The organism is Streptomyces canus (assembly GCF_030816965.1).
Classification (GTDB): Bacteria; Actinomycetota; Actinomycetes; order Streptomycetales; family Streptomycetaceae; genus Streptomyces; species Streptomyces canus_E.
In genome coordinates this window covers 7,820,496-7,935,838 of the sequence record NZ_JAUSYQ010000002.1, presented here as the reverse complement: position 1 = coordinate 7,935,838, position 115,343 = coordinate 7,820,496, and the positions used below count along the sequence as shown (strand labels likewise).

Below are 115,343 nucleotides of genomic sequence, written 5' to 3'. Positions count from 1 at the left end.
GTGACGCCGAGCACGAGGCCGGTGAGAGAGAGTACGGTGAGCGCGCCTGCTCGGGTGCGCTTGGGCATGGGTGTCCCCCGTGAGATACGTGCATGAGTGTGGGATGCCACGACGACGGCGGATGGTCGGTCCGGCCCGGTCGGTGCGACACCAAGAGCATCAGCGGTCACACGGGGCGGATGCAACACGGGACACGGGATCCGTCTGCATGGAACCATCCCAGGCCGTCTGACGTGCAGGTATAGGGAGTGCCTGGGATACGGGATCAGGGGGGAATCGTTGTCGGCACCGGAACCACAGGACGATGTCCAGGAGTTCGCGGCCCTGCTGCGGCGCCTGAAGGAGCGCACGGACCGCAGCTACGGTTCGCTGGCCCGGCGGCTGAACATGAACACCTCGACCCTGCACCGGTATTGCGCGGGCGACGCGGTACCGGTCGACTTCGCACCCGTCGAGCGGTTCGCGGCGCTGTGCGGGGCATCGGCCGAGGAGCGGATGGATCTGCACCGGCTGTGGCTCTCGGCGGTGGCGGCGCGACAGCGGCCACGGGCCGGGGAGGCGGCGGAGGCCGCGCGTCCGCCGGCGGACGCGGCAGCGGGGACGGTCGGCGCTACGGCAACGGAAGCAGCAGTCGGCGAGGGAAGCGGGGCAGGGGCAACTGACCACGCGACGGCGGCGGCTGATCGGGCACCCGCGGCAGATGGCGGTACGTCAGCGACAGCCGACGGCGTGACCGCGGCGGCTGGCACCGCGGTGGTCGGCGGCGCGGTGAGCGGCGGTGCGGTGAGCGGCGGTGCGGTCGGCGAAATGGGCGCGGCGACAGACAGCCGCGCGGCGAGCGGCGGTGCGGTCGACGAGCTGAGCGCAGCGACAGACAGCGGCGCGGTGGGCGACAGCGTGCCGAGCCTCGGCGCGGTCGGCGAAATGGGCGCGGCGACAGACAGCCGCGCGGCGAGCGGCGGTGCGGTCGACGAGCTGAGCGCAGCGACAGACAGCTGCGCGGTGGGCGACAGCGTGCCGAGCCTCGGCGCGGTCGGCGAAATGGGCGCGGCGACAGACAGCCACGCGGTGGCCGTCGGTGCGGTGAGCGGCGAGGTGGGCGCGAGTTCCGAGGGTGAGGGGGGCGCCTTGATCGCGGGGCGCGGTGCCCCGCCCCGCCCCTGGTACCGCCGTCGGCGCGTCGCCATGGCCGCGGCCGCCGCGGTGGCGCTTCTCGCGACGCTGGGCAGTCTGTCGGCGCTGCCCTCGGGGCGTTCCGCGTCGGACGAGGTCGCTCAGGCCCCGGACCCGTCGTCCTCTACGACTACGACGGCGTCGGGCTCGCCCCGCCACTCCCCGTCCAAGTCGCCGAGCGCCTCCGCCACCTCCGGCTCCCCGTCGCCCAAGGGCACCCGGAACAGCCCCTCCGCGTCGGCGACGGGCGGCGGCGCCGCCACGAAGGGCACAGGCAAGTCCGGACAGCAGGGAGCCGCCACCGGTACCCCGCTCACCTGGACCGTCAACTCCCACGTCTGGAACGCGGGCTGCGGCCACGACTACGTCATCGACAAGCCGCCCGCCCAGGTCCCGCCGCCCCCGACGGCCCAGGACGCCGCGAACTGGGCAGGCACGCTGGGCGCGATCCACGGCCGGCAGACCATGGTGCAGATCTCGGTGCAGGGCCGGAACTCGACGGCCGTCGTCCTGGAGGACCTCCGGGTCCGGGTCGTCTCACGCGAGACCCCGGCCAAGGGCAACGCGTACGCCATGGACCAGGGTTGCGGAGGCGCTCTCACCCCGCGCTACTTCTCCGTCGACCTGGACAAGGACCGGCCGATCGCCCACTCGCAGTCCGGCAACGACGGCGAGAACGTCATCCCGGCCGTCAGGATGCCCTACCGCGTCTCCTCCGAGGACCCGGAGGTGCTGCTGGTCACGGCGGAGACCGAGGGCTGCGACTGCAATTGGTACCTGGAACTGGACTGGTCCTCCCAGGGCCGCACCGGTACGGCCCGCGTCGACGACAACGGCCGCCCGTTCCGCACGACCGCCATCAAGGGCCTGCCCCGTTACTGGTACGGCACGAACACCGCAGGTGAGCGGGCCTGGGTGGACTACGACAGCTAGGAGACGGACGCGGACCCCACACGGTGAGCCGTGCCGTCGGGGTCCACGTAGGCGAACTCCCGTAGCCCGTAAGGCGTGTCGGCCGGCTCGACGAAGCGGCCCTCGACGCCGGAGGCCGCCCACTCGGCATGGACGGCGTCGGCGTCGCTCACGTACAGGTAGACGACGGCTCCGGTGCGCAGAGGGTCGTGCTCGGACCACTCGCTGAGGTGCATCGAGACCGCACCCCGTTCGACGAAGCCGTACCGCTGCGGACCGTCGTAGGCACGCGCGGCGAAGCCCAGCCGACGGTATCGCTCCAGGGCCGCGGCAAGGTTCCGGACAGGGACGACGGGCGCGACTTCGGTGAAGGCGATTTCTGGCATGCGGCCAGTCTTGCAGCTATGGGGCTCCTCAGGGCCGGGGCACGTTCCGGAGGTTGGAGCGGGCCAGCTGGAGCATGCGGCCGACTCCTCCGTCGAGGACGATCTTCGAGGCGGACAGGGCGAAGCCGGTGACCATCTCGGTGCTGATCTTCGGCGGGATGGAAAGGGCGTTGGGGTCGGTGACGATGTCGACGAGGGCGGGACCCTTGTGCTTGAACGCCGACTTCAGGGCCCCGGCGAGGTCCTTGGGCTTCTCCACGCGCACGCCATGGGCACCGCAGGCACGGGCCACGGCCGCGAAGTCGGGGTTCTTGTTGGTGGTGCCGTAGGACGGGAGCCCGGCGACCAGCATCTCCAACTCGACCATGCCCAGCGAGGAGTTGTTGAAGAGGACGACCTTCACGGGGAGGTCGTACTGGACCAGGGTCAGGAAGTCGCCCATCAGCATGGAGAATCCGCCGTCGCCGGACATCGACACGACCTGTCGCCCGAGGTCGGTGAACTGCGCCCCGATCGCCATCGGCAGGGCATTGGCCATCGAGCCGTGCGAGAAGGAACCGATCACGCGGCGGCGGCCGTTGGGCGAGATGTAACGGGCGGCCCACACATTGCACATGCCGGTGTCGACGGTGAACACGGCGTCGTCGTCGGCGAGTTCGTCGAGTACGGAGGCCCCCTGTCTGCCTTGTCGATCATCTCGACGAGCTTGTCGATCTCGGCGTCACCGGGGCGGACGCTGGGCCGGGAGGTGACGAGGGCGGTCTCGGCGGCCTTGTCGGGGGCGGGCTGGTCGGCGATGTCGCCGGGGAGGGTGACGACGCTGACGCCGGAGCGGCCGACGGCGTTCTGGATGGCGGTCTGGAGCAGCCTGGGCATCTGCTTGGGATCCACGAACTGTTCGGCGACGTTCTGCTTGGCCATGGATCCATGCACCGTTCCTGTGGACTGAGCGGAGTGAGTCCGTTCAGCCGCGCGCCCCGAACGGTCTTGGGCGAGCTGGTCCCCGGCGTACTCGACCCCGGGGCGGCGACACGCATCCTGTGCGTGGTCCGGGCCCGGGAGGCCAGTTCCCTCCGCGACCTGGCCACATAGATACGGCCAGAGGCGGCGGGGAGGCCCTGGACCATCCTCTGGTGGAGCGGGGGCCCCGCACGCTGGCGCCGTACTGGCGTCCCAGATCGCACGATCACGTTAGCCCGATCGGCCCAGGACGCCGCAAGTCCGCCAGCAGGCGATCACCCGATCGAGCTAACTCGACCTCGTACGTACTCCCTGGCGAGCAGTTATCAACCCCTTCGGTCTCCTTGGGTCCATCCATCCACAATGGCCGCGATCACGCCTCCCAAACAGCGGCGGCTGTACGGTCGTCCGCGTATCCCTTGACCCGGACTTGGGAGTCGGCGAGGAACGCGGCGAGGCCGGGCGGGGATCCTGACCACCTTTCCGTGAGGTACTCGCACAGTTCCGGCTCGCCGCGCAGAGGGTCGGCGAGGCCTCCGGTGCACATCAGGAGGGTGTCACCCGGGCGGGCGACGGAGGCGCGGAAGCGGAAGGGTTCGCGGGGCGGCTCCGGGGCGGGTTCGTAGGGGCTCGGGGGTGTGGGGATGCCGAGGTCCATGGTGAGGCGGTCGCCCTCGGGGGTCTCGGTCGGCAGTGAGCCGAAGCCGACGACCGGTTCGCCGGTGGCGTCGGTGATGCGGGGTTCGATGTCGTGCCACTCGCCGTCGCGGAGGCGGAAGAGGCCGCCCGCGCCGACGCCGAAGAAGACGCGGATCCGGCAGTCGGGGTCGGCGGGCAGGAGCAGACAGCGCAAGGTGGCGGCGTATTCCTCCGGGTCGGTGCCCTGCTCGACGGCGCTGGCGCGCAGCTTGCCGAGGCTGCGGTCGGTGAGCCGGTGCAGCCCGGACTTGAGGTCGCCGCGGCGGGCGGCGCTGATGTCCTGCGCGAGCCGGGCGTGACTGCGCCCCACGGCCCGCCCGATCCAGTGACAGGCCTCGGCGGCGGCGCGGTGGGCACCGGGGGTGGCGCGGGCGCCGGTGGCCATGGCGACGAGGATCAGCGCCTGCTCGCCGGTGCCGAAACGGGCGGTGAGCAGGGAGTCCCTTCGGGGCTCGCCGCGGAACCTGGCCGAGTCCCCTCGCACGGACACCGCCCGCAGCGTGCACGCCCCGTACCTGGCCCCGTCCAGCACGGTGTCCGCCACCAGGTCGTCGAGTTCGTCGGGGTCGGCGGGTGGGAGGGCGGTGGGTTCGGCGTCGTAGGTGGGAGGGCCGGAGCCGACGAATCCGACGGGGGCGGGCGGGAGGGTGGGGATGTCCACGCGGGTGGCGGTGCGGGGTGCCTGTGGCGCGGGGGCCGGGTCCGGGTCGGCACCTTCGCGGTCCTGGGTGGGGCCGTCCTGGTCGTGGTCGGCGGTCCGGCCACGACCGGGTGGTTCGGGGGGCTCAGGGGTCGGGTCGGGCTGAGTGGATCCCGGGCCGGCTGCCGGGGATTCCTGGGCGAGGTCGGCTTCGACGCCGGGTGCGACGGCCCACCAGTCGCCTTCGACGCGGCGCGTGCCGGCTCCGCCTCGGTCCGAGGGCTCTGGAGGGTTCTCAGGGCCGCCAGACGTGGGCACGTCCTCGACGCCGCCCACGGGGGCCGGCCTGCCGTAGGCGGGGTCGCCCCTGCGCGAGCCGACCCCGTCCGTGGCGCCGCCACGCGGGTCGACTCCGCCGACGCCCCACCCTCCGGAATCACCACGGTCTGCCGAAACGGCCCGGTCGGCGTCCTGCGGCACGTCATCGGCGACACCACTGCGCGAGGCCGCTCCGCCGGAGCCACCCCTGCCCGAGCCGCCACCGTCAGGCCAAAGGGCCTGGTCACCGTCGTGTGGCGCATCATCAGCGAGGCCACCCCGCGAAACCGCTCCACCGACACCCCGCCCCCCGGAATCGTCGCGGCCGGAGGAAACGACCCGGTCAGCGTCCTGCGGCGATCCGTCAGCGGCACCGCCCCGCGAAACCGCTCCGCCGGAGCCACCCCTGCTCGAGCCGCCGCCGTCAGGCGAAACGGCCCGGTCGGCGTCCTGCGGCGCATCAGCGACCCCACCGGGCGAGACCGCCCCGCCGACGCCACCTCTACCCAAGCCGCCGCCGTCAGGCGAAACGGCCCGGTCGGCGTCCTGCGGTGGCGGGGGTGGAGCCGCGGGGCGAGGCGGGGCTGAGGGGTGTGGGGGCGCCGCGGTCGGCGGCCTCGGGGGCTCGGTCGGCATGCGCGAGGGCGGAACGGTCGTGGCCGGAGGCGTCTCGCTGGACGTACGGCCACCGGGTGGCGGGGGCGGGCGGTCCTCGGCGGGCCGCTCGACGAAGCCGGGCGGCTTGGGGCCGGGCGGGAAGGACGCGGGGCCGTCGGATGCGTCGGGTGGCGCCTGCCAGGGAACGCGGTGCGGGCCGGGTGGGGGAGGCGTCGCCCGGGAGAAACCTGTCCGCGGCCCGGGGACCCCGGTACCGGGCCGACGGCTCTGCTCGTCCACAGCACCCGGCTCGGAACCGGGCTGTCCTTCACCGAAGCCTGCCTCCGAGCCGGGCCGTCCACCACCGGTCCTTGCCTCCGAACCCGGCCATCCACCACCGGACCCTGCCTCCGAACCCGGCTGACCCCCACCGGACCCCGCCCCCGACCCGGACCCTCGACCACCGAGGCCTGCCTCCGAACCCGGCCATCCACCACCGGTCCTTGCCTCCGAGCCCGGCCGTCCACCACCGGACCCTGCCTCCGAACCCGGCTGACCCCCACCGGGCTCTGCCTCCGACCCAGACCATCCACCACCAAGCCCCGCCGGCGAACCCGGCTGACCCCCACCGGGCTCTGCCCCCGACCCAGACCATCCACCACCAAGCCCCGCCGGCGAACCCGGCTGACCGCCACCGAGCCCTCCCCCCGAGCCCGGCTGACCCTCACCGGACCCTGCCTCCAAGCCGGGCCGTCCCTCACCAAGCCCCGCCTCGAAGCTCAGCCGCCCGCCCCCCGACCCGTCCCGCACCGTCCCCGCCGCTGAGGCGAAGCGGTCGTCCAGGGTGTCCGGGGCCGGTGTGGGGCCCGTGTCGTCGGTGGAGTCGTACAGCTGCCCCCACCAGTCGTCCTCGTGACCGCGACCGGTGGGCGTTCCCCCCTGCTGGCTCATGCCCCCAATTGTCCACCGCACCGGCCGTATGAAAACGGGGCATCCCGAAAATCAAGCCCCGCCACGCGCGTCGAACTGTGTTGCGAAGGGTCGCCGGACGGTTCCACCCCCCACGGGAGAACCGCCCGGCGACGCCGAGTGACCCGGACTCCGACCCCTACGGTGGACGCACGTCGTGGGTATCGGTCGGGTCGGCCCTGAGTGTGACCCGCTTCCCTGTCGCAGCGCTGTGACGGACGACGGTCCGAGTGCCCGCTGCCATGAGGCCGATGCGCAGCTCTTCCTCAACGGGCCGGGAACGGGCCGAGGTGATATCGCTGACCTGCGCTTTCTGCCTACCTCCGGCACCCTGGACTCATGGGAGCGTGGGACCTCCTGCTGGTCGGCCTGGTCATGCTGTTCGGCCTGGTCGGGGTTCTGTTGCCCGTGGTGCCTGGGTCGTGGCTCGTGTGGGCCGCGGTCCTGTGGTGGGCGCTGAAGGATCCGCAACCGCTCGCGTGGAGTGTGCTCGTGGGGGCCACGGTCGCCCTGTTCCTCTCCCAGGTCGTGCGCTGGGCGCTGCCGCCACGCCGGCTGCGAGAGAGCGGGGCCACCCCGCGCATGGCGGTCTACGCCGGAGCGGGCGCGTTCCTCGGCTTCTTCCTGATCCCCGTGCTCGGCGCGATCCCCGGGTTCATGGGCGGCATCTACCTCTCGGAACGCCTCCGCCTCGGCCGCCACGGGGCGGCGAAGGCCGCCCTGCGCACGGCGATGCACTCGGGCGGCTCCAGCGTGCTGGCGGAGCTGTTCACATGTCTGCTGATCATGGGCGCGTGGCTGGGGACGGTGCTGTGGGGCAGCTGACCCGGGACGACCTAGGACCGCAGCCCCGGACAGGCCTAGGACGAGATTCCGATGCGCGGGCGGCACGGGGCGTGTTTGGGTGGCTGCCATGACCGCATTCAGCGAGGCCGAGCGCGCGTACCTGAAGTCCCAGCGGCTGGGACGACTCGCCACCGTCGACCCGCAGGGACAGCCGCAGGCGAACCCGGTCGGCTTCTTCCCCCAGGACGACGGCACCATCCTGATCGGTGGCTACGCGATGGGCCGCACGAAGAAATGGCGCAATCTCCAGAAGAACCCGAAGGTCGCGCTGGTCGTCGATGACATCGCGAGTCTGAAGCCGTGGACGGTGCGTGGCATCGACATCCGTGGAGAGGCGGAACTCCTCACGGGCCCACACGAGTTGGGCCCGCACTTCAGCGAGGAACTGATCCGCATCCATCCACGACGGATCCACAGCTGGGGGCTCGAGGAGTCCTAGAGGGCCCCTTCGAGGGTGAGCAGGGCCGTCTTGCGCTCCAGGCCGCCCGCGTACCCGGTGAGCAGGCCGTTCGCGCCGATGACCCGGTGGCACGGGCGGAGGATCAGCAGGGGGTTCGCGCCGATCGCGCCCCCTACGGCACGGACGGCGACGCGGGAGGCACCGACGCGGGCGGCGATCTCGCCGTACGTCGTGGTCGCCCCGTACGGAACGTCGTCGAGGGCGTCCCAGACTCGGGTCCGGAACTCGGTGCCTTCAGGACGCAACTCGAGCTGAAACTCCTTGAGTTCACCGGCGAAGTAGGCGGCGAGCTGCTCCTCCGCATCCCGGAAGGGGGTGGGGTCGTGGATCCAACCCTCCTGGACGGTACGGCCCTTCTTCTGCTCCGGAACGGACAGCGAGGTCAGCGCGCCGGTCTCGTCGGCGGTGAGGAGCAGGGTGCCGACGGGGCTGTCGAGACGGTTCCAGCGGATGGCCATGATTACTCCAACTCTCCTGCTGTGCGCAGGTGTTGCCAGGCGTAGGAGCGCCAGGGGCGCCAGGTGTCGGGGGTGTCGAGGCCCGGTGGGGCGACATCGGGGTCACCGAGGGCGCGGGTGCGGATGACGGCGACCGTACGGGCGTCCAGGCCGGGCAGGGCGAGGAGTGCGTGCTGCGCCTCGTCGCGGTCGGCGCCCGGATCGAGTCGTACGGCCCCGTCGGCCAGGGCGGTGGCCAGCGTGCCCAGAGGGCCGGCCGCCTCCGAAAGGGCCGCGGGCTCGGGGAAGAGGTGGGCGAGGCTGCCGCAGGGTGCGTCCAGGGTCTTGCCGTATCGCCGGACGAGCCGCTCGGATGCGCTACGGCCCACCAGTGCCCGTACGGCGAACTCCTCGGGGTCGGCGGCGCCGGGCGACCGGAGTCCTGGGCGGGCGGCGACCAGGGGAGCGAGCCGGGTGTCCTCGCCGAGCCGCTCGTCGACGGCGTAGGGATCGGCGTCGAGGTCGAAGAGCCGCCGCAGCCGTCCGACGGCGGTGGTCAGGTCACGGGGGTCGGTGAGGTGCAGGTGGGCGTCGAGCCAGCCGCCGGGGTTGGCGCCGGAGGTGGTTCCGGTCGTACCGGTGCGTTCGTGGACGGCGACGATGCCGGTGCCGTGCGGGAGGCGGAGGGTACGGCGGTAGGTGCGCCGCCCTGATGCCCCGCTCACTTCCTCGACGCCGGGTACGGCCTCGCTCTCCAGCAGGTCGAAGACGGCGCCGGACCGGTAGGGGCCGCGGTGGGCCAGTCGTAGCGGAATGCCCGCCGTGGGGGTGGCCGCGCGGCGTGCGGTCCGGGCGGCGGCCCGCAGGTCGCTGGGGGTGGAGGCGTAGATCTCCCGGACCGTGTCGTTGAACTGCCGCACGCTGGCGAAGCCCGAGGCGAACGCGATCTCCGTGACCGGCAGGCCGGTGGTCTGGAGCAGGACACGCGCGGTGTGGGCCCGCTGGGCGCGGGCCAGGGCGACGGGGCCGGCGCCGAGCTCGGCAGTGAGCTGGCGCTGGACCTGGCGGGCGCTGTAGCCGAGGCGGCCGGCGAGCCCGGCGACGCCCTCCCGGTCGACGACACCGTCGCCGATCAGGCGCATCGCCCGGCCCACCACGTCCGCCCGTACGTTCCAGTCCGCGGAACCGGGGACCGCGTCCGGGCGGCACCGCCGGCAGGCCCGGAACCCGGAGCCCTGCGCGGCGGCGGCCGTCGCGTAGAAGCGGACGTTGCGACGCTTCGGGGTCACCGCGGGACAGCTGGGCCGACAGTAGATCCCGGTCGTCTCGACAGCGAAGAAGAACTCCCCGTCGAACCGGGCGTCCCGGCTGCGGACGGCTTCGTACCTGGTGTCTTCGTCCATCACGTGTTCCAGTTTCCGCCGTGGGCGACGATGCCGCTGGCGGAAATCGGACACGGTGATGGAGGGAAGTCGCGTGGGTGCAGCCAGGCAGACGCGACTGCACCCACTCAGGGACGCGGGGAACCGCGCGACCAGCCCCCGTCCGGCCGCGGCCGGACGGCCCTTACGCCCAGCGCCCCCGCTTCGCCTCCATCGCCGCCTTCCCCTCCGCTCCCCTCTTCTTCCAGTCCTTGCGGATCTCGGCACGCAGCCGCGCGTCCGTCTTCGCCACGATCCGCTGGTTCTCCCGGATCAGCTTCCGGTAGCTCTCCAGCCGCCGCTCGGGCAGCTCACCGGAGTCGATCGCGGCCAGCACCGCGCACCCCGGCTCGCTCTCGTGCGCGCAGTCGTGGAAGCGGCACTGTTCGGCCAGTGCCTCGATCTCGGAGAAGACCTGTCCGACACCGGTCTCGGCGTCCCACAGCCCCACGCCCCTGAGGCCGGGCGTGTCGATCAGTACGCCCCCGCCCGGCAGGGCGAGGAGGTTGCGGGTCGTGGTGGTGTGGCGTCCCTTCCCGTCCGCGTCCCGTGCGGCCTGCACAGCCATCACGTCCTCGCCGATGAGTACGTTCGCCAGTGTGGACTTCCCCGCGCCGGACTGCCCGAGCAGCACGGTCGTACCGCCGGAGACGACCGCGACGAGTACGTCGAGTCCCTCCCCGTCCAGCGCGCTGACGGTCAGCACCGGGACGCCCGGCGCCGTCGTCTCCACGTCCTGCACGAGATGCGAGAGCGTCACCGCGTCCGGCACGAGGTCGGCCTTGGTGAGCACGACCACCGGCTGTGCGCCGGACTCCCAGGCCAGGGCCAGGAACCGTTCGATGCGGCCGAGGTCGAGTTCGACGGCCAGCGACACGGCGACGATCGCGTGGTCGACGTTGGCCGCGAGGATCTGCCCCTCGGACCGCTTGGAGGAGGTGGAGCGCACGAAAGCGGTACGGCGTGGCAGATACGTCCGTACATAGCGAGGGTTGCCCGCGGGCTCGACGACGGCCCAGTCACCGGTGCACAGGACCCGCATCGGATCGGGCGGGGTGACGAAGGCCGTGTCGGCCCGCATCATCCCTTCGGCGGTGACGAGGTCGCACTGCCCGCGGTCGACCCGGACCACACGTCCGGGCAGGAGACCCTCGGGCTCGTAGGGGGCGAACTCCTCCGCCCACGCCTCGTCCCAGCCGTAGGGAGCGAGAGCGGAGAAAACACGAGAAGTGGAGCTGGAAGTCAAGGGAGACCCTTCACAAGGGTGGCCCCGGCACCAGGAGTTGGTGTCAGCCGACGGCCACGGAGGTGGACTTGATGATCTGGATGCGAGCAGCGCTCATCGCAAAGACAGCCATCGGTCGACACCTCCCTCATTCCTCGCTCACGGGGCACGGCAGCCATGAGCCGCCGTGCGAAGCGCTCTCACCTTAGAGGCGCCGGCGTCGGGGGCGCCACCGGTTTTCCGGACCCCGGGTGGCCTCGCCCCCCTCACTCGAACAGCCCGGTGCGCTGGTCGTACGGGAGGAGCGGTTGTGGCATGGAAGCCACCCTCATCTCCAGGAGATCTCGTGATGACCCACCGTCCGTCCCGCCCCTTCCGCGTCCTCGCCTCGGCTCTGGCGGCCGGAGCCCTGTTGACGACCGCCGCGTGTTCGGACGGTGACGACAGCGGTCCGGACCGCGCGAACCCCACGGAGATCACCACGGAGATCTCCTCCTCGCCGCTCGCACAGCAGTCCCCGGCCGCGCTCACCCCGGCCGGGGCGCGTGCCGCGCTGGTGACGGAGGCGGATCTGGAGGACGACTGGACGCAGGTCAAGAACGCGGCCACCTGGCGCGACAGCCTGCTGGTCGGCCAGGTGGACGTCGCCGACTTCCTCACCGCCAAGGCCGACGCGGCCGACTGCCAGAAGCTGCTCGACCGGCTCTACGACGACGAGCTCCTGGGCAAGCCGTCCGGGGCGTCCGCGCTCACCGGCTTCAAGGAGGGCGATTCCCGGCTGCTGTACCAGGTGGCCGCCTATGACAAGGCCGGGCTGGACACGTCCTTCGCCTGGTTGAAGAGCCTGCCGGTCAAGTGCGACCAGTTCACGGCGAAGGACAGCTCGGGCGGGCAGCGCACGGTCCAGGTGGTCGCGACCTCCCTTCCCAAGGAGGGCGATGCCCGGCAGGGGCTGCAGGTCACGGTCCAGGGCACCTCGGGCGGGGCGCCCACCACCCTCACCCTCGACGTCGCGGCCCTGCGGTTCGGCAGGGACGCGATCACCTTCACCAACGGCGGCCTCGACGGAGCCGACGACGACACCACCGAGCAGGCGGCGAAGCTGGGCGCGGCACGTCTCGAGGACGTCCAGGCGGGCCGGACCCCGTCCGCCGACCCGAGTGAGATCGACTGACGGCCGGTGAGTCCCGTCCGTCCTCCAGCCCCGGCGGTCCGATGTCGGGGTGTTCCCCGGCACAGCGGCATGTGACATAGTACTGATGTGAGCAAGCGACTGACCTGCGATGTCGTGGTCGTCGGAGCCGGGATGGTGGGCGCGTCCTGTGCCCTGTACGCCGCCCGGGCGGGCCTCGACGTGATCGTCGTCGACCGCGGTCCGGTGGCCGGCGGTACGACCGGCGCCGGTGAGGGCAATCTCCTGGTCTCCGACAAGGAGCCGGGACCCGAGCTCGAACTCGCCCTGCTGTCCGGCCGGTTGTGGACCGAGTTGGCGGAGGAGGTCGGCGACGCCATCGAGTACGAACTCAAGGGCGGCGTGGTCGTGGCCTCCACGCCCGACGGCCTCGAAGCACTGGAGAAGTTCGCGACCGGGCAACGGGCCGCAGGCGTCGAGGCGGTGCGGGTGGACGCAGGCCGGCTCCGGGAGCTGGAGCCCCGGTTGGCGCCCGGACTCACGGGCGGTGTGCTGTATCCCCAGGACGCCCAGGTCATGCCGACGCTGGCCGCCGCTCATCTCGTACGGGCCTCGGGTGCCCGGCTGTTCACCGGCGCGGCGGTGACCGAGGTGCTGCGCGGCGCCGACGGTGCCGTACGCGGGGTGCGGACCGGCCGGGGCGAGATCCATGCCCCGCATGTCGTCAACGCCGCCGGGACCTGGGGCGGTGAGCTGGCCGCGCTGGCGGGAGTGAGCCTGCCCGTGCTCCCCCGGCGCGGCTTCGTCCTGGTCACCGAGCCGCTCCCCCGCCTGGTCCACCACAAGGTGTACGCCGCCGACTACGTGGCCGACGTGGCCAGCGACTCGGCGGCCCTGCAGACCTCACCGGTCGTCGAGGGAACGGCGGCCGGACCCGTCCTGATCGGCGCGACCCGTGAACGGGTGGGCTTCGACCGGTCGTTGTCGCTGCCCGCGTTGCGCGCGCTGGCGGCGGGCGCGACCCGGCTGTTCCCGTTCCTGGAGCGGGTGCGCGCGATGCGGACGTACCTCGGCTTCCGGCCGTACATGCCCGATCACCTGCCCGCGATCGGCCCCGATCCGCGGGTGCCGGGGCTGTTCCACGCCTGCGGGCACGAGGGCGCGGGCATCGGACTGTCCACCGGGACAGGGCAGTTGATCGCCCAGGTACTGACCGGGCACGCTCCCGAGCTCGATCTCGCACCCTTCCGTCCCGACCGTTTCCCCGCTTCCGACTCCGAGGAGGCCTCATGAACCCGCTGGAACTGGTGCGCGCCGAGCCCGGTCCCGCCTTCACCGTCACTCTCGACGGGCGGGAGATCGAAGCCCTGCCCGGCCAGACCGTCGCCGCCGCCCTGTGGACGGCGGGCGTCACCTCCTGGCGCACCACCCGCGGCGAGGGACGCCCGCGCGGGATCTTCTGCGGCATCGGCGTCTGCTTCGACTGCCTGGTGACCGTCAACGACCGCCCGAACCAACGGGCTTGTCTGATGCCCTTGCAGCCGGGCGACGCGATCCGCACGCAGGAGGGAACGGGCCACGATGACTGAGCCGGGCCTGGCGGTGATCGGCGCGGGTCCGGCCGGACTCGCGGCCACCCTCGCGGCGGCCGCCCGGGGCATCCGGGTCACCCTGATCGACTCGGCCACGGAGGCGGGCGGACAGTTCTACCGGCAGCCCGCACCAGGGCTCGGGGCCCGCCGACCGCAGGCACTGCATCACCAGTGGAGGGCCTGGGAGCGACTGCGGGACGGCTTGCGCGCCCACGTACAGGCGGGCACCGTAAGGCAGGTGACGGATCATCATGTCTGGTTCGTCGAGCGCCGGGACACCGTCGGGTTCGCCGTGCACGCCCTCACCGGCCCCGAGCAGGAGCAGCCGGCCGAGATACGCGCGACGGCGGTCCTCCTCGCCACCGGCGGCTACGAGAAGGTGCTGCCCTTCCCCGGCTGGACCCTGCCCGGTGTCGTCACGGCGGGCGGGGCGCAGGCCATGCTCAAGGGCGGGCTCGTGCTGCCCGGCCGTACCGCCGTCGTCGCCGGGACCGGGCCGCTGCTGCTGCCCGTCGCCACCGGCCTCGCAGCGGCGGGCGCGACGGTCGCCGCGCTGGTGGACTCGGCCGACCCGAAGTCGTTCGTACGACGGTCCCGGGCGCTGGCGGGCCGACCGGTCAAGGTGGCCGAAGGGGCCCAGTACGCGGGGCAGTTGCTCCGGCACCGGGTACGCACTCTCCTCCATCACACCGTCGTGGCGGCGCACGGCGCCGAGCGGCTGGAGGCGGTGACGATCGCGGCCCTCGACCGGGACGGGCGGCTGCGCCAGGACACCCGCCGACGCCTCGTCTGCGACACCCTGGCCGTGAGTCACGGCATGCTGCCGCACACCGACCTCGCCGACGCGCTGGGCTGCCGGGTCGACGGGACGGACGTGTACGTCGACGACGAGCAGCGCACCGACGTGCCGGGTGTGTGGGCGGCGGGCGAGACCACCGGCATCGGCGGCGCCGCCCTCTCACTCACCGAGGGACACATCGCCGGGCGGTCGATCGCGGCGCGGCTGGCCGGGCGGGCGCCGGATCCCGGTGAGTGGGCGGCCGCCGCGCGCACCCGGGCCGGGCTGCGGGCCTTCTTCACCGCCGTCGACTCCGTCTACGTGCCGCCCGCGCACTGGGCCGAGCAGGTCACCGACGGGACGGTGGTGTGCCGCTGCGAGGAGGTGTCGGCCGGTGCGGTGCGGGAGGCGGTGCGCGAGCTGGGGGCCGGTGACCTGAGGACCGTGAAGCTGCTGACGCGGGCCGGGATGGGCTGGTGCCAGGGCCGGGTGTGCGGGCCCGGCGTGGCCGGTGTCGCCGGGTGCGCGGAGTCGGCGGGCCGCAGGCCGTTCGCCCGGCCGGTGCCGCTGGGCGTACTGGCCCGGGCCGGAGAGACAGAGGACCAGTGATATGTCACACCTTGTTGAGAGGGGATCCACATGACCACCACCCTTCGTCCGTGGCGCGGAGTTCTCGTCGCCACCGCCCTCCCGTTGAACGACGACCTGTCGGTGAACTACGACAAGTACGCCGAACACTGCGCCTGGCTGGTCGAGAACGGCTGCGACGGCGTCGTACCGAACGGCTCGCTCGGCGAGTACCAGGTGCTGACCCCCGAGGAGCGGGCCAAGGTCGTCGAGACGGCCGTGGCCGCCATCGGCGGTGAGCGGGTGATGCCGGGCGTCGCCGCGTACGGCTCGGCGGAGTCCCGGCGATGGGCCGAGCAGGCACGTGACGCGGGCTGTGCGTCCGTGATGCTGCTGCCGCCCAACGCCTACCGCGCCGACGAGCGGTCGGTCCTCGCGCACTACGCCGAGGTCGCGAAGGCGGGTGTGCCGATCGTGGCGTACAACAACCCCATCGACACCAAGGTCGACCTGGTGCCGGAGCTGCTGGCCACCCTGCACGCCGAGGGGTGCATCCACGCGGTCAAGGAGTTCTCCGGTGATGTCCGCCGCGCCTACCGGCTGGCCGAACTCGCCCCGGAACTGGACCTGTTGATCGGCGCGGACGACGTCCTGCTGGAGCTCGCGATCGCGGGGGCCAAGGGCTGGGTGGCCGGCTACCCGAACGCGCTGCCCAGGGCCTCCGTCGAGCTGTACCGGGCGGCCGTGGCCGGCGACCTCGCCACCGCGAAGAAGCTGTACGAACAGTTGCATCCGCTGCTGCGCTGGGACTCCAAGGTCGAGTTCGTGCAGGCCATCAAGACGTCGATGGACATCGTCGGCCGGCACGGCGGGCCCGTGCGTCCGCCGCGCGTCCCCCTGCTGCCCGAGCAGGAGGCCGTCGTGCGGGCCGCCACGGAGAAGGCCGTCGCCGCGGGACTCGCGTAACTCGTCAAGGAGAGCGGACCATGCGCAGCAAACTCGTCCTGCACGCCGTCGACTCGCACACCGAGGGCATGCCCACCCGCGTGATCACCGGCGGCATCGGCACGATCCCGGGCGCGACCATGAACGAGCGGCGGCTGTACTTCCGTGAGCACCGTGACGACATCAAGCAGCTCCTGATGAACGAGCCGCGCGGGCACTCGGCGATGAGCGGCGCGATCCTCCAGCCGCCGACCCGCCCGGACTGCGACTGGGGTGTCGTGTACATCGAGGTCTCGGGCTATCTGCCGATGTGCGGACACGGCACGATCGGCGTGGCGACCGTGCTGGTGGAGACCGGGATGGTCGAGGTCGTCGAGCCGGTCACCACGATCCGGCTCGACACCCCGGCGGGCCTGGTCGTCGCCGAGGTCGCGGTGGAGGACGGCAGGGCGAAGCACGTCACGCTGCAGAACGTGCCGTCCTTCGCCGTCGCCCTCGACCGCAGGACCGCACTGGCCGACGGGCGGACGGTGACATACGACCTGGCGTACGGCGGCAACTTCTACGCCATTCTGCCGCTGGACCAGTTCGGGCTGCCCTTCGACCGGGCCCGCAAGGACGACATCCTGAAGGCGGGGCTGTCGCTCATGGAGGCGATCAACGCCGAGGAGGAGCCCGTCCACCCCGAGGATCCGTCCATCCGCGGCTGTCACCACGTCCACCTGATCGCGCCCGGCGCGACCGCCCGCCACTCCCGGCACGCGATGGCCATCCACCCCGGCTGGTTCGACCGCTCCCCCTGCGGCACCGGCACCAGCGCGCGCATGGCCCAGCTGCACGCGCGCGGCGAACTCCCGCTGCACACCGAGTTCGTGAACGAGTCCTTCATCGGTACGCGGTTCACGGGCCGGCTCCTCGGCACCACCGAGGTGGCGGGCCGCCCCGCCGTCCTGCCCAGTTTCACCGGGCGCGCGTGGATCACCGGCACGGCCCAGTACCTGCTCGACCCGACCGATCCGTTCCCGGCGGGATTCGTCCTCTGAGCGCTGAGCGCGTCGAGGATAATGCCGGGTGTCGCGTGACATTGCACCACTAGGAGATGCCCCTCATGGCCGACCGGCGACCCAGCGCCCCCGCCGCCGCTGCCCCCGCCCTGCCCGTCCTCGGCGGCAAGAAGAGCAGCTACCGGGAGCGGGTCGCCGACGCCCTGCGGGCCGCACTGATCGCGGGCGAACTGCTCCCGGGCCAGGTGTACTCGGCACCCGCGCTCGCCGCCCGCTTCGGTGTATCGGCCACGCCGGTGCGCGAGGCCATGCTCGACCTCGCCAAGGAGGGCCTGGTCGACACCGTCCCCAACAAGGGTTTCCGGGTCACCGCGGTCTCCGAGAAACAGCTCGACGAGTACACCCACATCCGCTCGCTCATCGAGGTCCCGACCATCGTGGAGCTGGCCTCGACCGCCGACCCGGTCTCCCTGGAGGCGCTGCGTCCCGCCGCCCGGGAGATCGTCCAGGCAGCGGTGTCCGGTGACCTCATCGCGTACGTCGAGGCCGACACCCGCTTCCACCTCGGCCTGCTCGCCCTCGCGGGCAACGCCCACCTGGTCGAGGTGGTCGGCGACCTCCGCAAGCGGTCACGGCTCTACGGCCTCACTCCGCTGGTGAAGTCCGGTCGCCTGCTGGCCTCTGCCGAGGAGCACCTCGAACTCCTCGACGCGCTGATCGCCCGCGACGAGAGGGCGGTCCACGCGGTGATGACCCGGCACATCGGACACGTCCGGGGGCTGTGGGCGGCGAGGTGACGGACCGCCGCCGAGAACTCGACCGAGGGTGTCAGGACTTCGCGCACTTCCGCCCGTTGAGGGAGAAGTCGTACGCCGGGGCGTTCTTGCCCTGCCAGGAGGCGAGGAAGCCGAGGGAGAGCGAGCCGTCCGCGGGGACCGACTTGTTGTAGTCGGCGGCGCTCGCGGTGACCTTCGCGCCGCTCTGGGTGAAGCTCCCGTCCCACATCTGTGTCACCTTCTGGCCGTCCTTGAAGTACCAGGTGACCCGCCAGTCGCTGAGCGCCTCGGTGGTCGTGACGGTGACGGCGCCCTGGAAGCCGTCGGGCCACTGGTTGACGAGGGTGTACTCGACCTGGCAGGACGGCGTGACGCTGTCGCCGGGCTCCGGTTCCTCGGCACCGGCGGAGGAGGTCCCCTGGGGTTCCGGGTCGGAGTTCTTCGCACCCGTGGACTCGGACGGGTTCCCGCCGGGCGTCTGCGACGGGTCCGCCGAGCCGGGCGCCCGGGACGTGGCGGCGGGGACGGACGAGGTGGGGTTGGCCACCGGTTGGCTGTCGGCGGAGGTATCGGTGCCGGGCTTGGCGGCGCCGTTCTCCATGTCGTCGCCCGGCATCATCGAGACCGCGAGGGCGAGCAGGGAGACGAGGACGGCCGCGACGAGCAGTCCGTTGCGCACGACCTTCGCCTTGTGCGCGCCGGGGTTCGGGGGCCCGCTCTCCAGTGCCTCCGGGCGCCCCGCGCCAAGGCGGACCTCCGCGGCCCGGCGGCGGCGCTCCAGATAGGCGAGCCCGCCCCAGCCGATCACCCCGCCCGCGAGGGCCGCGGGCAGCCCGCCGCCGTGCAGTCGAAGACAGGCGGCGGCCTCCGCGCACTGCCGGCACGTCGCGAGGTGCCGGGAGAGGTCGTCCGGGGTCTCGCCGGAGGTGGATCGGGTGACCGCGTCCAGCAGCCGGGCGTAGCTGCGGCACTGCGTGTCCATCGGCATGTCGAGATGGTTGCGGTGGCTGCGGTCCCGGAACAGGCCGCGCACCTGAGCGAGTTCGTCGCCCACGGTGGCCGGGTCGAGGCCGAGCCGGCGGGCCACCGCGGACAGCGGCAGCGCCTCCACCTCGGCCAGCCACAGCAGTTCGGCGTCCGCCGCCTGCAGATCGCGCAGTCCGCGCAGCGCGATCGGCCGCTGGAGCGGCGGACCGGTGTAGCGGGCGGCCTTGTCGGAGTTGAGCCACAGCCGCAGATCGGGGTCGAGCCGGTGGCCCAGACCGCGTGTCTCCCAGTCCGCCGCCGTCGTGCGAACGGCGGTCAGCAGCAGGGGTATTCGGGGCAGCCGGGCCGGACGGCGGCCGGCGCCGCGGGTGGCGGCCTCCGCCTCACGGGCCTCGCGTGTGCCGAGGGAGAACGCCTCCGTGGCCAGTTCGGTGGCGGCGGTGGAGCCGGCCGTGCACAGATCGGCGTACGACAGCACGGCATCCCAGCACTCGGAGAACAGCGCGGCCTCGGCGGCGTCCTGGGGGGTCGGCAGGTCGGGCATGGGTCTCCTGCATCCAAAGCGAGGTCAACTCGCCATACTGGCAAAGGAGTTGGGGGGAACCTCGCGGCAGGACAGGAGCCTTTCACGCCTCCCACACAACTGACAAGCAGGCTATTCAAATCAGTTACCGAGGGTTCGCGCCAGTGGTCGGAGCGCATGACCGGGAGCGCTGTTACGAGAGTTATACGGAAAGAACGCCGGGAAATCTCGACACCGGGTGCATCTCATCGCGAAATGTGCGGAGCAGCGGCCACTCCGGTCACCTTGTCGATAAATTCTTCGACACATCAGAGCGGGCCGCGGACCCCAAAGGTCTCCGCGGCCCGCGCCCCGTCCGTTTCGGGAGTGAGGAGTTACACCTCGACGGGCTCCTGCGCCGGAAGGCTGTCCATGAAGGAACTCACGGAGAAGACGGCACGGCCGGGTCCGGGCGGGCCGTAGCCGGGAGGCGAGGACAGTCCGAAGTCGTCCATCGTCCGGCGATAGGCCTGGAGCAGCCGGATGTGGTACTCCAGCGGCGCGCCCTGCGGGTTGGCCTTGCCGAGCGGCGTCGTGGGCTCCGGGCACCATGTGGTGAAGCGGGGCGTGATGCCGTGCGACATGAAGAAGCGCAGGCCCTCCGTCGTGGACGCGATCGCCTCGTCGACCGTCTTGAAGCCGAACGGCTCGGCCATCTCCACGCCCGCCACGAAATTGGGGATCACATTGCGCGCGCCGAAGACCTCCGCCGAGTCAAGGATCCGCTTGTGCCACTCGTCCCGGCCGACGTACCGCTCCTTGCCCGGGCAGTACATCTTGAAGAGATACTCGTCCCACACCTCGTAGTTGGGGTGGTAGATCTGCACGCCGTGGTCCTTGAAGCGCTGCACGTCGTCCTTCGGCAGCGCCTGGGCGACGACCTTGCCGATCCAGCGGCCCGGGAAGTGCTCCTCGATGGCCTTCGCGTACATGCCGTAGAAGTCGGCCTCGTCCCGGCCCTGGAGCTTCGAGGTGATCGCGCCGCCGGTGAGCGTGTAGGCGGTGGAGACCTTGGCGGTGTCGTACCGGTTGATGATCTCGAGCGCCTCCAGGACTTCGTCCACGTCCTTGACGCCCGTGTACGGCCGCCCCGCGGCCTTGTGCTGGCGCCAGTTGTGGTTGATGTCGCAGTACTGGCACTCCTCCTTGGCGCCGAAGTACTGGCACACCCGGAAGACCGTCAGATAGATCAGGTAGCCCCACTGGATGGTCGGGGCGACCTCCATCACGGACTTCCCGTTGGAGAGCTTGTGCCGGTAGTACTCCGGCATCGGCGGCACACCCACGTCGGCGATCCGCTTGCCGTCGAGGTAGAGCCCGAGCATGCCGGAGTCGTCGGAAGCCACGCGGTAGGGCGAGGCGGGGTTCACCCGCACCGACACCACGGTGCGCCTGAGGTCGTACGGCCCGCCGGTGAGGATGATCTCCTCCGGCGGGCGCCGCAGCGCGGCCTCGCCGAGCTCCGGCAGGGTGCCGTGGTCGAAGGAGAAGATGAAGTACGACTTGGGCTTCATCTCCCCCGACTCGTTGTCGCTGAGGGCGGACGGGTCGAAGGCCACGCCACCTCGCAGCAGGTCCTCTTTGAAGACGGCTTCCCGCGGCACCTGCGGAAACCGCTCCATCAGATCCTCGACCAGCGCGGTACGGCTGCCCATTCCCGTGTCTCCTCCCGGCTCAGACGTACGACCGACTCCTCACGGTATGCCCTCGCACCGGCATCACCCGTGCCGGGTCCCCTCACGGCGTGCGATGTGGGACGGAATGGGCGTTTCCGGAGGCAGAGACGGGTCGGGAACGGGCGCACCCCACACCGAGGTGAGCGGAAGCACACCGGCCCACAGCCCCAGTTCGGCGTCGGGTCCGTCCCCGTCGTCGGGCGCGCCGGTGCGGATCTTGACGGAGGCCTCGTCGAGGCTGAGCGCGAGCAGGGTGGTGGCCGCGAGTTCCTTCCGGCTCGGCTGCCGGGCGTACGACCACTGTCCGGGGGTCGCGTGTTCGGTCAGCCGGCGCAGGCCCGCCAGCTTCTCCTCCGGGTCGGTCACCTTGCGGGCCTCGCCGTGGATCACGGCGCTGCGGTAGTTGACGCCGTGCTCGAAGACGGACCGCGCGAGGACCAGTCCGTCGACGTGCGTGACCGTGACACAGACCGGCGTACCGCCCGCGAGACTGCGGCTGGCCACCGAGCCGTGCACATAGAGGTGCCGCTCGTCCCGCCCGTACACGGTGGGCACGACCAGCGGCCGCCCCTCGACCACGACCCCGAGATGACAGACGAACCCCGCGTCGAGGATCGCCTCCAGGTCGGCCCGGTCCAGGCTGCCCTGGTCACGCAGGCGCCGGTGACGGGTGAGGCCGGTCTCGGGAAGCTGATCAGAATCCATGAACCAGGATGCTACGGATTCAGCGGTTCTGAGACCAGTCCCCTGTCCTGTTAGACCGTGAAATAGCCGAACAACAACGAAATCCGTAGCTCAGGCCGTTCGCTCCAGCCCGGCGTAGTCCACCGGACACGCGAGCCCTGTCCCGGACACCACCCGCTCCGCCTCTTCGGCGACCGCCAGCCCCAGCCGCGCCAGCTCGTTGCCCTGGGACCCCGCGAGGTGCGGGGTGACGAAAGCGCCCGGGAGGTCATGGAGAGGCGAGTCGGCGGGCAGCGGCTCCGGGTCGGTGACGTCGAGGACCGCGGACAGGCGGCCAGTACGCAGCTCGTCGACGAGGGCGTCCGTGTCGACCAGAGCTCCCCGCGCGGTGTTGATCAGCACCGCCGCGTCCGGCATGAGGGCCAGTTCGCGGCGACCGATCAGGTGCCGGGTCTCAGGGGTCTCCGGGGCGTGCACGGTGACGATCTCGCAGGTGCGCAGGAGGTCGTCCAGCGGCAGCAGCGGGACGCCCAGCCCCGAGGCCGCGCTCTCGTCGACATACGGGTCGGTCAGGCTCACCGCGAGGTCGAACGGCCGCAGCAGCTCGATCACCTTCCGCCCGATCCGGGACGCCCCGATCACACCGACTCGCCGTCCGTGGTTGCCGATGCCGGGCACGATCCCCCAGCCGGGAGACGCCCGCTCGGCGCGCAGCCGCTCCCGGCGCACGAAGACGTCCTTGCCTGCGAGCAGGATCACGGCGAGCGTGTACTCGGCGACGGGCACCGCGTTGGCCTCGGCCGCCGAGGACACGGCGATCCCGCGCCGCCAGATCTCGGGAGTGGCGAAGCCCTTGACCGAGCCGGCCGAGTGCAGGACGGCCCGGAGTTTCGGTGCCGCGTCGAGGACGGCCGCGTCCAGGCGGGAGCAGCCCCAGCCGGTCACGAGGATCTCGGTGCGGGCCAGGACGTCCGCGAGCGCCGGGTCGGTGAGGTCCTCGGCCACCAGCCCGGGATCGATGTCCACGGACTCCCGCAGCCGTGCCAGCACCTCGGGTGGGAAGACGAGCGGCACGTTCTCGGCGGTCATGGCGAACAGCGCCTGGGGTCGCTCGGGCAAGGTGGTGATCCTCCAGACTGCGGAAAGTTGCAGAAACCGTTGTAGAAACCGCTCTCTACGGTAGGCCCCGACAAATGAGAGGGTCAACGCATACACACTTCCGGGAGGAACGACGGACATGTCGGAGACGATCACCAACTGGGCGGGGAACATCACCTACTCCGCCAAGGAACTGCACCGCCCCCACTCGCTCGACGGGATCACCGCCCTGGTCGCGGACAGCGCCCGGGTGCGGGTGCTGGGCAGCGGGCACTCCTTCAACGAGATCGCCGAGCCGGGCCCCGAGGGCGTGCTCCTGTCGATCGCCGACCTGCCGCCGGTCATCGACGTGGACACAGCGGCCCGTACGGTACGGGTCTCGGGCGGCGTCCGCTACGCCGAACTCGCCCGCGGGGTGTACGCCCACGGCCTCGCGCTGCCCAACATGGCTTCACTGCCGCACATCTCCGTGGCCGGCTCGGTCGCGACCGGCACTCACGGCTCGGGCGTCGGCAACGGTCCGCTCTCGTCGGCCGTGCGCGAGGTGGAGCTGATCACGGCGGACGGCTCCGTGCTGGCCATCGGCCGGGACGACGCGCGCTTCGGCGGGGCGGTCACCTCGCTGGGCACCCTCGGTGTCGTCACCGCGCTCACCCTGGACCTCGTGCCCTCCTTCGACGTGGAGCAGTACGTCTTCACCGAACTCCCCCTCGCCGGGCTGGACTCGGCGACCTTCGGGACGGTCATGGCATCGGCGTACAGCGTCAGCCTGTTCACCGACTGGCGGGCGCCGGGCTTCCGGCAGGCCTGGGTCAAGCGGCGGACGGACCAGCCGCTCGCCGACTTCCCGTGGGCCGCGCCCGCCACCGAGAAGATGCATCCGGTGCCGGGGATGCCCGCGGTCAACTGCACCGAGCAGTTCGGGGTGGCGGGGCCCTGGCAGGACCGGCTGCCGCACTTCCGGGCCGAGTTCACGCCGAGCAGCGGAACGGAGCTCCAGTCGGAGTACCTGCTGCCGCGTGAGCACGCCGTCGAGGCGCTGCACGCGGTGGACGGCATCCGGGACACGGTCGCCGGGGTCCTCCAGATCTGCGAGGTGCGGACCGTGGCCGCCGACGAGCAGTGGCTGAGCCCCTCCTACGGCCGGGACACCGTGGCCCTGCACTTCACCTGGATCGAGGACACCGCGGCCGTCCTGCCGGTGGTGCGCCGGCTGGAGGAGGCGCTGGACCCCTTCGACGCACGACCGCACTGGGGGAAGGTCTTCACCACGCCCGCGGACCAGCTGCGCGAGCGCTACCCGAGGCTCGGCGACTTCCGGAAGCTGGCGCGTGAGCTGGACCCGGAGGGAAAATTCGCCAACGCCTTCGTCCGGGCCGTACTCGCCGACTGACTTTATAAAGCCCCTTTCCTAACCCCTTGTACAAAGTCCCCCGCTGCCCATAATCTTGCGCCGCGCCGGTGCCACTGTCGTCCCGGCATGAGCGAAGGGATGGGGGCCGGCCCCGATGAAGCGCACATCACGTGACATCCGCACCGCGAACCGCTACGAGGTGTTGCGCCAGATCATCGCCGAGTCGCCCACCTCCCGGCAGGAACTGGCGGCGGCCACCGGGCTGAGCCTGGCCACGGTCGCCACGCTCGTGGGCGAGCTGCTCGACCTCCGCATGATCACGGAGGTCGGGTTCGAGGAGTCGGCAGGCGGGCGCCCCCGGGGGCTCGTGGCGGTCAACGCGTCGGGGGGCGCGTTGATCGGCGTGGACATCGCGGAGACGTACGTCCATGTCGAGCTGTTCGACCTCGCGCTGAACGTGCTGGCCCGCGCGGAGGAGGACGTCCGCCCCGGCGAGAGCCTCCCCGAGCAGGTGGTCGGCCATGTCGCCGCCGCCGTCGGCTCGGTGGTCACTCAGGCCGGGATCGAGGGCGCCCGGGTGCTCGGTGTCGGCGTGAGCGTGCCGGGGCAGGTGGACCGCGCCACCGGCATCTCGGAGTACGCGCCCAACTGGGACTGGCACGACGTGCCGCTGGTCGACCTGCTCTCCGAGTACATCGCCTACCCGCTCTACCTGGACAACCCGCTGCGTGCCGTCGCCGTGGCCGAGCTGTGGTTCGGGGCCGCGCGCGGGAGCGGGAACGCCGTGGTGGTCACCCTCGGGACCGGTGTGGGCGCCGGGCTCGTCCTGGGCGGCGCACTGCATCGCGGTGTCTCCAACAGCGCCGGCGAGTGGGGCCACAACACGATCGTCCTGGACGGACGCCTGTGCCGCTGCGGCAACCACGGCTGCGTGGAGACGTACGTGGGCGCGCCCGGGATCATGCTGAACCTGCGGGAGCTGAGCCCCGACAGCGAGCTGCTGCACCCGGGCGACCAGACGGCGACGATCGCCGCGCTGGCCCGGGGGATGCTCACCCAGGACCCCGTGGCGGTCAAGGTCGTCCGGCACACCGCCCGCTATCTGGGCGCCTCCATCGCACACCTGGTCAACCTGTTCAACCCCGAGGTGGTCGTGCTCAGCAGCTGGGTAGCGGCCGCCCTCGGCGAGCCCCTGGTCGCGGAGGTGCGCGAGGCCGTCGCCCGGCACGCGCTGCCCCGGCCGATGGCCGCCACCGAGATCGTCCTCTCCCCGATCCCGACGGACCCGGCGTGTCTGGGCGCGGCGACGTTCGCGCTCGAAGGGGCGCTCCAGTCGGTCGGGCAGAGGTCTGCGAAACGCACCACCCCGGCAAGGACGAAGACGCACAACCCCCGCTAGGAGCCGTACCGCACCACCTTCATGACGACGGAAGGGATGCACGTGTCTCACCCCCACCGCACGAGATCGGCCCTGCTGACAGCCGCAGCCGCGTTCGCTGTCGCGGGACCCCTGATATCCGCCCCGCCCGCCTCGGCCGCCACCCCCACGGTGGCCGAGGTGTCCCCGCACGCCGCCCAGACCATCGACAACATCGGTGCCTCGGGCGCCTGGTGGGTCAACGACCTGAAGAACTTCGACCCGAAGGTCCAGGCCCGGGTGTCCAAGCTGCTGTTCTCCAAGGACGGCCTGGCGCTGAGCAGTTACCGCTACAACATCGGCGGTGGCGGCACCGGCGTGACGTACGCGCCGCGCGCTCCCGAGGACTTCCTGAAGGACGACGGGTCGTACGACTGGAGCAAGGACAAGGCGGGTCGTACGTTCCTGTACGCGGCCGCCCAGTACGGCGTGAAGGACCTGATCGCCTTCGTCAACAGCGCGCCCGCGCAGTGGAAGACCAACGCCAAGAGCTGCGGCGGCTATCTGAAGACGGAGAACACGCAGGACTTCGCGGACTACGTCGCGGACGTCACGGACCACTTCGCCGAGCAGGGCGTGCGGTTCGACTACATCAGCCCCTTCAACGAGCCGACCAACAGCTTCGACAGCTGCGGCCAGGAGGGCATGCTGGTGCCCGTCGACCAGCGCGACGACATCGTGCGGGCGCTGGGCGCCGAGCAGCAGACCCGCGGTCAGAAGACCGGCATCATCGCGGACGAGTCCAGCAGCACGGTGAGCTTCAACACCGAGGTCCCGCAGTGGATCTCGCAGCCGGACACCGCCCAGTACGTCGACAAGCTCGCCCACCACACGTACAACAACCCGGGCGACGACCAGCGGGCGAAGATCTACGAGACGTCCAAGTCGGTCGGCAAGCAGTCCTGGTCCACGGAGATCTGCTGCTTCGGCAACGGCGGCACGGGCTGGGCGCAGGAGTACGACCCCACGATCGACGGTGGTCTGAACCTCTCCCGGATCATCTACAAGGACTTCGCGACCGCGCACGACTCGGCGTTCCAGTGGTGGGTCGCCCTGTCGGAGCAGATCGGCTCCGACCCCCTCGCGAAGAACTCCGAGGGCTGGAACGACGGCCTGATCTACTACGACCCGAACTACGCCACCAACGGCAACCAGACCCTGTACTACACCAAGCGCTACTACGCGCTCGGCCAGTACAGCAAGTTCGTCCGGCCGGGCTCGGTCGCCCACAACGTGACCGGCGTACCGGACGGCGTCGAGGTGTCGACGTACGACGACCACGGCAAGTGGGTCGTCGTGGTCAACAACCACAACACCACCGACACCGCGGTGAACCTGCACTTCAACAGCAAGGCGCCGGTCCGCGCGAGCAAGGCCGTGCGGACCTCGGCGACCGAGAGCTGGGCGAACGTCGCGAAGCCGTCGGTCAAGGGTGGCACCGCCTCGGCGACCCTGCCGGCCCGGTCCATCACGACGTACGTCCTCGACCACAAGGGTCACGGCACGTCGGCGGTCACGGGCGCACTCCAGGGCAAGCAGTCCGGCAAGTGCCTGACCGCCAACGCCTCGGGTGCGGCGATCAGCAACTGCACGGGCGGGTCCGAGCAGGTGTGGTCGTACGACGCGAAGGGCCGCCTGAAGGGCGTGAACGGCTATCTGACTGCGGGGAGTTCGGGGCTCACGACGAGCCCGGAAGCGACCCGTGACGGCAGCCAGCAATGGCTGCTGAACTCCAACGGCCAAGTCGTCAGCGAGGCGTCCGGCACCTGCCTGGACGTCGGCGGACAGGCGACGGCCGAGGGCAGCAAGGTCGGCCTGTGGTCCTGCAACGGCGGGACCAACCAGGCCTGGTTCAAGCAGTAACACGTCACAACTGCAAGGGGGTTGCGGGCCGCTGGTGCGGCGGCCCGCAACCCCGGGGCGTCCGGTATTCCGAACGTCGCACAACGCTTCGAGCAGACTTCGTCCAACCCCTTGCCGAAGCCTTAGCCGAAGGTTAACGTCCCGCACCGCAGGTCCATTTGAGCCACCTGGCGCTGAGCCGCAGAGCCATGGCACAGAGCCGCAGCCGTATTCGAGACAAGGACGTCAGCATGTCGGCATTGAGCAACAGCAACTGGAACCGTCGAAACGTTCTGCAGGCCGCGATGGGCCTGGCCGCCGCCGGCGGGCTGGCCGCGTGCGGCGGGAACACCGGGCGCAGCGGCGGAGGATCGGGCGACGCGCTCACCCAGTACTTCCACGCCTACGGCGAGGCGGGCACGGAGCAGGCCATCAAGCGGTATGCGGCGGCCTACAAGAAGGCCGACGTGAAGACCAACTGGATCACGGGCAGCAACTTCGAGTCCGCGCTCTTCGCGGCCCTGCTCACCAAGAAGGCGCCCGACGTCTTCGAGTTCCACCCGCAGATCCAGATGGTCAAGAGCGGCCAGGTGGCGGACCTGAGCGACATCATCAACCCGGTCAAGGACGACTTCAACCCGGCCGACATCAAGTCGCACACCGTGGACGGGAAGATATACGGCGTCCGCATGATCGACGACCCGCAGTTCTTCTTCTACCGCAAGTCGATGCTGGAGAAGGCCAAGGTCGACGTGCCGACCACCCTCGACGAGCTGCTCGAGGCGGCGGAGAAGCTCACGACCAGCAAGGTCAAGGGCGTCTTCCTCGGCAACGACCTCACCCCGGCCATCAACCCGCTCCTCTGGTCGGCAGGCGCGGACACCCTCACCGCCGACAACAAGCCCGCCTTCCACACGGACGCGGTCGTCGCCGGCATGAAGCAGCTGCGCCAGCTGTTCACCAGCGGCAACCTGCTCCTTGACGCCCCGGCCGACTACTGGGACCCGTCCGCGATCAACCAGGGCCTGTGCGCCATCCAGTTCTGCGGCATGTGGGCGATGCCCGCGATGCAGCAGGCGCTCGGCGACGACCTCGGCGTCTTCCCCTTCCCCAAGGTCGGGGACAACGGCAAGCAGTCGGTCTACAACGGCGGCTGGTCGATGTTCGTCAACGCCAAGGGCAAGAACGTGGACGCGGCCAAGGAATACGTGAAGTGGCTGTGGATCGACCAGAAGCAGTACCAGGAGGACTGGGCCACCTCGTACGGCTTCCACATCCCGCCGCGCACCTCCATCGCCCAGTCCGCCACCAAGCTCAAGTCGGGTCTGCCGGCCGAGGGCGTCAAGCTCTTCAACGAGTTCGGGCACTTCGACAACATCGGCTGGACCCAGGCCATGATCACCGCTCTGACCGACGCGTTCGCCAACAGCGTCCGTAAGAACGGCGACCCGAACGCCGCGCTCGCCACCGCGGAGAAGAAGGTCAACGCCGAGCTCAAGAAGCTCTTCGGATAGGTCGACGGAGAAACCACGACATGTCGACCACCACCACGCGCGGGGTCGCCCAGCCCGCCCCGGCCAAGGCCTCACCGGCCCGGCCGCGGCGGGGTCTACGGGGCAACCCGACCTTCAACTTCTGGCTCTTCACCGGGCCGTTCCTCATCGGCCTGGTGATCTTCGTCTTCGTGCCGATCGTCTGGAGCATCTGGCTCAGCTTCTTCGACGCGCGCTTCACCGTCACGCCGAGCAAGTTCATCGGCCTCGACAACTACAAGAGCATGCTGACGAACTCCAACTTCACCGGTTCCCTGGTGACGTTCACGGTGTTCGCCGCGCTCATCGTGCCGCTCACCTGGGCCCTGTCCCTGGGCCTGGCGATGCTGGTGCACCGGCTGCGGTTCATGCGGGCGTTCTTCCGGTCGGTGTTCTTCCTGCCGACCGCCGTGTCCTACGTCGCCGCCGCGCTGATCTGGAAGATGTCCATCTTCACCGGTGTCCGCTTCGGCCTGATGAACACGGTGCTCGGCTGGTTCGGCGTCGAGAACATCGCCTACCTGTCCGACCCGAACCCGCCCTGGTACTGGCTGGTCATCGTGACCGTACGCCTGTGGCTGCAGTCCGGCTTCTACATGATCCTGTTCCTGGCCGCGTTGCAGAACATCCCGGCGGAGCTGTACGAGGCCGCCGCGATCGACGGCGCCAAGCCGGGCTGGCAGACCTTCCGGTACATCACGCTGCCGCAGCTGCGCGCCACCTCCACCGCGGTGATTCTGCTGCTGCTCGTCGCCGCCTACCAGGCGTTCGACGAGTTCTACAACATCGTCACGACCAAGGCGACCTGGGGTCAGACACCGCTCATGGTCCTGTACAAGACCGCCCTCGGCGAGAACCAGGACTACGGCGCCGGCAGCGCGGGGGCCGTCATCCTCACGTTGCTGATCTGCCTCGTCACGCTCCTTCAGGGCAAGTTCATGGGCTTCGGAAGGGGGGAGGACTCCAAGTGACCACCACCGCACCTCAGGTGGGCAAGGAGCGCCGCAAGAAGCGCGGAGGCGTCCTCGGCAACACGGGCCTGTACGTCGGCGTCAGCGTCGCCGCCCTGCTCTTCCTGCTCCCCTTCTACCTGATCCTCCGCAACTCCCTCTCCACGGACCCGGAGATCACGGGCGAGAACTGGAAGCTGCTCCCCTCCTTCCAGTGGGGCAACATCAGCGAGCTGTTCGACGACCCGACGGTCGACTTCGCCAGGTCCATGTGGAACTCGACGGTGATCGCCGTCTCCATGACCATCGGCACCCTGCTGATCTGCTCCCTGGCCGGCTACGGGCTGGCGCGTATCCCCTACAAGCACGCCAACAAGGTCTTCTACGTCGTCCTCGTGACCCTGATGGTCCCAACCGCCGTCACCTTCGTGCCCAGCTTCGTTCTGGTCTCGTCCCTCGGCTGGATCGACACCTACCGCGGTCTGATCATCCCGGGCCTGTTCAGTGGTTTCACCTGCTTCCTGTTCCGGCAGTACTTCCTCGGGTTTCCGAAGGAGCTGGAGGAGGCGGCACGCGTGGACGGGCTCGGTTACTGGGGCGCATACTGGCGCATTGTCGTACCCAACTCGCTGAACTTTTTCGCGGCGATGGCCACGATCACGTTCATCAGCGGCTGGAACGCCTTCCTGTGGCCGTTGGTCATCGGCCAGGACCCGAGCTCCTGGACCGTCCAGGTCGCACTGTCCTCCTTCACGACCAACCAGACCGTCAACTTCCACCTGATCTTCATGGCCACCGCCATTTCCATCCTGCCCCTGCTGTTCGTGTTCCTCTTCCTCCAGCGCTGGCTGGTCCAGGGGATCGCGCAGACCGGCATCAAGGGCTGACGCCTCTCTCTCAGGACCTGGAGACCGATGTCTTTCCGCACCACCACGGCCATCGACTACGTCGAGGACGTATCCCCGGGCAGCGGGGCCCTCCCGCCCCGCGCCTGGTACGCCTCCTCCGACGCGAAGGCCCTGCCCCTCGACGGCGCCTGGCGCTTCAGGCTCTCGGCGACCGCCGACGCCGAGGACGACTCCTTCGCCGAGGAGGGATACGACGCCGACGGCTGGGCCGAGGTCACGGTCCCCGGGCACTGGGTCCTCCAGGGAGACGGGGCCTTCGGGCTGCCCATCTACACCAACCACCTCTACCCCTTCCCGGTGGACCCGCCGCACGTCCCCACCGAGAACCCGACCGGTGACCACCTGCGCGTCTTCGACCTGCCGGAGGACTGGCCCGCTCTCTCCGAGGGCGGCGCCGTGATCCGGTTCGACGGTGTCGAGTCCTGCGCCCGGGTCTGGCTCAACGGCACGGACATCGGCGAGTTCAAGGGCTCCCGCCTCGCGCACGAGTTCGCCGTCGGTCATCTGCTGAAGCCGAAGGGCAACGTCCTCGCGGTCCGGGTGCACCAGTGGTCGGCCGGGTCCTACCTGGAGGACCAGGACCAGTGGTGGCTGCCGGGCATCTTCCGCGAGGTGACCCTGGTGCACCGTCCGGCGGGCGGTGTCCTCGACTTCTTCGTGCACGCCTCCTACGACCACCTCACGGGCGAGGGCACCCTGCGTGTCGACTCCGACGTCGACGGGCGGGTGCTCGTGCCCGCCCTCGACATCGATGTCGCCACCGGTGAGACGGCGACCACCCTGGTGGCACCCTGGAGCGCCGAGAGCCCCCGGCTCTACGACGGCGAGCTGGTCACCGAGGGCGAGCGGGTCCCGCTCAGGATCGGCTTCCGTACGGTCGTCCTCGAAGACGGTCTGATCAAGGTCAACGGCAAGGCGGTCCTGTTCAAGGGCGTCAACCGGCACGAGTGGCACCCGGAGAAGGGCCGCACCCTCGACCTGGAGACCATGCGCCAGGACGTGCTGCTGATGAAGCGGCACAACATCAACGCCGTGCGCACCTCGCACTACCCGCCGCACCCGGCCTTCCTGGACCTGTGCGACGAGTACGGCCTGTGGGTCATCGACGAGTGCGACCTGGAGACCCACGGTTTCACCGAGCAGGACTGGCGGGACAACCCCGTCGACGACGACCGCTGGACCCCGGCCCTCCTGGACCGCGCGGCCCGCATGGTCGAGCGGGACAAGAACCACCCCTCGATCGTCTTCTGGTCGCTGGGCAACGAGGCCGGCACCGGCCGCGGCCTGACCGCGATGGCCGAGTGGATCCACGCCCGTGACTCCTCGCGCCTGGTGCACTACGAGGGCGACTGGAACTGCCGGGACACCGACGTGTACTCGCGGATGTACGCGAACCACGCCGAGGTGGAGAGAATCGGCAAGGAGCTCGACGGCGGCACCCACAAGCGCCGCGCACTCCCCTTCATCCAGTGCGAGTACGGCCACGCCATGGGCAACGGCCCCGGTGGCATCGCCGACTACCAGGAACTCTTCGAGAAGTACGACCGTCTCCAGGGCGGCTTCATCTGGGAGTGGATCGACCACGGCGTCAAGCACGCCGAGCTGGGCTACGCCTACGGCGGCGACTTCGGCGAGGAGCTGCACGACGGCAACTTCGTCTGCGACGGCCTGATCTTCCCGGACCGCACGCCCTCCCCCGGCCTGATCGAGTACAAGAAGGTCATCGAGCCGGTCCGCATCGACGGCGCCGACGGAACCGTACGGATCACCAACACGTACGACTTCGCCGACCTGTCCCAGCTCGCCTTCGAGTGGTCGTACCAGGTGGACGGCGAGACGGTCGAGGCCGGCACGCTCTCGGTGCCGGCGCTGGCGCCCGGGGAGTCGGCGGACCTGAAGCTGCCGGAGCCGCCCGCGCACGAGTCCGCGGAGGCGCAGTGGACGGTGCGGGCGCTGCTGGCGTCCGACACGGCCTGGGCGCCGAAGGACCACGTCGTCGCGTGGGGACAGTTCCCGGCGACCGTGCCTGTACGGCCCTCCGTCGCGCCCACCGACCGGCCGGTGCGCGGCGAGAAGCTGATCACCCTGGGTCCGGCGTCCTTCGATGGCCGTACCGGCGCCCTCAAGGCGATCGGCGGGGTCGCCGTCGAGAGCCCGCGTCTGGATGTGTGGCGGGCGACGACCGACAACGACGAGGGCACGGAGTGGGACTCCGGCATCCGCTACAGCACGCTGTGGCGGACCCTGGGCCTGCACCGGATGCAGCACCGGCTGGACTCGGTGGAGCTGGGCGAGGACGCGCTGACCGTCCGGACCCGGGTCGCACCCGCCGCCCGCGAGGTGGGGCTCGCCGCCGTGTACCGCTGGACCTCGGACGGCTCGCGGCTCCGCCTGACGGTGTCCGTCGGCCCCGAGGGCGAGTGGACCCAGCCGCTGCCCCGGCTCGGCATCCGGCTCGGGCTCCCCGAGGCCGACCAGGTGAAGTGGTTCGGCGGCGGCCCCGGCGAGGCCTACCCGGACACCAGGAAGGCGTCCATGGTCGGGCGCTGGCAGGCGAGCGTGGACGAGCTTCAGACGCCGTATCTGCGCCCGCAGGAGAACGGCGCCCGCGCCGACGTCCGCTGGGTGGAGCTCGGCGGTCTGCGGATCGAGGGCGACCCGGAGTTCTCCTTCACCGCCCGGCGCTGGACGACCGAGCAGTTGGACGCGGCCGCTCACCTCACCGACCTCACCCCCGGTGACACGGTCTGGGTCAACCTCGACCACGGCCACCACGGCATCGGCTCGCAGTCCTGCGGACCGGGCCCGCTGCCGCAGTACCACCTGCGGGCCGAGCCGGCGGAGTTCTCGTTCGTCTTCTCGGTGCTCTGACAGTGATCGATTAGTCCAATACACCGGTGGATTAATCCATTGCCAGTGTGATCGGAATTCTGCGACGGTCATGGTGTACCCGCGGCCGGTCGGCCTTCCAAGCCGACCGGCCGCAACTCTTGTTCGCAACAAGGGAGTTCACAGCGTGCCCGGAAGCATCGAGGTTCGCGGCCTGTCCCGCACCTTCCACACCACCGTCCGTCGCCCCGGCCTCGCCGGCACCCTGCGCTCCCTGGTCAACCCGGAGCGGGTCGCCAAGCACGCCGTCTCGGACATCACCTTCGACGTGGCGCCCGGCGAACTCCTCGCCCTGCTCGGCCCGAACGGCGCCGGCAAGTCCACCACCATCAAGGTGCTCACCGGCATCCTCACGCCCACCTCCGGCGAGGCGCGGGTGGCGGGCGTGGTGCCGTACCAGGATCGCGAACGCAACGCCCGTAACATCGGCGCGGTGTTCGGGCAGCGCACCCAGCTGTGGTGGGACCTGCCGGTGCGCGAGTCGTTCTCGATCCTCAGGGACATCTACGAGGTGCCGAAGGCCGAACACGCCGCGCGGCTCAAGGAGTTCGACGACATCCTGGAACTGTCCACGTTCTGGGACACCCGGGTCCGTCATCTCTCCCTCGGCCAACGCGTGCGCTGCGACCTCGCGGCCGCGCTGCTGCACGACCCGCCGGTCGTCTTCCTCGACGAGCCGACCATCGGCATGGACGTGGTGGTCAAGGAGCAGGTGCGGGAGTTCCTGCGCCACCAGGTGGAGGAGCGCGGCCGTACGGTCCTGCTGACCACCCACGACATGACCGAGGTCGAGCGGCTCGCCGAGCGGGTCGTCCTGATCAACCACGGCAGGCTCGTCCTCGACGGCAGCCTCGACGAGATCCGCCGCAGGTTCGGCTCCACCTGGCAGGTCCGGGCGACCCTGGCCGACGCGCACACGGACGTCGTCCCGCTGCCGGGGATCGCGGTGCTGCGCAAGGAGGGCCCCCAGGTCGTGTTCGGCCCCGAGAGCCCCGACGGACCGGACTCCCCCACCGTGCACCAGGCCCTCAAGGCGGTCATCGAGCGGTACGAGGTGACGGGCGTCGCCATCGACGAGGCCGACCTCGAAGACGTGATGCGGGCGGCCTACGTCCACGCGGAACCCGCGACCGAGGTGGTCTGACATGGCCGTCCTGCACGCCTGGCGCGCCGCCCGCGTCACCCCGCTCGGTGAGCTGCACGCGCCGCCCCGGATGACGGCCGTCCTGGCCCGCCTGGCCGTCCAGGTGGTTCTGGTGGCCTCTCTGTGGCACGGCCTGTACGCACACACCGGCACCACCGCGGGCCTCACCGAGGGCCAGGCCGTCACGTACGCCGTGCTGGCCGTACTCGCCTCCCGCCTCAGGGAGTTGGACCAGTACGCGGGCCGGGACACCGTGCTCCAGCACATGCACTTCGGCACGATCGTCTACTGGTATCTGCGCCCGCTGCCGCCCCAGCGCTACCACGCTCTGCGTGCCCTCGGCGAGCAGGTGTACGGCTTCGCGTGGGCGCTCGGCGGCTATCTGGTCTGTCTGGCGGCCGGGGTGGTGGACCCGCCCAGGTCGGCAGCCGTGGCAGGGGTGTTCGCGCTGAGCCTGCTCCTGGGCCAGTGTGTCCTGTACTTCGTGCTGCTCACCCTGGACCAGCTGTGCTTCTGGACGGTCCGCAACAACGCGGCGATGCTGATCCTGATCTTCGCGCAGAACCTGCTGTCCGGTGTGTACGCGCCGCTGTGGTTCTTCCCGGACTGGTTCATCACGCTGAGCGGATTCCTGCCGTTCCAGGCCACGTTGAGCGTGCCGCTGTCCCTCTACATCGGGCGCATCCCGCTCTCCGACGCCTTCGAGCAGCTGGCGATCCAGGCGTTCTGGGTCGTGGCGCTCTTCCTGTTCACCCGTTTCTTGTGGCGGCGGGCCGCCCGCCGCGTCATCTCCCAAGGAGGCTGAGGCCAGTGAACGGCATGCGGATCGCGTGGCGCGTCACGCGTCTCAACTTCCGTGCCCAGCTGGAGTACCGCACCGAGTTCCTGCTGATGATCGCGATCGGCGCGATCTGGCAGGTGTCGGTGATCGTGTTCGCCACGGTGCTGCTGACCCGGTTCACCGGGATGGGCGGCTGGGACAGCTCGGAGGTGCTGCTGATCCCGGCGACGAGGATGCTCGCGCACGGACTGTTCGTCCTGTTGCTGGGCCGGGTGCACGGCGCGGGCCGGCAGATCCAGGAGGGCAGGATCGACATCTACCTGACCCGCCCGATGCCGGTGTACCGCCAACTCCAGCTGGCCTTCTTCCCCACCAACGCGATCGGCGACCTGACGGTCGCGGTGGGCCTGATGGTCGGCGCGCTCAGCCGCAGCCAACTGGACTGGACACCGGGCCGCATCTCCTACCTGATCGCCGCGATCATCGGCGGCATGTTCCTGGAAGCGGCCCTCTTCACGGCGATCACCTGCGCTGCGCTGCGCTTCCCTGCCGCCGACTACTGGAGCCGCTGGCTGGAGGAACTCCTCGGCACCTTCGGCAGCTATCCCCTCAACGTCCTCCCGAAGGCGGTCGGCGGCCTCCTCACCTACGGCCTCCCCCTCGCGTTCGTCGCCTACTTCCCGGCAGCGGTCCTGACCGGCCACGGCCACGACACCGGCGTCCCGTACTGGCTGGCGGCGGTGTCGCCGCTGCTGGGGGTGGTGGCGTACCTGGGGTCGCGGGTGCTGTGGGGGTGGAGTCTTCGGCATTATGCGGGGGTGAACGGGTGACGTCGGGCCCTGCCCGGCGGACGTGGTCTCAGGCCCGCCGGACGGGGGTGAACAGAGCCGCGATCGCGATCAGTACGCAGCACGCGCCGGCGGCCACACCGACCGGGGCCGTGCCCCGGTGCTCCGCCGCCCAGGTCAGGACGGCCGCGCCGATCGGGGCCGCTGAGTAGTGCAGGGTCCAGAAGGCGGCGGTGACCCGGCCCAGGAGCGGTTCCGGGGTGACCTCCTGACGTAGGGACATGGAGCAAGTACCCGCCACGGCGACGCAGGCCAGGAAGGCGGCGCTCAGGGCCGCGACGACGGGCACGTCCCGCGCCCAGCCCATGCCGGCGAAAGCGAGCCCGCACACCGCGACCGCGGCCGACCAGGTCACGCCGAAGCCGAGCCGGCGGCGGGCCCGGGCCACCAGCAGGGCGCCGGTGATCGTTCCGAGCGCGCCGACGGCCATGACGGTGCCGACCGTGTCGTCGCCGTGGCCCAGGTCGTGCTTGAGGTGGTAGATGATCAGGTCGTTCAGGCCGAACGTGAGGAAGCTGAAGACGAACAGCAGGGCGGTGAGCGTACGCAGGACGGGGTGGCCGCGCAGGAAAGCCGCTCCGGTGCGCAAGTCCCGCCACAGGCCGGGGCGTTCGCCGTCGGCTCCGACGGGCCGCGCCCGGAACCGCACGAAGGCCGTACACAGCGCCGACACTCCGAAGCTCGCGGCGTTCACCCCGACGGCGGCGGCCGGTCCGGTCCAGGCGGCCACCATGCCCGCGCACAGCGGGCCCAGTACGCCGGCCGCCGCCGCGGTCGCGTTCAACCGCCCGTTGGCCTCGGTCAGTTGCCCGGTCCCGACGAGACTCCGTACGACGGTGACATAGCCGACGGCGAACAGTGTGCCGACGGCCTCGCACAGCGGCAGGACCGCGTACAGCAGCCAGACCTGCGGCCCGAACAGCCACACCAGCGGGATCACGCCGTACAGCACCAGGCGCACCAGGTCGCAGCCGATCAGCAGCCGGCGCCGGTCGACCCGGTCCACCACGACCCCGGCGAACACCGCCGCCACGACCGCGGCCGCCCCTCCCACCGCCGTCAGCAGCCCCATCCGCGCGAGGGAGCCCGTGGCCTCCAGCACCAGCAGGGGCAGGGCGATCAGGGCAAAGGAGTCACCGAGGACGGAGAGGGTCTGTGCGGCCCAGAAGACGGCGAAGTCCCGTTGCCGCCACAGCGGGCGCGGCTCGTCGTCGGACTTCGGGGAAGCCGTACGGCCGTCGGACTCTCCGTCCCGCCGCGCCTCGTACGCCATGCCCCTCCCCAGGTCCCGGACAACCTGGGCCACCTTAGGGCCGCCGACGCCGGCCCGGAAACGACTTTTGGCGCCCTCGCCCCGCGCCCCGGGCGTCGCGGGATCTGGTGCGCCGGGAGTCGGCCCAGCACTCCCGAAGCTGCCGCAAAGTGACAAGTAGCCCTGTGTGATCGACAGCTTGCGCAGCTTCCTCGCGCCCGCTACGTCATGGTTGGTCAGATGCTGTAGGCACCCGGCGGTACTCCGTTGGCAGTGCCGTACTCAGTGAGGGCCAGTACCCCCGTTCCGCGCATCGGGGTGTCGGAGCCGATGGTCAGAGGGCTGAGGCCGATGGCTTGGGCGAGGGCCGGAGCCATATCGAACACCGCCCACTTCCATTCGTCTTCCTCGTCTTCCGAGGCGTGGGCCGCGTCCCAATCGGGAGCCAGTCCCAGTTCGACGCGGCGGTCCCGTTCGAAGGGCAGGGGGGCGCCGATGGTCAGCAGGTGGTCATCGCCGTCGCCGGTCTCGCTGTAGCGACGGATGACGGCACCGCCCTCGGCGACGACCCACGCGGATCCGTCCCCTTGGGCGCCGTAGTAGTACGCCTGCGCTCGGCCGTAACGGGCGCTGAGTCTCTCGCAGGCCCGGAGTACTTCGTCCGCGCGTTCGTCGTCGATGGGGTCGCACCACCGGCCGGCCACGAAGGTCCAGCCGTCGAGCTCGGGGCTGACGAATACTCGGGCGAAGCACCCGGGGCCATCTGCCGGGCCGTCATGGCTGTCTGCCTCCACGACATCGTTGGCGAGCGCGAAGGTGACTGGTCGCGGCCGGGCCAGGCCGAGGAGATCCATGATTCCCCGCTGATCTCCGGTAGGGACTGCGATCCAGTGGATCCAGCAGCCTGACAGCGGCTCGGGGCGGTCACCGAGAAGCTTGATACGGATCAGACGTTCGACAGCTGCCCGATCTCGGGCAGACAGGCCATCCTCGCCGGCAATCTCTGCAAGGACCGTCAGGGCCGCAGCTCGCAGCCGTCCTGGCCCCCCGCGGCGGATCTCCTGGAGCAACGGCACGATGGACGGGCTCCAGGAGGTCAGGATGTACCGAGCCCGAATCCCGGTCCTGAGATCGGGGTCACGAAGGAGGGGGAGCAGGGCCGCCACGGCCCGGGGATCTCCTGCCCCGTGCGACTCGATGCCGCTCACAGCGTCCCTTCGAACGGTTGCCTCGGGATGGGACAAGGAGAGTATGTGCGGGGTCAACTCATCTGGCTCAGCACCGGACTTGTACCTCTGCTCCTTGCGTGTACGGGCAGTCGTTTCGTCAGGAATGGCGATCTCCCTCGTGGCGCGGTGTACGGGCCTGCGTCTGAGACAAGCCGATGCGACGCCGGGTGAGATCGACATCGGTGATCTTCACGGTAAGGATGTCGCCGACCTCGACAACGTCTCCGGTTGATTCGTCCAGCTCGCTAGTGTGCACAAGCCCTTCGAAGCCGTCCTCTCGTTCTTCGATGCGCACAAAGACGCCGAACGGCATGATCTTGGTGACCGGTCCGGTGACCACCTGCCCGATCCGCTGCGCTACCTGCGGCCACGGGTCTTCCTGCACGGCTCGGAGCGATAGCGGAACCCGTTCCCGGACCATGTCGACGTCGAGGACCTCGGCCGTGATCTCCCGGCCGACACTGACGACATCGGACGGGTGGTTGATCGGCCGCCAGGACAGCTCCGGAATATTGATCATCGCAGTGAAGCCGCCGATGTCCACGAAGGTGACGCCGAAGCCGGCGATGGACGTCACCGTGCCGGTGACGACCTGTCCGCGCCGCAGCGTCTTCAGGAAGGCCCAGTCCCGGTCGCTGGGCGTCGGCTCGGTCTGCCAGCGTGCTCGGAGGACCCCGTCGCTGTCGGGCAGTACAGCGGTGAACAGCGGGTGCCGCTCATCGGTAGCCGGGGACACGACGCCGGCAGCAGACGCGCTGGCGAGCTGGGAGGTCACTGCCTCGAACTGCGACTCGTCCGCGACCGTGCTGGTGATCCGCCCGTCAGCGTCCTCCCAGATGATTTCCACCAGACCCTCGTCGGGCAGAGAGGCAATGGCGGCGTCGGCGTCGGTGAGCAGGTCTGGCCAGACCGCCAGCTGTGCGCGAGGGGTCAGCTGTGCGCGCACCGCCTCGATGTTGTCACGGGTGAGGCGGTGCCATCTGGAGGCGTTCGCGGCGTAAATCTCCTCCAGGAAGGTGGCACGGTGGGCGCTGACCGCCCAGTGCAGGCGGCGCCAGAAGTCGGCGTCGGCCGGACGCTGCACATGCTGTGGGTCGTCGGGGGCAAAGTCGTACGGCGATGCGTGCAGGCGTTCCGGGAACAGGCCGAGCGAGCGGGTGCGGTTCAGCGCCGCGTCGCAGGGGCTGCCACTGCCCACATAGAGGTACTGGTCCCAGCCGATGTGGACCGCGAACGCTCCCTCCGCCTCCAGGCGGCACCAGGCGCCGTTGTCGCGGAGCATGGCCCGGACGAGTTCCAGGCCGACGGGGATCGGCACCAGCGCACCGTCGTGGAATCCGGTGAGGCCGGCCGGGAACAGGCTGCCCAGGCCGTAACCGTCGACCGGTGGCTCCAGGCCGAAGTGGGCGAAGCCGCCGATCTGCGGCTCACGGATTGCCAGCCAATTGACTCCGGTTTCCTCGGCGAAGGCGGCGACGGCCCGCAGGTAGGCGGCTTCGACCGGCCCGTGATCACTGGTCACGGGCTCGGCGCCGGTGTAGTGGCCGTGCTCATTGCGGTCGGCGGGGTCGTACTTGGTGACCCGGTAGACGTAGGGCAGCACGTCACTGCCCCACAGAGGGCGGAGGCGCCGGTGCGCTCGGGTGGCGTTCGAGGACGCGGTAGATGGTGGGGCCGCTGACGGAGAAGAGCTCCGCGAGGTCGGCGATGGCGTGCTCGCCGGACTGGTGCTGCCGGACCTGGTGCATCTGCTGGTGTGCGCTGAGCTTGGGCTGCTTTCCCTTGAGTTTGCCCTTGGCCCGCGCCACCGCCATGCCTTCGAGGGTACGCATGCGCACGACCTCGAACTCGTCAAAGGTGGCCAGGATGTTGAAGAACATCTTACCCATCGGGTCGGCGGGGTCGTAGAGAGTGCCGCCGAGCGAGAACTTGACGTCGCGGGCGATGAGCGAGTCGCCGATGTCGCGGGCGTCGGGAACGTAGGTGTTTTCCTTCCTCAACGCGGCAGGTCAGTTCCGTCATGGGGCTTCTGGGGCAGGAGTGGCCGTTCCGCGAAAGCGTCTCGGTAACGGCGATAACGAATGGCGTTACATCCGTGTATGTACGGTCGGTTATGTGGGAAGGGCTGCTGACAGACGGGCGCACCACGTCATGCTCCCTGGCCGTCCGTATCGTGCAAGGGCGACAATCGCCTGCATGATCGAGTCCTCAGGTGGCCCGTCCGCCTTCCGCGACCTGTCCGCCTTCGTCGCCTGCCCCCGTATCAACTCCCTTGCCCTGTCCGTCGATGGCACTCGTCTCGTAGCCGCCGTGCAGTCGCTGTCCGGGGACGGGACGCGGTTCGTGTCCGGTCTGTGGGAGATCGATCCGGCCGGGGAGCGCGACGCGCTGCGGCTGACGCGGTCCGACAAGGGTGAGTCGGGTCCGGTGTTCGGTCCGGACGGGACGCTGTACTTCCTGTCCAGCCGCGCTGCGGACGGTGACGGCGACGAGGACGAGGGTGCCGCTCTGTGGGCGCTGCCGCCGCGCGGGGAGGCCGTTGTCGTGGCCCGGCATCCAGGCGGGATCGCTGCGGTCACCGTCGCCCGTAACTCCGGCGCGCTGTGCCACACCGCGGGACTGCTGCCGGGTGCCGCCGACGCCGATGAGCACGGCAAGCTGCGCGCGGCGCGCAAGGACGCGAAGGTCACCGCGATCCTGTATGAGGCCGGGCCGACCCGTGCCTGGGACCACGACCTCGGCCCGGCGGAGCCGCACACCTTCGTCCGTGCCGGTGCCGGTGCCGGTGCCGATGCCGATGCGGAGCCGGTCGTCGCCGGCGGGCAGGGGATCGGTCTGGAGGATCCGGGGGACACGGCGTTGTCGCCGGACGGCACACGGGTCGCGTACCGGCGGTTCGTGCCCGGGCGGGTCCCGGACGAGCATCGCACCGCCGTGGTGGTGGCCGACGCGGTGAGCGGTGAGGAGATCCACGTCGTCGGTGACCTGGAGCACCTCTACGAGGCGCCGCGGTTCACACACGACGGCTCGGCCGTCGTGTGCTGCCGGATGCGCTACCCGACGTACAACGACCCCTGGGAAGCGACCCTCGTCCGGATCGACCTGGCCGACGGCGCGGTGCGGGACCTGCTGCCCGGGTTCGACAACTGGCCCGGTGGCGTGGCCTGTTCACCGGTGGACGACACGCTGTTCTTCACGTCCGACGAGCAGGGGCACGCGCCCGTCTTCCGGCGCGACCCGGACGGCGGCGTCACACGCCTGACCGCTTCGGGTGCGTACGGCTCGCTGACCGTGGCCCCCGACGGGCGGACGCTCTACGCCCTGCGCCATGCGGTCGACGCGCCGCCGACGCCCGTCCGGATCGACGCCGACGTCGCCGACCAGACTCCGGCCGTGCTGCCCGCCCCGGGTGGCGTCGGCCAGCTGCCCGGCACACTCACCGAGGTGCACGCGGAGGCGGACGACGGGTTCCTGCTGCGCGGCTGGCTCGTCCTGCCAGAAGGCGCATCCGCCGAGCAGCCCGCTCCGCTGCTCGTCGCCGTCCACGGCGGACCGCAGTCCAGCTGGAACGGCTGGACCTGGCGGTGGAACCCGTGGCCGTTCGCCGCGCGCGGCTATGCCGTGCTGCTGCCGGATCCAGCCCTGTCGACCGGCTACGGGCAGATCAACCACCAGCGCGGGTGGGGGCAGTGGGGCGGACGCCCCTACACGGATGTGATCGCGCTGACCGACGCGGCCGAGGCCCGCCACGACATCGATGCCTCACGCACGGCGCTCGCCGGCGGCTCGTACGGCGGATACATGGCCAACCGGGCCGCCACCAGCACGGACCGGTTCAAGGCGATCATCAGCCATGCGGGTCTGTGGGACCTGCGGATGTTTCAGGGCGACACCGATGTGCCCTGGTACTTCCAGCGGATCTTCGGCGACCCGCTGACCCGCCCCGAGCGGTACGAGGCCGACTCCCCGCACCTGGACGTCGCGAAGATCCGCACCCCGATGCTGGTCATCCACGGCGCGAAGGACTACCGCGTGCCCGTCGGGCAGGGCGCCACGCTCTTCCAGGAACTGCAGCGCCACGAAGTCCCCGCGAAGTACCTCTACTTCCCGGACGAGAACCACTGGATCCTGCAGCCGAACCACGCGCGCCTGTGGTACGAGACATGCCTCAACTTCCTCGACCACCACGTCCTCGGCACCGAATGGCAGCAACCCGGCCTGCTGTAACCGCGCAGAGCCCGGAAGCCATCGCTCTACCGACTTGCGTCACCATGGGTGACCGCCATGTCGGACTTGCGGCGGCCCGGAGGGGACGGCGAGAATGCGCCCAACCGAGCCATACGGCTGGATGATCTGTGGTGTGGGAGCTGGCGGAACGGCTCGGCGGTACTGCCGGGAGTGTGGTGATCCGCTGCCGCAGTCGATGGTGGCAGTCAGTGGACGAGGAAGACTCCTGCCTATAGCAGGGGCAGCTACGTCACGTGACTAAAAGGCGTTCGACCAGTGATAGCGAGAGCACCTCTCTGAGCATGTGTCCCCCAGTCGAGTACATCCGGGATCATGAAGCATGCTCCCGGATGACTGGCAACTCACTGAAGAGTCGACGATTTCCTCGCCCAAGACGGGAGCTTCCTTCGCTCTCGGCCCGCCCTCCACAACACGCCACTGACGGACGTCGAGAAACTGCGTACCGCTGGGCGGACGCACAAGGTACCGAAGCCGCCGTCTTCGGCCGACTGGGGCCAGGAGGCGGGGTTCGCGCCATCTTTTGGGATCCGGGCTGAGTTTGGATGTCCTGCGGCGGGCGATCAGGTCATTTCGTCGCGGAAGACTTGATGTCTGCCGTGGCGAAGAATTCGTCGGAGATGGCGCGGGCCTTGGGCAGATCGATGAGGGGTTCACCGACGATGCGACCTGCGAGTGCGGTGGCCAAGTTGAAGACGTCCTCGCGCAGTTCCGCTTCCGCGATGATCAGGTCGGCTTCCAGCTGTGCCCTTGCTGCCGCCACGAGGTGGTCGCGCTGCTCCTGCCCCTCTGCGCGCACACTGGCGAGGAGTGCGGCTCCCTCCTCTGCGGCGGTTTGCCGGATTCGTGCCGCCTCGTGACGAGCGGCGCCAAGTTCCGCCTGGTACTCAGCGTGGATGCGTCGGGCTTCCTCGTGAACCGCTCTTGCCCGCTCGACGGTGCCGTCGATCGCGTCTTCGCGGGCCTTGAGGGTCTTCTCGATGCGCGGCAGCAGGACTTTTGCGAAGATTGCGAAGGTCGGGAGGAAACAGATCAAACCGATAGCAAGGTCCATAAGGCGTGGAGTCAGGGGTCCCATGCCGCGGATGCTAGCAGTGTGAATTTTGGTACCGGAGGGTGATCGTTCCTATGAGTTGGTAAGAAAAAGTCTTTGACCTGGTCGATCCACGGGAAGGGATAGCAACCTTCCGGACCAACTGGTGCTTCCCTGAGGGGCGCGTGGATCTCAAGAAAATGTCCAGGAGGACCATTGTTGCTGGCCAAGGAGTGGATACATGTGCCCACCCCGCTCTCGGAGCACCGCGAGGCGCGGTAAGTCAGCGTGAATCGGATAGCACCCGAATACGCCGAATCCTTGGCTGGCGCCGCGCGCTGCCGGTTAAAGCAAAGGAAGAAGAAAAACACCTACTGAGCGTGCGAGGCGGTCGAGCTTCGGGACGAGGAGGGTGTCGCCGAAGCGCACGGCCGCGAGGGCCTGGGCCAGGCCGGGCCGGTCGCGGTTGGTTGCGGTCAGTCCGTGGTCCAAGTAGATCCGGTCCTCCGGGGCGTCCAGGCTGAGCAGGATCTCGCGCTGGGCGGCGAGGCCCTGCTTGTCCAGACTGCATCTCGCGTAGCCGACGCGTTCGCCCGTGTCCGGCAGCGTACGGTGAGCCCCCGTTCAACGGAGACATCACCGGACACCCTCAATGAGACGCCGGCGTAGGTTGATCATCCCAGCCAGGCAGGGCCCTTCGAAGCGATCAGCTGAGTGCGGCTCACAGGGCGGGAGCGTAGGGCGGGATGGTCCAGCGCAGTACCGCGTTGCCTGCGCGGGCTTCGAGGGTGGCGGGGTAGACCTGTCCGTGGGCTCGCTCTCCGCGGTGGCGTATGGAGTGGTCCCCGGGATCCCAGCCGAGACCGAGCACTGGGCAACCGCCGAGGTCGACGACACCCGCCAGCAGTGGGTGGCTCCAGCCGGCTCGGTTGAATCGGTGGAAGTCGGTGTGGGCGTCCACGGAGACCATCAGGCCATTGCCAGGCCCTTCTCGGGTCCAGGTTCGGAGCCGTTCGGCGACCGCTTCAGCCTCGACCAGGGGGAGGTCGAGCCATCCGCGCGGCCCGTGTCCGCTGGGGTGCTGCGGGATGCGGTCACCGCCGAACTGCGCATGGACGGTGTCTTCGTACTTGCCCCAGTAGGTGACGTCCGCCAAGCCGTCGGTGGACTGTCCGTCCAGGCCGGTGAAGTCGTCCAGCGCCTGAGCGTCACCGAGGACCATGCCACATCGGTCGACCGGCAGATCGCCGAGCTGCACGGGTTCGCCGTCATCGGGGCCGGGCCACGGCAGGCCGAGGTCGACCTCCAGGACGGCGATCGTCGGTTCCCCGTCGAAGGGTGAGGCCGATGTCTGGGCCCGAACCTGCAGGGGCCGGTCTGCAGCGGCTGCTACAGCGATCGCCTCGCACATCCAAGCGGACGGCTCACAGTCCTCGGGTCCGTGCAGGTGGCCGCCGCCGGTGGCCATTGCTGTCCGAGCCCGCTCGGACAGCGGCCGTCCCACCTGCGGCCAGTAGTCGATCCAGCCCGCCATCCCCAGCACGAGCATTCCGGAGGGCGCGGTGACGGTGCCAAGGTCGGCATCGGTCTCAGTCATCTGCCGATTGGACAGGCACGGAACCGAAAGGATCAAGGTGCCGTCGCGTCCGAGTTTGGCGTGGAGTCGTCCGCGGGGTGTGCTGCGGCCGGATGCCCTTCTCACTGCGGCTGCAGGCGCGCTCTCGACGCTGGGCGGCACGGACGTCGGGGTGGCGGGCGTTGGGGTTGCGCCGGCGGAGACAGGCGTGGAGGGCCCGGGTCTGTGTGGTGTGGTTGCGGTGGTTGGAGTTGGCGATGGTGAACTGTCGCAACGGCCCGAAGTGGGCTTCGATCGGGTTGTCCCAGGACGCGTAGGTCGGCGTGAAGCACAGCTCGACCTTGTTCTTCTTCGCCCAGGGTGGATGGTGTCGCCCTGGTGGGCGGACAGGTTGTCCAGGATGACGTAGATCGGGGCGCCGTCCGGGCGAGCGGCCCGGATCGACCTGAGCGCGGCCAGGGTGTTCGCGGCGCCCTTCTTGCGACGGTTGACGCCCCACAGGGTGCTCCCGCCGGTCCGCCCCGCCTTCGACGGCGTCCCGGACCAGCCCGAAGCCCTCACATATTGAGTCAACTCTCAGATCTGCCAGGGCTGTCAGCGTCCGGTACGCGACGGCTGCAGACGGCCCGCCACTCTGCGGCCCCACGCCTGGCTCGGCGCTTCGACGCAACGGTGGGTCAGCAGGCAGACGGGCAACAGCACCGCGAAGAAGGCCACTTCGAGCACGAGACTGTCCTGCCGCCGTCGGCCGACCATGCCGTCGATCACCGCCAACAGGACCGGATGCACCAGATACACCGAGTAGCTGATCGTCCCCAGTCCGGTCAGCATCGGCGGTACGCGCCGCCCGCGCGACGCCAGTCCGACGGCGAAGGTGAGCACAGCCAGCAGGTACGCGACGATCCAGCCGCGCCGTGCGAAGTGGTCGTCGGTGCCGGACCAGTACGCACTCCCCACGGCACAGACGACCACCAGGACAGCCGCGGCAGCGGTACGGCGCCACGTGCTCTGACCGTGCTCGGCACGGTAAACGGCGGTGCCGAGAAACATCACGGCGAGGATCACCAGGCCCTCCCACAGCGGGACCGTGCCGTTGAACGCGACCAGGACGAGCGCCAGCACCCCGCCCAACACACCCCCGAACACCCGGATCACGGGTGAGCCGACGCTCGCACAGCAGATGGCGAGCCCCATGGCGATCGAAGCGCACACGATCAGCGGGCCGGTGCCGACCAGGCCTGACAGTGCGGAGGCGGGCAGTACCGCGCCCGCCGTCACGCTCGCGGCGGAGAGCACTGCCAGGGTGACCGCGATCGCCGCGGACTGCCGGTGCAGGCGAACCGTGAACAGGGCGACGACCAGCAGGTAGAAGGACATCTCGTAGGAGAGCGTCCACAGGACCAGCAGGAGATTGGGCGTTCCCAGTAACTCCTGGAGCATCGTGGCGTGGGCGACCACCACGGTGGCAGCGCTCTGCCGGCCGAAGTCGTGCAGTTCCGCGACACCCGAGAGGTTGGCGGCGAGGAGCACCATGACGACCACCGTCCACAGCGGGTACACACGGAAGATCCGCCCGATCCAGAACGTCCGGACGCAGCCGCGCCGCTCCAGCGACGCGGGGATGATGTAGCCGCTCACCAGAAAGAACACCATGATGCCGTAACGGCTGGTGTTGAACTGCGGCATCAACTCCCGCCGGAAGTCCGCCATGAAGGTGTACGAGGAGTGGTCGAACACCACGACGAGTGCGGCGATACCGCGCAACGCGTCCAGCCAGCCCAGCTTCGCCGGAAGGGGGACGGGGGGTGGGGATTCCATGCGTGAGCAGAGTCCTCTTCGATCAGGCGGGCCCCGGTCGGGTGCGCTGATCACCGAGTTCACCGGCCGGCGCATTGTTCGGCAGTACCGTTCTGGCGGCCGAACATTGAACGGGGTGAGGGTGTGGCGGGGCGTCATGAGGTGCCGGTGGATCCGGCGGCGGGTCCGGTGCAGCGGTTCGCGTTCGAGTTACGCAAGCTGAGGCTGGAGGCGGACGGGATCACCTACCGGTCCCTGGCTCAGCGGGCGGGTTACTCCGTGACCACGCTGTCGCAGGCCGCGGCGGGCGAGCAGTTGCCGACGCTCCCGGTGGTGCTGGCCTATGCGGGGGCGTGCGGTGCGGACCCGGCGGAATGGGAGGCCCGCTGGAAGGCGGCGGTGGAGGAGTCCGCCGATGACGGCTCTCGGGACGAGGACGGATCACTCGCGCCGTATCGGGGTCTCGCACGGTTCGAGACCGGGGACAGCGACCTGTTCTTCGGCCGGGAACAGCTCACCGCAGACCTGGTCGACCTACTGCGCCGCCGACGGTTCGCCGCGGTCTTCGGCCCCTCCGGCAGCGGCAAGTCCTCCCTGCTGCGGGCCGGCCTGATACCCGTCCTCCGGCGCGCTCAGGAGCCGGGCCCGCGCCCGGCCGCGATCCGCATCCTGACCCCGGGCGAACGCCCCGCCCGCAGCCACGCACCGCTCCTCACACCCGCGATTCCCCGCGACGGCGACGCCGCGGCGGACACGTTCGTGATCGTCGACCAGTTCGAGGAGGTCTTCACCCTCTGCCACGACGCGGCCGAGCGCGCCCGCTTCATCGATCTGCTGCTGACGGCCCGCCGGCCCGAGAGCCGTCTGCGGGTGCTGCTGGCAGTGCGCGGCGACTTCTACGGCCGCTGCGCCGAGCACCGTGAGCTGGCCGACGCACTGCGCGACGCCAACCTCCTGACCGGAGCGATGAGCCGCACGGAACTACGCGACGCCGTGGTCAGGCCGGCCACGGCCGCCGGACTGACCGTGGAACGCGCCCTCACCACCCGGCTGGTCGAAGAGGTCGCCGACGCGCCGGGCGGGCTGCCGCTGCTGTCTCACGCGCTGCTGGAGACCTGGCGCCGCCGCCGCGGCAAGACACTGACCGTGGCGGGGTACGAGGCGGCCGGATGCCTGGACGGCGCGATCGCCAAGACCGCCGAGGAGATCTACGGCCGGTTCACCGAGGACCAGGCGGCCGCCGCCCGCCGGGTGTTGTTGCGCATGGTCGCCCCCGGGGACGGCACGCCCGACACCCGCCGTCCCGTCGAGCGCGAGGAACTCGGCGACACCGCCCAGGTGGTGGAGGCGCTCGCCGGAGCGCGGCTGCTCACCCTGGACGGCGACACGGTCGAGATCGCCCACGAAGCACTGCTCACAGCCTGGCCCAGGCTGCGCGGGTGGATCGAGGAGGACCGCGAACGCCTGCGTGTGCACCGGAACCTGACCGAAGCGGCCCACGCCTGGCAGGAACTCGGTCGTGAGGAGGGCGCGTTGTACCGGGGAAGCCGGCTCGCCGCCACCCAGGAACACTTCGGCGGCACACCGCGCGAGGACCTGACCGACCTGGAGCACGCCTACCTCGACGCCAGCCGCGATCACGAGCACAAGGGCCGTCGCCGGTCCCGGCTGGTGCTCACCGCGGTCACCGCCGCCCTGTGCCTTGCCCTCGTCGCCGCCGGCCTCGCCGTGGGGCAGTGGCAGAGCGCAGTCACCGCCCAGCACCTGGCCCAGTCGCGGCAACTGGCGGGCCAGTCCGGTGCGTTGCTGGACTCCGACCCCGACCTCGCGGCACTGCTCGCCGTCCACGCCTACCGGACCAGCCCGACCCGCGAGGCCACCGCCGCCCTGTACGCCGCCGCGGCGCTACCGCTGCGCAAGCGCCTGACCGGCGGCACCGAACCGGTGGATTCCCTCGCCCTCAGTCCGGACGGGCACACCGTCGCCGACCAAACGAGGGACGGCAAAGTGCGGATCTGGGATCTGCCAGAAGGTCGGCTCCGACACACGTTCACCGGCCCCGACGACAGCGGCGAAGTCGCGGCGTTCAGCCCCGACGGACGCACCCTCGCCGTAGCCACCGACGGCGTCATCCGCAGGTGGGATCCGGTCACCGGCAGGCAACTTGGAACCCTCACCCTCCCCGGCGGTGCGATACGCGGGATCGCCTTCAGCCCTGACGGTCGTACCGTGGCCGCCGCCTCCTGGGCGGGTGTACGGGTGTGGGACGTGGCCACCGGCCGCAAGCGGCGCGGATTCACCGGCTACCCCGACCCGGAATCGGTCGCCTTCGGCCCTGACGGACGGACCCTCGCCGCGGTGGGCCTCGGCGGACTGGTGCGGGTGTGGGACGTTGCCACCGGCCGCACGCGGACCACCCACGACAGCCGCATTCACGGCGCAGGGGTGGCTCTCAGCCATGACGGCCGGACGTACGCGGTTGTCCTCGCCGACGGTTCGGTGCAACTGCGGGAGGTGGCCACCGGCGTCGTCCGGCGCACCATCCGGGACGGTTTCATCGGGTCGAACGAGGTGGCCTTCACCCCGGACGGGCGGACCCTCGCCATTCCGGGCCCGGGGGACACGGTGCGACTGTGGGACACCGCCTCCGGTGCGCGACGGGCCACCGTGACCGTCGGGCACCACGGACGGGGAACCGTGAGAGTGGCCCTCAGCGCGGACAGCCGTACCCTGGTCACCGGCAGCAATGCGGACCCCACCATCCGCGTCCACCGCCTGCCCGCCGATCCCCCGCAGACCACTCTGCCCGGCCCTGCCGGCACGTACATCGGCGACGTGGCCTTCAGCCCGGACGGACGCACGGTGGGCACGGTTCGCCAAGGCCCGCCGGGCCGTGGGTCGGTACAGCTCTGGGATGCCGCGACCGGCGATCGCGAAGCCACCCTGGCGCTCGACACGGATCCGGGTCCCACAGGACAGCAGCTGGCCGTCCCGGTTGGCCGCCTCGCAGCCGTGGGGGTCGACCCGACCGGCCGTGTCCTGGCTGCCAGGTCCGTCAAGAAGGGGGTGATCGAGGTCCGGGACGTCGCCACGGGCCGACTTCGCCTGAGCCGGGCCCTGGACGCCGTCTACACGGCGGTTTTCAGTCCCGAGGGGACACGGCTCGCCGTCGTCGACTGGCAGGGGACAGTACACCTCTGGAACCTCACCACCGGCGCACTGCACACCGCGGCTCAGCCCGGCCACGGCGGCCCCGTCCGGCGAGTGGCGTTCAGCCCGGACGGACGCACACTCGCCGTCGTGGACATCGAGGCCGGCGGTGACCAGGTCAGGCTGCTCGACGCCACGACGGGACGCACCCAGCGCACCATCAACCCGAGCGCCCAGTTCCTGTCGGCCTTCGCGTTCAGCCCGGACGGGGGCACCCTGGCCACCGTGAGCGGCAGTCGCGGATCGGTGACGATGTGGGACGCGCGCACCGGCCGGCTCCAGGACAGCTTCCGTGTCGAAGGTGAAGTGGCGTCGCTGGCCTTCAGCCCCGACGCGCGCACCCTGGCCGCGAGCAGCGCGAGAGGCGTCCAGTTGTGGGACCTCGCCACCGGCCAGACCAGACTCACCCTGCCGACGCGCTCACCCGAAGCGGCCGCGTTCAGCCCCGACGGACGCACCCTGGCCATCGGCACAGGCGGCTCCGTCGACCTGTGGAACGTCGAATTGCCCGACCCGGCCCGCGCGATCCACGACATCTGCGCGGCCGTCGACACCAACCTCACCCCTCAGGAGCAGTCCCGCTACCTGCACGACCAGTCCACGGAAACCGGCTGTCGACGGGCCCCGACATAGGAGGAGTCAGTCGGCACACGACCCCACTGGGACCTGCGGACAGGCGAGTCCACGGAGGCCCTGTACCTCCCCCTCCGGACCACGAGGGCCGTCGGCGATCAGCTCCTCATCTGCTGCGCCAACGACCTCACCCACTTCCGCCGGACCGGCACCCTCAACCCGCCCCCACATTGCTCGTGATCAACCGGAGCAGCTGCTTCACCACGGCATCCTGCTCCGGCGTCAGCCCCATGGCGTCGCCCATCGCCGACGGCACCGCCCGAGCCCTCTCCCGCAGTGCCATCCCCTCCTCGGTGAGCCGGATGGCCACCGAACGCTCGTCGTCCGGTCGGCGTTCGCGGCGCAGCAGCTCGGCCGCCTCCAGTCGCTTCAGCAGCGGCGACAGCGTGCTGGACTCCAGCTGGAGAGCCGTACCCAGATCGCGCACGGAGATCGAGTCCTGCTCCCAGAGCACCAGCATCACCAGGTACTGGGGATAGGTCAGCCCGAGTTCGTCGAGGAGCGGGCGGTAGCGCGCGGTGACCGCTCGCGATGCCGCGTAGAGCACGAAGCACAGCTGGTCGTCCAGGAGCAGGGTCTGCTCGGCCCTGCTGCGTGCGGATGTACTCACGGAACGGCTCCCTTCGCCGGGCCCTCCACCGTACGGCTTCGAGTCCCCTCGATTCTATCGACCCCTAATCGATTGTGCACGACTTAATAGTGCGCTACTGTTCTCGCCATGCCGCCACTCGGCCGAGCCCGCAGACTGAGCGCGCCCCCGGCACCCGATCCGAGGAGATCGTCATGACCGACAGCACCCCCCGCCCCGTACTGGAACCCGCCGCCCAGGCCTTCGCCGAGGCCACCGCGAACCCGCCGTACCTCTTCGACCTGGGCCCCGTCGAGGGCCGCAAGACGGTCGACGAGGTGCAGTCGGGTGAGATCGACAAGCCCGCCGTCGACGAGGAGTGGGTGACCGTCCAGGGCGGCCCGACCGGCAGCGTCCGGACGCGGATCGTGAAGCCCGCGGGCGCCACCGGCACCCTCCCCGTGGTGATCTACCTCCACGGCGCGGGCTGGGTCTTCGGCAACGCCCACACGCACGACCGGCTGGTCCGGGAACTCGCCGTCGGCACCGGCGCCGCGGTCGTCTTCCCGGAGTACGACCTCTCCCCCGAGGCGCGCTACCCGGTCGCCATCGAGCAGAACTACACGGTCGCCCAGTGGGTGGTGGAGCAGGGCGCGGCCAAGGGTCTGGACGCCACGCGCATCGCCGTGGCCGGGGACTCCGTAGGCGGCAACATGACCGCCGCGCTGACCCTGATGGCCAAGGAGCGCGGGGACGTCCCGCTCGTCCAGCAGGTCCTCTTCTACCCGGTCACCGACGCAAGCTTCGACACCGGCTCCTACCGCCAGTTCGCCGAGGGTTACTTCCTGCGCCGCGACGCCATGCAGTGGTTCTGGGACCAGTACACGACCGACGAGAAGCAGCGCGCCGAGATCACCGCGAGCCCCCTGCGCGCCTCCGTCGACCAGCTGCGCGACCTGCCCCCGGCCCTGGTCATCACCGCCGAGGCCGACGTCCTGCGCGACGAGGGCGAGGCGTACGCGAACAGGCTGCGCGAGGCCGGAGTCCCGGTCACCGCGGTCCGTTACCAGGGCATCATCCACGACTTCGTGATGCTCAACGCCCTGCGCGAGACCCACGCCGCCGAGGCCGCCATCACCCAGGCGGTCAGCACGCTCCGCACGGCCTTCACCGCTTCCTGATCTCCCGACCACCGCATGCCCAGGCCCCGGACTCGAAAAGTCCGGGGCCTTTTCCTACGGGATCCAGTAACCTGCCTAGGAATCCTAGGTTTACGGAGCACGCATGGTCCCCCGAGCAGGCCTCACCGCCGACCGCCTCACCGAGGCCGCCGCCGATCTCGCCGACGAGATCGGCTTCGAGAACATCACGCTGGCCGCCCTCGCCAAACGCTTCGGCGTGAAGGACGCCAGCCTGTACTCGCATGTCAGGAGCCTCCAGGACCTGCGCACCCGGCTCGCCCTGCTCGCCGGCGGCGAGATGATCGACCGGATCGCCGTCGCGGTGGCGGGGCGCGCCGGGAAGGACGCGCTGGCCGCCTTCGCCGGCGCCTACCGGGCGTACGCGCTGGAGCGGCCGGGGCGGTACGCGGCCACGCAGATCCGGATCGACCAGTCGCTGATCGCCGACACCCCCGCGCTCCGGCGCACCGCCGAGATCACCTACGGCATGCTCCGGGCCTACGGCCTCGCCGAACCCGATCTCACCGACGCGGTACGCCTGTTGCGCGCCACCTTCCACGGTTACTGCGCCCTGGAGTCGGCGGGCGGCTTCGGCGCCCCCCGCGACGTACAGAAGTCCTGGGACAGGGCGGTCGACGCCCTGCACGTGGCACTCGAGAACTGGCCCCAAGAGGAGAACACCGATGACTGACCCGCACTACGACATCACCGGCCACGGCCCCTTACTCCTGCTGCTCCCCGGCGGCGCCGGACACCCGATGGGCCTCGGCCCGATGACGGACGCGCTCGCCGGGCACTTCACCGTCGTCACCTACGACCCCCTGGGCCTCGCCCATGGCCGACTCGGCCTGCCCGTCGAGGACCAACGGCCCCAGGACTGGAGCGACGGCGCGCGGCGGGTGCTCGACGCGACGCTCCCCGAGGGCGAGTCGGCGTACGTCTTCGGCACCAGCGCCGGGGCCATCGCCGCGCTGGATCTGGTCGCCCGGCACCCGGAGCGGCTGCGGCACGTCGTCGCGCACGAGCCGCCGTGCGTCGGGGTGTTGCCGGACGGGGCACGCCAGCAGGCCGCGTTCCGGGAGATCTGTGAGGTCTACCGGGCCAAGGGGCTCGCGGCGGCGGGCGCGCTGATGACCGCCGTACTGGAGGAGCGGGATGCGGGAGAGCTGCCCGAGGGCCAACCTCTGTCCCGCGAGGAGGAGTTGACCAACCCGATGGCGGTCTCCCTCGCGCATGTCCTTGGGCCCTTCACGTCGTACGTCCCCGGGGCGAGCCCCTCGCAGGCCCGCCTCACCGTCGCCGCGGGGACCGACTCCCGCGGGCAACTCCTTCACCGGTCCGCCGAGTTCCTCGCGAAGGCGCAACAGGCCGACTTCGTCGAGTTTCCCGGCGGTCATCTCGGCATCCTCCACCACCCGGTGGACTTCGCCGACCGGCTCACGCGGACGCTGCTCGGGACCGGCGTGCGGTCATGACAGGTCGCCGAGCGCGTCGGCGTAGTACGTGGACCCCTTGAGGTGCAGGGCGAGTTCGCGGAAGGTCCAGCCCTCGCCGGGTGAGTGGTCGAGCTGGTGTTCGGTGAGGGCGTCGAGGCGGTTGGCCCAGATGCGGGCGAGCCGGGTGAGACGGCTGCGGGCCTCGTCCAGGTCTTCGTGGGTGAAGGGGGCGAGGTCGGCCGCGGTGGTCGTCGTGGACGCGTGCCAGTGGTCGGGCTGTGGAGTCTCGCCCGCGAGCCGCGCCTCCAACTCGGCGAGGTGGTCGATCAGATGGTCGGCGACCCGGCGGATCGCCTTGTGCGGCGTGTAAACGCGGTCGTCGACATGGACGGGCTTGCCGTCCCAGGCGGTCCAGGTATCGGCCAGGACCAGCACGTGGTGGACCATGCCGGTCACGGCGTGGGCGGGCGTCTGCTGCGGGTGTTCGGTCATGCGGGCACGCTAGGCGGGTGTCGTTTCGGTGCCGGCCGAAGTGTGGTGACCGAAGGGTGGTGTCCCCGAGGGGCCGGGCCGGCCTCAGTTCTCCCGTTCCGCCGCACTCCCCTCCACACAGAACTCGTTGCCCTCCGGTTCGGCCAGGACCACCCAGCCCATGCCGTCGCCCGTGCGCTGGTCGTCGATGAGCGTGGCGCCCAGGGTGCGGAGGCGGGCGACCTCCTCGTCGCGGGTGCGGTCTTGGGGCTGGAGGTCGAAGTGGAGCCGGTTCTTGAGGGTCTTGGTCTCCGGGACGGTCACGAAGAGCAGGCCCGCGTCCTCGATCAGCGCCTCCTCGTCGCCCGGCCGGTCCTCCTCGTGCAGCGGCTGTCCGAGGGCCTGGGACCAGAATGCGGCGACCGCGTAGGCGCGTCGGCGGCGCAGTCGATGGTCACGTGACTCCACCTACGCGCAAACGCGCGGGCTTCCTGTGTCAGTGGCTAGGCCACGTCGCAGAGGGCCAGCCCGGCCCTATTGAGGATGTTCAGGGCACCGACGTGGTCTGCGTTGGCGGTCATCCCGCACGCCGTGCACTGGAACTTCGCTTGGGTTGCGCGGTTCTCCTTCGCGACGTGCCCGCAGGACGGGCAGATGCGGGAGGTGTTGCGGGGGTCCACCGCGACGACGGTCCGACCGGCGCTTTCAGCCTTGTTGGCGAGGATCGCGAGGAACACCCCCCAACCCGCGTCGAGAATACTGCGGTTGAGCCCGGCCTTCGCGGCCCGCTGGTTCGGGAGGAAGCTGCCGTCCCGTTCCGGGTCGGGCTTGGGGGTCGAGGTGCGGGTCATGCCCGCCGTGTTCAGTTTCTCGTGCGCGATCGCGTCATGGTCGCGCACCAGGGTGAGGGCGGTCTTGTGCGCGTGGTCCAGGCGCTGGCGCCGGATCTTCGCGTGGATCTTGGCAACCGCCCGGGCGGCGGCGCGGTGTGCCTTCGTACGCCGCTTCGTCCGCCTGGGGAACGTCGCCAGGTGCCGCTGGCCTCGGCCAGTTCCCCGGCCGCCGCTTCGAGGAAGCGTGGGTTGGGCACGTGTGCGCCGTACGAGGTGGTCAGGAAGTGCGTGATGCCCATGTCGATCCCGACGACCGCGCCTGTCGGAGGAAGTTCCTCAGCGGGTACCTCGTCGCAGGCGAGGATGACGTACCAGCGGTTGCCCTCCCGCTTCACCGAGATCGTCTTGACCCGGCCGCGCACGGGCCGGTGCTGGTGGACCCGGACGTGTCCGACACCCTGGAGGCGGACGCGGGTGTGGGGGTCGTGCGGGGTGGAGTCCCAGCGGCAGCCGTCGCCATCCTTGGGGAAAGCGACGGTGTCGAAGTGCCCGACGCCCTTGAATCGCGGGTAGCCGGGTGTCTGTCCGGCCTTGACGCGGCGGAAGAATGCCTGGAATGCCTTGTCCAGGCGGCGCAGCGTGGCCTGCTGGCTGGAGAACGACCAGCGGCCTTGGCGTTCCGGGTCGAACGCCCGGATCTCGCGAAGCTGGGCCGACTGGTCTGGATACTTGATGCTCGTCTTCGAGGTGTGCCGGTAGGCGTCCCGGCGCTCCTGCAACGCGCCGTTGTACAGGGAGCAGTGGTCCCGCAGCATCTCCGTCAGAGCCCGCTCCTGGCGGACGGTGGGACGCAGGAGGAACGTGTACGCGCGGATCATGCGTCGTCCACCTGGTTCTTCTTCCAGGGTCGTTCCCACTGAGTGTCGATGTACCGCTGCACCGTCGCGGCCGAGACTGCGCCGATGGAGGCGGCGAAGTACGACGACGACCACAGCGTGGGCATCCGCGATTTCAGGTGCGGAAACTCCGAGCGCAGCACGCGCGAGGTGAAGCCCTTGAACTGGTTCGCCACGTACGAGGCCGACGACTTCGGGTCATGCTTGACGAACAAGTGGACGTGGTCAGGCATCACCTCAAGCGCCAGGATCTCCCACCCCCGTTCGTCGGCCTTCTGCCGGATCAACTCATCCAGGCGTGACGCGACCCTGCCACCGAGGACCGGACGGCGGTACTTCGGGCACCACACCACGTGGAGCCGCTAGATATCGGCTGGCGGATGGTCGAGGTCATGCGGGGATTCTCGGGGTCCGGTCGACCACCGCAAGATCGGCGGCAACGTTCGCACCGCCTGCGGCGACCTGGAGGTATGACTTCCGCAAGACGCACACCGCGCGACGGCGACACCCCCCGCGACACCACTCGCGACACCCCTCGCGCCGGCCACCGCCGGGTCCGCGCCGCCCGCAAGCCCGTCATCGCCGGTCTCGCCGCGACGACCGCGCTCGTCGGCGCCTGGTACGCCACCGCCGGCGCGGCCACGGCTCCCACACTCACCCCCGCCACCACGGCCGTGCCCCTGGCCGCCAAGTTCCCCTACCTGTCCGCCGGTTACAACAACACCCGCGAGTGGACCCGGACGGCGACGGCGGCGGCACCGAACGGCACCCTGCGCGTCGCCTGGCCCGCCTCGGACGGCATCCATGTCACCCCGCTGACGTCCGCCGGAAAGCGCTCGGGCACGGACACCGTCGTCAAGGGGGCGAAGGAGGTCGGCGGTCTGGTCGCGCACAACGACGGCTTCGCGCTGCTCACCCGGGTCACCGACACCAACACGTGGAAGGAGACGGCGGCCGCGATCGTCCGGTACACGAACGGCAAGCAGACGTTCCGTACGAAGCTCACCGGCACCGCCTCCCACGACACCTCCCCCACCCTCGACGGCCAACTCACCTGGAACGGCAAGAAGTACGGCGCCTACTTCGTGGTGCACGGCGCGGGCGGCTTCGCGGACGGCCACTTCGGCGACAAGCTGTCGTACGTCGGCGCCAAGGGCGCGAAGCTCAGCCGGGGGTGGGGCTGGGGATGCAGCCACAACGAGGGCGTGGCGCTGCACGCCGAGACCACTGGTGACTTCACCTCCCTCTGCTTCGACGACTGGCGTTCGGGACTGTTCGTGTCGACGGGCATCGGCGCCCCGGACGTGGCTCCGGTGGTGCAGCGCGAGCAGTGCTGGGCGGGGTACTGCGGCGGTACGTTCGCGAGCCGCACCGGCGACCTGGTGAAGTCCTCCACCGGCCGCTACGCGACCGCATTCGCCTCGCGCGGTGCCGCGTCCGCGAAGAAGAACCCGGACGACTCGAGCGGCCGCGGCTGGACGGTCAAGCCGAAGACCAGCACCCACCAGGTGGCGGTGGCCTTCCTGAAGAACCGCAACTCCGGCCCGGGCAAGGCCATTTACCTCACGAACGCGCCGGGCACCGAGCATGTCGACGTGCACGTGGCGCCGTACGGCAAGAACCGCCTTCTCGTGTCCTGGGAGTCCCTGAAGAACGCCAAGTGCGCGAGCGGCACCTGCACCGGCACCTTCACCGGCACGCACTTCCGGCTCATCGACTGGAACGGCAGGTTCCAGAGCGCGGACAAGGTGGTGTCGGCGCGGATCACGGGCGACATCGCGGTCCAGAAAGACGGGACGCTGACGTGGGCGTACGTCCCGGTGACGCCGTCGTACACGAAGCCGCTGACCGGTGCGTCCCCGACCTCGACGAGCCTGCGGATCGCCCGGCTCACCCCCTGAGAAGCAGCTGATTCTCGACGTCGTGCCCATACCGCTCGGGCCATGTGCGCAGGGATCTGCAACAGGCGTGCGCCGCCCAGCCGGCAATCTGGCGTGAGCCCCCTGGACGGCTGGCTCGCCGGGCGATCTTGGTTCGGTTCTCGCAGAATGGTGATGGCTGCCCGGCTCCGTGACCGGTCCGTGGGCGGACGAGTCTCGTGCGCGGCGGTCCTCCACCCGACAGCCCCTTCAGGAGCAGCTCATGGCAGTGATGACGGACGTGCTCGTTCCAGGCAGGGCCCGGCAGCTCCGGCTGGTCACGCCATCGGTCACCGAGCGGGCGGGGAGCACGGGAGCGGGGCCGTACGGGTCGTGCCGTCGGCCGTCCCTGAGATGTACGCAAGCTCGTGTTGCCGTCCTGAACCGGCTGCCGGGCCGGTGGGGCCATCACGCCGCCTGGCAGCCGGCCCGCCCGTGATCGAGCGCCGGGCCGGCGATACTCGTGCCGGCCCGTTTGGCGGTGCAGGTCCTCGGTCGGTTCTGCTCCGACCGCGTGATGCGGCGGGAGACACCGTCGCGGATGCACGGCCCGCATGGCCCTGGGCATGCGACCCCACCGAAACCGGACCATTGAGGCCGTCACTGACACGGACACCCGCCTCTACCACCGGAAGGCGGTCGCCCGGGCGTGGGACCGCTGCCCAGCGGCAGGGGGAACAGATCCGCCCGGCCGTGGGGGCCCGGGACCGGCGTCAGCGTCGCGGACACCCCGCTCCCGTCACGCCGGCCGCGACCTCCTCGGGCTCCCGGACCTTCCCGTCCCCTCCGCGCTCCATGCGAAAGGAATGCCTGCCGTGCGAATTACCGACATCCAGCACTGTGAGGTCCGTCCCGGACTCCTCATCGAGTGGACTCTCGATGAGGAGGCCATCGAGACTGCGAAAGGCCTGCCTGCGGATAGCCGGCCGCCGGCGTATGTCCAGGAGTCGCACGTCCGAACAGCTCGATCGGTCCGCGAGGACGGCCTGTTCATGCCGACGTGGGTCGGCACGGCATTCGACATTCCGGGCGGGGTCGATCTCCAGGTACTGCAGGAAGCGCTGCGGTGCTGGACTCTCCGGCACGAGACGCTGCGCAGCGGCTTCCGCTGGAGCGGCGGTGAAATGCGCCGGTTCACGCTGGACGCCGAGGCCGTGTCGCTGCGTCGCGAGACGGTCGGCGAATTCTCCGACGCGGAGAGACTGGCCCAGCATCTCCAGGACCGGTTCGACGTCGCGGCGAACGCCCTCAGCTGGCCGAACTTCATCTACTCGGCGGTCGTCCGGGACGACTGCACGAGCGTGTACATGGCCTTCGATCACAGCAACGTCGACTCGTACTCCATTCAGCGTATCCCCGCCGACATCCACGAACTCTGCACGGCGGGTGCCGAGGGCCGCGCCGTGGAGAGGGCGCCCAGCAGCTACGTCGACTTCTGCGACATCGAACGGACGGACGCGGACCAGATCGACGCCACTCACGAGATCGCCGCATACTGGCGGGAGTTCATGGACCGGTGCGGCGGGACGCTGCCGAACTTCCCTGTCGATCTCGGCCTGGATCCCGGCGGCGAACTGCCCGCACAGAACGGCATCCACGGGATGCTCGTGGATGCCGACGACGCCGCCGCGTTCGAGGCGTGTTGCCGGCCCTTCGGCGGGAGCATGGTCGGCGTCCTGGCTGCCACGAGCATCGCCGTCCACAAGATCGGCGGGGAGCCCGTCTTCCGGACGATGGTGCCCTTCCACACAAGGGGGAAGCCCGAATGGCGGGACTCCGTGGGCTGGTTCGTAGGTTGCGTGCCGGTCGAGATTCCCATTGCGCAGGCACCCGATTTCCAGAGCGCCCTGAAGATGGTGCGCACCGCGCTGAAGTCCAACAGGCGCATGGCCCGTGTGCCCGTCGCCCGGATACTGCGCCTGCTCGACTCGGACTTTCGCCCGACGTCGCTCGACCTGTACTCGCTGGTCTCGTTCGTCGACGCCCGGGACCTCCCCGGATCCGGGCATTGGGTCGAGTGGAAGGCATACATCCTGGGCAGGATGTCGTACGGCGACAAGGTGTGCGCATGGTTCAACAGGCTCCACGAAGGCTTGCATTTCGTGAGCCGCTACCCGGACACCGACATCGCGCGCAAGAACATGCAACTGTACGCCGAGCAGTTGCGGGAACTCATCGTCTCGGTGGCCAGGAACGGCCCGGGCCGGTCGGGTTGACCCGGGCGCCGAAGCCACCGGACTCCGGGAACAGCAGCCGGCCGTGGAGGCAGGTAGCGAGACCGGTGATCCTCTTCCTCCCCGAGCCGGCTCAGCCCTCCCCGGCGATTTCCACGCCGGAGCCGTCCAGACGGACCCGCACCTCGGTCCCGTCGCTCCAAAGGACCGTCAACTCCCCGGTTCCGTCGGCCCGTACGCTCACGGTGTCCGCCAGCGGAGGGTGGTCCGGCTCCCCGGTCAGCATCCCCAGCGCCACGAAGAGCGTCTCGTCCGTGCCGGTGACGCCGGACAACGTCTCGTCCAGTCCCACGGCAGCCAGCAGTTCGGCCCGGACTCCGTGCCGCGCGGCCCACCCGGTCACTCGTACCGGTGTCCCGGGCTCGGCCCCGGACACGAGGAAGGCGCGCACCTCCGCGGCACGGCGCGCGATCACCACACTCGTCACCCGGGCGCCGGAGGCCGCCGTGTGCCGGGAGGCCGCCCACCCGTCCCCCACCCCCAACGGCACGATCTCCGTACGGCTCGGATCGCCGTTCACGATCACGCTGTTGTCGTACGACGTCGAGGGCTCCGTCACCGTGGAGTAGGCGAGGCGGGTGTAGTACGGGTCGTAGCGCACGTCCTCGCTGCCGTGGTTGTGGAGGCGGACGAGGCCGTCGGAACTCGTGGACTGAAGGAGCCAGTTGGGGGCGGTGATCGAGGTGACCGCGTCGGAGCGTTCGGCCGGACCCGGCTCCTCCACCGCCGTCCACACCTCGTGGTCGGCCGGGAGGAGCAGGCCGAGGAAGCCCTTGCTCGCCCAGTACGGGGACGCAGGGCCCGAATAGCCCTGAAGGACAGCGGGGTCGGGGCCGTGCCAGCCGAGGGTGAGCAGGCCGTGGGAGTCCACCGCGCCGCGGTCCAGGAAGTACTTGAGGGCCCCGGAGGCCAGCCGCCGGGTCTCGCCCGGGGGCAGCGGGGTGTGGCCCGTCAGGGCGCCCAGCCACAGCGGGGCCGTCGTCGCGAAGCGATACGTCAGGGAGCGGCCCTGGTGCATCGGGGCACCGTCGGCGCCGAACAGGCGGGCGTAGTCCTCGAGATGGCGGGAGAGGCGGCCGCCGTACAGGTCCGTCAACCCGTCGTCCTGGGCCAGCCAGGCGTGCAGCACCGGGTAGAGGTGCATGGCCCAGCCGTTGTAGTAGTCGAACTTGCGGCCGTCGCCGTCGGTGTACCAGCCCTCGCCGACGTACCACTGCTCGATGCGCTCCAGCCCGCGGTCGATCGCCTTGCGGGAGGCGTCCGGCTCATATCCGGCGGACTCCAGGAAGCCGGCCACCGTGACCGGGAAGAGCTCCCAGTTGCAGGGCCAGGCCTCCGCGGTCAGCGCGTCGCCGAGCCAGGCCGCGGCGCGTTGCCGTACGGCGTCGTCCAGCCGGTCCCAGAGCAGCGGCTTCGTGATCCGCAGCGCGAACGCGATCGACGCCGCCTCCACCAACGGCTGGCTGCGGTCCTCGATACGGGGCCAGACTCCCGATACTCCGGCGGCGAGACCGTCCGCGTACCGCTCCAGTGCGGTCCCGTCCTGCCGGAGGGCCGCCAGCAGGAGCGTACGGGCGTAGCCCTCAAGGCCGTCGGAGAGGTGGCCGGACCAGCTCTGCCGGTCGCCGGGGAGGTGGTAGAGGGCGCGGTCCTCAGTGGCGTACGGCTCCACCGCGGCGAGCAGGGCGTCGGCCGCGGCCTCCCAATGGGCGCGCGTGTAGCCGGTGTACGGACTGAGGGTGCGGTCCTCAGGAGGCAGCTGCATCGGTTCTCTTTCTTCGGCTCACATCACAGACCTGGGGCGCCCCGGTTCCGGTCGGGACGCCCCAGGCGTCTATCCCACCCGCACCAGCCCTGCGGGCACCAGCCCCTGTGCGACCAGTTCGTCGCGGACCAGGCCCGCGTACACGGTGGCGCCGTGTACGGAGGTGTGGGTGTTGTCCCTTTTCTCGTTGTAGAGGTAGATCGCCTTCGAGCCCTCCACTCCCAAGGACTCCACCAGCGTCTTCGTCTTCGCCGTCAGGTCGATCAGCGGGACGTCCTCTGCTGCGGCCACCGAGCGGATCACCGCGGGATGGTCCACCCCGAGGCCGTTGACCAGCAGGGCCGTCCCGTTGTTCAGCGTGCCGTCCGAGTTGAACCAGCGTCGCACGATGGGCGTCACGAGGACAGGGTTCCCGCCTTTCTCCCTCACACCCGCGACCAGAGTCTCCAGGTTCGCCCGGTACGTCGCCTCGTCCGTCGTCTTGTCGTTGTGGGCGAGCTGGATCAGGACGAGGTCTCCGTGGCGGATCAGCGGCTGGACCGTGGCCCACAGGCGCGGCTCGGACAGATACGTCACCGTGCTCTCGCCGGAGTCGGCGTAGTTGGCCACGGACACGCCCTTGCGCAGGTACTGGGGCAGTTGCTGGCCCCAGCCGGAGTACGGGTCGCCGGGCTGGTCGCAGACCGTGGAGTCGCCGACCAGGAAGATCTGGCGCGCGTGCCGGGCGGGGGTGACCTCGATGCCGGCGAGCGCGGGGGCCGAGCCGCCCAGGGCGAGGTCCAGGCCGGGCGTGCCGTCGGGGCCGGTGGGCTCGCCCTCCGGGGTGCGGACGTTCACGGTGAAGCTGCGGGAGGCCCGTTCGCCGGCCGCGACCGCCGTCTCCGGCAGCAGGGAACGCCGGGTCTCGCCGCTGATCGCGGTGTGCGACTCCGCGTCACCACCGAGCAGCACCTTCACGTCGTACGTGCCCGGCGGGACGTCGAAGTGGCAGCCGGCCGCGGTGCAGTTCTCCATGCCGAGGGGGCGGCCGGCATGCGCCTGCGCCGGTACGGCCGTCAGGCCCGAGGCCAGCGCCACCGCCGCGAGGACGGCGAGGTTGAAACGTCTCATTCGTGGTTCCTCCGTCAGGGGGACAACACCTGGCGCCGGACCGTACCGCCATCTGCAAGCGCTTTCTAGACCTTGGACCGTTTTCACAAGATTGCCAACTTCCAGCGAGCGAAAGCCCTTTCGCGAAATCGATTCAACTGTCACTCTCCAAAGCACCCGCACCACCCCCACACCTCCCGGAGGAGGCACCCCCACATGTCCGAATCCACCGTGAACAGACCGGTCGGACGCCGTACCTTCGTCCTCGGCACCGCGGCCGCCGCAGGGACGGCCGCGCTCGCCGGGCCGCTCGCGGAGACCGCGTCCGCCGCGAGCTTCGGCTGGAGCGACGACGGCTCCAACTACGTCGTCGACACCGGCGCCAGCCTCGTCTTCAAGGTCAGCAAGACCAACGGCGACCTGACCTCGCTGGTCTACAAGGGCACGCAGTACCAGGGCTACGGCGGCAAGAACTCGCACATCGAGTCCGGGCTCGGCACGTCCACCGTGAGCATCAAGCAGTCCGGTACGACGATCCTGATCTCGGTCGCCTACGGCACGCTGAAGCACTACTACGCGGCCCGCAGCGGCGAGAACAACGTGTACCTGTGGACCAACAAGGCCGACGCCTCGGTCTCGGCGACCCGCTACATCCTGCGCGTCAACGCGGGCAAGTTCCTCAACGACGAGCCCGACTCGTACACCTACGCGCCCACCACCATCGAGGCCTCCGACGTCTTCGCGAAGTCCGACGGCCAGACCCGCTCCAAGCACTACGCGAAGGCGCGGGTCATCGACTACAACTACGTCGGCTGGACCACCGGCAGCGTTGGTCTGTACATCGTGCGCTCCAACCACGAGAAGGCCTCCGGCGGCCCGTTCTACCGCTCCCTCCTGCGCCACCAGAGCGCGGACGGCGGCGGCCTGTACGAGATCCTGTACTACGGCGAGAACCAGACGGAGGCCCAGCGCTTCGGCCTCCAGGGCCCCTACGTCATCGCCTTCACCGACGGCGGCGCCCCCTCCTCCGCGCTGTACCCGGGCACCCTCACCACCTCGTGGGCGGACTCGCTCGGCATCTCGGGCTACGTCCCCGCGAGCGGCCGGGGCAAGGTCGCCGGCGTCGGCATCACGGGCCGGAACACGGCGTACACCTACACGGTCGGACTCGCCAACTCCGCTGCCCAGTACTGGGGTTCGGCGCGGTCGTCGGACGGCTACTTCTCCATCGGGGGTGTGCTGCCGGGGACGTACACGCTGACCGTCTTCAAGGGTGAACTCGCCGTCTACACCGGCTCGGTGAGCGTCAGCGCGGGCGGCACGACCACCCTGAACTCCATAGCGATCCCTTCCTCGAACGATCCGGGCAACGCGAGCGCGATCTGGCGCATCAACAACTGGGACGGCACGCCCGGCGGCTTCAAGAACGCCGACCTGATGACGTACGCCCATCCGTCCGACGTCCGCGCCTCCTCCTGGACCGGCAACGTCGTCATCGGCAGCGGCACCGAGACCTCGGGCTTCCCCTGCTACCTGTGGAAGGACGTCAACAGCGGAATCATCGTCTACTTCAAGCTGACGGCCGCGCAGGCCGCCGCCGCGCACACCCTGCGCATCGGTGTGACGACGGCCTACGCCAACGGCCGCCCGCAGGTCGTCGTCAACGACACCTGGACCTCCGCCGTCCCCTCCCCGCCCACCCAGCCGAGCACCCGGTCGCTGACCGTGGGCTCGTACCGGGGCAACAACTACACGTTCACCTACAGCGTGCCGGCGTCCGCCTGGCTGACGGACACCAGCGCCTACAACACGCTGAAGATCTACGTGGCGAGCGGTTCGGGGTCGACGTCCTTCCTCAGTGCGGGCACGTCGATCGACGCGATCGATCTGCTGGCCTGACGTCAGGTCCCGCGCGTCCACTGCTGGTTGGTCGCTCCGCTGCACGCGTACGTGATGATCGCTGCGGAGTTGGCGGTGGACGCGCCGTTCACGTCCAGGCACTCGCCGGTGGACCTGGCCTTGATGTTCACGTACGAGCCCGAAGTGACCACCGACCACTGCTGGGTGGTCGCGCTGCCGCAGTTCTCCTGGGTGACGTTGGTGGCGTTCTCCTGGAGGCACAGGGAGCTGCCGCGGCCGACCAGCTGGTAGTAGCCGGTGCCGAGGTCCTTGAACCACCACTTCTGGTTGGCACCGCTGTTGCAGGTGTACTGGCTGATCGCGATGCCCTGCCACAGCGACTGACTGGCCACGTCCGCGCACTTGCCGCTGTTGCGGGAGACCAGCGTGTTGTACGTGGCGCTCGTGCCGCTGATCGTCCCGGCCGCCGCGTCGATCGTGATCTGGGGGTACCAGGACATGGACATCGTGGTGGAGGTGGGGAAGGTCAACGGCAGCCACACGTACCGGGAGTCGTTGACGGTCCCGCCGAAGGAGTTGCCCCAGCGGTCGCCCATGTAGAGGTACGAGGTGCCCGAAGTGCCCTGCACCGGAAGGACGTACGCGGTCTGCGAGTTGTAGGTTGTTGAGTCACCGACGTTCGCCATCGAGGTCCACGGTCCGGCGAGGGAGGTGGCGGTGGCGTACTGCTGCTGGTTGGCGCTCCAGCCGGTGGCGCCCGACGTCAGCATGAAGTAGACGCCGCCCCGCTTGAACAGGGCCGGGGCCTCGCGGTGTCCGCCCACCCACGGGTTGGCGACCAGAGCGGCGATGCCGGTGTAGTCGGCGGTGAGTTTGTAGATGTGCAGGTCGTAGTTCTCGTTGGCCGCCGAGACCATGTAGCCGGTGCCGTCGGTGTCGACGAACGTCGTGATGTCGCGGGACATGTTGTCGCCCAGCGGGCGGAAGCTGCCCTGGTAGGTGTAGCTCCCGTCGACCGTGGAGGAGACGGCGACGGCGGCGCGGGCCTCGCTGTAGTCGGTGCCGTTCTCCTTGTGCATCCACATCACGAACTTGCCGGTGGACGCGTTGTAGACGACCTTGGACCGCTCGATGTAGGCGGTGGCGAGCTCCGAGGCGCTGGACTGGGTCAGGACGTGGTTCCTGAACTCCCAGTTCTTCAGGTCGGTGGAGCGGTAGGCGTCCACGTACCGGAAGGTGTTGTCGGAGTTGCGGTCCTCGCCGAACCAGTAGTAGTAGGAGCCGACCTTGATGACCCCGCCGCCGTGGGCGTGCAGGGCGTTGCCCGAGGTGTCCGTGAACTGGACGCCGTTGGGGATCGTCAGCGGAGCGGCCTGGGCCGGTCCGGCGGTCGCCAGGGCGCCGGCCAGGGCCAGACACAGGGCGAGCAGTACCGCGTAAGCACGCCTCACGACGCAACCTCCGTGTCCGTGGCGGTGTCCGCCACCGGTATGCCGAAGTTCGGGGTGCCGTCCGCGTGCCAGCCGAGCTTCTGGACGCGGGTGTGGCGGTTGGGGTCGTTCAGCGGGTCGCCGACGATCTCCTTGTACTGGCGGGCGTGATAGACGAGGACGTCACTGCGACCGTCCTCGGCGACGGTGAAGCAGTTGTGGCCCGGGCCGTACTGCCTGGTGGTGTCGTTGCTGGTGAAGACGGGGGTCGGTGACTTGGACCAGCTCGCCGGGTTCATGAGGTCGGCGTCCGCGTCGACCGTCAGCAGGCCCATGCAGTAGTGCCAGTCGGTCGCGCTCGCCGAGTACGACATGAAGAGCCGGCCGTTGCGGGCGATGACGGAGGGGCCCTCGTTGACCTTGTAGCCGATGCACTCCCAGTCGTACTCCGGGGTGGAGAGCCTGATCTGAGGACCCGTCAGGGTCCACGGGTTCGCCATCCTCGACAGGAAGATGCCGGTGTTGTTGTCCAGGCCGGGCTCGTGCTGGGCCCAGGCGAGATAGCGGCTGCCGCGGTGGGTGAAGGTGGTGGCGTCCAGGGAGAAGGTCTCCCAGGCGGTCCTGATCTGGCCTCGTTCCACCCAAGTCCCCTTGAAGGGGTTCGGGTTGGCGTTCTCCAGGACCCAGATACGGATGTCCCACACGCTCTCGGCGGGCGCGGAGGCGAAGTAGATGTACCACTTGCCGCCGACGCGGTGGATCTCCGGCGCCCAGATGTGGGCGCCCATGACCCCGGTCGGGTGCTTGGTCCAGATGACGGACTCGTCGGCGGTCGCGAGGCCGCGCAGGGTGCGGGAGCGGCGCAGGATGATGCGGTCGTACTCGGGGGCGGTGGCCGTGAAGTAGTAGTAGCCGTCGGAGTGACGGTGGATGTACGGGTCCGCGCGGTTGCGGACGAGCGGGTTCACGAAGGGGGCGGCCTTCTTCGGGCGCGGGGCGGCTTCGGCGACTGCGGGGGTCGCGGCCAGGGCGCCCGCGGCCAGGGCACCTTTCAGCAGCAGTCGTCGGTGGGGGACGTCGGCGGCGCGGCTCATACGGACTGCCTCTCGGAGGGGGGTGTCCTGAGAGAGATGTTCGATATTGAGAACATCTGTTGTTATTGCGAACAGCCGAAAGGTAAGGCTGGGGAACCCGGAGGTCAACGGGTCGGACGAGACCAAAAGAAGGCGCTTTCTGTTTTCGGTTTTCTGTTATCGGCCCGCGCCTCGCCCGTCTCCGGTCATGTGCGCAGCCATTTCCACAAGACAGCAGCCGCGGCCGGAGCCCTGGCGGCGGCCGCCCTCCTGGTCACCGCTCCCCCGGCGGCGGCCGCCGGTTCCCGTGACGTCACGGCCGACGTCCTCGCGGACCGGGACGTCACCCTGACCGGCGACACCGTCGTCACGGTGCCCGCGGGGTCGACGACGTACGACGGGGTGTTCCGCGGCGAGGGCACGCTCACCGTGCGCGGCAGCGGGACGCTGATCCTGACCAGGGACAGCGACTTCACGCTGCCCCGGTCCCGCCAGCGGCAGTCCGTGCGGACACTCGGCGGCAACCACCCCTACGTCACCACGACCCGCCCGGACCCGCCCGCGATCACGGTCGAGCGCGGAGCGACCCTCCAGTACGGCAACGGCGGGACGACAGGCCTGATCGGTCACTTCCCGTACGGCACCCCGGCGTTCCGGCTGAACCAGGACAACATCCGGGTCGACGGCACCCTGCGGCTGTCCCTGAAGAGCGCCTACAACCTGGGCACCGTCAGCGGCTCCGGCCTGATCACCCAGCCACGCTTCCTCTGGGGCACGTGGGACCTGACCTCAGGCCCGTTCTCCGGGGTCATCGACAACGGCACCCAGGCCAACGCCGGGCGGCCCGAGTACGCGACCTCGCTGCCCAACGCGCGCAAGGTGCTCAACCAGGGCACCTGGACCGTGGACACCCCGCTGGGCCAGACCGTCACCCAGCGGATGGACTTCTACCAGCGCGAGTACGGCAGCGACATCAACGTCCAGTCCCGGCCGGGCGGCAAGGTGGTCCTCACCGGCCAGTACAGCTGGTCGAACCAGGGCGGTGACACCAACCCCTCACTGAGCGACCCCGCCCTGAACTGGACGCCGGCCACCAAGAACGTCAACAAGCGCGGCACCAACATCAAGGGCGCGAACGTCCAGTGGGGAGACGGGACGACCAGCAGGATCTTCATGCCCGGCACGGCGAAGACGGTGTACATCAACCTGCTGGCGGCGCGCTCCCGTTCCCTGCTGACCTTCGACTACAACGGACCCGTCACCCTGGGCGCCCCCATCGGCGGTGGCCGCTTCCACGACACCCTGTCCGCGCCCGGCGCGGGTGACATCGTCATCAAGGGGACGAAGGGCAATGACGTCACCTTCGCGGCCGTCCAGTACTACGACGGCTCCACGACGGTCGAGAAGGGCGCCGTGCTCCGCCTCGGCAGCGGCAAGCCGGGGGGCGACGGCGGGCTCTACACCGGCGGCGGTCTCTACAAGCTCGTGAACAACGGCTCGCTGATCGTCGACAACACGACCAAGCCCCTGACCCTGCCCCGGATCAGCGGCAGCGGCTCCCTCACCCAGGCGGGCGGGGCGACGACGACCCTGACCGGAAGCGCGGTGACGTACACGGGGACGACGACGGTCCGCAAGGGGACGCTCGCCCTGCGGGGCGGAGCAACTCTCGCCCGCAGCAAGGGGATCCGGCTCACCTCGACGGCCGCACGGCTGGACGCGGGCACGACCGGTCTTCGCGTGGTCTCCTCGCTGTCCGGCAAGGGCTCGGTGAAGGGCGCGGTCACCAACGAGGGCGTGGTCACGGGAGGACTCACCGTTTCCGGCCGCTACACGCAGACCTCGAAGGGTGAACTGGTCCTGCGAGACGGTCCGTTGAAGGTGACGGGCCCGGTTCGGCTTGCCGGTGAGCTCGACTTCTCGGCCGTCGGCACCGACCCCGCCCGCCGGATCACCGTGCTGGACAACAAGGGCACGTCGAAGACCACGGGCGCCTTCAAGGGCCTGAAGGAGGGCACGCGGCTCCAGCTCGCCGACACGACGTACCGGATCACCTATCGGGGCGGGGACGGCAACGACGTCGTACTGGCCGCGGCAACGGCGAGCGCCTCGCCGGGCGTCCGTGCCGATACCGCGTCGAAGGCTCCGGCAGCGGCACCCCACACGACGGGAGCGGAGACGGAGGGGCTGGGCTGGTGGCCGTACATTCTGGCGCTGGGTCTGCTGGGCGGGCTGGTGGTCCCGCCGACCGTGCGCAGGCGGGGCAAGCGACATGAGGGCGGACGGCACGCGGCGCACTGATCGGTGCCGGCGCAGGCCGCCCACGGTCCGGTGACGTCCTTGGTGCGGGTGAGGGCCTTGAGTTGTCCGCCCACACGCTGGTCCCGGTGTTCGCGTACCGGACGGCTGCGGCCGTCTCCCGTCCCGTCGGCTAGCGTCGAGGCATGACCAGCGACACCCCGGAAGTCCCCGACGCCCTCTCCCGCCCCCTCGCCGACACCCTCGCGGCGGGCCCTGTCGTCCTCGACGGCGGGATGTCCAACCAGCTGGAGTCCGCCGGGCACGATCTGAGCGACGAGCTGTGGTCGGCGCGGCTGCTCGCGGAGCGGCCCGAGGCGATCACCGAGGCGCATCTCGCCTACTACGAGGCGGGCGCGGACGTGGCGATCACGTCCAGCTACCAGGCCACCTTCGAGGGGTTCGCCAAGCGCGGGATCGCGCGCGAGCGGGCGGCGGAACTGCTTGCCCTGAGCGTCGGGCTGGCGCGCGAGGCGACGCGGCAGGCGTGGGCGAAGGGGGTCCGGCGGCCGCTGTACGTGGCGGCCTCGGTCGGGCCGTACGGCGCGATGCTCGCGGACGGTTCGGAGTACCGGGGCCGGTACGGCCTGAGCGTGACCGAGCTGGAGGCCTTCCACCGGCCCCGGCTCGAGGTGCTCGCGGCGGCCGGGCCCGACGTCCTGGCCCTGGAGACGATCCCCGACAGCGACGAGGCGCAGGCGCTGCTGCGCGCCATCCGTGGTCTCGGTGTCCCGGCCTGGCTCTCCTACTCCGTCGCCGGCGACCGCACCCGGGCCGGCCAGCCCCTGGAGGAGGCGTTCGCCCTGGCCGCCGACGTGGACGAGGTCATCGCGGTCGGCGTCAACTGCTGTGTCCCCAAGGACGTGGACCACGCGATCGAGACGGCCGCGCGGGTCACCGGCAAGCCGGTCGTGGTCTACCCCAACAGCGGCGAGTCCTGGAACGCGGAGGCGCGCCGCTGGGAGGGACGGTCCTCGTTCACGTCGGAGGAGGTCACGAGGTGGCGGAAGTCGGGGGCGCGGCTGATCGGGGGGTGCTGCCGGGTAGGGCCTGAGGCGATCTCCGGGATCTCGGGGGCGGTGCGTTAGCGGGGGCGGTGCGCCTTCTCTCCGTATGGCTTCTGGTGCCTTGCGACTGCGGGTTTCGTTGTGGTTGCTCGCGCAGTTCCCCGCGCCCCTGGGGGTGCGCTGCGCGCCCCCTAGATTCCTTGCTCCTGCCCCTTGGCCAGTGCCCCTCTCCCCCTGCTAGCCTCCGCTCGGGAACCGGTTTCCGTCGGTGTTGCCGCTGTTCCCAGGGGGAGAGGCAGGGATGACCAGGAAGAGCGAGGACGCCAGCCGGAGCACGATCCGGGATGTCGCCGCGCGGGCCGGGGTGTCCGCGTCGACCGTGTCACGGGTGCTCGGCGGGGTGTATCCGGTGAGCGCGGCGACACGCACGCGCGTGATGCGGGCGGTGCGCGAGATGGACTACGTCGCCGACGCGCGAGCGAAGGCGATCGCGGGCGTCGGCACGCCCACGCTGGCGTTCGTGCTCGAGGACATCACCGGCCCGTCGTTCGCCCTGATGGCACACGGCGTGGAACGCGAGGCGAACCGGCTCGGCCATCTGTGTCTGGTGTGCAGCACGGAGGGCGATGTCGAGCACGAACTGGAGTTCGTGGAGATGATGCGGGCCCAGCGCGCCGCCGCCGTGATCCTGGTGGGCGGCGCCGCCGACACCGTCGAGTACCGCGAGCGCACCCGCCGTATGGCCGACTCCCTGGCGTCGGCGGGCTCCCGGCTCGTGCTGTGCGGTCGGCCGCCGCTGGGCCCCGGGGCGCCGGTCACGGTCATCGAGTACGACAACGAGGGCGGCGCCTACGCGCTCGTCTCCCACGTCCTGTCCCGGGGCCACCGGAGGGTCCTGTTCCTCGGCGGCAAGGCGGACCACACCACCGCGCAGGGCCGTGAGCGCGGGTATCTCGCCGCCCACCGCGCGCGCGGCATGGATCCCGACCCCGCGCTGGTCCTGAACGGCGACTTCACCCGCGACTCCGGTCACCGTCTGATGCGCCGGGCCCTGAAGGAGGGCCTGGAGTTCACGGCCGTGGTCGCCGCGACGGACATGGTCGCCGCGGGCGCCCTGACCGCCCTCCACGAGGCCGGCCTCGACGTCCCCGGTGACGTCTCCCTGGCCGGCTACGACGACATCCCCTTCGCCCGCGACCTCCACCCGGCGCTCACCACCGTCCACGTCCCCTACGAGGAACTGGGCCGCCTCGCCGTACGCACCGCGCTCGGCCGTACGGCGGAGGATCCGGCCGAGCACCTCCTGCTGGGCACCCACGTGGTGGTCCGGGACTCGGTCACGGCGACCGGCACCTGAGACGGGCGGCCCGGCCGCGTCACCGGCGACCGGCATCCGCGCCGGCGGCCCGCGCGCTCAGTGCCGCCGCGCCAGTCCGGTGCGTCGCAGCCGCCGTACGACCGACCTGAGCTCCGCGGTCCGCGCCGGCCAGCCCTCTGCCGGTTCCGTCACGGGGGCCGTCTCCGGCGTGGTCGTGTCCGTCGTCCACACCGCGAAATCGTGGTCCCGAGGGCCGGACGCCACGTACGGATCGCCCTTGCCGAAGATCTGGACGGGGTGGGTGGCGTCCCAGGGCCGCCAGCCGGGGTCCCCGTCGGCGGCGAAGCGCACCCACGCACTGTGCATGGCGTCGGCGAGCTCGGTCGGGGCGCCCTCGCCGGCGAGCTTGGCGGACTCGGGAGCGGCGCCGGTGTCGAAGACGAAGCCCAGTTCCAGGGCGTGGCAGGCGCCGAGGTCCGGGCGGTGGGAGGGCCAGGCGAACTCGTAGACGTACGACGACCCCGGGCGGGCCTCGGCGAGGCGGTGCAGGGGGATGCGCAGCAGGTGGTCGGTGACCATCTGGCCGACGATCTCGGCGGTACCGGCGTCGGGATGCAGCGCGCGGTAGCCGCGGACCACCTCGGAGCCGCAGTGGCAGCGGGCCATGGCACCGGCCAGGGCCACCGGGCCGAGCCGGTCGACGCGCTCCAGGAGGCCGCCGGGGACGAGCCAGAGGCGGTACTCGTCGCTGGTCCAGCCCAGCATCAGCTCGACCCCGCGGGCCACCGAGCCCTCGACCAGCGCCTCCAGCGGATCACGCGGCACGAGGTCGCCGTCGACCACGATCCCGAAGGCGGGCCCGCCCAGGACCGGGCTGCTGAGGCGGCCCACCTCGGCCTGGGTGCGCAGCAGCAGATCGCGGTCGACCTCGGCGAAGGCCGCGGCGGTGGCGGGGATCTTCAGCCGGGTGGCCATCCGGCGCACCATCCGCCGCACCTTGTCGCGGTCGCTCGCCTCGGGCGGTCCGCTCTGCAGCACCGCGCGCCGGAACAGGCCCTGGGCCTGCGGGGCGGCCAGCAGGGCGCCGGTGCTGATCGCACCGGCCGACTGCCCCGCCACGGTGATACGGCCGGGGTCGCCGCCGAAGGCCCGGATCGACTCGTGCACCCATCGCAGGGCGGCGAGCTGGTCGCGCAGGCCGGGGTTGGCGGGCGCGTCCGGGAAGAGGCCGTAGCCCTCCACACCGAGCCGGTAGTTGACCGAGACGAACACGACGCCGTCCCGGGCGAAGGCGTGCCCGTCGTACACGGGCACCGCGGAAGATCCCCTGGTCAGGGCTCCGCCGTGCAGCCACACCAGGACCGGGAGCCGGGCCCCCGGGCCGGGCTCCGGCGTCCACACGTTGAGGTTGAGGCAGTCGTCGCCGGGCACGAACGGGTCGGACAGGTACTGCGCGAAGGCGTCGGAGTACGGCGGTTTCGGCGCCGTCGGCCCGAAGTCGGCCGCCTCGCGCACACCCGCCCAGGGCTCGGGCGGCACCGGCGGCCGGAAGCGGCGGGGGCCGAAGGGCGGGGCCGCGTAGGGGATGCCCCGAAAGACCGCGGTCCCGTGCTCGTACCGGCCCCGTACGGCCCCGTACGGCGTGCTGACCACGGGGTCTGTCCGGACTGCTGTCATCCACCAGCCTCCTCACCGCGCTACTGCACCGTGAACAACAAGAGCACCACATTTCGGCTCGGTATTCCGGTGCAGAGCGCGGTCGGGCCGCTACTTGGCGTACATCAGGGTGCCGAAGCCCAGCTGGTCGAAGCCGCCGCTGGTGGTGCCGTAGTCGCCGCCTCCCCCCTCGGGGGCGACGAGGTCGTAGTACATCTGGGAGACGTACTTGTCGTCGAGGCCCAGGCGCCGGTTGTAGTGGAAGTGGAGCATCGCCCAGACCGGGCGGATCTGGCCCCGGGAGGCGGAGGAGATCACGGTCTGGGACGAGGCGGCGCAGTTCTGCCCGGTGCCCCAGTTGTAGGTGGTGAAGGGGACGTCCTGCCCGAGGTTGTACTTCGCGACGTACTGGGCGGCCTTCATGAAGCGGCGGCTGTCGTACGAGTAGAGGTCGTCGCCCTGGTTCCAGGCCATCTCGCAGATGGCGCCCATCTGGCCCATGCCCATGACGGTGTGCCCCTGGTCGCGGCCGGACTCCTGCCACTGGCCCAGCGCGTAACCGGCGGAGTCGGTGTACAGGTACGGCACCGCGTGGGCGATCGAGCCGTTGCCCGCGCCCGACTTGAAGTAGGTGACGGCCTGGTCGTACTTGGCGCTGTCCTCGTTGAGGATCCCGATGGCCAGGACGGAGGCCATGTTGCACAGGTCCCAGTTGGCCCAGTAGTTGGTGATGCAGGCGTCGTTGTGGTTGGTCAGGAAGCTGTTGTTGAGCGGGTAGAAGACCTTGGCGAGCATGTCCTGGGCGGCGGCGAGGTCGAAGCCGCTGTAGCCGCGCATGAGTTCGCAGGCGTTGGCGAACTGCCAGCCGTAGATGCCGGCCGCGAGGAACCGGTCCGCGTTTCCGGTGACCGAAGTGAGCGTCCGCGACCAGGCGTTGAGGATGTTCGCGGCGCAGACGGCGTTGGCCTCGGTGCCGCCGACCTGCCAGCGCAGCGCGTTCTGGTAGGCGGCCGCGATGTCGTTGAAGAGCAGGGAGTAGTTCTCGCCGGTGCCGCCGCGGATGATGGTCGCCGTGGCCCGGTTGGTCCAGGTGGACTGGGAGTGGGAGTTGGCGACCAGCCTGTTCCAGCCGGACAGCCAGGGATCGGTGCCCGCGGCGACCCTGACCTTGGCCCGGTTGATGTCTCCGGCGTTGTGCAGCATGCCGGGGTGGGTCCAGGTCGAGGGCGCCGCGTCGGCCGTGGTGGCCATGCTCGTGGCGAGGGCGCTGCCACCCAGGGCGAGGGCGGCGCCGAGACCGCCCGCGGTCCTCAACAGACCGCGGCGGCTCAACTCGGTGTGCGGGAGGTGCTGGTGGGGGGAAGTGCGGCTCATTCGGTGCATCTCCGTTCCGTGGGGGGAATCAGATGGGAGTGATGCTCACCTCGTCGAACTCGGAGGTGACGAGGGCCAGCGGACTGCGGGAGCAGGCCACCAGGCCGACGTGGAAGGGGGCGTCGCCGAAGCCGGGGATCTCACCGGAGGCGAGGTCGGTCCAGGTGGCGCCGTCGTCGCCGGAGAGGGATGAGGTGAAGACGGTCCCGGTGCGCTTCAGCCGCAGCAGTGCGGGGAGTCGGACGGCGCCGCTGCCGGAGAAGGCGGAGGCGCCGGCGACGGTTTTGCGCAGCATCAGCTGAGCGGTGGTGCCGCCGGTGACGATCACTCCGGCGGCCTGGTCGAACGGTGACAGCGACTTCGCCATCAGCAGCCCGACGCGGTCGGCGGTGGCTCCGGTGCGGGAGACCAGCCGGGCGGTGACCTCGCAGTCACCGGTGATCGGCCGCCGTACGAACTGCCCTGTCATTCCCTGGTTGTTGACGGTCAGATCCACCCCCGCGCCCCGCACCACGAAGGTCCCGTCCTCGTGGGCGGTGCTGCCGGGGGTGAGGATCGCGGCCACGCCCAGCGTCCCGAAGGCGCGGTCGTCGAGGACCACGTCGCCGAGGTCTCCGTACGTCCAGGGGGCGGGCGGGGGTGTGCCGATTTTGAGGGTGAGGGTTCCGGTGCCGTCGCCGGCCGCGTTTCCGGCGGTGGTGGTGACGGTGAACTCGCCGGTCTCGCGCGGGATTCCGTGGATCAGGCCGGTGCGCCTGTCGACCCGAAGGCCGTCGGGGAGACCGGTGGCGGTGAACCGTACGGGCTCGTGGGAGGCCCGCAGAACGTGCCGGAAGGGAACTCCCTTGTTGGCGAACGCCTTGGTCGCGGAGGTGAGTTCGGACAGGGAGGGGGTCGGCATCACCGCGGAGGAGGGATCCGAGAGCGGGCCGCGTCCGGCCGTGTTCGTCTTCGCGACGGCGTAGTGGTACGCCGTCCCCGGCGTACCGGTGGCGTCCGCGTACTGGATGCGGGTGCCGGACCCGACCGGGCCGACGCCGGTCGCGAGGGTGACGTACGGGCCGTCGGAGTCCGTGGCGCGCAGGACCTTGTAGCGGGCGGAGAGGTCCGGGTCCGTCCAGGCCAGTTCGACGGCGTCGGCGCCGGTCGTCGCCCTCAGGTCCCCTGCCGTGCGGGCCGGCTTGGGAACGGACCAGACCTCGCCTGCGGAGGAGGAGACCACGGTGACGTTGTCGAAGGCACCGGTGCCGGTCTCGGCGTAGTCCGCGTCGACGCCGAGGCAGGAGGTGAGGAGCAGGCCGGCGTACGTGGTGCGGCCCAACTCGACCTCGGTGGAACCGACTTCGGTCCAGTGGATGCCGTCCGGGGAGATCGCCCCGGTGCAGCGGCGGCCCTTGCGGGTCACCCGCACCCAGTAGGGCGTGCGCAGCCGGTAGCCGTCGCCCGCGCCCTCGACGTACGGGGCCTCCAGCGGGGTCGCCGACTCGGGCAGGGCACCGAGGCTGGAGATCGGGAAGGAGGCGCTCGTGGTGATCGCCGTCTGCTGCGAGGGCGGGACCGGTGTGCTGCCGGTGGCGGAGACATCCGCCCCCCGGGCGGGCCGTACGGTCCACACCCCGCTCCAGGTGTGCAGCGGCAGCCCATGGATCACCATGGCCGCGTGGGCCGCGTCCGCGTCGAGGGAGTCCCGGAGACTGACGCCGATCTTGGAGTACTGCGAGCTCAGCGGCCACACGATCCGCGCGGTGACCGAACCGTCGCCGCGCAGCGGCAGATGGACGAGCCGGTGGGTGTCGGCGGTGCCGCTCGCCTCGAGCACGAACCGCTCACCGTCGAAGACGGCCGAACCGGGAATCCTGACGTCCCCGATGTCCTGGGTCGACCAGGGCTCGGGGAGACCGGCGGTGGCGGAGACGGGCGCCGAATCAGCGCTGTGGCCCTGGGAGTTGATGGCACTGACGGTGTAGTGGTACGTCCGTCCCGCGCGCACCCGGTCGTCGGTGTACGTGGGCTTGCCGATGCCGGTGGCGAGCTTCTCGTACGGCCCTTCGGGGCGTGTGGCGCGAAGGACGGTGTATCCGGTCGCCCAGGTGGACGGCAGCCAGTTCACGGTGACGTGGGTGCGGTCGCCCGCCGCCGTGACCCCCGCGGGTGCGGCCGGTGCGGTCTGCGAGGGTGCCGTGGTTCCCGCGTAGGCGAAGGTCCCCCAGCTCGGCAGGTCGTCGTTGCTGCCCTCGACGACCCGGGCGCCGCCGGTGCCGCGGAAGACGGCCGCCTTGGTGTACGGGGTGTCGAGGCCGCGGACACCGGCGTAGTGGGCGTAGGCCATCTCGTAGACCGGCGGGAGGTTGCCGCGGCTGATCGCGGAGACGGTCGTCTTGATGTACTTGCCGGTGCGGTCGAGGTCGGGGGTGAAGGGGACGTCGCCCCCGAGGTTGTAGCGGGCCGCGTACTCGAAGTTGGCGAGGATCCGGTTGTCGTCGTAGCCCCACAGGTCGACGCCCTGGTTCCAGGCGACCTGGGCGATGTCCCCGGTCAGGCCGACCGCGAGCTGTTCGTGGCCCTGGTCGCGGCCGGCTTCCTGGCCCTGGCCCGCGTCGGTGACGATGCGGTGGGCGATGGAGCCGTTGCCGGCGCCGGCCGCGGCGAAGCGCAGGGCGTCCTCGAAGAGAGTGGGCTCCTCGCAGAACACGCCTATGGCCAGGATGGTCTGAAGAGCCGTCAGGTCCCAGTTGCCGTTGGCGTAGAGCATGTAGCCGGAGACGGCCGGATACCAGACGTCCAGGAAGGACCGCTCGCAGCGGGCGATGTCCGTCTGCGCCCAGCCGTCGTAGCCGGTGTGGCGGAGCAGTTCGGCCGCGTTGACGAACTTGAAGGCCTGGAGCCCGGCCCCGAGCGGGCCGTCCGCGCCCGTGATCATCGTGAGGGAGGCCGACCAGGCGTTGAGGAGGTCGCGGGCCTTGTCGGCGTTGGCGCGGTTGCCCGTGACCGCCCACATGAGAGCGTTCTGGTAGGCGGCGGCCGAGTCGGCGACGGCCTGGTTCTGGAAGTTGGTGGGACCGCGGCCCCAGGAGGTGATCTGGCCGGTGTTCTGGATCGGGTACGTCGACTGGGAGCGGGCGTGGGCGGCGAACGCCAGGTAGCCGTCGTAGACCGGGGACTGCCTGGCGGCGACCGCGGCCTTCATACGCGCGAGGTCGTCGGCGCTGTGCAGCAGGCCCGGGTGCGTGAACGCGCGGCTGCCGGACGTCTGGTCGGCGGCCCGGGCGGCGCCGGGCGCGAGCAGTCCGCTCGCGCCCGCCACCAGCAGCAGGGCGCCCGTGCCGCCGAGGAAGCCCCGGCGGCTCAGAGCGATGGTTCTCAAGGGGACGGTGCTCATGACGCGGCGGCCGCCTCGGCCTCGGCGGTGGTGATGAACTTGAGGTTCGTCACGTGCTCGTTGGAGAACCACTGGATCGTGTCCGTGGTGTAGTACCAGCTCGGCTTCTTCATCGAGTCGGCGACGACGAGCCCGTTGATCACCAGGTTCTCGAAGGTGACGTCCTTGATGGCGTGGTGGGCGTCGTAGCCGAGGAAGAGCGACGGCTTGGCGTTCGTGCCCGTGTAGCTGAGGTTCTTGACGTAGACGTTCTCGATGCCGCGGCCGACCGAGGTGTTGTACTTGGTGTTGTACATGACCTTCATGTAGATGACCTGGCCCCAGCGGAAGTCCTCGATCCGTACGTCCTCGATGCGGACGTTCTTGATCAGGTTGGAGTCGCCGGGGTTGAGGGCGATGCAGCCCTGGTAGTTCATCTGCGGTTCGCGGTGGTCGAGGATGTCGAGGTTCTTGAAGCGCAGGTTCTTCAGTGCCTCGGGGTTGTCGGTGTTGCCGTGGGTGCCGACGTTGATGGGGTGGGCGACGTCCGCCCAGAGCGTGGAGTTGCGGACGGTGACGTCGGTGGTGTCGCCGTAGTAGTCCCAGCGGTGGGTGTAGATGGCGATGCAGTCGTCGGAATTGCGCATGAAGACGTCGTCGATGACGACGTTGCTGGAGCAGAAGACGTCGATGCCGTCGCCCCAGCCCTTGGAGCTGAAGGAGCCGAGACCCTTGATGGTGACGCCGGTGGCCTCGCCCAGCTGGACGGCGTAGCCGTTCGGGTTGAGCACGGTGACGGCGCCGATGGAGATGTTCCGCGAACTCTCCACGAGGGCCCCGCCGCCCGCGGTTCCGGCGAGTACGCCACGGCCGGCGATCCCGGCGTGCTCCACGCCACGGAAGATCACGGTCGCCTTGAGGACGGCGCCGCCGTCGAGGTACACGGTCTTGCCGGACGGGACGAGCAGGGTGCCGTCGGCGGTGGTGTGGACGCCGGGGCCGTAGTAGAGGACGTCCGGATCGTCCTGCGCGGGCTTCTTCTTCTCGATGGCCCGGGCGAACAGGTGGAGACAGTCGAAGATGTCGTCGTTGATCTGGACGACGAGGTTGCGCGGCTGGTCGAGCGTGAAGCGCAGGGTGTCACCGAGCACCTCGGGCGTGATGCCGTAGGAGTCCGGCCGCACCCGGACCTTGGTGGTGCCGCCCTTGAGGTAGGTCACCTCGACCTCGACGGAGCCCTTGAAGTCGAAGTACGCCAGCGAGGAGTTGTAGGTCTTGCTCGACCCGGTGGTGGGGTTGATCTCGCCCAGCTGGGGCCGCCAGATGTCGAGGGTCTGCCACTCGCCGTCGGGGGCGGTACGGACCCGCACCCTGAAGCTGGTGTTGGTCGGCATGGCGGCCGGGCGGGGGTAGGTGACCAGCTGCGGCGTGACGGCGGCGGTGTCGTCGGCCCGGGCCGCCGTGGCCGTCAGGTTGGTGAGGCCGGCGGCGAGCACGGTGGCGCCGGCCGCCTGGAGAGCCGTACGGCGGGACAACGGCGTGTTCATTCGGAACTCCTTGCGAACAGGGGTACGGGGACGGCTACTTGAGGCCGGTCGTCGACATGCCGGCGACGAAACCGCGCTGGGCGACGAGGAAGATCAGCAGGATCGGCACGACGTACATCACCGAGGCCGCGGCCTGGAGGTTGGTGACGGGGGTGCCGGCCGAGGTGACGTAGGTGGACATGACGGCGACCGCGAGGGTGGTGCGGTCCGTGGACAGCAGGAGCTGCGGGGCGATGTAGTCGCCCCAGGTCCAGGTGAAGGCGATCACGAAGCTCGCGGAGAGGACCGGCCAGGACTGCGGGAGGAAGATCCGCCAGAAGATGGCCGAGTAGCCGCAGCCGTCGACGATCGCGGCCTCCTCCAGTTCCCGGGGCAGCCCCGCGAAGAACTGCCGGAAGAGGAAGACCAGATAGGGGGCGGAGGACAGGCCCCACAGCACCCACGGCCAGTACGTGTCGACCATGCCGAGCTTGGCGAAGATCAGGTAGGTCGGCAGCAGGGTGATCATCTGGGGCAGCATCATCGAGCCGAGCAGGATGGCGAACAGGGTCTTCTTGCCGGGGGCTTCGAGGCGGGCGAAGCCGAAGCCGACCCAGGCGGAGCTGAGCGTCACGAGGGTGGCGTAGATGAGCGCGATGATCAGGGAGTTGCGGGCGTAGCCGAGGAAGTCGATGAGGTTGAAGGCGTCGGCGATGTTGTGCCACTGCACATGGTCGGGCAGCCAGTGCACCGGCGAGGCCGCCAGCTCGGCCGGGGTCTTGAGGCCGGAGATGACCAGCCAGCCGAAGGGGCCGAGGAACAGGCCGGTGATCGCGACGAGGACCGTGTACAGGACGAGGCGGTTGACGCGCAGGCGCGGGCCGCGCTTCGGGGTGAGGCTGGTGGCGGTCACTTCTTCGCCTCCGGGTCGACGTTGTAGAACACCACGCCGGACGTGGCCTTGAAGATCAGTCCGGTCGCGACGAGGATCAGGACGAAGAGCACCCACAGCAGCGCGGAGGCGTAGCCGTAGCGGCCGAACGCGAAGTACTCCGCGAACACGTGCATCATGTAGAGGTAGTTGGACTGCGGGAGTGCGGTGATGCCGGCCGGGGTCGGGTCGGGGGCCAGCAGCAGCGGCATGATGGTCTGCACCGAGGCGATGACCCCGGTCACGGTCTGGAAGAGCAGCACCGGCGACAGCAACGGCACCGTGATGCTGCGGAAGCTCCGCCAGGCGCTCGCGCCGTCGATACGGGCCGCTTCGAGGAGCTCACGGGGGATGTCCTGGAGCCCGGCCAGCGAGATGATCATGATGTTTCCGGCGGTCCAGAGCACCGTCATGATCAGTACGTAGCGGGCGTAGGGGTCGGCGAGCCAGCCGAGGGCGTCGATGCCGAAGACGTTCAACACACCGTTCGCCGCACCGGAGTTCTGGTCGAAGAGCTGCTTGAACGCGATCCCCGCGCCCACCGGGGGCACCACCGCCGGCAGATAGAGCAGGGTGCGGAACAGCCCACGTGCCTTGAGCGGCCGGTTCACCAGAACGGCGAGCCCGAGTCCGGCGATGATCGACAGGGGCACCGAGGTGATCGCGAACAGGCCGGTGCGGCCGAGCGACTTCCAGGTCTGCGAGTCGGAGAACAGCTCGCGGTAGTTGCCGAATCCGACGTAGTGCCAGCGGGGCGAGATGCCGTCGAAGGTGGTGAAGCTCAGCCACAGCGCGTACGCCATCGGGGCGATGGTCAGCAGCGCGAAGCCGATGATCCAGGGCGAGGCGAACATGTAGAACGCCCGGTGCCTGCGGGTGGCGATGGAGGTGTGCGGCCGGGAGGTGACCGGCCCCGGCGCCGGTGCGGAACCGCGCCGGTCCGCGACCGACGGTATGTGATCGACCGTCATCACACCTGCTCCTTACCGCGCTTGAGCTGATCGTTCATGGCCGAGTTCAGGCGCCCCGCGAGGGTGTCGACGGAGATGGCGCCGTTCATGGCGGCCGGGGCGATCTGGTTGAAGAGGGCGAGGAGCGAGTCCGCGGTGGCGTACGGCGTGAAGGCGATCACCGAGTAGTGCTTCAGCTCGGCCTCCTGCACCGTCAACACCCGCTTCTGGTAGTCCTCCTGGGCGGGCATCAGCGGACGCAGCGACTTCAGGGTCGGGATGCCCCAGCCGCCGGAGGCGCGCGCCTTGGCCGGTGCCTCGCCGAAGAACCACTCGAAGACCCGCCAGGCGGCGTCCTTGTGGTGCGACTTGCTCGGGATCCAGAAGCCGGTGCCGGCCTGGCAGGGACTGACCCGTCGGCCGCCCTCGAAGTACGGCGCGGGAGCGAGCCGGGAGAGCGGCGCGAGTTTCTTGTCCGCGTTGATCAGGCCGCCGAGCCAGTAGCCCGAGTTCGACATGGCGAGCCGGTTCGCCTGGAAGGTGGGCCCGTCCCAGGTGTTGGGGTCGGGCTGGATGATGCTGGGCCCGACCTTGGTCCGGCAGTAGTCGATGTACCAGCCCAGTGCCTTGCGGGCCTCCGGGGTGGTGAAGTCGACCCGGGAGTACCCGTCGGTGAAGAGGTTCCCGCCGGCGGCCACGGTGAGGCTCGCCAGGAGGTTGGGGGTGAGCACGCCGTTGTAGCTGCCGCCGAACACGGTGGTCTGGCCGTTCCTGCGGCGGGTGAGCCGCTTGGCCTTGTCCAGCCACTCCTCGTAGGTGACCGGGTCCAGCTCGGGCGGATAGTCGACGTCCGCCTGGTCGAACAGCGCGGTGTTGTACCAGAACATCGAGTCCTGGGAGAAGTCCTTCGCCATGCCGTAGCGCGGGCCCTTGCCCTGGGTACGGCCGTCGTAACGCCACAGGTCGTTGACCGGGTCCAGGTCGGCCGGCCTGAGGACGCTGCTCTTGGCGAAGTACGGGTCCAGGTCCTCCATCACGCCCCGGGCCGCGTAGTACGGGGCGTCCACGGCACCGACACCGCGCACCAGGTCGGGCGGGTTGCCGTTGGTCATCATCGCGATCAGCTTGCTGGGGCTGTACAGCACCGTGTTGATCTTGACGCCGATGTCCTTCTGGGCCTGCTTGATCAGCTCCGGCGAGATGTCGTCGGCCTTGGCCATGACCGTGACGGTCTCGCCGGAGCCGCCGACCGCACTCGACACCCGCATCGCACAGCCGCTCAGCGCCGCCGCCCCCGCCACCGCACCGCCTGCGGAAAGGGAGAGAAAACGGCGGCGGCTCACCGCGGCACCGGCATGTGGGCGCACGGCGCACCACCTCCTGATCGGTCCGTTCATGGGACGCGGCGACGGGTAGACAACCGGTTGCCGCGCTGGGCAGAGCTTCGGCCCTGGCCGGAAACGGCGTCAAGAGGCTTGACGAACTTTCGAAAAGACTCTGTAACCTCGCCGATATGGCACCGGGAGAGAAACCGGTTGTCGTTCTGGCCTCTTCAGCGATTGACCACCCCTGGAGCCCGGACCTACGGTAGATCTGCTGTAGAAGACGTTTTCAGAAACTGTTTCCACCCAGTGCGTCAGGAGTGACATGCCCAGCCCTCAGCCACCCAGGGCCGTGTTCGCGATGGATCCCGTGCACCTCCCCCTGCTCTTCCCCCCGCCCCTGATGACCCGGCTGAGCAAGGCCGCCGGCCTCGACCCCGCGCTCGTCGTCCAGGACTTCACCGACCCCGTCGCGGCGGACGCCCTGGCCCGCGCCGACGTGCTGATCACCGGCTGGGGCTGCCCCCGCCTCGACGCCGGCGTCCTCACCGCCGCGCCCCGGCTGCGGACCGTCCTGCACGCCGCGGGCTCCGTCCGCTCCCTCGTCGGCGACGCCGTGTGGGAACGCGGGATCACCGTCTCCAGCGCCGTCACCGGCAACGCGCTGCCGGTCGCGGAGTACACGCTCGCGATGATCCTCCTGTGCGGGAAGGAAGCCTTCGAACACCGGGAGCGGTTCCGGGCCACCCATGCGTATCCGCCGCCCGCCGAGACCGCGGCCATGGGGAACGTGGGGCGGCGGGTGGGGGTCATCGGGGCGTCCCGGGTGGGGCGGCGGTTGCTGGAACTGCTGCGGCCGTTCGACTTCACGGTCCTGTTGCACGACCCGTACGTGAGTCCCGCGGAGGCCGCCGCGCTGGGAGCCGAACTCCTGTCGCTGGACGACCTGTTGAGGCACAGTGACATCGTTTCGCTGCATGCGCCCGATATTCCGGACACCTATCGGATGCTCGACAGAGCCCGGCTCGGGTTGATCCGGGACGGGGGTGTGCTCATCAACACCTCCCGGGGAGCGCTGGTCGATCCCGACGCGCTGACCGACGAGCTGGTCTCCGGACGGCTGCGTGCGGTGCTCGACGTCACCGAGCCCGAGCCGCTGCCCGCGGGGTCGCCGCTGTACCGGCTGCCCAACGTGTTCCTCACACCGCACATCGCCGGGTCGCTCGGGAACGAGCTGGAGCGGCTCGGGCGGATCGTGGTGGAGGAGTTGGAACGGCTGGTGGCGGGGGTGGGGTTGGAACATGAGGTGCGGTATGCGGATATGGCTCGAGTGGCTTGAGGTGGCCGGGGTCCACTTCACCTGGGCGGGGTGTACTTCACGTGCCCGCACCAGATTGGTTCGGTCGCCTCCGGGGGCGCCTCAGTCGGTGTCGAGCGACCGATCGTGCTCGGCGCTGCGCGCCTCCGCGCGTTCAGCCTCTCGACACCGACGCGCCCCCTCCGGCTCCCTCACGGCCGGTGTCCGGGGTGCAGGCCGAGTTGGTGGGCACTTGCCGCCCGTCTGTGGCTTGCGCCGTCGGAATCGTGCCGTAGTAACAATGGGATACGGTTTCCGCACCCGAATGGGGCGGAGCCCCCGGTCACGACCGTGAAGGAGCCGCAAGGGTGAGTCAGCGCAAGGCGTCCGGGGACGTCGGACGGGCCACCATCCGGGACGTGGCCGAGCGGGCCGGGGTGTCCGTGGCCAGTGTGTCGCGCGTGTTGTCCGGGAACTATCCGGTCTCCGAGGACCTGCGCCGCAAGGTGATGAAGGTCGTGCGCGACCTGGACTACGTCACCAACGCGCATGCCCGGTCGCTCGCCGGGGGCGGCACACCCACCGTCGCGATCCTCATCAACAACATCACCGGCGCCGCGTTCGCCCACGTGGCCAAGGGAGTCGAGGGCGCCGCCACACTGCGCGGCTGGCTCTCCCTGGTGGGGACCACCGGAGACGATCCCGAGCGCGAGCTCGCCCTCGTCAACCTCATGCGCCAGCAGGGGGTCGCCGCCGTGGTGCTGCTCGGCGGCGCCTACGACTACGACGAGTACCAGCTGCGTATGGCCCGGTTCGCCCGTTCCCTGGACGCCGCCGGGTCGCATCTCGTGCTGGTGGGACGGCCTCCGCTGGAAGGTGCCGTGCCGGCCACGACCGTCGACTACGACAACGAGGGCGGCGCCTACGCCATGGCCAGCCATCTGCTGTCGGCCGGGCACCGAAAGGTGCTCGTACTGCCGGGACATGCCGAACTCACCACCGCCCAGGGGCGGCTGAAGGGGGCCCGGCGCGCCTTCGAGGCGTACGGCGTGCCGTTCGAGGCCACCATGGTGCGACACGGGCCCTACGACTACGAGCACGGGTACGCGGCCGTCGAGGAATGCCTGCGCGACGGACTCGCCTTCACCGCCGTTCTCGCCGGGACCGATGTCGTCGCCGCCGGTGCCATGCAGGCCTTGCGCGCGGGCGGGCTGCGGGTGCCCGAGGACGTGTCGATCGTCGGGTACGACGACATCCCGCTCGCCTCCCAGCTCACCCCGCAGCTCACCACCGTCCACGTGCCCTACGAGGAGATGGGACGGGTCGCCCTGCGGGCCGTCGCCGATCGGCGTGAAGGCGGCGGGGCGCGACGCAAGGGAGCCGACGGGGACCATCTGGTGCTGGGCACCCATGTCGTCGTACGGCACTCCGTACGGCCGCCCGCACAACCCCGCTAGCAACAGAGGAAAGAGATCGTTTCGTAAACGGTTTCCACAGCTCATCAGGGTTCGCCCGAGCGGCCCCGGCGGGCCGCCGGGTCTTGCGTTCGTCGCAGCCACAGACCTCTGAACTGGCAGTACGTCCGGTCTCGTGCGGTCGCGGAACGCGCACACGGGGCTAACCCCACGGACAAACCGGCGTAACAAATTGCCGTCTACCTCTTGCTAACCACAGGGCCGTCGGCCTACCGTCCCAGCAACCGGTTACTACAGCTTCTGCTGGGCCGACCCCCCGCAACCGCGAGCCGATGAAACTTCCGGCCGCCGTTTCCGGCCGACACCGAGCCGCCGATCCCCTCTCTCCTCTCCGAGACGCCCTACTTTCCGAAGGAACACGGTCAGATGAACTTCAGCAGCCCCCGGAGAAGGTTCGCCCGCATCGCCGTTGCGGGACTCGCGTTGTCAGGTCTGCTCACCGCGTGCGGCGGGTCGGACGATTCCGGCGACTCGCAGTCGTCGGGGCCTGTCACCCTCCCCTTCTGGGGCTGGGCCAACGGCCAGGACGCCGTCGTCAAGGCGTTCAACGCCTCGCACAAGAACATCCAGCTGAAGTACACGAAGGTCACCGACCAGCTGACGATGCAGAAGCAGCTGACCAACGCGGTCAAGGCGGGCAACGCGCCCTGCCTGGTCCAGAACACCGCCGAATACGTCACCAGTTGGGTCGCGCAGGGCGCGCTCGCCGACATCACCCAGTACGTCGAGGGCGAGAAGAGCAAGTTCAACACCGGGTCGTGGGCGAGCGCGCAGGTGCAGGGTAAGTCGTACGGCGTGCCGACCAGTTCGTCGCCGAACTTCACCATCTACCGCACCGACATCTTCAAGAAGTACGGCATCAAGGCCCCGACGACCTGGGACGAGTTCATCGCCGCGGGCAAGGAGCTGAAGAAGCACGGCATCAAGATCACCAACTACGCCGGTGAGGACCCGAGCACACTCGAAGTGCTGGCCATGCAGGCCGGGGCGCACTGGTACTCCATCGACGGCAACTCCTGGAAGGTGGACTTCCAGGACGCGGACACGCTGAAGGCCGCCAAGGTGATCCAGGAGATCATCGACAACGACCTCAACAGCAAGTTGTCGTTCGCCGACTACGCCGCCGTGCAGCGCAACTACGACAACGGCGGGACCGCCACCCGGCAGATCTCGACGTGGCAGATGGCCGGCATGGTGCAGAACTTCACCAAGTCCTTCGGGGACTGGGGGCTGTCGCCCTGGCCGACGTTCACCGGTGAGGCCGCCAAGACCCCGGCGGGCACCAACCTGACCGGCAGTGTGACGCTGGTGACCAAGGGGTGCAAGAACCAGGAGCAGGCCGCCGAGGCCGCCCTGTGGATGTCCACGAACACCGGCGCGGTCAAGACGATGGCGAACCCGGAGACGGGCAACGGCGTGATGCCGGCGCTGGCCGACAGTGACGCGTACGTGCCCGAGGCGATCTCCCAGAAGCTGCTCGGCGACAACTACCAGCCGGCGCAGCAGATCGTGAAGGACAGCCTGAAGACCGTCACCACCGACTGGACCTTCGGGCCGAACTGGACCGCGATGTTCACCGAGATGCAGGCCGGCTGGGCCAAGGTGGTCAGCAAGGAGCAGACGGTGACCCAGCTCCTCGCCCACATGCAGGAGTGGACGGTCAACGACCTGAAGTCCCGCGGCATCAGCGTCAAGGGCTAGAGGCTGAGGGCTGCTGCTGATGATTCGCTCTCTGCGCTGGAAGGGTGCCGCCTTCACGGTGCCCTTCCAGCTCGGCTTCGTCTTCCTGTACCTGCTGCCGATCGGGTACGCCGTCTACCAGTCGCTGTACCGGTCGCAGTCCTCCGGGCTGGGGCTCGGTGGCACGACCGATGAGTTCTCCGGTCTGGACAACTACCAACAGGGGCTGACCGACTCGGCGTTCATGGGCTCCGTGCTGCGGGTGGTGCTGTTCGCCTGCGTGCAGATCCCGATCATGCTGCTGGTCAGTCTCGTCCTCGCCCTGTTCCTGGACGCGCTCAGCTCCCGGATGGCCGGGCGGTTCCGGATTCTGCTGCTGGTGCCGTACATGATCCCCGGTGTGGTCGCCGCGATCGTGTGGCTGAACCTCTACAGCCCGGACGTGGGCCCGCTCACCCCGCTCGGCGAGATCTTCGGGTTCTCCTGGAACTTCTTCGCGCCCTCGATGGTGTGGCCGTCCATCGGCAACCTGCTGACCTGGCACGGCATCGGCTACAACATGGTCATCATCTACTCGGCGCTCCAGGGCGTGCCCCGCGACCTGTTCGAGGCGGCGCGGCTCGACGGGGCCTCCGAGCTGCGGATCGCCCGCAGCATCAAGATCCCGTTCGTGCGGGGGGCGTTGGTGCTGACGGGGATGCTCTCCATCATCCAGATGCTCCAGATCTTCAACGAGCCCGCGCTCTTCCGGAACGTCACTCCGCAGACGGTCAGCGACTCCTTCACTCCGATCATGATCATCTACAACCAGGCGTTCAACGCCGGCAACTACCACTACGCGGCGGCCCTTTCGGTGCTGCTCGCCCTGATCCTCGGCGTCGCCTCCTTCCTGTTCTACCGGTTCACCTCGAAGGAGACCGACTGATGACCCTCATCGAGGAACCTACGAAGACCCGGCCCGTCCGTCGTCTCACCGAGCCCGATCCGGCGGCCCGTTCGCGGGGCGGGCAGCGGTTTCTGCTCGTCGGGCTGTCCCTCGCGAGCGTCTACAGCCTCTTTCCGGTGTGGTGGCTGATCGTCGCCTCCACCAAGGACCGCACCGGGCTCTACCAGTCCAACGGCCTGTGGTTCTCCGGCTGGCATCTGTGGGACAACCTGCATCAGCTGTTCACCTACGAGCACGGCATCTTCCTGCGCTGGACGGCGAATTCCTTTCTCTACGCCGGTGTCGGCTCGCTGGGTGGCACGTTGCTGGCGCTGGCAACCGGTTACGGCCTCGCGCGCTTCGACTTCCCGGGCCGCAACCTCGTCTTCGCGTGCGTGGTCGGTTCCTTCCTGATCCCGATCGCGCTGCTCACGCTGCCGCTGTACCTGCTGTTCTCGGAGATCGGCCTGGTGGACACTCCCTGGGCGATGCTGATCCCCTGTCTGATCAACCCGTTCAGCGTGTACCTCGCCAAGGTGTACACCGAGGCCACGATCCCCTTCGAGCTCCTGGAGGCGGCTCGTATCGACGGTGCCGGGGAGCTCAGGATCTTCTTCAGCATCGTGCTGCGGATGATGACCACGGGTGGCGCGACGGTGTTCCTGCTGGCCTTCGTGAACACCTGGAACGCGTTCTTCCTGCCGCTGACGGTGCTGCGCGGCGAGAACAACTGGACGCTCAACATCGGTCTCTACAACTGGTCCGGCAAACGGCTGGAGTCCGGCGTCGACCTCACCAGTCTGGTCCTCACCGGCGCCCTGCTGTCCATCGTCCCGATGGCGATCATGATGGTCGCGATGCGCCGCTACTGGCGTTCCGGAGTCACCCTCGGAGCCCTCAAGTGACCCTGCTGCACAACCCGGTGATCCGCGGCTTCGCCCCCGACCCGTCGATGGTGCGGGTCGGCGACTGGTACTACGTGGCGACCAGTTCTTTCGAGTGGTTCCCGACGATCCCGCTGCACCGCTCGCGCGACCTCGCACACTGGGAGTACGCGGGCCATGTCGAGGGCGCCGTCCCGGGCAACTCGCTTGCGGGCGTCCCGGATTCGGGCGGCATCTGGGCCCCCTCCCTGAGCTGGGACGGCGAGCGGTTCTGGGTGGTCTACTCGATCGTCCGCTCGGTCGGAACGCCGTACTTCGACACGGACACCTATGTCTGTACGGCGACGGAGGCCGTCGGCGAGTGGACGGCACCGCGGCGGATCGCGAGCCATGGCTTCGACCCCGCGCTCTTCCACGACGAGGGCCGGCTGTGGCTGCTCAACCTCCAGAACGACCACCGCCCCGGCGGCCGGCGTTTCGCGGGGATCGTGCTGACCGAGCTGGACCGGGAGACGCTGACGCCGGTCGGTGACACGCACCTGCTGCTCCAGCACGAACGGCTCGTCGAGGGACCGAAGCTGGTCCGCAAGGACGGCTGGTATCACCTCGTCCTCGCCGAGGGCGGCACCGGTTTCGAGCACGGGGTACTGGTTGCCCGCAGCCGGGAGATCACCGGCCCGTACGAGCTGGACGAGCGGCCCCTGCTGACGTCCCGCGACGACCCTTCGCTGCCCCTGCAGAAGGCCGGCCATGGCGAACTGGTCCAACTCCCCGACGGAAGCTGGGTATTGAGCCACCTCACGGCCCGCCCGCTGAACACACCGGACGGCCCGCGCTGCCCACTCGGCCGTGAGACGGCCATCCAAGCGGTGACCTGGGACGCAGACGGCTGGCCGAGGCTGCGGCACGGGGGTCCGCATCCTTCGACCGAGGTCGACGTATCGACGCACCCGCGACTGGAGGGCGGGGCCGCCGCCCCGGCACATCCAGGACCAGAGGCCCAGCCCGGCACACCACCGACCCACCCCGGGCCACAGGCTCAGCTCGGCGCACCAGCACCAGCACCAGCACCAGCACCAGCACCAGCACAACGGCACCCGGCAGTCCAGCCCGCCGCACCAACGCACCCGCGGCCACAGGCCCAGCCCGGCACACAGAACCACCCACGACCAGAGGACAAGACCCCCGCACCCGCACAACCACACCCGGCAATCGACACCACCGCACCACTACACCCGCGACCACAGCCCCAGACCGTTACCCCAGCCCATCCTGAGCCGCAGGCCCGGCCCGGCTCACAGACACACCCAGGGCCGCAGACCCAGCCCGGCGTGCCAGCACACCCCGGGTCCCAGGCCCACCCGGACACCCCCGCACAACCGCACCCGGCGGTCCGGACCGCCGTACCCACGCACCCGCGGTCGTCCAAGCAACTCGCGCTCTCGGGCGACCCGTTGGGCTGGCCCTGGAGCACGCTGCGGGCCGCGCCCGATCCCTCGTGGGTGGACGCCGGCGCCCGTCCTGGCTGGATCCGGCTGCGTGGGCGGCACGGGCCGGAGTCGTGGTGGGCGCACAGTCTGCTGGCCCAGCGGATCACCGAGCACCGGGCGGAGGCCGAGGTCACCGTGGCGGCCCGGCCGACCACGTTCACCCAGGCCGCCGGTCTGGTGCTCTGGTACAACACCGAGTCCTATCTGGCCCTCGACCTGACCTGGGCGGAGCCCGAGGGCGAGGAGCAGCGCGGCCAGCAGTGGCGGGGCGGCGGACGGACCGTGCTCAGCCTGGTCGAGCGGGACGAGGGCAGCACCCGGCAGGTGGCCGTGGTCGACGTCCAGACGGAAAGCGCCTTCACGCTCGGCGTCACCGTGGAGGACGGGGTGGCCCGATTCTGGCGCGTGGACGGTGACGGCGCACGAATACCCGTCGGCCCGGAACTGGACTTCACCCGCCTCTCCGACGACCACGGATCCAAGCTCCGGTTCACGGGCGCGATGGCCGGAATCCATGCCGTGGACCTGGTCGGCGCGGTCTTCACGGCCGACTTCACCGGGTTCCGCCTGAGCTGCGGGTAGCGTTCGGCGTTTCGAAAGTCAGGGGGACATCGAAGACCCGCGAAGCCCTACCTCTTCCCGACTTCATCGGGCGAACCTAGGGTAGGAAGCGCTTACTGTTTCCGCGCTGGTCGAAAACTTTCATGGCCCTCGGGCGGGCCGGAGAGGTGGTTCCCGATGGTCCGCACGGGGAGTGCGAGCGTGGCGGCCGGTCCGACGCTGGCGGTCGTGGCCCGGGAGGCGGGCGTGTCGGTGCCGACCGCCTCCAAGGTGGTCAACGGGCGGGAGGACGTGGCCCCCGAGACCCGCCGCCGGGTCACCGAGGCGCTGGACCGGCTCGGCTACGTCCGCAGACCGAGGTTCGACGCGGCGAAGGCGTCGGGACTGGTCGACCTGGTCGTGCACTCGCTGGAGACCTCCTGGTCGGGGGCGGTGCTGCACGGCGTGGAGGCGGCCGCCCACGACGCGGGTCTCGAGGTGGTCGTCTCGGCCGGGCCGAACCGCACCCGGGTCGGGCGCCCGGAGCGCGGCTGGCTGGACAAGCTCACCGCGCGCGGCTCCTCCGGGGTGCTGTTCAACCTGGCCGAGCTGACGTCGTCGCAGTACGGCTGGCTGGACCAGCACCGCATCCCGTACGTCCTGATCGACCCGGTCCTGGAGCCGCCGCCGGGCGTCGTCTCGGTGGGCGCGGCGAACTGGCAGGGCGGGGTGACGGCGACCGAGCACCTGCTGGCGCTGGGGCATGAACGCATCGCGGTCGTCGCCGGCCACCAGCGCAAGATGTGCAGCAGCGCGCGCGTGGCGGGCTACCGTTCCGCGCTCGCGGCGGCGGGGACACGGCAGCGGCCGGAGTACGTCCGCCACGCCGGCTTCGACGAGAGCGCGGCCCACCGCCGCACGCTGGAACTCCTGGACCTGCCCGAACCGCCCACCGCTGTCTTCGCCTGCTCCGACCGCATGGCCCTCGGCGTGTACGAGGCCCTGGCCGAACGGGGCCTGCGCGTCCCGGACGACATCAGCGTCGTGGGCTTCGACGACCTGCCCGAGGCCCGCTGGACCACCCCGGCCCTCACCACGGTCCGCCAGCCCCTGTCGGAGATGGCGGCGACGGCCCTGCGCCTGCTGGTCCGCATGATGGAGGGCGACCGCCCGGAGAGCACCCGGACCGAGCTGTCGACGCGGTTGGTGGAGCGGGCGAGCACGGCCCCGCCGGCCGGCTGAATCGCGTCGCCGCGCCCTGTGCCCTGTGCCCCGTGCCCCGTGCCCCGGCGTACGCCTCCCCGGTCGACCCGTCCCCCCCTCGTATCGGGTGCATGAGCCACTGACCACCGGTTTCGTTCACCTTCGGTCATCTGTGGGCGGCGGGAACTGGCCGGGGCGGGCGGGCGTCGAACGATGCGGCGGGGAGGGGGCCGCCGCCCCGACGAGGGCGGCGGCGAGCAGTTGGGGGACGACCATGACGCGCTGGCGGCCGCTGCCGGACTCACTTCCGCGGGAGGCACGGCATCTCGTCGAGCAGCTGCGCCGGCTCAAGGACCGTACGGATCTGAGCCTCGCCGAGCTGGCCCGGCGCACCGCGTACAGCAAGTCGTCCTGGCAGCGGTATCTCAGCGGGGCCAAGCAGCCGCCGCGCGGGGCGGTGGAGGCGCTGTGCCGGGTGGCGGGCGCGGATCAGGCGCGGCTGCTGGCGCTGTGGGACCTGGCCTCCCCGGTCTGGCCGTACGGCACGGTGGTGGCCGCCGCGGCGCCGGAGGTGGTGCCCGAGGGTCCGGCGCCGGCGGCGCCCGGCCTCGAGTACCGGCGATGGCGTACGGCGGCGCTGGCCGCGTTCGCCGTCATCGTGCTGCTGGTGGCGGGGGTGCTGTGGGCGTGGCCGTCGAGGGGCGGGTGACCGTACAGCCGCCCGCTCCCCCGTCGGCGGACGTCAGCCGACCTGGTCGTAGTACGCGATCCGCCAGGGGCCGGTGCCCTTGAGCTTCACCCGGTACTTGCCGCTGACCCGCTTGAAGTCGACGTCCCGCTTGTCGCCGTCGTAGCGGACACCGCCGCCCGAGACGGGGCCGTGGAGCCACTGCTGGGCGAACTCCCAGCTCTGGTCGGTGACCACGCCGTCGTTGTCGGTGAGGCCGTAGTTCTCCTGCCACCACTGCGTGGCCGACTCGGTCTCCGGGCCGAACGAGCCGTCGATCTGGCTCTTGGAGTAGTTGTGCCAGTCCCCGTCCTCGTCCTGCCACTTGGCGCCGTCCGCGTACAGAACGGACTGCCACAGGGCCGTGGCGTTGCTGTCGGCGTAGTCGTCGACGCCCAGGTTCTCCTCGTCCTGCCAGTCGTCGCTGACCACACCGTTGCCGTCGATGCCGTGGTACGAGGCCGCACTGGCCGTCGGAGCCACGGCGAGGCCGAGGGTGCCGGCGCCCAGCAACGCGGCCGTCACCATCGCGACGGCCCGCTTGCGCATGCTCATGGAAGTCTCCCTTTCCGAACCGCCGTGGTTCCCCCCGTGGTTCCCCCTAGGGCGGCTCGTTTCATTTGGCACGGCACAGCCTCACAGGCCTGAGGTGCGCACGGCGAGACCTGCCGCGGTCCCCGGACCGGCGCGGGACGGTCCGTCCCGTGTACGGCGGTGTGGTCCGGGAGCGCGGGCCGTACGGGGACCTGCTGGGACGGAACGGGACGGGCCACGGCCGGGACTGAGCGGTGTGTCGCCGTACAGGTGTTCCATCGGGCGGGTCGCTGTGCGTAGCCTCGGCGTGGTGAACGCGATTCCCGCACGGCTGGACCATCTCGTCCTCGCGACCCCGGACCTGACGGCGACGGTCGCCGACTTCACCCGGCGCACCGGCGTGACCCCCGCGCCCGGCGGTGTGCACGTCGGTCTCGGCACCCGCAACCACCTCGTGTCCCTGGGCGGCACCGCCTATCTGGAGATCATCGGCCCGGACCCGGAGCAGCCGGAGCCGATGGGGCCGCGCCCCTTCGACGTCGACACCCTCGCCACCGCCCGCACGGTGACCTGGGCGATCAGTCCGCCCGACCTGGACGCGGCGGTCACGACCGCTCGGGCCCGCGGTTACGACCCCGGCGAGATCCGCCCGATGAGCCGCCGCACACCCGACGGGACCCTGCTGCGATGGCGCCTCACGGACGGCGACACCCAGCACCCCTCCGGCCTGGTCCCCTTCCTCATCGACTGGGGCGCCTCCCCGCACCCGACGGCCTCGGGCCTTCCCGCCACTCCCCTGCTCTCCCTGACCGCGACCGCCCCGGTACCGGACGAGATCCGGCCCCTCCTCGCCGCCCTCGACGCCGATCTCCTCCTCACCGAGGGCCAGGTGGGTCTCTCCTTCACGCTGGACACTCCGCGGGGGCCGGTGGTCTTCAGCTGACGTGTCCGATTCCTTCAAGACCGGGAGTCCGGGCGCTGCCTACGGTGGCGGCATGACTCCACGATTCGATGCCATCGGTCTGGTGGCCTCCGACATGGCCGCCTCCGTCACCTTCTACCGGAGGCTCGGGTTTCCGTTCCCCGAAGGGTCGCAGACGCAGCCGCACGCGGAGGCCGAACTGCCGGGCGGTGTGCGGCTGATGCTCGACACCGAGGAGACGATCCGCTCCTTCCACCCCGCATGGCGGCCACCGGCCGGCGGCAGTCGCACGGGGCTCGCGCTGCGGTGCGACAGCCCGGCCGAGGTCGACGCGGTGTACGAGGAGCTGGTGGGCGAGGGCTTCCACGGTGAGCTCAAGCCGTGGAACGCCGAGTGGGGGCAGCGGTACGCCTCGCTGCACGACCCCGACGGCAACGCCGTGGACCTGTACGCCCCGCTAGCCGACGGCCAGTAGCCGCCCGAGCGGCACGCCCGCCAACTCCTTCACGTCCCGCGCGAGATGGGCCTGGTCCGCGAACCCGCTCCGCACCGCCGTCTCCGCGAACGGCACCCCGGCCCCGGCCAGCACGAGAGCCCGCCGCAGCCGCAGAATCCGGGCCAGCGTCTTGGGCCCGTATCCGAAGGCCGCGAGCGACCTCCGGTGCAACTGCCGTGCGCCCAAGCCGAGTTCGTCGGCCGTCGCGGCGACGGGGCGGCCCGCGTCGAGGGCGGTCACGAGGGCGTGCAGGACGGGGTCGGGAGGGGCGGCACGCTCCAGGGCGATCTCTTCGAGTGCCGTGGCGGGGTCGGGGGCCTTCTCGATACGGCCCCGCAGCCTCCGTACCTCTGGAGCCGGCCAGAGATCGGCCAACTCGACGCGGCGGTCCCGCAGTTCATGGGCGGGCACGCCCAGGAAGGCGGGCGCGGTCCCCGGGTAGAAGCGCACGCCCGCCCAGGTGCTCGGGGCGCCGCCGGTGACGTACGCTCGCGTGTCGGGCCCGGCGACGAGCAGTCGCCCTTCGTTCCAGAGCAGATCCATGCACCCGTCGGGCAGCACACGTCCGGCCCCGTCACCGGTCCAGATGACGGCACCGGCAAGCCGGGACGCCCGTTCCGTGTACACATCCCCAGGGTCTCGTACAGTGCGTCAATTGGTCTGGTTTTCCTGGGTGTTCCTGTGATCGTTCTGTTTCGTTGCGTGGGGTTGGGCGGTGGGCGTGACGTTGTCCGGATGGCGTCGTTGGGTATGTCAGTCCGATTGTCGGACGGTTGGTCGTGGGTCTGAGGCACGGGAGTGGGGGTGGGTGCGGGGTGCGGCGGAAGGTCGCGGTGGGGGACGGGGAGACGGTACGGGTGGCGTGCGCTTCCGCCTTCGCGTTCCGTGGCCTGGACACCGCCAGTGGTGAAGTCCTGGGCGCCGGGGAGCTGGCCGAGCGGGTGAGCTGGCTGACCTCCCTGGTCGAGGGCATGGCGGCCTCGGTGATCGCCGAGCACTGGAACCGGTCCGATCTGGACCTGCTGGCCTCGCGCAGGGCACTGTCGGGGGAGAAGCTGCCCTCGAACGCGTGGATGGCGTTGCGTACCCTGTGCTGGGCCGCCACGCCTCCTGAGGGCGTGTACGTATCGGACCGGGTGCGCAGGATCGCCGAGGAGCAGGCCGGACGGGTGCTGCGCGCGGCGCACTGGCGCGCCGAGGTGGTCCAGGGGGTCCTCACCTCCTGGCCGGCGGCGAGTCCGGACCCGATGCGCCGCACCCCCGAGCAGTGGGATGCGCTGCGCGCGGCGTGCCCGGACGGGGCGGGCATCGCCTCCTCGGTCCTGCGCGCCCGCACCCGCCAGGTCATGGACTTCGCGGCCGCCCACCGGCGGATGCCGGCCGATGTGTGTGAGCTGGAAGCACCTCCGGGTGCGGGCCGTCAGATGGTCTTGGCCGCCGCCGACAAGCAGCTGTGCACTCTTCAGCGCTGCGGGGAGGATCCGGCGCACTTCGCGGTGCTCACGGTGCGCCTGCCGGTGCGTCCCGACCCGCGCTCGCGGGCGGACTGGCATGAGGTGGTGATGCGTTTCCGGCTGCCGCCGACCATCGCCGCCACCGCGGCCCTGCACGCCCCGACCCTGCGCGTCCGGAACGGCCGGGTGCGGCTGGATGTCGCCCACAGCACGGCGGTAGTCAAGACCCGGCGGGCGGGCCATACCCGGGCCGTCGCCTTCGACTACGGGCTGAACACCCTGCTCACCGGCGGCACCCTCACCCTTGGCGACGGTGAGCAGCCCGGCGTGATCACCGATGCCCGTCCGGTCTTCCTGCGCATCGACGGGATCCTGGCCAAGGCCGACCGACTGCGCGTCCAGGCCGAACAGCTGTGGACCAAGGCCGCCCACCTCGAGCGCCTGCTCCAGGGGAGTTTGGCCCGTGGAGTGCACCCCGACCCGCTGATGGTGGCCAAGCTGACGGTGTTGCGCGAGGAGCACCGGCGCGTCAGCCGGCGCCGCGAGCGCCTGAACGGGGCCATCGCCAAAGCGGCGGCCCGGTTCATGGTCGAGCACGCCCGCGCCGCCGAGGCCACGGTGATCTACCTGGAAGACCTCCGCGACATGGAGGCCCGTGGCAAGGGGCGCACCCTCAACACCCGCCTGTCCAGCAGCGTGCGCGGGCAGATCGTGGCCGATACCGTCCACCATGCGGCCCGTTACGGCATCGCGGTGGTCATCGTCCCGGCACGGGGGACCTCGAAGTACTGCCCGCGCTGCCTGACCCCGTTGCGCCACCACGCCGCCCCGGACAACCCGGCGCCGGGCTGGAAATGGGCCACCTGCCCGAACACGTCCTGCGCCTACAGCGCGGACCGCGACGTGGCCGCCTGGCAACGCATCGGCGCCCGAGGCCTGCAACACCAACACCTCACTGTCCTCAACCGGGACGACGGCAGCTACCGGCTACGGCGCACGGTTGCGGAGCTGGACCAACCGGTCCGGCATCACCCCCACCCGGCCCCCACTCCGCCCGGTCCGCGGCCCAGCGCTGCGGACCGCACGAAGAGCGGGCCCACGACAAGACGCCCCGCGCCCAACAGGCGACGCGGGGCCCCCGCCCCACCCACACCCCCGCCTGCCGTGTCTGCGGCGGGCGGGCCGGGTGGAAAGCGTCCGGCGGGGCGACTGCCCTCGTCACCCCCGCGCCGCAGCCGGCGGCGTCCAGGGCGGCAGGCACCGCACACGATGAGCCCACCCCGCGGGCCGCGCCGGCCACGCGGGGCCCACCTCGGCGCAGGCTTCCACCTGCACGCCCATGCCACCCCCACCACCCGACCACGGGCGGCAGGGTCACGGCACGGGCCACCGAGAGCATTTTCCAACAGGGCCGAAAACCCAGCCCCACCCAGGAAAACCTAGGCTCATTAGAGACGCTACGATCAGCCCCCGCCGGCCCGCACCCGAAACTCCTGCGGGCTGACCCCGTATCCCCTCTTGAACGCACTGGACAGCGCGAAGGCACTTCCGTACCCCACCTGTCGGGCGATCGCCTCGAGCGTCGAAGGGCTCCCCCGCAGCAGATCCGCCGCCAACGCCAGCCGCCATCCGGTCAGATACGTCATCACCGGCTCCCCCACCAGCTCACTGAACCGCCGGGCGAGCGCGGCACGCGAGACGCCGGCCTTGGCCGCCAGGGACGCCACCGTCCAAGGATGCGCGGGGTCGTCCTGCACCAGCCGCAGCACCCGCCCCACGACGGGATCAGCCAGCGCCGCGTACCAGGCGGGCGCCTCCGCCTCGGGCCGGGAGAACCAGGCCCGGAGCGCCGCGATGACCAGCAGGTCCAGCATCCGGTCCAGGACGACCTCCTGCCCCGGCCCGCCGCGCACGATCTCCTCCATGAGGAGCGGGGTCAGCGGGCACTCCCACACGTCGGTGGTGAGCGACAGCAGCGGCGGCAGTGCGTCCAGGAGCCGGTTGCTGATCTCGCCCTCCATCAGATACGTCCCGATGAGGATCACCGTCTCGCCGTCGAGCCGGTCGCCCCAGGTGCGCACCCCGAGGTCCATGGAGCCGTTCAGGGCCCGTCCGTCGGGGTAGCGGCACTCCGCGCCGGGCAGGATCAGTGCCTGCGGGGCCGTATCGGGGTCGTCGGCGCAGGTGTAGGGGTCGGGGCCGCGGGCGATGGCGAGGTCGCCGGGGCGCAGCCGGATCCGCTCGCCCGAGTCGGGCACGATCCAGGCGTCGCCACGGACCATCAGCATGACCGTCAGCGGCGCCCGGTCCTCCACCCGCACCGCCCACGGCGGGTCGAAACACGCACGGATCATGAAGGCGCCACGCGCCCGCGGTCCTTCCAGCAGGCCTGCCAGAGCGTCCATACGGCCAGCGTAGACGCGTGCGCATGGGAATGAGCCGTTCAGCGATGGTGCCTTGCGGCGGGCGGCAGTTGACTCGACGGCATGACACGGAACTCGCGGAACATGACGGTGGTGGTGACCGGTGCCTCGGGTCGTACGGGCAGCCGGGTGGCGCAGTCCGCGGAGGCGGCGGGGCTGACGGTCCGGGCGGCCTCGCGGGCGCAGGGGTTCGACTGGCAGGACCGGTCGACGTGGGCGCGGGTGTTGCGGGGCGCGGACGCGGCGTACCTGGTGTACCCCTCGGACATCGGCGCTCCGGGGGCCGCCGAGGCGATCGGGGCGGTCGCGCGGGAGGCGGTGGGGACCGGCGTACGGCGGCTGGTGCTGCTGTCGTCGCGGGGGCAGGACCGGGCGCGGGACGCGGAGGAGGCGCTGCATGCGTCGGGGGCCGACTGGACGGTCGTACGGGCCGCGTGGTTCGCGCAGAACTTCAGCGAGGGGCCGTTGGTGGAAGGGCTCCGGCTGAGCGGGGAGTTGGTGTTTCCGGCGGGTGAGGTGCGGGAGCCGTTCGTGGATGTGCGGGACATCGGGGACGTGGTGGCGGCCGTGCTGGTGTCGCCGGTCCGATATGCCGGAGAGACGGTCACGGTCTCGGGACCTCGGCTGCTGACCTTCGGCGAGGCGGTCGCGGAGATCGCGAAGGCGACGGGGCGGGAACTGACGTACCGGGCGGTGTCGCCTCAGCAGTACGGGGAGAACCTGGTCGGGTTCGGGGTGCCGCCGCAGGAGGCGGAGGCGCTGGTGGAGGCCTTCGCGCAGCTGCTTGACGGGCGCAACGCCTATCTGTCGGACGGGGTGCGGCAGATTCTCGGCCGTGAGCCGCGGGACTTCGCCGACTTCGCGAGGGAGGCGGCGGCTGCGGGGACCTGGAAGGTCTGAACCCCGTCAGTGGACGCGCCCAGGGGCGCGGGGCCGTATCGACGACGCTCTCCCTCAGGAGTCCTCCGGCTTCTGCGGGGGGTGCGTCGTCTTCGCGTGCGTCCGCAGCCGCGAGGTCACGTCCTCCGGCGGCAGGAAGCGCGACCACCTCTCCGGGAACTCCGAGGGCATGTCGGGGTCCTCGGGGTCGGTGTCGGTGTCGTGGAGTGCGGCCGCCCGGGCGACGTACTCCGCGACCTGCGCCTCCCGCACCCGCTCGTTCGCCGCGCGCGCGGCTGCCGTGGCCGCCGCGGGCCACACGCGGTCGATCGCGGCGTTCATGGCGGCGCCCACCAGGACGGCGAAGGCCGAGACGCCGATCCACAGCAGCACCGCCACCGCCGCGGCCAGCGAGCCGTAGATCGTCGCGCCCTCGATCGTGCTCTGGAGGTAGATGCGGAGCAGGAAGCTCCCCAGCACCCACATGGCGAGCGCCACCAGCGCGCCGGGGACGTCCTCGATCCACGGTGAGCGCACCGGTACCGACAGGTGGTACAGCGTGGTCAGGAAGGCGATGGACAGGATGATGACCACGGGCCAGTACAGGACCTGCACCACCGTCGCCGACCAGGGCACGATCCGTACCACCGCGTCCGGCCCCGCCACCATCAGCGGCAGTGCCACCGAGCCGATCAGCAGGGCCGCGATGAACAGCGCGAACGCCACGAGCCGGGTCTTGACGATGCCGCGGACGCCGTCGAGGCCGTACATGACGGTGATGGTGTCGATGAAGACGTTCACCGCGCGGGACCCGGACCACAGGGCGAACAGGAAGCCGACGGAGATGACGTCGGGCCTGCCGCCCTTCATCACGTCGTCGAGGATCGGCTGCGCGATCTGCCGTACGCCCTTGTCGGACAGGACCGTGCGCGCGGCGTCCAGGATGTTGGACTCCAGGCTGCTGATGCTGTCGGTGCCGGTCCAGTCGTCGACGTAGCCGAGCAGTCCGATGAGGCTGAGCAGCAGCGGCGGCACGGACAGCAGCGAGAAGAACGCGGCCTCGGCGGCGAGCCCCAGGATGCGGTACTCGACGCACGAGTTGAAGGTGTCCTTGAGCAGCAGCCAGGCGGTCCTGCGCTTCGAGACGTTCCGGTAGAGGGCACGGGCCCGGTGGAGCCGGCCGGAGGGCCGCTGAGGGGATTCGCTTGCTGCCTGCACGACCTAAAGGTATCCGCCACGGCAGCGTGCACTCATCCCCCGGTCCGGGTCCGGGGCACGCCCGTGCGGGGAACGCCCGCTCGTGTTCGGTTCCGTCATGTCGCGGAAAACGCCGGGAAAACCCGAGGAAACCGTCAAGGAAATCGAACTCCTTTTCTGCCATGAACTCGGTGGCCGGATTTCCAGGCCGGGAAAAGCGGAATTCCGGACGGCATATGCACCGCCCATCGGGTGAGTTCACCGATGGCGCCACCGAACGGCATGACTAGGCCATTTCCGCCGACGAACGACCAACCGGCAAGCAACAATTCGGATTGCCTTCCCAGGGCCCTGACGAAGGCTCGAGCGGGCCACCCCATCCCCGCCCTGTGGTCACTTCAGGCACATACCGAACCACTCCTTCCCTTGATTCGTTCCGCACCTCAGGCACTTCTCTTCCTTCCGGCACACCGGAATCACGGGGTCCTTCTTCATGATTTTCCGCTGCGCGCCGAACAGCGGGCGCTATTCCGCCCGTATCCCTCTCTGGAGAATTTCCATGCCCCGCCCTGCTCGGCATGCTCCCCGTTCAGGTGTTCGGCGCGTTCGACGCGGCCGGCTCGGTCACAACCGCCTGGATGTTGGCGGGCGGCCGTTCCTCGGCGACGTTCGCCGTGACGGCCGGGATCGGCGTGGCCTTCACGACCGGCGGGCGACGGCCGGCGACCGGGGGGCCGCCGCCGTGAGGTGAGCCGTGCGGTACCCCGGGGTACGTTCGCACCATGGCAGGCAGTACGCACACCGTGACAAACCAGCCCCCACCGCTGATCGGCTACGACGTCTACAGCGCCGACCTCGCCCTGCGAGCGGCCGTGGAACGGCATGTCGACCCGGCCCTGCTCGACGAGGTCCACGGTGAGCTGGCGGCGCTCGGCCGGGCCTGCGGCTCGGCGCAGGTGCAGGAGTGGGGCCTGCAGGCCAACGAGAACCCGCCCCGGCTGCGCACGCACGACCGTCACGGCCACCGCATCGACGAAGTGGAGTTCCATCCGGCCTGGCACCGCGTGCTCGGCAAGGGTGTCTCGGCGGGTCTGACGGCCGCCTGGGTCCGCCCTGGAGGCCATGTACGGCGGGCAGCGGCCTTCCTCCTGTGGACGCAGGTCGACGCGGGCAACTGCTGTCCGCTGTCGATGACCCACGCGGCGGTCCCCGCCCTGCGCACGGACCCGGACCTGGCCGCCGAGTGGGAGCCCCGTCTCACGTCCATCGTCTACGACCGCGAGCTGCGGCCCGCCCACCTCAAGGCGGGGGCGCTGTTCGGGATGGGCATGACGGAGAAGCAGGGCGGCAGCGACGTCCGGGCGAACACCACGTCCGCACGGCCCCTGCCCGACGGCGAGACCTACGAGCTCACCGGCCACAAGTGGTTCTGCTCCGCGCCCATGTCGGACGGCTTCCTGGTCCTCGCCCAGGCCCCGGGCGGGCTCACCTGCTTCCTCGTCCCGCGCGTCCTGGAGGACGGCACCCGCAACACGTTTCTCCTCCAGCGCCTCAAGGACAAGCTCGGCAACCGTTCCAACGCCTCCGGCGAGGTCGAGTTCGACCGGACCTGGGCCCGCCGGGTGGGCGACGAGGGACGCGGGATCCGCACCATCATCGAGATGGTCGCGGCGACCCGCCTCGACTGCGTGCTGGGGTCGGCGGGCCTGATGCGCCAGGCCGTCGCCCAGGCGATCCACCACTGCACGCACCGCGAGGCCTTCGGCGGCAAGCTCGTCGACAAGCCGCTGATGCGCAACGTCCTGGCCGACCTGGCCCTGGAGTCCGAGGCGGCGACCACCCTCGCCCTGCGTCTGGCGGCCGCCTACGACAAGGGCGACGAGCAGGAACGGGCCTTCCTCAGGATCGCCGTACCGGCGGCCAAGTACTGGATCACCAAGCGCTGCACCCCGCTGACGGTGGAGGCGGCCGAATGCCTGGGCGGCAACGGCTACGTGGAGGAGTCGGGCCTGCCCCGCCTGGTCCGCGAATCACCGCTGAACTCCATCTGGGAGGGTGCGGGCAACGTCCAGGCCCTGGACGTCCTGAGGGTCCTGCGGCGAGAACCCCAGGCCCTGAACGCCTACCTCCTGGAGATCGGCGAGACCCGGGGCGCCGACCACCGCCTGGACGCGGCGACAAAGAGCCTCTTCACCGAACTGGCCGATCTGGAGGGCATCGAGGGCCGGGCCCGCCACCTGACGGAACGACTCGCGCTCGTCCTGCAGGGCTCCCTGCTCGTCCGCCACGCCCCCGCGGAGGTGGCCGACGCGTTCTGCGCGTCCCGCCTGGGCGGTGACGCGGGATCGGCCTTCGGCACGTTGCCCTCGACCCTGGACCTGGCGTCGGTGGTGGATCGCGCCCGTCCGGTGCACTGACCGTTCACCGGTTGAACGGGGGTGGTGCTGCGCCGACACGGCACCACCCCCGTTGCGGCCCTCGGAGGCCGGAGACGCCGCTGCGAGACGGCGTTCGCCCAAGTTTCAAACAAGCCGGAGCCCACCACCAGGGTTGCAGGGGGTTGCAACTTCCTGGCGTCTGTGGGCGGACTGTGTGCCTGCCCGAGACACGACCGGCACTATGAGACGGACAGTCAATGGACCCGGGACCGGGAGGACCAGTGCCGCTCTCGCCGACGCATGTGACCCACCTAGCCACCCTGGACACGGCACGTGCGGCCCGGGTACTGAACGACATCCGATCGGCCACCCTGTCCGGGCGGCCGGCGCCCGTCGCTCCGCGACCCGTGATCGAGGAGTCCTGGACCCGTATGCTGCGCGGCGGCGTCGACCCGGACCACGACTTCCGGTCGGGGCTGCTGGCGCCCGAGGAGGTGCAGCGGCGCCGGGAGAACACCCCGCTCCGGCACGTCCTGCCGGTCCTGCGGGAGGGGCTGCTGTCGGTCGCGGACGTCGCCCACCACATCATGGTGGTGGCCGACGAGGACGGCCGGGTGCTGTGGCGGGAGGGCAGCTCCCCCGTGCTGCGCAAGGCGGACGGCACCGGCTTCGAACTCGGCGCGGACTGGCGGGAGGACGTCGTCGGCACGAACGGCATCGGCACCCCGGTGGTGGTCCGCCGCCCCGTCCAGGTCTTCGCCTCCGAGCACTTCGTCCGCTCCCAGACCTCCTGGACCTGCACCGGCGCCCCGATCAAGGACCCGCGGGACGGCCGGCTGATCGGCGTGGTCGACGTGAGCGGGCCGCTGGACACCATGCATCCGGCGACGCTCGCCTGGGTCGACTCGGTGGCCAAGCTCGCCGAGTCACGGCTGCGCGAGCTGCATCTGAGCACTCTGGAGCAACTGCGGGCCGTGGCGGCGCCGGTGCTCGCCCGGCTCAGCGGCCGGGCCCTGGTGGTGGACCGGGACGGCTGGACGGCGGCCGTGACCGGAATGCCGTATCCGAACCGGATAGCGCTGCCCAAGTCCCTCTCACCGGGCCGAAGGTGGCTGCCGGCGCTCGGTCTGTGCGCGCTGGAGCCGCTGGCGGGCGGCTGGTTGATCCGCGCCGCCGACGAACCGGAGCCGCAGGGCGTCACCCGGATCGTGCTGGACCTCGCGCAGCCGCGCCGCTGGACGGTGACGGTGTCGGGCGGCGCGGGCACCTGGAGCCACGAACTGAGCCCCCGGCACGCCGAGTTGCTCTACCTGCTGGCGCTGCACCGCTCGGGCCGCAGTGCGGCGGGCCTGGCCGAGGACATGTTCGGCGATCCGGGCCGTACGGTGACCGTGCGCGCGGAGATGTCCCGGGTACGGCGCTATCTCGGGGCGTTTCTGGAACACCGGCCGTATCGTTTCTCCGAGGACGCCGAGGTCGAGGTGCTGCTGCCGGGCCGTCCGGGCGATCTGCTGCCGCACTCGACCGCCCCCGCCGTGCAAGGGGCACGTGCCTCCCGGGCGGCCGAATGAGTGTCCCCAGGGGATGAACCGCGCATCCCTAGTGTGCGTCTTCCGCATAATTGCAGGGTCTTCGTCCCCAGCGGCGCTTTACTGCCGTAGCATCCCCTACGGGCCACCCCACCTGCTCCTCGGTCAACGTACGGATCATCAGGCGCAGTTGGCCCGCCTCGGGAGGACGGTATGAAGCAACGTGGCAGACACCGCAGGCGCAAGCGCGGCCAAGCGCTGCGCGCCTTCCTGGCCGGGACCGCCCTCGCACTGACCGCCGCCGCCACCATGATCAGTGCCTCCCAGGCCACGGTCGCCGCCAATCCCGGCCCACTGAAGCCGCTCACCTCGGCCGCCGAGACCGACCCGCTGCGCCTGAAGGAATCCCGGATACCGCAGAGCGACCTCGACCGGCTCTCTTCCGCGATGGGGCGTCCGGCCGGCGTCTCCGCCGTCCTCGACTCCGCCGACCGGAGCCTGCGCGACGCGATCGACTGCACAGCCGGCGAGCGCAGGGCGCTGCCCGTGGCCCCGGAGGCCACCGCCGCGTACTGCTGGGACACCGCCGACACCCGCTCCTGGCGGGCCGGGGCGGTCACCACCTCCGGAGACGCCGACGACGACGGCCTGTGGGGCGCCCACCGCGTGATCCTCTCCGCGTGGAACCGCACCGGTACCGCGGCGCACGACGGGGGCCTGGCCCGGGTCGCGTTCGTCGACGCGGACGACCTGAACCGACCCACCTACTCCTGGGTCCTCCTCGCCGTCCCGGTCGACGGCGGGCGCGACTACCGCGGCCTCGTCTCCCAGGTGTCCGGCATGGTCTGGTACCAGAACAAGCTGCTGGTCACCGCGAGCGGCGACGACGGCGACGCGCTGTACGTCTACGACATGAACCGCGTCCAGCGGGCCACCGTCGACAGCGACGCGGTCGGCAAGGTACGCGGCGGCTGGTCGGCGCACGGCGCCCAGTGGGTCCTGCCCGCGGTCGCCTCCTACCGCCTGGCCTCCGACACGGGCGCCGCCCGCCCCGACTACCTCTCCCTGGACCGCAGCACCGCCCCGGACAGCCTGGTCGCGAGCGAGTGGGTCTCCGGGGACGGCGACGCCGGGACCCGGGTGTGGCGCTACGACTTCAGCACCTCCCCCGCCCGCTCCGGCCTCCTGGCCACGGACTCCGGCGGCTACGCGCGCGTGGCCGAGGCGTACGTCACCAAGGCGTCCGGCTCCGGCCCCGTCCTGTCGCACGACTCCCAGTGGTACCTGGGCCGCGCGGCCCACACCGAGGGCGACCACGGCACCCTGTGGCGCCAGAACCCGAAGGACCCCGCGAAGGCCGCCCGCTGCGGCACGGACGAGACCCGCAACTGCTGGAGCGGAGAGTCGGAGTCCCTGTCGTACTGGGAACAGACGGGCGACGTGTGGTCCCAGTCGGGCCGGGTCCTGTTCGCACTGCCGCTGGCCTCGATCGACAGATCTCTGGGATAGATGATTCCCTGACCGGCATGCCGAACATCCCCGTGACCACGTGGTCCCTGGAACAGACCGCTCCGACCGATCTTCTCCCGGCCGAACCCCCGGAGGGCGACGTCCGGATCCGCCGCGCGGAAGTCCCCTCCCCCGAGTTCAGCCGCTACCTCTACGCCTCCGTGGGCGGCGACATCCGCTGGATCGACCGGCTCTCGTGGACGTACGCACAGTGGCAGGAGCACCTGGAGCGCCCCGGCGTGGAGACGTGGGTGGCCTACGACCGCGGCACCCCCGCCGGCTACGTCGAACTCGCCCCGCAGGACGACGGCGTCGTGGAGATCGAGTACTTCGGCCTGATCCCGGCGTTCCGCGGCAAGCGGATCGGCGGCCACCTCCTCTCCTACGGCGCCGCTCGCGCCTGGGACCTCGCGGACCGCTGGCCGGGGCTGACCGACACCAAGCGGGTCTGGCTGCACACCTGCTCCAAGGACGGCGAGCACGCGATGGCCAACTACCAGCGCCGTGGCTTCAAGCTCTTCGACACCCAGGTCGAGGAGGAGGCCGAGGCACCCGCGCCGGGCCCCTGGCCTGGGGCCTACCCGGCCTGACCTGCGGGAACAAGAGTCCTCGCGATCTTTGTGACCAACGACACCCGAGTCTCGCCTATCGAGACAAGGGTGTCCACATGGCGGATAAAGCTGGACTGTGTCCAGATCGCCGTGCCACGCTTCCGTCATGTCTGGAACTGGAATTGCCTTGGTGAGTCGGCGGCACGTCGACCTCGGCCGCATGTCCAGCGCCATCTGTCCGGTGCGCTGACGAGCCGCAGCGTCACCCGGCACATCCTCTCGTTCTCCTCCCCGCGCAATGACGCGCAGGTACACCCATGCGCCCGTACGCGCAGGTAAGAGCCGCTTTCCGCCTGTCCCGAAGGACGTAGAACACATGGCCGCCACCCCGCAGAACCCTGCCGCCGCAGCGCCCCGCCGCAAGGTGAGCCGTCACCGCGGTGAGGGTCAGTGGGCCGCGGGGCACCACACCCCGCTGAACGGCAACGAGCAGTTCAAGAAGGACGACGACGGTCTCAATGTGCGGACACGCATTGAGACGATCTACTCGAAGCGCGGCTTCGACTCGATCGACCCCAACGACCTGCGTGGCCGGATGCGCTGGTGGGGCCTGTACACCCAGCGCAAGCCCGGGATCGACGGCGGCAAGACCGCGATCCTGGAGCCGGAGGAGCTGGACGACAAGTACTTCATGCTGCGGGTGCGGATCGACGGCGGACGCCTCACCACCCAGCAACTGCGCGTGATCGGCGAGATCTCCGAGGAGTTCGCGCGCGGCAGCGCGGACGTCACCGACCGGCAGAACATCCAGCTCCACTGGATCCGCATCGAGGACGTCCCGGAGATCTGGAACCGCCTGGAGGCGGTCGGTCTTTCCACCACCGAGGCCTGCGGCGACTGCCCGCGTGTCGTCATCGGCTCGCCGGTCGCCGGCATCGCCGAGGACGAGATCATCGACGGCTCCTGGGCGATCGACGAGATCCACGAGCGGTACATCGGCAGCAAGGAGTTCTCCAACCTGCCCCGCAAGTTCAAGACGGCGATCTCCGGCTCCCCGCTCCTCGACGTGGTCCACGAGATCAACGACATCGCCTTCGTCGGCGTCGAGCACCCCGAGCACGGCCCCGGTTTCGACCTGTGGGTCGGTGGCGGTCTGTCCACCAACCCCAAGCTCGGCGTCCGGCTCGGCGCCTGGGTTCCGCTGGACGAGGTGCCCGAGGTGTGGGCCGGCGTGGTCGGCATCTTCCGCGACTGGGGCTACCGCCGCCTGCGCACCCGGGCCCGTCTGAAGTTCCTCGTCGCCGACTGGGGCCCGGAGAAGTTCCGCCAGGTCCTGGAGGACGACTACCTGAAGCGCAAGCTGGTCGACGGCCCCGCGCCCGCCGAGCCCTCGGGCCGCTGGCGCGACCACGTCGGCGTGCACCGCCAGAAGGACGGCCTGTTCTACGTCGGCTTCGCCCCGCGCGTCGGCCGCGTCGACGGCACCACGCTGACGAAGATCGCCGAGGTCGCGGAGGCGCACGGCTCGGGCCGGGTCCGGACCACCGTCGAGCAGAAGATGATCATCCTCGATGTCGAGGAGGCGCAGGTCCAGCCGCTCGTCGAGGCCCTGGAGGCACTCGACCTCACCGCCAAGCCCTCCCCGTTCCGACGCGGCACCATGGCCTGCACCGGCATCGAGTACTGCAAGCTCGCCATCGTCGAGACCAAGCAGCGCGGCTCCTCCCTGATCGACGAACTGGAGCGCCGGATCCCGGACTTCGACGAGCCGCTCACCATCAACCTCAACGGCTGCCCGAACGCCTGCGCCCGTATCCAGGTGGCGGACATCGGTCTCAAAGGCCAGCTGGTCCTCAACGACCGGGGCGAGCAGGTCGAGGGCTACCAGGTGCACCTGGGCGGCGCACTCGGCCTGGAGGCCGCGTTCGGCCGCAAGGTGCGTGGCCTGAAGGTCACCGCCGAGGAGCTGCCCGACTACGTCGAGCGCGTCCTGAAGCGGTTCCAGGCCGAGCGCGAGGAGGGCGAGCGCTTCGCCGCCTGGGCCTCGCGTGCCAGCGAGGAGGCACTGTCGTGAGCGTCAGCGAACGACAGCGAAAGGAGGGGCCATGAGCGAGCGGGCCGCCCCCTTCTACTGCCCCTACTGCGGCGACGAGGACCTCCGTCCGAGCGAGCAGTCTCACGGCGCGTGGGAATGCGCGGCGTGCAACCGCGCATTCCAGTTGAAGTTCCTCGGGCTGCTCGCCCGGGGCCTTCGGCAGACCGACGCAGGGGGAGATCAGATATGACGGCGATTCAGGAAGAGCGCGCGACCGAGGATCTCAAGGCGCTCGCCGAGCAGGCGGGCCGCGACCTGGAGGACGCCTCGGCACTGGAGATCCTCCAGTGGGCGGTCGACACCTTCGGCAAGCGCTTCTGCGTGACCTCCTCGATGGAGGACGCGGTGGTGGCACATCTGGCGTCCCGGGTCCTCAAGGGCGTCGACGTCGTCTTCCTCGACACCGGCTACCACTTCGAGGAGACCATCGGCACCCGGGACGCGGTCGAGGCCGTGATGGACGTGAACGTCATCACGCTGTCGCCGACGCGGACGGTCGCCGAGCAGGACGCGGAGTTCGGCCCGAAGCTGCACGACCGCGACCCCGACCTGTGCTGCAAGATGCGTAAGGTCGAGCCGCTGGAGCGGGGCCTGAAGGACTACCTGGCCTGGGCGACCGGTCTGCGCCGCGACGAGTCCCCGACCCGGGCCAACACCCCGGTGGTCGGCTGGGACGAGAAGCGGCAGAAGGTCAAGATCTCCCCGATCGCCCGCTGGACCCAGGACGACGTGGACGCGTATGTCGCGGAACACGGCGTCCTCACCAACCCGCTGCTCATGGACGGCTACGCCTCCGTCGGCTGCGCCCCCTGCACCCGCCGTGTCCTGGAGGGCGAGGACGCGCGCGCCGGCCGCTGGGCGGGCAGCGCCAAGACCGAGTGCGGGCTGCACGGATGACGACATCTACCAAGGAGTTGCACGTGACGACCGGAGCCACCGTCTGGCTCACGGGTCTGCCGAGTGCCGGCAAGACCACCATCGCGTACGAGCTGGCCGGCCGGCTGCGCGAGGAGGGCCACCTCGTCGAGGTGCTCGACGGCGACGAGATCCGCGAGTTCATCTCGGCGGGCCTCGGCTTCAGCCGCGAGGACCGGCACACCAACGTGCAGCGCATCGGCTTCCTCGCCGAACTGCTCGCCCGCAACGGCGTGAAGGCGCTGGTCCCGGTCATCGCGCCCTACGCCGACAGCCGTGACGCGGTGCGCAAGCGCCACCAGGAGAGCGGCGCGGCCTACCTCGAGATCCACGTGGCGACTCCGGTCGAGGTGTGCTCCGTGCGCGATGTGAAGGGCCTGTACGCCAAGCAGGCCGCGGGTGAACTGTCCGGGCTGACCGGGGTCGACGACCCCTACGAGGAGCCCGAGTCGCCCGATCTGCGGATCGAGTCGCAGAACCAGACCGTCCAGGAGTCCGCGGCGGCCGTCCACGCGCTGCTCACCGAGAGGGGACTGGCATGACGACGACCGTTGCCAAGATGGATGAGGGCACGGAGGCTCCGTACGCCCTGTCCCACCTGGACGCGCTGGAGTCCGAGGCGGTGCACATCTTCCGTGAGGTGGCGGGTGAGTTCGAGCGGCCGGTGGTTCTGTTCTCCGGCGGCAAGGACTCCATCGTCATGCTGCATCTGGCGCTGAAGGCGTTCGCCCCCGCGGCGGTCCCCTTCTCGCTGCTGCACGTGGACACCGGGCACAACTTCCCCGAGGTGCTGGAGTACCGGGACCGTACGGTCGCCCAGCACGGTCTGCGGCTGCATGTCGCCTCCGTGCAGGACTACATCGACCGGGGTGTCCTCAAGGAGCGTCCGGACGGCACGCGCAACCCGCTGCAGACGCTGCCGCTGACCGAGAAGATCCAGGCGGAGAAGTTCGACGCCGTCTTCGGCGGTGGGCGCAGGGACGAGGAGAAGGCCCGGGCCAAGGAGCGGGTGTTCTCGCTGCGGGACGAGTTCTCCCAGTGGGACCCGCGCCGCCAGCGCCCCGAACTGTGGAACCTGTACAACGGCCGCCACGCCCCCGGCGAACACGTCCGCGTCTTCCCGCTGTCCAACTGGACCGAGCTGGACGTGTGGCAGTACATCGCCCGCGAGGGCATCGAGCTCCCGGAGATCTACTTCGCCCACGAGCGTGAGGTGTTCTCGCGCGGCGGCATGTGGCTGACGGCGGGCGAGTGGGGCGGCCCCAAGGACGGCGAGACCGTCGAGAAGCGCCTCGTGCGCTACCGGACCGTCGGTGACATGTCCTGCACGGGTGCCGTGGACTCCGACGCCGTGACGCTGGAGCAGGTCATCACGGAGATCGCCGCCTCCCGGCTCACCGAGCGCGGCGCCACCCGCGCCGACGACAAGATGTCCGAGGCCGCGATGGAAGACCGTAAGCGCGAGGGGTACTTCTAAGCATGAGCACCACCACGGAACTCACCGAGACGACCCTTCTGCGGTTCGCGACCGCCGGTTCGGTCGACGACGGCAAGTCGACGCTCGTCGGCCGGCTGCTGCACGACTCCAAGTCGATCCTCACGGATCAGCTGGAGGCCGTGGAGCGCGCGTCGGCGAGCCGGGGCGCCGAGGGCCCGGACCTCGCGCTGCTGACGGACGGCCTGCGCGCCGAGCGCGAGCAGGGCATCACCATCGACGTCGCGTACCGCTACTTCGCGACGCCGAAGCGCCGGTTCATCCTCGCCGACACGCCCGGCCACGTGCAGTACACCCGCAACATGGTGACGGGTGCCTCCACCGCCGAGCTGACGGTGATCCTCATCGACGCCCGCAACGGCGTCGTCGAGCAGACCCGCCGGCACGCCGCCCTCGCGGCGCTGCTGCGGGTGCCGCATGTGGTGCTCGCCGTCAACAAGATGGACCTGGTCGACTACAAGGAGTCCGTCTTCGCGGCGATCGCCGAGGAGTTCACGGCGTACGCGCTCGAACTGGGCGTCCCGGAGGTCACCGCGATCCCGATCTCGGCGCTCGCCGGTGACAACGTGGTGGAGCCGTCCGCGAACATGGACTGGTACGGCGGCCCGACCGTCCTGGAGCACCTGGAGACGGTCCCGGTCACCCACGACCTGAGCCACTGCCACGCCCGCCTTCCCGTGCAGTACGTGATCCGGCCGCAGACCGCCGAGCACCCCGACTACCGGGGCTACGCCGGTCAGATCGCCGCCGGCTCCTTCCACGTCGGCGAGCAGATCACCGTGCTGCCGTCGGGCCGTTCCACGAAGATCGCCGGCATCGACCTGCTCGGTGAGCCGGTCGACGTCGCCTGGACGACCCAGTCGGTGACGATCCTCCTGGAGGACGACATCGACATCTCGCGCGGTGACCTGCTGGTGCCCAGCAAGGACGCCCCGCCGACCACCCAGGACATCGAGGCGACCGTGTGCCACGTCGCCGACGCCCCGCTGACCGTCGGCCACCGGGTACTGCTCAAGCACGGCACCCGCACGGTCAAGGCGATCGTCAAGGACATCCCGTCCCGCCTCACGCTCGACGACCTGTCCCTGCACCCGCACCCGGGACAGCTCGTCGCCAACGACATCGGCCGGGTGAAGATCCGTACCGCCGAGCCGTTGCCCGTCGACTCCTACTCCGACTCGCGGCGCACCGGGTCGTTCATCCTCATCGACCCGAACGACGGCACCACGCTCACCGCGGGCATGGTCGGCGAGTCGTTCGCGTCCCCGGAGCCCGTCAAGGTCGAGTCCGAGGACGACGGGTGGGACTTCTGACATGAACTCCACCGACTACTACTCCACGTTCGCGAAGGAGGGCGGCCGCGTAGGCAGCGGCGCGCTCGGCAGCGGGCAGGGCGGAGTGGCGCGATGTGTGCGCTGACGTACGCGCACCGCTTGCGCGCCCCGTCCCCCCACAGCCGTAGACGCAGACCTGCCGACCTCCCGGCCACGACCTGAAAGACCGTGACCGCCGGGCCTCCGAGAGGAACACCTCCCGTGCCTGCTACATCCGCTCTTCGCCGCACCTTCGCGGTCATGGCCGCACTGCCCCTTCTCACGCTCGCCGCCTGCGGTTACGGCTCCGAGGCGAAGGACGACGGCACCGCCAAGGTCGCCGCCGGGGCCAAGAAGATCGACGGGCTCGACTCCGTCAAGATCGGCTACTTCGGCAACCTGACCCATGGCACCGCGCTCGTCGGGGTGAACAAGGGCTTCTTCCAGAAGGAGCTCGGGGCCACCAAGGCCTCGTACGCGACCTTCAACGCCGGGCCGTCCGAGATCGAGGCGCTCAACTCCAAGTCGATCGACATCGGCTGGATCGGCCCCTCCCCGTCGATCAACGGCTACGTCAAGTCGGGCGGCAAGAGCCTGAAGATCATCGGTGGTTCGGCCTCCGGCGGTGTGAAGCTGGTCGTCAACCCGGACAAGATCAAGTCCCTCAAGGACGTCAAGGGCAAGAAGATCGCCACCCCGCAGCTCGGCAACACGCAGGACGTGGCGTTCCTCAACTGGATCGCCGACCAGGGCTGGAAGGTCGACGCGCAGAGCGGCAAGGGTGACGTCACCGTCGTCCGCACGGACAACAAGATCACGCCGGACGCCTACAAGGCCGGTTCCATCGACGGCGCCTGGGTGCCGGAGCCGACCGCGTCGAAGCTGGTCGCCGAGGGCGGCAAGGTGCTGCTCGACGAGGCGTCGCTGTGGCCGGACAAGAAGTTCGTGATCACGAACATCATCGTGCGGCAGGACTTCCTCAAGGAGCACCCGAAGGCGGTCGAGGCCGTCCTGAAGGCGTCGGTGGAAGCCAACAAGTGGATCAACGCCAATCCGGACGCGGCGAAGGCGGCGGCGAACAAGCAGCTGGAGGCGGACTCCGGCAAGGCGCTCAAGCCCGAGGTCCTGGACCCGGCCTGGAAGTCGATCCAGTTCACCAACGACCCGCTGGCCGCCACGCTCAACACTGAGGCCGAGCACGCGGTCACGGCCGGTCTGCTGAAGAAGCCCGACCTGAACGGGATCTACGACCTCACGATCCTCAACAAGGTCCTCAAGGCCGACGGCGAGTCCCCGGTCGACGCCGCCGGTCTCGGCACCAGCTGACCCGGTCCCCGAAGAGTTCCCAGGAGGTGACGACCATGGCCACGACCACGACGCTCGCCAAGGCCGACGAGTCCGTCGAGTACGCCGCACGCCTCGACCACGTCTCGAAGTCCTTCGCGGGACCGGG

The 115,343-nt window shown here is 70.3% G+C and carries 94 protein-coding genes and 3 pseudogenes (2 of these 97 cut by a window edge); 56 read left to right on the top strand and 41 right to left on the bottom strand.

Annotated features, from left to right (window positions below; translation table 11 throughout):
- A protein-coding gene (locus QF027_RS37355; protein WP_307079633.1) for a hypothetical protein crosses the window boundary here: on the bottom strand, nucleotides 1-68 show its 5' end (the start). Its footprint begins 544 nt before the window's first position; the window shows 68 of its 612 coding nt (coding positions 1-68); the start codon lies at nucleotides 66-68; its stop codon lies beyond the left edge, outside the window.
- 211 nt (nucleotides 69-279) lie between these two features.
- On the opposite strand from QF027_RS37355, the gene QF027_RS37350 reads away from it, so the two are divergent.
- The gene (locus QF027_RS37350) at nucleotides 280-2,106 is read left to right on the top strand and encodes a helix-turn-helix domain-containing protein (RefSeq protein WP_307079631.1); all 1,827 of its coding nucleotides are present in this window, start codon (nucleotides 280-282) and stop codon (nucleotides 2,104-2,106) included.
- On the opposite strand, the gene QF027_RS37345 is transcribed toward QF027_RS37350, so the two are convergent.
- The 3 genes and pseudogenes from QF027_RS37345 to QF027_RS37335 all read right to left on the bottom strand — a co-directional run bounded on the left by QF027_RS37345 (nucleotide 2,103) and on the right by QF027_RS37335 (nucleotide 5,250).
- A complete protein-coding gene (locus QF027_RS37345; RefSeq protein WP_306974711.1) occupies nucleotides 2,103-2,471 on the bottom strand; it encodes a bleomycin resistance protein in 369 nt (122 codons plus the stop codon). The genes QF027_RS37350 and QF027_RS37345 overlap by 4 nt on opposite strands.
- A gap of 28 nt (nucleotides 2,472-2,499) precedes the next feature.
- Nucleotides 2,500-3,374: pseudogene (locus QF027_RS37340) on the bottom strand (thiamine pyrophosphate-dependent enzyme); the annotation flags it as partial.
- A gap of 430 nt (nucleotides 3,375-3,804) precedes the next feature.
- Nucleotides 3,805-5,250, bottom strand: a complete 1,446-nt coding sequence (locus QF027_RS37335; RefSeq protein ID WP_307079628.1) for a protein phosphatase 2C domain-containing protein — start codon at nucleotides 5,248-5,250, stop codon at nucleotides 3,805-3,807.
- Nucleotides 5,251-6,993: 1,743 nt separating this feature from the next.
- Between QF027_RS37335 and QF027_RS37330 the strand changes: the two genes are divergently transcribed.
- Both QF027_RS37330 and QF027_RS37325 read left to right on the top strand, forming a co-directional pair.
- Nucleotides 6,994-7,479: a DUF456 domain-containing protein gene (locus QF027_RS37330; protein WP_307079626.1), complete on the top strand. Its 486-nt coding sequence runs from the start codon at nucleotides 6,994-6,996 to the stop codon at nucleotides 7,477-7,479.
- Between the two features lie 88 nt (nucleotides 7,480-7,567).
- Nucleotides 7,568-7,939: a PPOX class F420-dependent oxidoreductase gene (locus QF027_RS37325; RefSeq protein ID WP_307079624.1), complete on the top strand. Its 372-nt coding sequence runs from the start codon at nucleotides 7,568-7,570 to the stop codon at nucleotides 7,937-7,939.
- On the opposite strand, the gene QF027_RS37320 is transcribed toward QF027_RS37325, so the two are convergent.
- The 3 genes from QF027_RS37320 to rsgA form a co-directional block, all read right to left on the bottom strand.
- A complete protein-coding gene (locus tag QF027_RS37320) occupies nucleotides 7,936-8,418 on the bottom strand; it encodes a methylated-DNA--[protein]-cysteine S-methyltransferase (RefSeq protein ID WP_307079622.1) in 483 nt (160 codons plus the stop codon). The genes QF027_RS37325 and QF027_RS37320 overlap by 4 nt on opposite strands.
- Before the next feature lie 2 nt (nucleotides 8,419-8,420).
- Nucleotides 8,421-9,800, bottom strand: coding sequence for a DNA-3-methyladenine glycosylase 2 family protein (locus tag QF027_RS37315; protein ID WP_307079620.1), 1,380 nt, complete (start codon nucleotides 9,798-9,800; stop codon nucleotides 8,421-8,423).
- A 163-nt stretch (nucleotides 9,801-9,963) separates the two neighbouring features.
- On the bottom strand, nucleotides 9,964-11,064 hold the full coding sequence (gene rsgA, locus QF027_RS37310; protein ID WP_306974722.1) for a ribosome small subunit-dependent GTPase A: 1,101 nt from the start codon (nucleotides 11,062-11,064) through the stop codon (nucleotides 9,964-9,966).
- 328 nt (nucleotides 11,065-11,392) lie between these two features.
- Here rsgA and QF027_RS37305 point away from each other — a divergent pair, with 328 nt between their 5' ends.
- From QF027_RS37305 to QF027_RS37275, 7 genes are all read left to right on the top strand, one after another.
- Nucleotides 11,393-12,217, top strand: coding sequence for a hypothetical protein (locus QF027_RS37305; protein ID WP_307079618.1), 825 nt, complete (start codon nucleotides 11,393-11,395; stop codon nucleotides 12,215-12,217).
- Between the two features lie 87 nt (nucleotides 12,218-12,304).
- A complete protein-coding gene (locus QF027_RS37300; RefSeq protein ID WP_307079616.1) occupies nucleotides 12,305-13,468 on the top strand; it encodes an NAD(P)/FAD-dependent oxidoreductase in 1,164 nt (387 codons plus the stop codon).
- Nucleotides 13,465-13,764: a (2Fe-2S)-binding protein gene (locus QF027_RS37295; RefSeq protein ID WP_306974729.1), complete on the top strand. Its 300-nt coding sequence runs from the start codon at nucleotides 13,465-13,467 to the stop codon at nucleotides 13,762-13,764. The genes QF027_RS37300 and QF027_RS37295 overlap by 4 nt, the downstream gene beginning before the upstream one ends.
- Nucleotides 13,757-15,154, top strand: coding sequence for an NAD(P)/FAD-dependent oxidoreductase (locus tag QF027_RS37290; RefSeq protein WP_307079614.1), 1,398 nt, complete (start codon nucleotides 13,757-13,759; stop codon nucleotides 15,152-15,154). The genes QF027_RS37295 and QF027_RS37290 overlap by 8 nt, the downstream gene beginning before the upstream one ends.
- A 30-nt stretch (nucleotides 15,155-15,184) precedes the next feature.
- A complete protein-coding gene (locus QF027_RS37285; protein WP_306974732.1) occupies nucleotides 15,185-16,078 on the top strand; it encodes a dihydrodipicolinate synthase family protein in 894 nt (297 codons plus the stop codon).
- A gap of 20 nt (nucleotides 16,079-16,098) precedes the next feature.
- Nucleotides 16,099-17,100, top strand: a complete 1,002-nt coding sequence (locus QF027_RS37280) for a proline racemase family protein (protein ID WP_307079613.1) — start codon at nucleotides 16,099-16,101, stop codon at nucleotides 17,098-17,100.
- 56 nt (nucleotides 17,101-17,156) lie between these two features.
- A complete protein-coding gene (locus tag QF027_RS37275) occupies nucleotides 17,157-17,858 on the top strand; it encodes a GntR family transcriptional regulator (protein ID WP_373432454.1) in 702 nt (233 codons plus the stop codon).
- Between the two features lie 31 nt (nucleotides 17,859-17,889).
- Here QF027_RS37275 and QF027_RS37270 read toward each other — a convergent pair whose 3' ends face one another.
- From QF027_RS37270 to QF027_RS37255, 4 genes are all read right to left on the bottom strand, one after another.
- A complete protein-coding gene (locus QF027_RS37270; protein WP_307079609.1) occupies nucleotides 17,890-19,368 on the bottom strand; it encodes a cellulose-binding domain-containing protein in 1,479 nt (492 codons plus the stop codon).
- A gap of 353 nt (nucleotides 19,369-19,721) precedes the next feature.
- A complete protein-coding gene (locus QF027_RS37265; protein WP_307079607.1) occupies nucleotides 19,722-21,041 on the bottom strand; it encodes a radical SAM protein in 1,320 nt (439 codons plus the stop codon).
- A gap of 63 nt (nucleotides 21,042-21,104) precedes the next feature.
- On the bottom strand, nucleotides 21,105-21,767 hold the full coding sequence (locus QF027_RS37260) for a pyridoxamine 5'-phosphate oxidase family protein (RefSeq protein WP_307079605.1): 663 nt from the start codon (nucleotides 21,765-21,767) through the stop codon (nucleotides 21,105-21,107).
- A 90-nt stretch (nucleotides 21,768-21,857) separates the two neighbouring features.
- The gene (locus tag QF027_RS37255; RefSeq protein WP_307079603.1) at nucleotides 21,858-22,865 is read right to left on the bottom strand and encodes a hydroxyacid dehydrogenase; all 1,008 of its coding nucleotides are present in this window, start codon (nucleotides 22,863-22,865) and stop codon (nucleotides 21,858-21,860) included.
- Nucleotides 22,866-22,983: 118 nt separating this feature from the next.
- On the opposite strand from QF027_RS37255, the gene QF027_RS37250 reads away from it, so the two are divergent.
- The 10 genes from QF027_RS37250 (at nucleotide 22,984) to QF027_RS37205 (ending at nucleotide 36,491) form a co-directional block, all read left to right on the top strand.
- Complete coding sequence (locus QF027_RS37250) at nucleotides 22,984-24,237, top strand: D-arabinono-1,4-lactone oxidase (RefSeq protein ID WP_307079600.1); 1,254 nt, start codon at nucleotides 22,984-22,986, stop codon at nucleotides 24,235-24,237.
- 115 nt (nucleotides 24,238-24,352) lie between these two features.
- Entirely contained in the window at nucleotides 24,353-25,597 is a 1,245-nt protein-coding gene (locus tag QF027_RS37245) for an ROK family transcriptional regulator (protein WP_282691555.1), read from the top strand.
- 36 nt (nucleotides 25,598-25,633) lie between these two features.
- Complete coding sequence (locus QF027_RS37240; protein ID WP_307082636.1) at nucleotides 25,634-27,478, top strand: glycoside hydrolase; 1,845 nt, start codon at nucleotides 25,634-25,636, stop codon at nucleotides 27,476-27,478.
- Nucleotides 27,479-27,708: 230 nt separating this feature from the next.
- Nucleotides 27,709-28,971: an ABC transporter substrate-binding protein gene (locus QF027_RS37235; RefSeq protein ID WP_307079598.1), complete on the top strand. Its 1,263-nt coding sequence runs from the start codon at nucleotides 27,709-27,711 to the stop codon at nucleotides 28,969-28,971.
- Between the two features lie 20 nt (nucleotides 28,972-28,991).
- Entirely contained in the window at nucleotides 28,992-29,960 is a 969-nt protein-coding gene (locus QF027_RS37230) for a carbohydrate ABC transporter permease (RefSeq protein WP_307079596.1), read from the top strand.
- Nucleotides 29,957-30,826 carry a carbohydrate ABC transporter permease gene (locus tag QF027_RS37225; protein ID WP_266557788.1) on the top strand — a complete coding sequence of 290 codons (870 nt, stop codon included), beginning with the start codon at nucleotides 29,957-29,959 and terminating at the stop codon, nucleotides 30,824-30,826. Before QF027_RS37230 ends, QF027_RS37225 begins: the two co-directional genes overlap by 4 nt.
- A 27-nt stretch (nucleotides 30,827-30,853) precedes the next feature.
- Nucleotides 30,854-33,718 (top strand): glycoside hydrolase family 2 TIM barrel-domain containing protein, encoded by a 2,865-nt coding sequence (locus QF027_RS37220; protein ID WP_307079592.1) that lies wholly within the window; start codon nucleotides 30,854-30,856, stop codon nucleotides 33,716-33,718.
- 145 nt (nucleotides 33,719-33,863) lie between these two features.
- Entirely contained in the window at nucleotides 33,864-34,880 is a 1,017-nt protein-coding gene (locus QF027_RS37215) for an ABC transporter ATP-binding protein (RefSeq protein WP_306974758.1), read from the top strand.
- A 1-nt stretch (nucleotide 34,881) separates the two neighbouring features.
- Nucleotides 34,882-35,685, top strand: a complete 804-nt coding sequence (locus tag QF027_RS37210) for an ABC transporter permease (RefSeq protein WP_307079591.1) — start codon at nucleotides 34,882-34,884, stop codon at nucleotides 35,683-35,685.
- 5 nt (nucleotides 35,686-35,690) lie between these two features.
- Nucleotides 35,691-36,491, top strand: a complete 801-nt coding sequence (locus QF027_RS37205) for an ABC transporter permease (RefSeq protein ID WP_306974763.1) — start codon at nucleotides 35,691-35,693, stop codon at nucleotides 36,489-36,491.
- Between the two features lie 28 nt (nucleotides 36,492-36,519).
- Here the strand turns inward: QF027_RS37205 and QF027_RS37200 are convergent, their stop codons facing one another.
- From QF027_RS37200 to QF027_RS37185, 4 genes are all read right to left on the bottom strand, one after another.
- On the bottom strand, nucleotides 36,520-37,782 hold the full coding sequence (locus QF027_RS37200; RefSeq protein ID WP_307079589.1) for an MFS transporter: 1,263 nt from the start codon (nucleotides 37,780-37,782) through the stop codon (nucleotides 36,520-36,522).
- A gap of 215 nt (nucleotides 37,783-37,997) precedes the next feature.
- Entirely contained in the window at nucleotides 37,998-38,615 is a 618-nt protein-coding gene (locus tag QF027_RS37195) for a hypothetical protein (RefSeq protein WP_306974768.1), read from the bottom strand.
- A 472-nt stretch (nucleotides 38,616-39,087) separates the two neighbouring features.
- Nucleotides 39,088-40,593: a S1 RNA-binding domain-containing protein gene (locus tag QF027_RS37190; RefSeq protein WP_306974770.1), complete on the bottom strand. Its 1,506-nt coding sequence runs from the start codon at nucleotides 40,591-40,593 to the stop codon at nucleotides 39,088-39,090.
- 1 nt (nucleotide 40,594) lies between these two features.
- The gene (locus QF027_RS37185; RefSeq protein ID WP_307079587.1) at nucleotides 40,595-40,990 is read right to left on the bottom strand and encodes a recombinase family protein; all 396 of its coding nucleotides are present in this window, start codon (nucleotides 40,988-40,990) and stop codon (nucleotides 40,595-40,597) included.
- Nucleotides 40,991-41,186: 196 nt separating this feature from the next.
- Between QF027_RS37185 and QF027_RS37180 the strand changes: the two genes are divergently transcribed.
- Nucleotides 41,187-43,217: an alpha/beta hydrolase family protein gene (locus QF027_RS37180; protein WP_307079585.1), complete on the top strand. Its 2,031-nt coding sequence runs from the start codon at nucleotides 41,187-41,189 to the stop codon at nucleotides 43,215-43,217.
- A gap of 586 nt (nucleotides 43,218-43,803) precedes the next feature.
- Here QF027_RS37180 and atpF read toward each other — a convergent pair.
- The 5 genes and pseudogenes from atpF to QF027_RS37155 all read right to left on the bottom strand — a co-directional run bounded on the left by atpF (nucleotide 43,804) and on the right by QF027_RS37155 (nucleotide 47,662).
- Nucleotides 43,804-44,313 carry a F0F1 ATP synthase subunit B gene (atpF, locus tag QF027_RS37175; RefSeq protein WP_306974776.1) on the bottom strand — a complete coding sequence of 170 codons (510 nt, stop codon included), beginning with the start codon at nucleotides 44,311-44,313 and terminating at the stop codon, nucleotides 43,804-43,806.
- Nucleotides 44,314-44,613: 300 nt separating this feature from the next.
- Nucleotides 44,614-44,874: a recombinase family protein gene (locus QF027_RS37170; protein ID WP_306986489.1), complete on the bottom strand. Its 261-nt coding sequence runs from the start codon at nucleotides 44,872-44,874 to the stop codon at nucleotides 44,614-44,616.
- Between the two features lie 115 nt (nucleotides 44,875-44,989).
- Nucleotides 44,990-45,865, bottom strand: a complete 876-nt coding sequence (locus tag QF027_RS37165) for a hypothetical protein (protein WP_306974778.1) — start codon at nucleotides 45,863-45,865, stop codon at nucleotides 44,990-44,992.
- An 88-nt stretch (nucleotides 45,866-45,953) separates the two neighbouring features.
- Nucleotides 45,954-46,357, bottom strand: a pseudogene (locus QF027_RS37160) (transposase); the annotation flags it as partial.
- An 81-nt stretch (nucleotides 46,358-46,438) separates the two neighbouring features.
- Nucleotides 46,439-47,662 carry an acyltransferase family protein gene (locus tag QF027_RS37155; RefSeq protein WP_307079583.1) on the bottom strand — a complete coding sequence of 408 codons (1,224 nt, stop codon included), beginning with the start codon at nucleotides 47,660-47,662 and terminating at the stop codon, nucleotides 46,439-46,441.
- 123 nt (nucleotides 47,663-47,785) lie between these two features.
- On the opposite strand from QF027_RS37155, the gene QF027_RS37150 reads away from it, so the two are divergent.
- Nucleotides 47,786-51,484 carry an nSTAND1 domain-containing NTPase gene (locus QF027_RS37150; RefSeq protein ID WP_307079581.1) on the top strand — a complete coding sequence of 1,233 codons (3,699 nt, stop codon included), beginning with the start codon at nucleotides 47,786-47,788 and terminating at the stop codon, nucleotides 51,482-51,484.
- Nucleotides 51,485-51,638: 154 nt separating this feature from the next.
- Here the strand turns inward: QF027_RS37150 and QF027_RS37145 are convergent, their stop codons facing one another.
- On the bottom strand, nucleotides 51,639-52,094 hold the full coding sequence (locus tag QF027_RS37145) for a MarR family winged helix-turn-helix transcriptional regulator (protein WP_307079579.1): 456 nt from the start codon (nucleotides 52,092-52,094) through the stop codon (nucleotides 51,639-51,641).
- 173 nt (nucleotides 52,095-52,267) lie between these two features.
- On the opposite strand from QF027_RS37145, the gene QF027_RS37140 reads away from it, so the two are divergent.
- The 3 genes from QF027_RS37140 (at nucleotide 52,268) to QF027_RS37130 (ending at nucleotide 54,708) form a co-directional block, all read left to right on the top strand.
- Nucleotides 52,268-53,233, top strand: a complete 966-nt coding sequence (locus tag QF027_RS37140; protein ID WP_307079578.1) for an alpha/beta hydrolase — start codon at nucleotides 52,268-52,270, stop codon at nucleotides 53,231-53,233.
- Nucleotides 53,234-53,336: 103 nt separating this feature from the next.
- Complete coding sequence (locus QF027_RS37135; RefSeq protein ID WP_307079576.1) at nucleotides 53,337-53,924, top strand: TetR/AcrR family transcriptional regulator; 588 nt, start codon at nucleotides 53,337-53,339, stop codon at nucleotides 53,922-53,924.
- On the top strand, nucleotides 53,917-54,708 hold the full coding sequence (locus QF027_RS37130; protein ID WP_307079574.1) for an alpha/beta fold hydrolase: 792 nt from the start codon (nucleotides 53,917-53,919) through the stop codon (nucleotides 54,706-54,708). The genes QF027_RS37135 and QF027_RS37130 overlap by 8 nt, the downstream gene beginning before the upstream one ends.
- Here the strand turns inward: QF027_RS37130 and QF027_RS37125 are convergent.
- The 4 genes and pseudogenes from QF027_RS37125 to tnpA all read right to left on the bottom strand — a co-directional run bounded on the left by QF027_RS37125 (nucleotide 54,703) and on the right by tnpA (nucleotide 57,222).
- Entirely contained in the window at nucleotides 54,703-55,161 is a 459-nt protein-coding gene (locus tag QF027_RS37125; protein ID WP_307079572.1) for a hypothetical protein, read from the bottom strand. The genes QF027_RS37130 and QF027_RS37125 overlap by 6 nt on opposite strands.
- A gap of 84 nt (nucleotides 55,162-55,245) precedes the next feature.
- Nucleotides 55,246-55,608 carry a VOC family protein gene (locus QF027_RS37120; RefSeq protein ID WP_307079570.1) on the bottom strand — a complete coding sequence of 121 codons (363 nt, stop codon included), beginning with the start codon at nucleotides 55,606-55,608 and terminating at the stop codon, nucleotides 55,246-55,248.
- A 35-nt stretch (nucleotides 55,609-55,643) separates the two neighbouring features.
- Nucleotides 55,644-56,851, bottom strand: a pseudogene (locus tag QF027_RS37115) (RNA-guided endonuclease InsQ/TnpB family protein).
- Nucleotides 56,848-57,222 (bottom strand): IS200/IS605 family transposase, encoded by a 375-nt coding sequence (tnpA, locus tag QF027_RS37110; RefSeq protein WP_307079568.1) that lies wholly within the window; start codon nucleotides 57,220-57,222, stop codon nucleotides 56,848-56,850. The pseudogene QF027_RS37115 and the gene tnpA overlap by 4 nt, the downstream one beginning before the upstream one ends.
- A 117-nt stretch (nucleotides 57,223-57,339) precedes the next feature.
- Here tnpA and QF027_RS37105 point away from each other — a divergent pair, with 117 nt between their 5' ends.
- Together QF027_RS37105 and QF027_RS37100 are read left to right on the top strand one after the other, a co-directional pair.
- A complete protein-coding gene (locus QF027_RS37105) occupies nucleotides 57,340-58,770 on the top strand; it encodes a hypothetical protein (protein WP_307079566.1) in 1,431 nt (476 codons plus the stop codon).
- A gap of 833 nt (nucleotides 58,771-59,603) precedes the next feature.
- Entirely contained in the window at nucleotides 59,604-61,004 is a 1,401-nt protein-coding gene (locus QF027_RS37100; protein ID WP_306974798.1) for a condensation domain-containing protein, read from the top strand.
- A gap of 91 nt (nucleotides 61,005-61,095) precedes the next feature.
- Here the strand turns inward: QF027_RS37100 and QF027_RS37095 are convergent, their stop codons facing one another.
- A complete protein-coding gene (locus QF027_RS37095; protein ID WP_307079564.1) occupies nucleotides 61,096-62,787 on the bottom strand; it encodes a DUF2264 domain-containing protein in 1,692 nt (563 codons plus the stop codon).
- 69 nt (nucleotides 62,788-62,856) lie between these two features.
- The gene (locus QF027_RS37090; protein WP_307079562.1) at nucleotides 62,857-63,897 is read right to left on the bottom strand and encodes a rhamnogalacturonan acetylesterase; all 1,041 of its coding nucleotides are present in this window, start codon (nucleotides 63,895-63,897) and stop codon (nucleotides 62,857-62,859) included.
- A gap of 195 nt (nucleotides 63,898-64,092) precedes the next feature.
- On the opposite strand from QF027_RS37090, the gene QF027_RS37085 reads away from it, so the two are divergent.
- Complete coding sequence (locus QF027_RS37085; RefSeq protein ID WP_307079559.1) at nucleotides 64,093-65,775, top strand: rhamnogalacturonan lyase B N-terminal domain-containing protein; 1,683 nt, start codon at nucleotides 64,093-64,095, stop codon at nucleotides 65,773-65,775.
- 2 nt (nucleotides 65,776-65,777) lie between these two features.
- On the opposite strand, the gene QF027_RS37080 is transcribed toward QF027_RS37085, so the two are convergent.
- Nucleotides 65,778-67,187, bottom strand: a complete 1,410-nt coding sequence (locus QF027_RS37080) for an RICIN domain-containing protein (protein ID WP_307079557.1) — start codon at nucleotides 67,185-67,187, stop codon at nucleotides 65,778-65,780.
- The gene (locus QF027_RS37075) at nucleotides 67,184-68,260 is read right to left on the bottom strand and encodes a glycoside hydrolase family 43 protein (protein WP_306974807.1); all 1,077 of its coding nucleotides are present in this window, start codon (nucleotides 68,258-68,260) and stop codon (nucleotides 67,184-67,186) included. The genes QF027_RS37080 and QF027_RS37075 overlap by 4 nt, the downstream gene beginning before the upstream one ends.
- A gap of 189 nt (nucleotides 68,261-68,449) precedes the next feature.
- Here QF027_RS37075 and QF027_RS37070 point away from each other — a divergent pair, with 189 nt between their 5' ends.
- The 3 genes from QF027_RS37070 (at nucleotide 68,450) to QF027_RS37060 (ending at nucleotide 72,901) form a co-directional block, all read left to right on the top strand.
- Complete coding sequence (locus tag QF027_RS37070; protein WP_307079555.1) at nucleotides 68,450-70,540, top strand: autotransporter; 2,091 nt, start codon at nucleotides 68,450-68,452, stop codon at nucleotides 70,538-70,540.
- A gap of 143 nt (nucleotides 70,541-70,683) precedes the next feature.
- A complete protein-coding gene (gene mmuM, locus QF027_RS37065) occupies nucleotides 70,684-71,625 on the top strand; it encodes a homocysteine S-methyltransferase (RefSeq protein ID WP_307079553.1) in 942 nt (313 codons plus the stop codon).
- A gap of 220 nt (nucleotides 71,626-71,845) precedes the next feature.
- On the top strand, nucleotides 71,846-72,901 hold the full coding sequence (locus QF027_RS37060) for a LacI family DNA-binding transcriptional regulator (RefSeq protein ID WP_307079550.1): 1,056 nt from the start codon (nucleotides 71,846-71,848) through the stop codon (nucleotides 72,899-72,901).
- A gap of 57 nt (nucleotides 72,902-72,958) precedes the next feature.
- Here the strand turns inward: QF027_RS37060 and QF027_RS37055 are convergent, their stop codons facing one another.
- The 7 genes from QF027_RS37055 to QF027_RS37025 form a co-directional block, all read right to left on the bottom strand.
- Nucleotides 72,959-74,539 (bottom strand): carboxylesterase/lipase family protein, encoded by a 1,581-nt coding sequence (locus QF027_RS37055; protein WP_307079549.1) that lies wholly within the window; start codon nucleotides 74,537-74,539, stop codon nucleotides 72,959-72,961.
- A 90-nt stretch (nucleotides 74,540-74,629) separates the two neighbouring features.
- Entirely contained in the window at nucleotides 74,630-75,892 is a 1,263-nt protein-coding gene (locus QF027_RS37050) for an alginate lyase family protein (RefSeq protein ID WP_307079548.1), read from the bottom strand.
- A 28-nt stretch (nucleotides 75,893-75,920) separates the two neighbouring features.
- On the bottom strand, nucleotides 75,921-79,271 hold the full coding sequence (locus QF027_RS37045; RefSeq protein ID WP_307079546.1) for an alginate lyase family protein: 3,351 nt from the start codon (nucleotides 79,269-79,271) through the stop codon (nucleotides 75,921-75,923).
- Nucleotides 79,268-80,797: a glycosyl hydrolase family 28 protein gene (locus QF027_RS37040; RefSeq protein WP_307079545.1), complete on the bottom strand. Its 1,530-nt coding sequence runs from the start codon at nucleotides 80,795-80,797 to the stop codon at nucleotides 79,268-79,270. The genes QF027_RS37045 and QF027_RS37040 overlap by 4 nt, the downstream gene beginning before the upstream one ends.
- 34 nt (nucleotides 80,798-80,831) lie before the next feature.
- Nucleotides 80,832-81,689, bottom strand: coding sequence for a carbohydrate ABC transporter permease (locus tag QF027_RS37035; protein WP_306974825.1), 858 nt, complete (start codon nucleotides 81,687-81,689; stop codon nucleotides 80,832-80,834).
- Complete coding sequence (locus QF027_RS37030) at nucleotides 81,686-82,678, bottom strand: carbohydrate ABC transporter permease (protein ID WP_307079543.1); 993 nt, start codon at nucleotides 82,676-82,678, stop codon at nucleotides 81,686-81,688. Before QF027_RS37030 ends, QF027_RS37035 begins: the two co-directional genes overlap by 4 nt.
- The gene (locus QF027_RS37025) at nucleotides 82,678-84,024 is read right to left on the bottom strand and encodes an extracellular solute-binding protein (protein WP_306974830.1); all 1,347 of its coding nucleotides are present in this window, start codon (nucleotides 84,022-84,024) and stop codon (nucleotides 82,678-82,680) included. Before QF027_RS37025 ends, QF027_RS37030 begins: the two co-directional genes overlap by 1 nt.
- A gap of 280 nt (nucleotides 84,025-84,304) precedes the next feature.
- Between QF027_RS37025 and QF027_RS37020 the strand changes: the two genes are divergently transcribed.
- From QF027_RS37020 to QF027_RS36985, 8 genes are all read left to right on the top strand, one after another.
- Nucleotides 84,305-85,318, top strand: a complete 1,014-nt coding sequence (locus QF027_RS37020; RefSeq protein WP_306974834.1) for a hydroxyacid dehydrogenase — start codon at nucleotides 84,305-84,307, stop codon at nucleotides 85,316-85,318.
- A gap of 326 nt (nucleotides 85,319-85,644) precedes the next feature.
- Nucleotides 85,645-86,733: a LacI family DNA-binding transcriptional regulator gene (locus QF027_RS37015; RefSeq protein ID WP_307079541.1), complete on the top strand. Its 1,089-nt coding sequence runs from the start codon at nucleotides 85,645-85,647 to the stop codon at nucleotides 86,731-86,733.
- Nucleotides 86,734-87,117: 384 nt separating this feature from the next.
- Nucleotides 87,118-88,452, top strand: a complete 1,335-nt coding sequence (locus QF027_RS37010; RefSeq protein WP_307079539.1) for an ABC transporter substrate-binding protein — start codon at nucleotides 87,118-87,120, stop codon at nucleotides 88,450-88,452.
- 19 nt (nucleotides 88,453-88,471) lie between these two features.
- A complete protein-coding gene (locus QF027_RS37005) occupies nucleotides 88,472-89,356 on the top strand; it encodes a carbohydrate ABC transporter permease (RefSeq protein WP_057611021.1) in 885 nt (294 codons plus the stop codon).
- Nucleotides 89,356-90,261: a carbohydrate ABC transporter permease gene (locus QF027_RS37000; protein WP_057611022.1), complete on the top strand. Its 906-nt coding sequence runs from the start codon at nucleotides 89,356-89,358 to the stop codon at nucleotides 90,259-90,261. Before QF027_RS37005 ends, QF027_RS37000 begins: the two co-directional genes overlap by 1 nt.
- Nucleotides 90,258-92,312, top strand: coding sequence for a family 43 glycosylhydrolase (locus tag QF027_RS36995; RefSeq protein ID WP_307079537.1), 2,055 nt, complete (start codon nucleotides 90,258-90,260; stop codon nucleotides 92,310-92,312). Before QF027_RS37000 ends, QF027_RS36995 begins: the two co-directional genes overlap by 4 nt.
- 156 nt (nucleotides 92,313-92,468) lie before the next feature.
- Nucleotides 92,469-93,512, top strand: coding sequence for a LacI family DNA-binding transcriptional regulator (locus QF027_RS36990; RefSeq protein ID WP_307079536.1), 1,044 nt, complete (start codon nucleotides 92,469-92,471; stop codon nucleotides 93,510-93,512).
- 235 nt (nucleotides 93,513-93,747) lie between these two features.
- Nucleotides 93,748-94,182, top strand: a complete 435-nt coding sequence (locus QF027_RS36985; protein WP_306974849.1) for a helix-turn-helix domain-containing protein — start codon at nucleotides 93,748-93,750, stop codon at nucleotides 94,180-94,182.
- A gap of 33 nt (nucleotides 94,183-94,215) precedes the next feature.
- On the opposite strand, the gene QF027_RS36980 is transcribed toward QF027_RS36985, so the two are convergent.
- A complete protein-coding gene (locus tag QF027_RS36980) occupies nucleotides 94,216-94,755 on the bottom strand; it encodes a peptidoglycan-binding domain-containing protein (RefSeq protein ID WP_307079534.1) in 540 nt (179 codons plus the stop codon).
- A gap of 289 nt (nucleotides 94,756-95,044) precedes the next feature.
- Here QF027_RS36980 and QF027_RS36975 point away from each other — a divergent pair, with 289 nt between their 5' ends.
- Nucleotides 95,045-95,677, top strand: coding sequence for a VOC family protein (locus QF027_RS36975; protein ID WP_307079533.1), 633 nt, complete (start codon nucleotides 95,045-95,047; stop codon nucleotides 95,675-95,677).
- Nucleotides 95,678-95,729: 52 nt separating this feature from the next.
- Nucleotides 95,730-96,131 carry a VOC family protein gene (locus QF027_RS36970; protein WP_306974857.1) on the top strand — a complete coding sequence of 134 codons (402 nt, stop codon included), beginning with the start codon at nucleotides 95,730-95,732 and terminating at the stop codon, nucleotides 96,129-96,131.
- Here QF027_RS36970 and QF027_RS36965 read toward each other — a convergent pair.
- The gene (locus tag QF027_RS36965) at nucleotides 96,114-96,779 is read right to left on the bottom strand and encodes a helix-turn-helix domain-containing protein (protein WP_307079530.1); all 666 of its coding nucleotides are present in this window, start codon (nucleotides 96,777-96,779) and stop codon (nucleotides 96,114-96,116) included. The genes QF027_RS36970 and QF027_RS36965 overlap by 18 nt on opposite strands.
- A 188-nt stretch (nucleotides 96,780-96,967) precedes the next feature.
- Here QF027_RS36965 and QF027_RS36960 point away from each other — a divergent pair, with 188 nt between their 5' ends.
- Nucleotides 96,968-99,049, top strand: coding sequence for a zinc ribbon domain-containing protein (locus tag QF027_RS36960; RefSeq protein WP_307079527.1), 2,082 nt, complete (start codon nucleotides 96,968-96,970; stop codon nucleotides 99,047-99,049).
- Between the two features lie 20 nt (nucleotides 99,050-99,069).
- On the opposite strand, the gene QF027_RS36955 is transcribed toward QF027_RS36960, so the two are convergent.
- Nucleotides 99,070-100,011, bottom strand: coding sequence for an AraC family transcriptional regulator (locus tag QF027_RS36955; RefSeq protein ID WP_307079525.1), 942 nt, complete (start codon nucleotides 100,009-100,011; stop codon nucleotides 99,070-99,072).
- Between the two features lie 81 nt (nucleotides 100,012-100,092).
- On the opposite strand from QF027_RS36955, the gene QF027_RS36950 reads away from it, so the two are divergent.
- Nucleotides 100,093-100,929 carry an NmrA family NAD(P)-binding protein gene (locus tag QF027_RS36950; protein WP_307079523.1) on the top strand — a complete coding sequence of 279 codons (837 nt, stop codon included), beginning with the start codon at nucleotides 100,093-100,095 and terminating at the stop codon, nucleotides 100,927-100,929.
- 54 nt (nucleotides 100,930-100,983) lie between these two features.
- Here the strand turns inward: QF027_RS36950 and QF027_RS36945 are convergent, their stop codons facing one another.
- Nucleotides 100,984-102,126: a YihY/virulence factor BrkB family protein gene (locus QF027_RS36945; RefSeq protein ID WP_307079522.1), complete on the bottom strand. Its 1,143-nt coding sequence runs from the start codon at nucleotides 102,124-102,126 to the stop codon at nucleotides 100,984-100,986.
- Between the two features lie 568 nt (nucleotides 102,127-102,694).
- Nucleotides 102,695-102,889: a hypothetical protein gene (locus QF027_RS36940; RefSeq protein WP_307079520.1), complete on the bottom strand. Its 195-nt coding sequence runs from the start codon at nucleotides 102,887-102,889 to the stop codon at nucleotides 102,695-102,697.
- Here QF027_RS36940 and QF027_RS36935 point away from each other — a divergent pair.
- The 13 genes from QF027_RS36935 to QF027_RS36880 all read left to right on the top strand — a co-directional run.
- Nucleotides 102,888-104,522 (top strand): acyl-CoA dehydrogenase family protein, encoded by a 1,635-nt coding sequence (locus tag QF027_RS36935; RefSeq protein ID WP_307079518.1) that lies wholly within the window; start codon nucleotides 102,888-102,890, stop codon nucleotides 104,520-104,522. The genes QF027_RS36940 and QF027_RS36935 overlap by 2 nt on opposite strands.
- A 242-nt stretch (nucleotides 104,523-104,764) precedes the next feature.
- The gene (locus tag QF027_RS36930; RefSeq protein ID WP_307079516.1) at nucleotides 104,765-106,054 is read left to right on the top strand and encodes a GAF domain-containing protein; all 1,290 of its coding nucleotides are present in this window, start codon (nucleotides 104,765-104,767) and stop codon (nucleotides 106,052-106,054) included.
- 171 nt (nucleotides 106,055-106,225) lie between these two features.
- Nucleotides 106,226-107,521: a hypothetical protein gene (locus QF027_RS36925; protein WP_306974876.1), complete on the top strand. Its 1,296-nt coding sequence runs from the start codon at nucleotides 106,226-106,228 to the stop codon at nucleotides 107,519-107,521.
- 17 nt (nucleotides 107,522-107,538) lie between these two features.
- Complete coding sequence (locus QF027_RS36920) at nucleotides 107,539-108,111, top strand: GNAT family N-acetyltransferase (RefSeq protein WP_307079514.1); 573 nt, start codon at nucleotides 107,539-107,541, stop codon at nucleotides 108,109-108,111.
- Between the two features lie 127 nt (nucleotides 108,112-108,238).
- The gene (locus QF027_RS49755; RefSeq protein ID WP_349817346.1) at nucleotides 108,239-108,322 is read left to right on the top strand and encodes a putative leader peptide; all 84 of its coding nucleotides are present in this window, start codon (nucleotides 108,239-108,241) and stop codon (nucleotides 108,320-108,322) included.
- A 126-nt stretch (nucleotides 108,323-108,448) separates the two neighbouring features.
- Nucleotides 108,449-110,146 (top strand): nitrite/sulfite reductase, encoded by a 1,698-nt coding sequence (locus QF027_RS36915; RefSeq protein WP_307079511.1) that lies wholly within the window; start codon nucleotides 108,449-108,451, stop codon nucleotides 110,144-110,146.
- A 31-nt stretch (nucleotides 110,147-110,177) separates the two neighbouring features.
- Nucleotides 110,178-110,357, top strand: coding sequence for a hypothetical protein (locus QF027_RS36910; protein ID WP_306974882.1), 180 nt, complete (start codon nucleotides 110,178-110,180; stop codon nucleotides 110,355-110,357).
- Nucleotides 110,354-111,064, top strand: a complete 711-nt coding sequence (locus tag QF027_RS36905) for a phosphoadenylyl-sulfate reductase (RefSeq protein WP_059207011.1) — start codon at nucleotides 110,354-110,356, stop codon at nucleotides 111,062-111,064. The genes QF027_RS36910 and QF027_RS36905 overlap by 4 nt, the downstream gene beginning before the upstream one ends.
- Nucleotides 111,061-111,624 (top strand): adenylyl-sulfate kinase, encoded by a 564-nt coding sequence (cysC, locus tag QF027_RS36900; protein WP_007385534.1) that lies wholly within the window; start codon nucleotides 111,061-111,063, stop codon nucleotides 111,622-111,624. Before QF027_RS36905 ends, cysC begins: the two co-directional genes overlap by 4 nt.
- Entirely contained in the window at nucleotides 111,621-112,559 is a 939-nt protein-coding gene (cysD, locus tag QF027_RS36895) for a sulfate adenylyltransferase subunit CysD (protein ID WP_306974888.1), read from the top strand. The genes cysC and cysD overlap by 4 nt, the downstream gene beginning before the upstream one ends.
- 2 nt (nucleotides 112,560-112,561) lie before the next feature.
- Nucleotides 112,562-113,890: a sulfate adenylyltransferase subunit 1 gene (locus QF027_RS36890; RefSeq protein WP_306974889.1), complete on the top strand. Its 1,329-nt coding sequence runs from the start codon at nucleotides 112,562-112,564 to the stop codon at nucleotides 113,888-113,890.
- Between the two features lie 222 nt (nucleotides 113,891-114,112).
- Entirely contained in the window at nucleotides 114,113-115,216 is a 1,104-nt protein-coding gene (locus tag QF027_RS36885) for an aliphatic sulfonate ABC transporter substrate-binding protein (RefSeq protein WP_307079509.1), read from the top strand.
- Between the two features lie 35 nt (nucleotides 115,217-115,251).
- A protein-coding gene (locus QF027_RS36880; RefSeq protein WP_307079507.1) for an ABC transporter ATP-binding protein crosses the window boundary here: on the top strand, nucleotides 115,252-115,343 show its 5' portion. The gene runs 694 nt beyond the window's last position; the window shows 92 of its 786 coding nt (coding positions 1-92); its start codon is at nucleotides 115,252-115,254; the stop codon falls past the right edge of the window.

Bases quoted from the DNA above. Each gene is read 5' to 3' on its own strand.
- QF027_RS37345 (WP_306974711.1), bottom strand. From the start codon at position 2,471: ATGCCAGAAATCGCCTTCACCGAAGTCGCGCCCGTCGTCCCTGTCCGG.
- QF027_RS37330 (WP_307079626.1), top strand. From the start codon at position 6,994: ATGGGAGCGTGGGACCTCCTGCTGGTCGGCCTGGTCATGCTGTTCGGC.
- QF027_RS37325 (WP_307079624.1), top strand. From the start codon at position 7,568: ATGACCGCATTCAGCGAGGCCGAGCGCGCGTACCTGAAGTCCCAGCGG.
- QF027_RS37320 (WP_307079622.1), bottom strand. From the start codon at position 8,418: ATGGCCATCCGCTGGAACCGTCTCGACAGCCCCGTCGGCACCCTGCTC.
- QF027_RS37315 (WP_307079620.1), bottom strand. From the start codon at position 9,800: ATGGACGAAGACACCAGGTACGAAGCCGTCCGCAGCCGGGACGCCCGG.
- QF027_RS37305 (WP_307079618.1), top strand. From the start codon at position 11,393: ATGACCCACCGTCCGTCCCGCCCCTTCCGCGTCCTCGCCTCGGCTCTG.
- QF027_RS37295 (WP_306974729.1), top strand. From the start codon at position 13,465: ATGAACCCGCTGGAACTGGTGCGCGCCGAGCCCGGTCCCGCCTTCACC.
- QF027_RS37290 (WP_307079614.1), top strand. From the start codon at position 13,757: ATGACTGAGCCGGGCCTGGCGGTGATCGGCGCGGGTCCGGCCGGACTC.
- QF027_RS37285 (WP_306974732.1), top strand. From the start codon at position 15,185: ATGACCACCACCCTTCGTCCGTGGCGCGGAGTTCTCGTCGCCACCGCC.
- QF027_RS37280 (WP_307079613.1), top strand. From the start codon at position 16,099: ATGCGCAGCAAACTCGTCCTGCACGCCGTCGACTCGCACACCGAGGGC.
- QF027_RS37275 (WP_373432454.1), top strand. From the start codon at position 17,157: ATGCCCCTCATGGCCGACCGGCGACCCAGCGCCCCCGCCGCCGCTGCC.
- QF027_RS37270 (WP_307079609.1), bottom strand. From the start codon at position 19,368: ATGCCCGACCTGCCGACCCCCCAGGACGCCGCCGAGGCCGCGCTGTTC.
- QF027_RS37265 (WP_307079607.1), bottom strand. From the start codon at position 21,041: ATGGGCAGCCGTACCGCGCTGGTCGAGGATCTGATGGAGCGGTTTCCG.
- QF027_RS37260 (WP_307079605.1), bottom strand. From the start codon at position 21,767: ATGGATTCTGATCAGCTTCCCGAGACCGGCCTCACCCGTCACCGGCGC.
- QF027_RS37250 (WP_307079600.1), top strand. From the start codon at position 22,984: ATGTCGGAGACGATCACCAACTGGGCGGGGAACATCACCTACTCCGCC.
- QF027_RS37245 (WP_282691555.1), top strand. From the start codon at position 24,353: ATGAAGCGCACATCACGTGACATCCGCACCGCGAACCGCTACGAGGTG.
- QF027_RS37240 (WP_307082636.1), top strand. From the start codon at position 25,634: ATGCACGTGTCTCACCCCCACCGCACGAGATCGGCCCTGCTGACAGCC.
- QF027_RS37235 (WP_307079598.1), top strand. From the start codon at position 27,709: ATGTCGGCATTGAGCAACAGCAACTGGAACCGTCGAAACGTTCTGCAG.
- QF027_RS37230 (WP_307079596.1), top strand. From the start codon at position 28,992: ATGTCGACCACCACCACGCGCGGGGTCGCCCAGCCCGCCCCGGCCAAG.
- QF027_RS37220 (WP_307079592.1), top strand. From the start codon at position 30,854: ATGTCTTTCCGCACCACCACGGCCATCGACTACGTCGAGGACGTATCC.
- QF027_RS37210 (WP_307079591.1), top strand. From the start codon at position 34,882: ATGGCCGTCCTGCACGCCTGGCGCGCCGCCCGCGTCACCCCGCTCGGT.
- QF027_RS37200 (WP_307079589.1), bottom strand. From the start codon at position 37,782: ATGGCGTACGAGGCGCGGCGGGACGGAGAGTCCGACGGCCGTACGGCT.
- QF027_RS37195 (WP_306974768.1), bottom strand. From the start codon at position 38,615: ATGGATCTCCTCGGCCTGGCCCGGCCGCGACCAGTCACCTTCGCGCTC.
- QF027_RS37180 (WP_307079585.1), top strand. From the start codon at position 41,187: ATGATCGAGTCCTCAGGTGGCCCGTCCGCCTTCCGCGACCTGTCCGCC.
- atpF (WP_306974776.1), bottom strand. From the start codon at position 44,313: ATGGGACCCCTGACTCCACGCCTTATGGACCTTGCTATCGGTTTGATC.
- QF027_RS37165 (WP_306974778.1), bottom strand. From the start codon at position 45,865: ATGACTGAGACCGATGCCGACCTTGGCACCGTCACCGCGCCCTCCGGA.
- QF027_RS37155 (WP_307079583.1), bottom strand. From the start codon at position 47,662: ATGGAATCCCCACCCCCCGTCCCCCTTCCGGCGAAGCTGGGCTGGCTG.
- QF027_RS37140 (WP_307079578.1), top strand. From the start codon at position 52,268: ATGACCGACAGCACCCCCCGCCCCGTACTGGAACCCGCCGCCCAGGCC.
- QF027_RS37135 (WP_307079576.1), top strand. From the start codon at position 53,337: ATGGTCCCCCGAGCAGGCCTCACCGCCGACCGCCTCACCGAGGCCGCC.
- QF027_RS37130 (WP_307079574.1), top strand. From the start codon at position 53,917: ATGACTGACCCGCACTACGACATCACCGGCCACGGCCCCTTACTCCTG.
- QF027_RS37125 (WP_307079572.1), bottom strand. From the start codon at position 55,161: ATGACCGAACACCCGCAGCAGACGCCCGCCCACGCCGTGACCGGCATG.
- QF027_RS37105 (WP_307079566.1), top strand. From the start codon at position 57,340: ATGACTTCCGCAAGACGCACACCGCGCGACGGCGACACCCCCCGCGAC.
- QF027_RS37095 (WP_307079564.1), bottom strand. From the start codon at position 62,787: ATGCAGCTGCCTCCTGAGGACCGCACCCTCAGTCCGTACACCGGCTAC.
- QF027_RS37090 (WP_307079562.1), bottom strand. From the start codon at position 63,897: ATGAGACGTTTCAACCTCGCCGTCCTCGCGGCGGTGGCGCTGGCCTCG.
- QF027_RS37085 (WP_307079559.1), top strand. From the start codon at position 64,093: ATGTCCGAATCCACCGTGAACAGACCGGTCGGACGCCGTACCTTCGTC.
- QF027_RS37075 (WP_306974807.1), bottom strand. From the start codon at position 68,260: ATGAGCCGCGCCGCCGACGTCCCCCACCGACGACTGCTGCTGAAAGGT.
- mmuM (WP_307079553.1), top strand. From the start codon at position 70,684: ATGACCAGCGACACCCCGGAAGTCCCCGACGCCCTCTCCCGCCCCCTC.
- QF027_RS37060 (WP_307079550.1), top strand. From the start codon at position 71,846: ATGACCAGGAAGAGCGAGGACGCCAGCCGGAGCACGATCCGGGATGTC.
- QF027_RS37055 (WP_307079549.1), bottom strand. From the start codon at position 74,539: ATGACAGCAGTCCGGACAGACCCCGTGGTCAGCACGCCGTACGGGGCC.
- QF027_RS37050 (WP_307079548.1), bottom strand. From the start codon at position 75,892: ATGAGCCGCACTTCCCCCCACCAGCACCTCCCGCACACCGAGTTGAGC.
- QF027_RS37045 (WP_307079546.1), bottom strand. From the start codon at position 79,271: ATGAGCACCGTCCCCTTGAGAACCATCGCTCTGAGCCGCCGGGGCTTC.
- QF027_RS37040 (WP_307079545.1), bottom strand. From the start codon at position 80,797: ATGAACACGCCGTTGTCCCGCCGTACGGCTCTCCAGGCGGCCGGCGCC.
- QF027_RS37030 (WP_307079543.1), bottom strand. From the start codon at position 82,678: ATGACGGTCGATCACATACCGTCGGTCGCGGACCGGCGCGGTTCCGCA.
- QF027_RS37020 (WP_306974834.1), top strand. From the start codon at position 84,305: ATGCCCAGCCCTCAGCCACCCAGGGCCGTGTTCGCGATGGATCCCGTG.
- QF027_RS37010 (WP_307079539.1), top strand. From the start codon at position 87,118: ATGAACTTCAGCAGCCCCCGGAGAAGGTTCGCCCGCATCGCCGTTGCG.
- QF027_RS37005 (WP_057611021.1), top strand. From the start codon at position 88,472: ATGATTCGCTCTCTGCGCTGGAAGGGTGCCGCCTTCACGGTGCCCTTC.
- QF027_RS37000 (WP_057611022.1), top strand. From the start codon at position 89,356: ATGACCCTCATCGAGGAACCTACGAAGACCCGGCCCGTCCGTCGTCTC.
- QF027_RS36990 (WP_307079536.1), top strand. From the start codon at position 92,469: ATGGTCCGCACGGGGAGTGCGAGCGTGGCGGCCGGTCCGACGCTGGCG.
- QF027_RS36985 (WP_306974849.1), top strand. From the start codon at position 93,748: ATGACGCGCTGGCGGCCGCTGCCGGACTCACTTCCGCGGGAGGCACGG.
- QF027_RS36980 (WP_307079534.1), bottom strand. From the start codon at position 94,755: ATGAGCATGCGCAAGCGGGCCGTCGCGATGGTGACGGCCGCGTTGCTG.
- QF027_RS36970 (WP_306974857.1), top strand. From the start codon at position 95,730: ATGACTCCACGATTCGATGCCATCGGTCTGGTGGCCTCCGACATGGCC.
- QF027_RS36955 (WP_307079525.1), bottom strand. From the start codon at position 100,011: ATGGACGCTCTGGCAGGCCTGCTGGAAGGACCGCGGGCGCGTGGCGCC.
- QF027_RS36950 (WP_307079523.1), top strand. From the start codon at position 100,093: ATGACACGGAACTCGCGGAACATGACGGTGGTGGTGACCGGTGCCTCG.
- QF027_RS36935 (WP_307079518.1), top strand. From the start codon at position 102,888: ATGGCAGGCAGTACGCACACCGTGACAAACCAGCCCCCACCGCTGATC.
- QF027_RS36940 (WP_307079520.1), bottom strand. From the start codon at position 102,889: ATGGTGCGAACGTACCCCGGGGTACCGCACGGCTCACCTCACGGCGGC.
- QF027_RS36925 (WP_306974876.1), top strand. From the start codon at position 106,226: ATGAAGCAACGTGGCAGACACCGCAGGCGCAAGCGCGGCCAAGCGCTG.
- QF027_RS36920 (WP_307079514.1), top strand. From the start codon at position 107,539: ATGCCGAACATCCCCGTGACCACGTGGTCCCTGGAACAGACCGCTCCG.
- QF027_RS49755 (WP_349817346.1), top strand. From the start codon at position 108,239: ATGTCTGGAACTGGAATTGCCTTGGTGAGTCGGCGGCACGTCGACCTC.
- QF027_RS36915 (WP_307079511.1), top strand. From the start codon at position 108,449: ATGGCCGCCACCCCGCAGAACCCTGCCGCCGCAGCGCCCCGCCGCAAG.
- QF027_RS36910 (WP_306974882.1), top strand. From the start codon at position 110,178: ATGAGCGAGCGGGCCGCCCCCTTCTACTGCCCCTACTGCGGCGACGAG.
- QF027_RS36905 (WP_059207011.1), top strand. From the start codon at position 110,354: ATGACGGCGATTCAGGAAGAGCGCGCGACCGAGGATCTCAAGGCGCTC.
- cysC (WP_007385534.1), top strand. From the start codon at position 111,061: ATGACGACATCTACCAAGGAGTTGCACGTGACGACCGGAGCCACCGTC.
- cysD (WP_306974888.1), top strand. From the start codon at position 111,621: ATGACGACGACCGTTGCCAAGATGGATGAGGGCACGGAGGCTCCGTAC.
- QF027_RS36890 (WP_306974889.1), top strand. From the start codon at position 112,562: ATGAGCACCACCACGGAACTCACCGAGACGACCCTTCTGCGGTTCGCG.